Consider the following 113963-nt stretch of genomic DNA (forward strand, 5'->3'; position numbering starts at 1 on the left):
GCAGTACCGGCAGCTGACCCCCAGCGAATTGACGATCCATCAGGAGGTACACGCCCCATGGGCATCATCGAGGTCGAGAACGTCGCCAGGACCTTCACCGTGCGCCGCAAGGTCGGCAGGATCCGACGCGAGCGCACGGAGGTGCGGGCCGTGGAGGGTCTGAGCTTCACCGTGGACGAGGGGGAGATGGTCGGCTACATCGGTCCCAACGGCGCGGGGAAGTCCACCACCATCAAGATGCTCACCGGCATCCTGGTCCCCAGCGCGGGACGGCTGCGGGTCGCCGGCGCCGACCCGTCGCGCGAGCGGGTGCGGCTCGCCCGCCGCATCGGCGTGGTCTTCGGACAGCGCACCACCCTGTGGTGGGACCTGCCGCTGCGCGACTCGTACGAGTTGGCCCGGCGGATCTACCGGATCGAGGACGCCCGCTACCGGCGCAACCTCGACCGCTGCGTCGAACTCCTGGAACTGGCAGCGCTGCTGGACACGCCGGTACGCCAACTCTCGCTGGGCCAGCGGATGCGCGGGGACATCGCCGCCGCGCTGCTGCACGACCCGGAGGTGCTGTACCTGGACGAGCCGACCATCGGCCTGGACGTGATCAGCAAGAACCGGGTCCGGGAGTTCCTCGCCGAGGTCAACTCCGAGGCGGGCACGACGGTGCTGCTCACCACCCACGACCTCACCGACATCGAGCGCCTCTGCTCGCGGGTGATGGTCATCGACCACGGGCGCGTGGTCTACGACGGCGGGCTCGACGGCCTGCACGAGACGGGGCGCAGCGAACGCACCCTGGTGGTGGATCTCGCGGTGCCCGCCGCCCCGATCGCCGTGCCGGGGGCGCGGGTGGTCCGGGTCGAGGGCCCGCGCCAGTGGCTCGCCTTCCCGGCGGCGGAGAGTGCTGCTCCGCTGGTGGCGGCGATCGCGGCGAGCTATCCGCTGGTCGACCTGTCGGTCCGGGAGCCGGCGATCGAGGATGTGATCGCGCGCATGTACAGCGGCGAGGTGGAGACGGAGACGGAGGCGGAGGCGGCGGTGGTGTAGCCGGGCGGGTATTGAATTGGTCCAGACCAAATGCGATCACCTGGAGATGATCCGTAGGGGAGCGGTCGGCGCGGCGGCAGCGGTCGGCGTGTTGTTGGTCCGCGCGGCCGGGTGCACTCAGACCCGGACCAGGTGGACGACCGCGCTGGACCAGTCGCCGGCCGGCAGCGGCAGGTCGAGCCCGCGTTCCAGCAGCGTGGCGCCGTGGTGGACGGCGCCGGTGCGCTGTTCGCGGTAGCGCGCCGCCGGGTCCAACGCGGCCAGCCGCAGCGGGGGTTGGGGCCGCCCGAAGCGGGGCTGCTGCAGCCAGCCAAAGACGACCGCCTCGCCGGCGTCGGCGGACGAGTACTGGACGGCGGTCACCGCGTGGGTCTGCGGGGCGCGCAGCCGGTGCAGCACGCCGTGCTGGACCAGGTGACGGATGGTCTTGTACTCGCTGACGTAGCCCTCGGCCTCCTTGAGCTCCTCCGGGCTCCACTCGTTGAGGTCGCCGCCGAGGCCGAGCAGACCGCTCATCGCGCTGTGGAAGCGGAACCGCAGCGGGACCGAGCGCCCGGACTGCTGGTTGGGCACGTCGGTAACCCAGGCGGCCATGGTGCGCACCGGGTAGATCTGTGTGTAGCCGTCCTGGATCAGCAGGCGGTCCGAGCCGTCGGTGTTGTCGGAGATCCAGACCTGGTCGGTGCGGGCGAGCACGGCCAGGTCGACGCGTCCGCCGCCGCTGCTGCACGCCTCGATGCGCAGCGCCGGATGGTCGACACGGAGCCGGTCCAGGACGCCGTAGTAGTTGCGGACGTAGTCGGTCCACAACCGGTCCTGCGCGCCCGGGGCGCCGCCCAGTTCGGGCCAGCCCGCCTCGGTGAAGGGGCGGTTCATGTCCCACTTCAGATAGTCGATGCCGTGGTCGCCGACCAGACGGGTGAGCCAGCCGTAGGCCCATTCGGCCACGTCGGGGCGGGCGAAGTTCAGCACCAGCTGGTTGCGCAGCTCGGTGCGCTGCCGGTGCGGGTAGTGCAGCACCCAGTCGGGGTGGGCGCGGTAGAGGTCGCTGTCGGGGTTGACCATCTCGGGTTCGACCCACAGGCCGAACTGCATGCCCAGCCGGTGCACTTCGTCGACCAGAGGCTGCAGCCCGTCGGGGAAGGCGCCGGGGTGGGGCGTCCAGTCGCCGAGACCGGCGCGGTCGTTGCGGCGCGCGCCGAACCAGCCGTCGTCCATCACGAACAACTCCGCACCTGCGGCGGCGGCGTGGGCGGCGAGCCGCTGCTGCCCTTCCTGGGTCACGGCGAACCCGGTGGCCTCCCACGAGTTGTAGAGGACCGGGCGGGTCTCGTCGGGGTGGGGCAGCACGTGGGCGCGGATGTGGGCGTGCCAGGAGCGGCTGGTGCCGCCGAAGCCGGCGGTGGAGTAGAGCCCGGCGAGGCGCGGCGTGGTGTGGGTCTCGCCCGGGGCGAGGCGCAGCAGGATGCCGTCGTGGCCGGCGCCGGCGGTGAGGCCGAGGAGGTTGTCGGGGGTGCGCTGTACCGTGATTCTCCAGGTGCCGCTCCAGGCGAGGGCGGTGCTCCAGACCTGGCCGTGCTGCTCGTCGGCGTCGCCGGCGTCGACCATGGCCCAGGGCTGGGCGTGGTGGCTGGTGGTGCCCCGGCGGCTGGTCAGCACGGTCTCGCCGTAGGGGATTTGGGTGCGGTGCAGTTGGGTCTCGGCGGCCCACATGCCGGTGGTGTGGCTGAGCCGGTAGTCGTCGCGGGGCGGCAGCGACCAGGCGGCGGAGTCGGCGCGGAGCAGGTCGACGGCGTTCGCGGCGGAAGCGTCGCCGTCTGAGGCATCGCCGTCGGCCGCGCTGGTGTTGGTCAGCTCGGTCCACCGTTCGATGACGTCGCTGTCGCCGTGGACCTGATAGCCGAGGGTGATCCGCAGCGGGTAGTAGCGGTCGCGGAAGTGCAGCCGCAGGGTGGTGCACCGGCGTTCGGGGTCCTCCTCGACGCCGTGGCCGTCGAAGGCCCACTCCAGGGCCCGGGTGCCGTCGGCGAAGCGGACCTGGAGCGAGGGTGCGCCGTAGCGCTCCCCGCCGTCGACGGGCAGTTCCTCGCCGACGGGGGAGCGCCCCTCATTGCTGCTGTGCCCTTGGTTGCCGCTGAGCGGCAGGGACGCGGCCTGGTCGAGGGTCAGCGGACCGCCCCAGTGGAGGTGCCGTGGCGAGCCGCTGTCGTCCACGCGCACGGCATAGCTGGTGGCGGGCGTGCTGAGCACCCAGGTGCGGGTGGACGGGGAGTGGCTGACAGCAGGCATGGGTCTCCCTGGCGTTCGGTCGACTGTTCGGCGACCGAACGCGCTCTTGTTCGCTTATGTTGATCCCCGATCGTTTCTGGGGCCCCGCTGAGCGTACGGCTCGGCGGTGCGGTGAGGGAAGGGGGGCAGCGGCGTCGGGGTCGTGGCCGTTCCCCAGACCGTCAGCGCGGCAGCGAGCGCAGGGAGCGGTGGACGAGGTCGACGGTGGCCAGGGTGGTGGAGGCGTGGGCGCACAGCCGGATCCAGTCGGGCCGGAAAGTGGTGCTGACGCCGTGCTCCTGCAGGCTCTTGGCGACGACTGCGCCGTCGGCGGTGGGCACGGTGAAGGCGACGATCCCCGCGCGCTCGTGCTCCGACGTCGGGGAGAGCACCAGGCCGCCGACGCTGCGCACGGTGTCGATCAACTCGTCGGTGCGCTGGGCGATGTGCGCGGCGATCCGGTCGATCCCGACGTGCTCGACCAGCTCCAGGGCGGTGGCCAGCGCACCTGCGGCGATCGGGCTGGGGTTGGTCATGGCGAAGCGCAGCGCCGTCGGGGCGGGGGCGTGCTCGCGCCCGTCGTACAGGTACGGGTCGTCCACACCGCTCCAGCCGGTGAGGATCGGTTCCAGCCGCTCCATGGCCAGCTCCGACGCGTACAGGAAGCCGGTGGACCAGCCCGCGCGCAGCCACTTCTGGCCGCCGGTGACCAGCACGTCGGCCGCGGTCCAGGGCAGGTCGGTGGCGCCCAAGCCCTGGATCGCGTCCACGATGAGCAGCCGGTCCGGGCCGATCACCTCCCTGATCCCGGCGAGGTCGGCGCGGTAGCCGGTGCGGAAGTCCACCGCGGACAGGGACACCGCCACGGTCTCCGTGGTGAGGGCGGCGCGGACCACGTCGGGGGTGATCCGGCTCTGCTCGTCGGCGGCGAGGGGCACCGGTCGGACCCGGCCGAGGGCGGCGGCCCGGCGCCACGGGTACAGGTTGGAGGGGAACTCGCGCTCGGGCACGAGCACAGTGCCGCGCGGCAGGCCGAGGGCCGCGTGGAACAGGCCGGTACTGGTGTTGGGGAGCAGGGCGATGGTGTCGGCCGAGGCCGCGCCCAGCAAACGGGCGGCCGCCCGGCGGGCGCGCAGCTCATGGGTCATCAGCTCGTCCACGCCGCCGGCGTCGCCCCGGGCGGCCTGGCCGGTGAGCTCTGCGGTCGTCTCGACGACGTCGGTCGAGGGTGGTCCAAAACGTCCGAAGTCGAGGTATCCGTCCGGCTCGACGAAGTGCTCGGCGTACCCGGACAGGCCCCCGGGGCCCGGCTGAGGAGACATGCGTGGCCACTCCAGAACATCGACGCGGAAAGGGCAGACTGGGGGCGTGAAACCAGTCGTGGAAGCTGATGTCGTCAATACGCTCGAAAACAGTACGGTCGGGGGCCCGCCCGGTGCGAGGTACACAGCGTCGGACGAGGTGAAGCGGCGTGGCGTGCGCAGGATGAAGGCGATCGCCACGGGATTCCTGGTCCTCGCGACGATCGTGTACGCGCTGGCGAGTTGGGGTGTCAGGTCGGGAGTGGGCGGCTGGGCCGCCTACGTCCAGGCGGCGGCGGAGGCGGGCATGGTCGGCGCGCTCGCGGACTGGTTCGCGGTGACGGCACTGTTCCGCCGCCCGCTGGGGCTGCCCATCCCGCACACCGCGATCATCCCCACCAAGAAGGACGTCTTCGGGCGCAGCCTGGGCCAGTTCGTGGGCGAGAACTTCCTGTCGGTCGAGGTGGTCCGGGGCCGGCTGCGGGGGCTGGGGGTCGGGCGGCGGCTGGGCGAGTGGCTGGCCGCGCCGGGCAGCGCCGAGCGGGTCACCCGCGAGGCCTCGGCGGCGCTGCGCGGGGCGCTGGCGGTGCTGCGGGACGAGGACGTCCAGGCGGTGGTGGGCGAAGCGGTGACCCGGCGCGCCGCCGCGCAGCCGATCGCCCAGCCGATCGGCGCGATGCTTGCCCGGGTACTGGCCGAGGGCGGCCACCGGGGCGTCGTGGACCTGTGCGTGGTCCGGGCCCACGACTGGCTGGTGGAGCACAGCGATTCGGTGATCGACACGATCTCGCAGGAGGCGCCGGGCTGGACCCCGAAGTTCATCGACCACCAGGTCGGGGTCCGGGTCTACCGGGAGCTGCTGCGCTTCGCCGAGGATGTCCGCGACAACCCGCAGCACGCCGCGCGGGGCGCGGTGGACAGCTTCCTGGAGGACTTCGCCAAGGAGCTGCGGACCGACCCGGAGACCATCGCCCGGGTGGAGCGGGCCAAGGCCGACCTGCTCGCGCGTTCCGAGGTGCAGGACCTGATCGCGTCCGCGTGGGGCGCGGTGCGGGCAATGGTGCTTGAGGCCGCCGAGGACGAGGACAGCCAGCTGCGGGTGCGGATGCGCGACGGCGTCCGCAGCTTCGGGCTGCGCCTGGCCACGGACGCCCGGCTCCAGGCCAAGCTGGACGGCTGGCTGGAGGACGCGGCGGAGTACGTCGTGGACACCTACCGCAGCGAGATCACCTCGCTGATCTCCGACACCGTCGCCGGCTGGGACGCGGACGACGCCTCCCGCAAGATCGAGGCCAACGTCGGCCGCGACCTCCAGTTCATCCGGATCAACGGCACCGTCGTCGGCGCCGCCGCCGGCCTGCTGATCCACACGGTGTCCGTCCTGGTCTGACCGCTGTCGCACCGGGCCGGGCGGGCCGTGAGAAGGTGAGCGGGACGAGGTCGAACGAACGAGGAGTCAGCGGTGGCAGGGTCGGAAGCAGCGGGATCGGGACTGGCGGCGTTCGTTGCGGGGCTGCCCAAGGCCGAACTGCACGTCCACCACGTGGGTTCGGCGTCACCCGCGGTGGTGGCGGGGCTGGCGGCACGCCACGAGGGGCAGACGGCGGTGCCGACCGACCCGGTGGCCCTGGCGAAGTACTTCGAGTTCACCGACTTCGCGCACTTCATCCAGGTGTACCTCTCCGTGGTGGACCTGATCCGTGACGCGGCGGACGTCCGGGCGCTGACCTACGGTGTCGCCGAGGACATGGCCCGGCAGAACATCCGCTACGCCGAACTCACCGTGACCCCGTACAGCTCGGTGCGCCGCGGCATCCCCGGCGAGGCGTTCATGGAGGCGATCGAGGACGCCCGCAAGTCCGCGGAGGCGGAGCTGGGTGTCGTGCTGCGCTGGTGCTTCGACATCCCCGGCGAGGCGGGTCTCGAGTCGGCCGAGGTCACCGAGCGCCTGGCGCTCGACCTGCGCCCGGAGGGCCTGGTCAGTTTTGGACTCGGCGGACCCGAGATCGGGGTGCCGCGCCCGCAGTTCCAGCCGTACTTCGACCGTGCCCGCGCGGCCGGGCTGCACAGCGTGCCGCACGCCGGCGAGACCACGGGCCCGGAGACGGTGTGGGACGCGCTGCGCGTGCTCGGCGCGGAGCGCATCGGCCACGGCACCACGTCGATGCAGGACCCGCGCCTGGTGGACTACCTCGGCGAACACCGGATCCCGTTGGAGGTGTGCCCGACCTCCAACATCGCCACCCGCGCGGTGGAGCGGATCGAGGACCACCCGATCCGGCGGATGGTCGAGTCCGGGCTGTTCGTCACCGTCAACAGCGACGACCCGCCGATGTTCGGCACCGACCTGAACCAGGAGTACGTGACCGCCGCCGGGTTGCTCGGCCTGGACGAGGGCGGCGTGGCGGAGCTGGCCCGGCAGGCCGTCCGTGCGTCCTTCCTCGACGACGCGGGCAAGCGCCGGATCATCGGCGAGATCGACGCCTATCTGGCGGGGTGGCAGCCCCGGGCGTAGCCTGCCTGGAGCTGACGATGCGTCAGCTCTGGTGGCGGAGCGGTCGTCGGGGTGGCTGGCATGCGGGTGCGGGGCGGCGGGCTGCGGCGGACGCTGATCGGGTTCGGCGAACTCGCGGTCACCCTCGGCCTGGTGGTGGTCCTGCTCGCCGGGTACGAGCTGTGGTGGACCAACCAGTCCGCCGACGCCGGTGCCCGCGCGACGGTCGCGAGCCTGGAGCGGCAGTGGCAGGCGGCGGCGCGGGCGCGGTCCACGCTCCCGCCCGCTAACGCGACCGTACCCGCGTCCCTGGCCAGTTCGTCCCCGGCCGCCTCCTCGCCGGTCGGTGCGCCGTCGCCCGGCTCCTCGGCGCCGGCACCCCCGCCCGGGTCCGGATCCGGCGGCGGCGGCAGCGGCGGCGGTGTCAACGGCATGGCGCGCGACCTAACGGCCTTCGCCGTCATCAGGATCCCCGTCCTCGACATCACCTTCCCCGTGGCCCAGGGCGTCGACAAGTACGCCGTCCTCAACCACGGCTACATCGGCCACTACCCGGGCACGGCGATGCCCGGGCAGCCGGGCAACTTCGCAGTGGCCGGCCACCGCAACACCCACGGCGAACCCTTCCGGCACCTCGACCGGCTGCGCCGAGGCGACACGGTGATCGCCGAAGTCGCCGGCTGGTACTACGTCTACACGATCGACTCGGTGCTCCCGGAGACCTCGCCGTCCGACGTGGACACGGTCGCGCCGGTGCCGCACAGCGCGTTCCATCCGAGCTCCCGGTACGGCTACTCCGTCCCGGGCAGCTACATCACCCTGACCACCTGCACCCCGGAGTTCACCTCGCTCTACCGGATGGTCGTCTGGGGTCATCTGGTGGGCCAGGAGCAGCGTTCCGGGAGCTGAGGGAGCCCCGGTCGGCCGTCGTCGGCCGGTACCGTGGCGGAGTGACCGCCGCACCTCGCGCCTCCCGCGTTCCCCGCACTCCCCGCATCCCGAGCGCACCCGTCCGAGCGGGCGTTCCCGAGCACGGACGGATGCCCAAGTACTACGCCGCCAAGGCCGAGCTGGTGGAGCTGCTGGAGGAACTGGGCGAGGGCGGCCTGCTGCCGACCGAGCGGGAGCTCGCCGAGCGCTACGGCGTCGCCAGGGAGACGCTGCGGCTGGCGCTGCGCGAGCTGCTGCTGGAAGGCAGGGTGCGCCGGCAGGGGCGGGGCACTGTGGTGGCCGGGCCGAAGATCGAGCAGCCGCTGTCGCTGTCCAGCTACACCGAGGGGGTGCGCCGCCAGGGGCGGCTGCCGGGGCGGCGGTTGATCGGCCTGGAGCGCTTCGCGGCGGAGGCGCAGGTCGCGGAGGAGCTGGGCGTGGAGGTCGGCGCCCAGGTGTGGCACCTGGAGCGGGTGCTGCTCGCGGACGAGGAGCGGGTCGGCCTGGAGAGCACGTACGCGCCGGTCGCGCTGCTGCCCGGCCTCGACGAGGACTTCGACCCCGAATCCTCCTTCTACGCCTATGCGCGGGACGTCTGCGGCCTGCCGGCCGGCGGCGGGCAGGAGCGGATCGAGACGGTGCTCGCGACACCCCGGGAGGCGCTTCTGATCGGCACGCCGCCGGCGCTGCCGATGCTGTTGCTGCACCGGCGCAGCTGGGATGTGACGGGGCGGCCGTTCGAGCGGGTGCGAACGCTCTACCGGGGGGACCGGTTCAGCTTCACGGCCGAGCTCAGCGCGGGCGACTGAAGGGTCCGGTGACCGCGCATACATAGCTGTAACGAATATATAACGGGTCTAGTCCAGATGTGCCGGGGTGTTCATGCTGGATTCACCGAGGGTGCCCCGCTGCATCATCCAGAGGATCGAAGGTCGGACCTGTGAGAGTCATCGTCGTAGGAGCAGGAGCGCTCGGGACCATGCATGCCTGGCATGCCGTCCGGCGCGGGCACGAAGTCGTCCACCTGGAGCGGGAGGAGCAGGCGCGTGGCGCCTCGGTCCGCAACTTCGGGCTGGTGTGGGTCGGCGGTCGCGCCGAGGGCCCGGAGCTGGACACGGCACTGAGGGCACGTCAGCTGTGGGAGGGGATAGCTGACGAGGTCCCGCAGGTGGGCTTCCGGGCGAGCGGATCGCTCACGGTGCTGCGCACCGAGCACGAGCGGGCCGTCGCCGCCGAGGTCGCAGCCAGGCCCGACGCCGGGATGCGCGGCTGGGAGCTGCTGGACGAGACGGAGACCCGGAAGGCCAACCCGGCCCTGCGCGGCGCCCTGCTCGGCGCGCTGTGGAGCCCGCACGACGCCCAGGTCGAGCCCCGCACCGCGCAGCGCGCGCTGCAGGCGCACCTGAGCGCCTCCGGCCGCTACACCTTCCTGGGCGGGCGCGAGGTCCGCGAGGTCGTCGGCGAGAACACGGTGCGGGACGACCGGGGCGAGCTGCACAGCGGTGACGTCGTGGTGCTCTGCACCGGGGCGTGGCTGGGCGGGCTCGTCCGCGAGCTGGCCCCGGCCCTGCCGGTGCGCCGGGTCAGGCTGCAGATGATGCAGACCGAGCCGCTGGGCGAGGAACTGCCCACCTCGATCGCCGACGGCGACAGCTTCCGCTACTACCCCGCGTACGCGGGTGGCGCGCTCGACGCGCTGAACGCCGCCCAGCCTCAGCACGAGACCGCCGCCGAGCACCGGATGCAGTTGCTGCTGGTGCAGCGCCGCGACGGCTCGCTGACCGTCGGCGACACCCACGAGTACGACCAGCCCTTCGGATTCGACGTGGTCGAGGAGCCGTACAGCTACCTGGCGGCGCTGGCCGAGGACCTGCTCGGGCGCCCGCTGCCGAAGATCCGCCGCCGCTGGGCCGGGGTGTACGCGCAGTGTGTGGACCCGAACCGAGTGGTGCACCGGGAGCAGCTGCGCTCGGGGGTGTGGCTGGTGACCGGTCCCGGCGGACGTGGAATGACCTGCTCGCCGGCGATCGGCGAGACCACTGCGAACGAGTTGGGACTCTGATGGGCGAGCGGATGAAGACCCGGCTGGTGGTGCTGGACATGGCGGGCACCACGGTGGCCGACGACGGTCTCGTGGAGCAGGCGTTCGAGGCGGCGGCCAGGGAGCTCGGAGTCGTCGCGGGCAGTGCCGAGCACCAGCGGATGCTGGCGTACGTCCGGACCACCATGGGCGAGAGCAAGATCTCCGTGTTCCGGCACCTCTTCGCCACCGAGGAGCAGGCACAGCAGGCCAACCGGGCCTTCGAAGCGGCGTACGGGAAGCTCGTCGACCAGGGCCACTGCGCGGCACTGCCGGGCGCTGAGGACGCCATGGGCGAGCTCCGCGAGGCCGGGCTCACGGTCGTGCTGACCACCGGGTTCTCCGGCCCCACCCAGCAGCGCATCCTCGACGCGCTCGGCTGGCAGGGCCTGGTCGACCTGGCCCTCTGCCCCGCAGACGCGGGTGGCCGCGGCCGTCCCTACCCGGACCTGGCGCTGGCGGCCCTGCTGCGCACCGGCGGCGCGGACGACGTGCGGGAACTCGCGGTGGTCGGGGACACCGGCTACGACATGCGCTGCGGCGTCTCGGCCGGAGCAGGCGTCGTGGCCGGGGTGCTCACGGGCGCCCACGACGAGGAGCGGCTGCGCGCGGACGGTGCGACGCACGTGCTCTCCTCGGTCGCGAAGCTGCCGGCGCTGCTGCTGCCCCGGTAGCCCGGTCCGGGAGCGCGGTCCCGTTCCTGCGCTCCCGCTCCGGTGCTCCCGCTCCGGCGGTCCCGTTCGTGCCGTCCCGCCAGGCGGGACGGACGGGGCCGGAGAAGCGCCGCGCGGATAGGCTGGCCAGCGTCGGGGCAGCCGATCCTTACGAATCTGGAGATACGGACGTGGCGGAACGCAAGCCGGTCGAGTCCTGGCTGACGGACATGGATGGAGTCCTGGTCCACGAGGGGACGATCATCCCTGGTGCGGACGAGTTCATCCGTCGCCTGCGTGACTCCGGGAAGCCCTTCCTGGTGCTCACCAACAACTCCATCTACACCCCACGTGACCTGCACGCCAGGCTCGCCGGGATAGGCCTGGACGTCCCCGAGGAGGCGATCTGGACCTCGGCGCTGGCCACCGCGAAGTTCCTCGACGGCCAGCGGCCCGGCGGCACCGCCTACGTCATCGGCGAGGCCGGGCTGACCACCGCGCTGCACCAGATCGGCTATGTCCTCACCGACAGCCGCCCCGACTACGTCGTGCTCGGCGAGACCCGCACCTACAGCTTCGAGGCGCTGACCAAGGCGATCCGGCTGATCAACGACGGTGCGCGGTTCATCTGCACCAATCCCGACGAGACCGGCCCCTCCACGGAGGGCGTGCTCCCGGCGACCGGCTCGGTGGCGGCGCTGATCACCAAGGCCACCGGCGTGGAGCCCTACTTCGTGGGCAAGCCCAACCCGCTGATGATGCGTGAGGCGCTGAACACCCTCAACGCCCACTCGGAATCGACCGTGATGATCGGCGACCGGATGGACACCGACATCAAGTCCGGCATGGAGGCCGGTCTGCGAACTGTGCTGGTCCTGTCGGGGCTGACCCAGCAGAACGAGGTCGAGCGCTTCCCCTACCGCCCCTCGCGGGTGGTCAAGTCGGTGGCGGACCTCATAGACGAAATCTGACGCAGTCCGCAGACGCACGGCCGGCGCAGCCGGCGTGGGTGGCCCCGTTCGTCCCTCGGGAGGAGCGGGGCCACCTGGCGTATCGGCTCACCCGTCGGGCTGCGGATGGTGCGTCAGATGGAGCATGTCGCCGCTCATTGGCCGATGGTTCGTCATATTTTGCTCTGGTATGGGTGAAGTGCTGAGATGTCGGCTCGGCCGCCCTGAACCGAGAGGAATCCCTGATGGCCAAGCTGCATGCGGCCCTCACCGGGGCGGCCCTGGCCGTGCTGGCTCTGACGGTGGGGGCTACTCCGGCGGTCGCGAACGCACCGGTGGCGCAGTGGACGGCCGCGGGCAGCGCTGGCCAGGCTACCCGGAGTGCTCCGGGCACCGCGCTGGTCACCAGCGGAAACGCGGCGATCACTCCGGCTGTCGTCGCGCTGGACGTGGTCACCCTCGACCCGTCCACCACCCGGCCCGGCGGCTCCGTCGACCTCCGCACCTTCGCCGACTGCGGCGGCACGAGCACCGGTACGGCCACGTCGCCCGCCTTCGCGGCTCCGGCGAATTTCGCCCTGGCGCCCGACGGCGGACTGTACGTCGAGGCGCGCGTGGCCAGGGACGCCAAGCCGGGGACCTACCGGGTCGTCGAGGTCTGCGGAGGCCGGGCAGTCGCCGCGGGCAGCCTGAGGGTGGTCCACCTGGGCGCGCTCGCCACCGGCGGCGGCTGGGGTGCGACCAGGGCCGAGGCGGCCGTCACCTGGGCAGGCGTACCGGACGGCGCCGAGTCGTTCTGCGCTCTGGCGCTGACCGGCGCGACAGCCATCGGCGGCCTGGCACTGGTGGGCCGCCGGTTCCGGCGGTTCCGGGACTCGGGTCGTGGCTGAGCGCCTGCGCACCCGGCTGCTCCGAGTGCTGGGGACGCTGTCCGGGGTGCTGCTGGCGGTGTCGCTCGGCGGTGCCGCGCTGGGAGTGAGCGCGGCAGGCGGGAGCGGGTCTGCCGCCTCCTCGGGCCCGGTCTCGTCGGGTTCGGCTTCCGGCGCCGGTAGGCATGAGACGACCGGAACCGCTTCGGACGCCGTCCGCCCCGCCTCGCACGTCGCCGGCCACCGCGCGCACGTCCCGAGTCCCGCAACTCCCGCAACTTCCGCAACAGCCGGCACGCCGGTCGTGACCTCCGCGACCCGGCCCGCGCTGGTCCGCTCCACCCCCATCCAGCTCGCGGTGCCCTCGATCGGGCTGACCGCGCCGCTGCTTGGCCTCGGAATGGACGGCAGGGGGGAACCCGAGCTGCCGCCGTTCTCCCAGCCGAGGACCGCGGGCTGGCTGCGGGACTCCGCGACGCCCGGCGCGGCCGGGACCGCGGTGCTGGTCGGCCATGTCGACACCCGCAGCGGGCCTGCGGTCTTCTGGGGCCTTTCCACGGTGAAGCCCGGCGCCTCGGTCGAGGTGGCCCGGCTGGACGGCAGCACCGCGTTGTTCCAGGTGGACGCGGTGCGGGCGTTCGACAAGGCGGCGTTCCCTGCCACGCAGGTGTACGCACCAGCGCGGGACGCCCAGCTGCGGATCGTCACCTGCGGCGGGACCTTCGACCGCGCGCGCCGCGAGTACACCGGCAACGTGGTGCTCTTCGCGCATCTCAGCGGGGCGCGCCAGGGCTGAGCGCCCCGGCTCAGCGCGAGTTCACCCAGGCCCGCGCCGAGGTTTGCGGTGTCGGCTGATTGCGTACCATGTACGCGACTCCCTGATCAGGTTCGGGAGCGGAGCACGCGAGGAGGCAGCCGGTGCCGCCCCAGGGCACGAATCCGTCGCAGACCTCCGCGCGATCACCGGTGTGGTCCCGTCCCCGCACGGCCGGTCGGGGCCCGCAGCCCTCGCTCAGCGTCGAGGCGATCGTGTCGGAAGCCGTCGCCCTGGCCGACGCCGAGGGCGTGGATGCCGTGTCCATGCGCCGGATCGCCTCCGAGTTGAGCGTGGGCACCATGTCGCTGTACCGCTATGTCGAGACCAAGGACGACCTGCTGGACCTCATGACCGACCAGGTCATGGGCGAGGACGGCTTCGGGGGCGAGCTGACCGGCGACTGGCGCGGCGATCTGCGCGGCATCGCGGTGGGCTACCGGGAGCTGATGCTGCGTCACCCCTGGGTGCTCCCCATCGCGGCGAGCCGCCCCTCGCTGGGCCCCAACGTGCTGCGCAGGACCGAGCGGCTGCTCGGCGTCGTGGACGGCCTGGGACTCCACATCGACGAGATGTCCGGCCTCACCGGGACCGTGGTCGCCTATGTGCGCGGAGTGGTGCTGACGGAGATCGCCGAGGCGGAGGTGGTCCGCCGCACCGGGCAGACCGAGGACGACTACCGGCGGGCGGTCGGACCGTACTTGGGCGAGGTCATGGCTGAGGGCAAGCACCCGCTGCTGACCCGGTTCGTTCTGGAGGCGGACGAGCACCCCGATCCGGACCAGGTATTCCTTGGGGGCCTCGAGCTGGTACTGGACGGAGTCGAGGCCCGCCTGGAGCGGCTGCGCAGGCCCTGATCCGGTAGCTGGGGCGGGGCTTGTCGGTGCTGGCCGGTACGGTGCTTGCAGTAGTCGGCCGGACTGACGGCCGGTCGACCGAACGCTCCGGAGGTCACCCATCATGTCGTCAACCGACGAGTTCACGCTGCCCGAATCCTGGCGGGGGGTCCTCGCTGAGGAGACCGCCAAGCCCTACTTCCACCAGCTGACCGAGTTCGTGGCCGGGGAGCGTGCCGAGCACCAGGTCTTCCCGCCGACCGGCGAGGTGTTCTCCGCGCTGGAGCACACCCCGTACGACAAGGTGAAGGTGCTGCTGCTGGGCCAGGACCCGTACCACGACGACAACCAGGCGCACGGCATGTGCTTCTCGGTGAAGCGCGGCGTCCGCGTCCCGCCCTCGCTGCGCAACATCTACAAGGAGCTGGACGCGGACCTGGGCATCCCCGCGCCCGCCCACGGCAATCTGCAGGCGTGGGCGGACCAGGGCGTGCTGCTGCTGAACGCGGTGCTGACGGTCCGGGCGCACGAGGCCAACTCGCACAAGGGCAAGGGCTGGGAGCAGTTCACCGACGCGGTCATCCGCAGCGTCAACGACCGTGCGGAGCCGGCGGTGTTCGTGCTCTGGGGCAATTACGCGAAGAGGAAGCTGCCCCTGATCGACACCTCGCGCCACGTCGTCGTGCAGGGCGCGCATCCGTCGCCGCTCTCGGCGAAGCTGTTCCTGGGCAGCCGTCCCTTCTCCCAGATCGACAAGGGCCTGGCGGACCTGGGCCTGTCCCCGATCGACTGGCGGCTGCCCGCCTGACGCCGGGTCAGCAGCTGCGGCGGCAGGCCAGGTCAGCAGGCCAGGTCAGTGGCTCGGTGGTCAGCAGGCGACCTTTGCCGCCGTGGCGGCACGCAGGTCCTCCAGGCTGACGCCAGAGGCGAGTTCGACCAGGCGCAGGCCGTCCGGCGTGACGTCGAGGACGGCCAGGTCGGTGATGATCCGGTCGACGACGGCACGCCCGGTCAGCGGCAGGGTGCAGCTGTCGAGGATCTTGGGCGTGCCGTCCTTGGCGGTGTGCTCCATGACAACGACGACCCTGCGGGCGCCGTGGACCAGGTCCATGGCGCCGCCCATGCCCTTGACCACCTTCCCGGGGATCGTCCAGTTGGCCAGGTCTCCGCCCGCGGAGACCTGCATCGCGCCGAGGACGGTGACGTCCACCCGGCCTGAGCGGATCATGCCGAAGGAGGCGGCGGAGTCGAAGTACGCGGCGCCCGGCCGCACGGTCACGGTCTCCTTCCCCGCGTTTATCAGGTCGGGGCGCTCCTCGCCCGGATACGGGTAGGGGCCGACGCCGAGGATCCCGTTCTCCGAGTGCAGCACGACCTGGACGTCCTCGGGCAGGTGGTTGGGCACGAGTGTCGGCAGGCCGATGCCGAGGTTGACGTACTGGCCGTCGCGGAGTTCGGCGGCGGCGCGGGCGGCCAGCTGGTCGCGGTCGAGTGGCATCGTCAGTTCTCCTCTGCGGCGGGACGGTCGGCGCGGACCGTGCGGCGCTCGACGCGCTTGTCGGCGGGGTCGGCCTGGACGATCCGGTCGACGTAGACGCCGGGCAGGTGCACCGCGTCCGGCGGGATCTCGCCTGGCTCGACGATGCGCTCGGCCTCGACCAGGGTGGTCCGTCCCGCCATCGCCGCCAGCGGGTTGAAGTTGCGGGCGGCGGCGTGGAACACCAGATTGCCGTGACGGTCCGCCAGTTCGGCCCGTACCAGGGCGAAGTCGGCGGTGATGGCAGGTTCCAGCAGGTAGCGTCGACCGCCGAACTCCCGCACCTCCTTGGGCGGTGAGGCCAGGGCCACCCCGCCGTCGGCGGCATAGCGCCAGGGCAGCCCGCCGGTCTCCACCTGGGTGCCGACCCCGGCCGGGGTGAAGAAGGCAGGAATGCCGCTGCCACCCGCCCGGAGCCGCTCGGCGAGCGTGCCCTGCGGCGTCAGCTCCACCTCCAGCTCGCCGGCGAGGTACTGGCGGGCGAACTCCTTGTTCTCGCCGACGTAGGACGAGGTCATCCGGGCGATCCGCCCGGCGCGCAGCAGCAGCCCCAGACCCCAGTCGTCCACCCCGCAGTTGTTGGACACCACTCGCAGACCGTCGGTGCCGGTGTCGACGAGCGCGGCGATCAGTGTCGAGGGGATGCCGCAGAGGCCGAAGCCGCCCACGGCGAGCTCCGCGCCCCGGGGTATGTCGGCGACCGCTTCGGCCGCCGATTCCACCACCTTGTCCATGTTTGTCACCGTTTCTCTCCCCACGGGGATATCCGGTTGGCTGTGTGGTCCTCACCTTCGCCAGCCCGTGCGAGCACGGCTATGGCGGGTGGACACATGCCTGGTGGGGTCGAAGCGGCATCCGGCCACATATCGGCTGGAACAAGCGGGCGTCGGACAGTCGAAGTCAGCCTGCGGCTACGGGCGCTGCCGCCGCCGACTCCTCCTCGGCAGCGGCGGCGGAGTCCCGTACGGTGCGGCGTTCGCGCTGTACCCAGCGCGCGATCAGCGCGCTGACCGCCGTCGCCGTCAGGCAGGACACAGCGAAGCTGAGCCAACTGGTATTGAAGGTGTGCGCGTTGAGGTAGCCGAGGCCGACGATGTAGATCGCCCACACCATCGAGGACACCGCCGACCAGCGTATGAACCGGTTCAGCGGTTGTGTCGTGGTGCCCATGGTCAGGTCCAGGACCGTCCGTCCGCCCGTGACGAAGCGGAGCGGCAGCATCGTCCGGCCCGGCTTGGTCTCCAGCAGCTCCAGGATGTGCGCCGCCGCGCTGGCCGCGCCGGGCCTGCGGTCGAGGCGCCGCTGTGCCCAGCCGGCGCCACTGCGCGCCGCGCGGAGCAGCAGCAGGTCCCCGGACACGGACGCCAGAGCGACGCCGACCGCCATCAGCACGGGCGAGGTGTCGGAGTGGGCACTGCCCAGAGTGGCCGCGATGACCATGGACCCGTCGGGGATCAGAGGCATGAAGGCATCGGCCGTCACCGCAAGCAGTGCCAGCAGGAAGAATCCGTCGGAGCCGAACAGGGAGTCTGCCGCGCTCATGGGTAGCTCCTCTTGTTTCCGACGGTCGGGCTGCTCGCCGTACAACAACGCTAGCCGGTGCCATGATCACACCCGAAAGCGGGGGCAGGGAGCTGTGTAGCACGACTCTTACCAGGGTCTCTACGGTCTCCCAGGGGGCACTCAGGAATCGTCACCTGGCGTGGTGCCGCGTTCGCTCAGTGTCCGTCGCGATGTCGTCCGACCGTCACCTCGGCTGCCTACGCTCGACACCGTGACCGCGCCGTCCGTCCCGCGTTCGACCTCGAGCACGCCGCCATCAGCTGGGTCGATGTCGGGGTCGTTGCCTGCGCCTTCAGTCGAACCGCGGCAGCCGGGGAGGCCGAAGCGCCGCCGGCTCACCCCCGTACTGCGGCTGCGCGCCCAGGCCACCGCCGCGCTGCTGCTGATCGCCGCGCTGCTGGCCACCGCACTGGCGGCCTTCGCCACCGCCGGCACGGACCTGCACCGGCTCTCCGCCGTCTCGGAACCTCGCGCCACGGCCACCGCCGACCTGTACCAGGCGCTCGCGGACCTGGACGCCCAGCACGCCAAGTCGCTGGTGGTCGGTTACTCCGCCACGCCGCCGCCGGACGGACAGCCGGCCACGCTCGTCGACGACGGCGTCCTCGCCGCCATCACCGCGCAGACGGACCGCCGCCAGGCCGGTCGCGATCTCGCCTCGCTGGCCGCGTCCGGTGCCTCGGACCAGCAGGACCGGAACCAGCAGGACGTGCTGGCACTGCTGGACGGACTCGCCTCGTACGACGCGCTGACCGGGACCGAGGAGTACTCGGCGACGAGCCAGCCGAACCCGATCGTCGGCCGCCCGCCGGACCTGGCGCTGGACTACTACGACCAGGCCGAGAGCATGCTGCAACAGACCCTGCTGCCACGGGTGCAGAGCCTCCTCGCGTCGGCGGACCGGCAGGTGGCGGCCGACCGGGGTGTGGCGCAGGGCGACGCCCGCCACGGGGCGCTGCTGCTGGTCGCGCTGGGAGCGGTCGCTCTCGGGCTGATGCTCTGGTGGCAGCTCGATCTGACACGCCGTCATCGTCGGCTCCTCAACCCGCCACTGCTCCTGGCGAGCGCGTCGGTGCTGGCCGTCGCGCTGGCGGGCGGGTTCGCGCTGCTGGGCGCCGCCTCCGAGGCCGGCGCCGCAGTGAGCTCGGGCTACGCACCCTACGCGGTGGTCGCGCAGGCGCAGGTCGCGGCGGCGGACGCCGAGGCGGTGCAGAGCCGCTGGCTCGTGGACGACGCCTACCGGCCCTCGCTGCAGCGGCAGTTCACGGACCTGACGCAGCGCCTGCACGCCCTCCTGGGTCCTCAGAGCACCGCATCGGTGGCGCGTACCCAGGCCGACTACCTCGCCGCCGACACCACCCTCCGTTCGCTCGCCGAATCCGGGCAACTCGACCGGGCCGCAGTGCAGCTGACCGGGGTGACCCGGGGCGAGGTGGCGTTCGCGTACTTCGACTTCAGCAGCCGGCTCGGAGAGCTGGCCGCGCAACGGTCCGCTGTCTTCGACCATCGGGCCGCCGCTGCCGCCGACGACCTGTCCGGCTGGACGGCGATTCCCTCCGCGCTGCTCGGTGCCGCTCTCCTGCTGGTCGTGGTGGGCGTGAGGCCCCGACTGGCTGAGTTCGCCTGAGCCCGCACCCGCCCGCACCCGCCCGCACCCGCCCGCACCGCTCGCACCGCCGCCCGCACCCCGCCCGCACCGCCCGCACCGCCGCCCGCACCGCGCCCGCCCGCCGCGCTGACGATCCGGCCTCGCCGTCCGCGACGGTCAGTGCGCGGCTCGCGTCGTCCGCTGCACCAGCGAGTCGACCACCGGCACCGTCCCGTCCACACCCCCGGACGCGATGAACGGCGAGGTGCGGTACGTACCGCCGACCACGACGCTCGGCATCTCGTGCACCTCGTAGCGCTCCCGCAGCGCCGGGGCCTGCTGCACCTCCTGCCGCACCTCGGGCGAGTTCCACGCCGCCAGGACCTGCCGCGGGTCGAGTTCCTGCTGCTCCGCCCAGGCGCGCAGGGAGTCCTCCTGGATCAGCTCCACCCGCTGGTCGCGCACCGCGTGGAACACCTGCAGGGCGAGCCGGTCCGCCAGGCCGAGCCGGTCGAGGGTGTAGTAGAGCCGCGCGTACCCCATCATCCGCGGCTGGTCCGGCCACGCGGCCGGGATGTGGCGGATCGTCACGGGAGGCTTCTGGCGCGCGGCCCAGGCCTGCAGCGGGGCCTCCAGCTGGTACGAGTGCTGGCAGTCGTACCAGAACACCTCCATCACCTCGCGGGACGAGGTGGGCACCGGGTGCTGGAGCCGGACGTACCCCGCGCTCTCGCCGGGCGTTGTGGCGGCGGACCCGGCGGGGGCCTGCAGGCTGACGAGCGAGGCGGCGAGGGTGAGCGCGGCGAGCGCGCGCAGCAGCGGCTTCCCGGTCAGCTGCCCCATCGAGTTCCAGGTCGACTTTCCGGTCGAGTTTCCGGCGGTGTTCTTGGTGGTCGTCATGGGGGCACCATGGCAACCCGGTACCCGGCGCGGCGAGTGGACACGGCGGTGTCCGCGCGCATTCGCTCGTACGGGCGCGAGGACACGGGCGGTGGGGCGAAATTCCGTTGTCGTCAGCCGGCCGCCCGCCTACGCTGACTCCGGTACCTGATCAACAGGTCACCGATGCCGCCCGACAGGAGTAGGCCGTTGCTCGTCTGAGCTCGGAGACACCGCACCCGCGCCGGTCCACCGCGACCGGTGCCGTGGTCGCGCGCGCCCGAACTCGGCGACGAGCCGTCCTCGTCACGCTCCGTCCGCGCGCCCCGCTGTGTCTCCCTCCGTGTTGCCACTGGTCCACAACCAACACCGGGAGCCGCTCATGCATCCGCATACCAACGCCCGCACCAACGCGCGCACCAACGCCCACGCCCACGGCCAGTCACCCGCGTCGCTCGGCTGCGCCGGGCTCCGCTTCGGCTGGCCCGACGGCCGGCTGCTGTTCGACGGGTTCGACTTCGCCGTCAGCCCCGGCCGCACCGGACTGGTCGGTGTCAACGGGTCCGGCAAGTCCACCCTGCTCCGCCTCCTCGCGGGCGAACTGCGGCCGGAGTCCGGCACCGTGCGGGTCCGGGGCAGCCTCGGCTTTCTGGCGCAGGACCTCGCCCTCGACGCCGGGCTCACGGTCGCCGAGGCGCTGGGACTCGACCGGGTCAGGGCCGCCCTGCAGGCCATCGAGGCCGGGGACGCGTCCGAGCAGAACTACGCCCTGGTCGGCGACGACTGGGACGTCGAGGAGCGTACCCGGGCCACCCTGGACCGGCTCGGCCTGGACGGGGCGGACCTGGACCGGCGGGTCGGACAGCTCTCCGGCGGGGAGTCCGTCCTGCTCGGCCTCGCCGGGCAGTTGCTGCGCCGGCCCGACGTCCTGCTGCTGGACGAGCCCACCAACAACCTCGACCGGGCTGCCCGGCAGCGCCTCTACGACGCCGTCGACACCTGGAAGGGCGTCCTGGTCGTGGTCAGCCACGACCGGGAGCTGCTCGAACTGGTGGACCGTATCGCCGATCTGCGGTCGGGTCAGATCCACTGGTACGGAGGCAACTTCAGTGACTACGAGCAGGCGGTCGAGGTCGAGCAGGAGGCCGCCGAACGGATGGTCCGGGTCGCCGGAGCGGAGGTGAAGCGGCAACGGCGCGAACTCGTCGAGGCCCAGGAGAAGCTGGCCCGACGCAAGCGTTTCGGACAGAAGATGTACGACAGCAAACGCGAGCCGCGCATCGTCATGAAGCAGCGCCAGCGGAGCGCCCAGGAGTCGGCCGGCAGGCACCGCGTCATGCACCAGGAGAAGGTCGCCGACGCCAGGGAACGGCTCTCCGAGGCGGAACTCGCGGTCCGCGCCGACCCGGAGATCCGGGTCGACCTGGCCGCGACCGAGGTCCCGGCCGGACGGACCGTGCTCACTCTCAGGGACGTCTGCCCCCGCTACGCGCCGCCCGGCACCAGCCTGACGCTGGAGCTGCGCGGTCCGGAGCGGATCGCGCTGGTCGGCGGCAACGGCGCGGGCAAGACCACGCTGCTGCGCACCATCACCGGGGAGCTGCCACCGCTCGGTGGCGAGGTGCTGCCGTTCGTACCGCTGCGCTACCTGCCACAGCGGCTGGACGTGCTCGACGACGGGCTCAGCGTCGTCGGGAACGTGGCCCGGCTCGCGCCCGCCGCCGGGGACAACGCGATCCGGGCCCGGCTCGCCCGCTTCCTGTTCCGGGGCGCCGGCGCCGAGCAGCCGGTGGCGACGCTGTCGGGCGGGGAGCGCTTCCGGGCGACGCTGGCGGCGCTGATGCTGGCGGAGCCCGCACCGCAACTGCTGCTGCTGGACGAGCCGACCAACAACCTCGACCTGGCCAGCGTCCGGCAGCTGGCGACGGCCCTCGCCTCGTACCGGGGCGCGCTCGTGGTCGCCAGCCACGACCTGCCGTTCCTGCGGAGCATCGGCGTCGACCGCTGGCTGCTGCTGGACGGCGACGGGCTGAGCCCGAGCCCGGCCCTGTAGCGGTCCACCAGACAGGAGACCCGCCCGGCGCGACTGCGCGGGGCGGGTCTCTGCGGTCTCTGGACTCCGGGAGGACTCCGGGATTGCGGGGACGGGTCAGCCGCCGGTGGTGCTGGTCGCGGCCGCGGCCGGGACCTTGATCGCGGTGGTGAACCAGTCGAAGTACATCGCACCGGAGATGAACAGGCCGATCACGCCGAGCGCCAGCGCGGCCCAGGCCACGGCCTGGATCCAGGTCGGCAGGGGCTTGGCGGCGAGGAACTTCCCGGCGAACAGCACACCGATCGCGACGATGACGGCGACCACGGCGAAGATGCCGTTGAACTCCGCCATCTTGTGCCACGGGTTGGTGTACTCCTGCTGCAGCATCACCGCCGCCGTCTTGCCGCTGGCGGCGATGTTGCCGACCAGCTGCTGGCGGTCGAAGATCAGGGTGCCGAGCCAGGTGCCGGTGATCGAGGCCAGGCCGAGCGCGGCGCCGGTGATCGCGGCGGCGCCGCCCAGGATGCCCTTCGAGGCGGCACCGTCGGCGGTGAGCGCCTCCAGCTCCTCGTCGGTCAGGTCGGTGAGGTCCTTGTCCTCAGGGCTGAGCTGCTCGTGCGGGCGCGGGGTCCAGGTCGGGGCACTCGCCTTCGTGTCCTCTTCGACCTTGGTCAGTGCAATCGTGGCGGAGGACTCGACCGCCGTTGTGTCGCCGCCAGTGGGCTCGGCGGGCTGCGGGATGTCGGTGGGGCTGGAGGTGGACATGCGGGCACCCTAGTGGTGTTTTGTGAAAACCGGATGAACCTTCCACAGATTCGGTTTGACCAAGGAGCCCCAGGTGGGAGGCGTGGGTGCAGGTCGTTGGGCATCTGCTCCTGTTCAGCTCCGCCAGCTATTCGCATCAGGTGTTGTACGGAATCGACCCCTGCATCAACGGGGTCTCCCTCGTAGGGTCGATGAGTGGGCTGGTCCGCATTCCCAACGGCGGGTCGTTCCGAACAGACTTGGAGTACCCAGAGATGGTGGTTCTGCGATGACCGATCTGCGTGAGGCACCTGAGGCAGCACGTCAGGCAACCGCAGCCGGTGGCGACAGCCGCGGGCGGGTCGCCGAGCTGCTCGCCATCCAGGCGCTGGCACAGGCGGGCCCGAGCGAGCGCGCCACGGAGGCGCAGCACGCCAAGGGCAAGCTGACCGCGCGGGAGCGCATCGCCCTGCTGCTGGACGACGGTTCGTTCAACGAGGTCGAGCCGCTGCGCCGGCACCGGGCCACGGGCTTCGGCCTGGAGGCGAAGAAGCCCTACAGCGACGGTGTGATCACCGGCTGGGGCACGGTCCACGGCCGCGTCGTCTTCCTCTACGCGCACGACTTCCGGATCTTCGGCGGGGCGCTGGGCGAGGCCCATGCGCAGAAGATCCACAAGATCATGGACATGGCCATCCAGGCCGGCGCGCCGCTGGTGTCGCTGAACGACGGCGCCGGCGCGCGGATCCAGGAAGGCGTCACCGCGCTCGCCGGGTACGGCGGGATCTTCCAGCGCAACACCCGCGCGTCGGGTGTGATCCCGCAGATCAGCGTGATGCTCGGCCCGTGCGCCGGCGGCGCGGCGTACTCGCCCGCGCTGACCGACTTCGTGTTCATGGTCCGTGAGACCTCGCAGATGTTCATCACCGGCCCCGACGTGGTGCAGGCGGTGACCGGCGAGAAGATCTCGCAGAACGGCCTCGGCGGCGCGGACGTGCACTCCGAGGTGTCCGGAGTGTCGCATTTCGCCTACGACGACGAGCGCAGCTGCCTGGAGGAGGTCCGCTTCCTGCTGTCGCTGCTGCCGCAGAACAACCGGGAGACCCCGCCGGTCGAGCCGACCGAGGACCCCGCCGACCGCCGCTGCGAGGCGCTGCTCGACCTGGTCCCCTCCGACGGCAACCGGCCCTACGACATGCGCAAGGTGATCGAGGAGATCGCCGACGAGGGCCAGTTCATGGAGGTCCACGAGCGCTGGGCGACCAACGTCATCGTCGCCCTCACCCGGATGGACGGACAGGTCGTGGGCATTGTGGCGAACCAGCCGCAGTCCCTCGCCGGGGTGCTGGACATCCACGCCTCGGAGAAGGCCGCGCGCTTCGTCCAGATGTGCGACGCCTTCAACATCCCGCTGATCACCCTGCTGGACGTCCCGGGCTTCCTGCCCGGTGTCGACCAGGAGCACGGCGGCATCATCCGGCACGGTGCCAAGCTGCTCTACGCGTACTGCAACGCCACCGTCCCGCGGATCCAGCTGATCCTGCGCAAGGCCTACGGCGGCGCCTACATCGTCATGGACTCCCGCTCGGTCGGCGCGGACCTGTCCTACGCCTGGCCCACCAACGAGATCGCCGTGATGGGCGCCGAGGGCGCCGCCAACGTCATCTTCCGCCGTCAGATCGCCGAGGCGGACGACCCCGAGGCCATGCGGGCCCAGATGGTCAAGCAGTACAAGGACGAGCTGATGCACCCCTACTACGCCGCCGAACGCGGCCTGGTGGACGACGTCATCGACCCGGCCGCCACCCGCAACGTGCTCATCCGCGCCCTGCACATGCTGCGCAGCAAGCACGCCGACCTGCCGCAGCGCAAGCACGGCAACCCGCCGCAGTAGCCAGTCGACCCGTCGTTCGTCGTCGTCGGCAGCAGCGTCGCCGCCCGCCGGCCCCCAGACCACCTGAGCAGCCCGAGGAGTCAGAAGTGACCACCGTCATCGAACCGTCCACGGACCCGCTGGTCCGCGTCGTCAAGGGCCAGCTGGCCGACGAGGAACTGGCCGCGCTCACCGCCGTCCTGCTGGCCCGTGCCGCCGCCGAGGCCCGGCCCGCCAAGGGTCACGGCCAGCCGCAGGCCCGCTGGCAGCGGCCCGAGCGGCACGGCAACTACCGCTCCCCGGTCAGCTGGCACAGCTGAGGCGGCTGACACAGCCGGCACAGTTGAGACAGCTGACGGCAGCATCTTGAACGGCCTGTGGCCGGACCCCTTTCGGGAGTCCGGCCACAGGCCGTTTCGACGGTCGCTCAGCAGGCGCCGTTGTCCGTCCAGACTCCGGCTGCGCCGCCGGGGACGTCCGCCTGGGTCCACCACTTGGCCGTCCACTTGTGGCCGTTGTAGCTGACGACCATCCCGCCGGTGTACGCGACGGTCGAACTCCACGGCGCGGCGGTGCAGCTACCGCCACCGGTCGGAGTCGGGGTCGGCGTCGGGCTGCTCGTCGGGGTCGAGGTGGGCGTGGGTGTCGGGGTCGGCGTGCCGGTGGGCGGGGTCGCCCCGGCGAACTTCACGCTGAACTTGGTGAAGTCCCAGGCCCCCTGGGCGACGCTGCTGCAGGTCCCGGACGTCGTGCCGTTGTTGTCGGGCGGAGTGCACTGCCGGTCGCGGTTCACCGACCAGTTGGTGTAGCGGGCCAGACCGTGGCTGGTGGCGAAGTCCAGCACCGACTGGAAGTCGGCCTGGTAGAAGTACTCGCCGCTGTCGCTGCGCCCGTTCATCATCGAGATGCCCTCGTGGGCGTACGCGGTGGCCGAGCTCCAGCCGAAGGTGTTCATCAGCAGGGTGTTGAACGACTGCAGCGCCGAGATCTGCGAGGACGCGCCGCTGAAGCCGCCGTCGAAGGGCATGATCGAGAAGTTGTTCGGCGTGAAGCCGTCCGCCTTGGCCTGGTTGAGCATCTGCTGGCCGAACCAGCCGGTGCCCGCGGCGGTGCCGGGCGTGGTCACCGACACATACAGGCCGGGGTTGTTCTGCTGCAGGATCTGCGCCGCACCGACCTCGTTGGCGACGGCGGACGTGTTCTCGTACTCCGGCTCCTCCAGGTCGAAGTCGATGGCGTGCAGCCCGTACTTCGTGATGACCTGCTGGTACGCGGCCGCGGTCGCGGCCGGGGAACCGCAGGTCTGGCCGAGCTTGGTGCCGCCGTAGCCGCCGATGGAGACGGAGACGTCGCCGCCGGCCGCGCGGATGGAGCTGATCGTCGCGGCGACGGCGGTGTCGGAGGAGACCGCGGCCGTCCCGCCCCAGGTGGGCGTACAGCCACCGCCGTTGGGCGCGAGGACGAAGGCGAGCTGGAACGCCTTGAGGCCGGTGGCAGCCATCACGTCTGTGGGGTTCGGGGGGTTGTTGTCCAGCGGCATCAGATAGGGCGCGGCCGCGTACCAGTTGCTACTGAGCGCGGACGTCGTGGTGCTGGCCTGCGCGCTGCTGCCGCCTGCGGCGATCAGCGCGGTTGCGGCGAGCCCGGCCGTGGCGAGCGCGGCCAGGGCACGGGAGGGAGTCGTACGGAACACCGGGGCTCCTCGTGGGGGAGAGGATGAGAGGTCTGTACCAGCGCCCACCATGGAGGAGATGTCCGCAGCACGTCAAGAGGATGGACTAGACCTAGGACTAGACCAATTCCCTGTTGAGGTCCGCTTAACCCGCGAGCACCAGGGCCACCGTCGAGCCCCGCCGGAACGCGCCCGTGCCCAGGCCCGCCAGGATGCCGTGCAGAGCCTTCGCCTCGTAGCCGAGATCCAGCCGGATCCCGTGCCGCTCCTCGAAGTCGGCCGCGAACGCCACCAGTTCGGGAGTGGTTCGCCCGTAGCCGCCGAAGTGACTGCCGTGATCGATGCGCCAGTTGGGCGTGCGCCTGCCGAAGGCCGCCAGCTGCAGCGCCTCCGTCTCGGCCTCCAGCGGCGCGTGCTTGAGCGCCGCGAAGCCCACCGCCCGCTGCCCGGGGGCGAGTCCGGACGCGAGCCCGGCCAGCGTCCCGCCGGTACCCACCGAGCAGCAGACGACATCGGCGCCGGACTCGGCCAACTCCCGTCCCAGCGCCACGCATCCGCGAACTCCGGCGGCGTTGCTGCCGCCCTCCGGGACGACCAGGGCGGGACCGTGCCGGTGCAGGAGTCCGGCCACCACCTCGGCGGACATCCGCGCCCGCCAGGTGGCCCGGTCCATGAAGTCGAGTTCCATGCCCCAGGCCGCCGCCTGGGCCAGCGAGGCGTTCAGAGGCCGGCCCCGCAGCTCGTCGCCGCGTACCACACCGACGGTGCGCAGACCCGCCGCGCGCCCGGCGGCCGCAGTCGCGCGCAGATGGTTGGAGTACGCGCCGCCGAAGGTCAGCACGGTGTCGTGGCCCGCCGCCCGCGCCTCGGCGAGATTGGGCAGCAGCTTGCGCCACTTGTTGCCGGGGACGGTGGGGTGGATCAGGTCGTCCCGTTTCAGCAGCAGCCGCACCCCGGCCACGGCCGGCCGATCGTCCGTCAACTCCTGCAGCGGAGAGGGGACTCCGCTCACCCGAGCAGCCCGTACGCCTGCGCGATCAGCTCGTACGAGCGGTGCCGGGCCTCGTGGCCGTGGATGTTGCTGGTGATCATCAGCTCGTCGGCCCCGGTGCGCTTGCGCAGATCGAGCAGACCCTCGCGGACCTGCTCGGGCTCGCCGAGCACGACGTTCGCCAGCCAGGAGTCGACGAACTCCCGCTCCAGCTCGGTGTACGGGTACGCCTCGGCCTCCTCGGCCGTCGGGATCAGCCCGGGCTGTCCGCGCCGCAGCCGCAGCATCCCCAGCGCCCCGGAACCGGCCAGCCGCCGCGCCTGCTCCGACGTGTCGGCGGCGACCGCGCCCACGCCGATCAGCGTGTAGGGCTCAGCCAGCACTACCGAGGGACGGAAGGAGTCCCGGTACAGGTCCAGCGCGGGGACGGTGTTTCCGGCGCTGAAGTGGTGAGCGAAGGCGAAGGGCAGCCCGAGCCGGCCGGCGAGCTGGGCGCTGAAACCGGACGACCCCAGCAGCCAGATCGGCGGACGGCCGCTGCCCGGCGCGCTCGCCTCCCCCGGCACGGCGCGCAGCCGGTGGTACGGGTGCCCGGCCGGGAAGTCCGCGTCCAGGAACCGGGTCAGCTCGCTGAGCTGCTGCGGGAACTCCTCGGCGGACTCGTCCAGGACACCGCGCCGCAGCGCCCGCGCGGTCGCCGGGTCGGTACCGGGGGCCCGGCCGAGGCCGAGGTCTATCCGGCCCGGGTGCAGCGCGTGCAGGGTGCCGAACTGCTCGGCGATCACCAGCGGCGCGTGGTTCGGCAGCATCACGCCGCCCGAGCCCAGCCGGATGCTCTGCGTCGCGGCGGCCAGGTGCGCCAGCAGCACAGCCGGCGCGGAGCTGGCCACGCCGGGCATACCGTGATGCTCGGCCACCCAGAAGCGGTGGTACCCCCACGCCTCGGCCTTGCGGGCGAGCTCGGTCGTCGCGGCCAGGGCCTGGCTGGGTGTGTAGCCCGCGCCGACGGTGGCGAGGTCCAGGATGGACAGCGGCGTCTCCGCGCTGCCGCGCACCCGGCCGGGGATCTGCGCGGCCAGACTGACCGGCTCGGACGGTACGGACGGGTCGGGCTGGCTCACGGCGGTGCTCCCACGGATACGGCGACGGCTACGGCCTGGACCGGCACGGACCGCGGCCGGGGCCGCGTCCGCTGCGACGGACCTGACATGGCTGGCAACCGGCAAACCCCCGGGTCTGTTCCCACGCCTCCGTCCCATCGCGTGTCCGCCCGCGGCAGAACATCGGCGCAGAACGGTTCGCGGCGCCGCGCCGCGGGGGAGTAGCCAGACGATGGATGCCTATCGCACCTCTCTGCCCGAGGACCTTCTCCTGCTCTGCGTGGAACCGGTGAGCGGTCGGCTGCGTCAGCCGAGCCTGTTCCATCTCGCCCTGGCCGGTGGCGTCCTCGCGGAACTGCTGGCCGCCGAGGCGGCCGTGCTCGACGGTCGGCGGCTCGTCCTGAGCCGGACGGCTCCGCTGGGGCACCCCGCGCTGGACGACGCTGTGCGGGTGCTGAACGCCACAGCCGCTCCACCGCGCGGGGCGACCCTCTCCCGTTGCCTGCACCGGCTCGGCCGCAGGGTCGCGGCGCCGTACCTGGACTCTCTGATCCAGCGCGGCCTGCTGCAGCCGCAGAGCCACAAACTGCTCGGCCTGATCCCGGTCACCCGCTACACCGCTGCCGACCGCAGCGCCCACGACGCCTGCGTCGCCCTGGTCGCGGACGCCGTCCTCGACCCCAACGCCCCGGCCCGCACCCTCCAGCTCGCCGCCCTCGCTCACGCAGGCGACCTGTCCCGACGCCTCTACCCCGGCCGAGCCAACCGCCCGGCCCAGCGCCGCCTCGCCGACCTGGCCCGCCTCGACCCCGTCGCCAAAGCCGTCCGCGACGCCGTCCGCGCCGCCAAGGACACCCAGACGGGCAGCGGCTGACCCCACCCCGCCGGGGGTGGTCACCAGCACCCCCGCAGGTCAGGTAGTATTTCCGTCGTGCCCAGGCAAGAGCGCAAGCAACAGCCGGACACTAAGCGCCGCTAGCTCAGTTGGTTAGAGCAGCTGACTCTTAATCAGCGGGTCCGGGGTTCGAGTCCCTGGCGGCGCACAGCTGAAAGATAGTTTGACCAGGGCTTTCTCGCTACGGCGAGGAGGCCCTGGTCTTTTTTGATCTTGTGGTGGGAGCGTGGTGGGAGCACGGGTACAAGATCGTTACATGGGGGCTGGGCTGGGCACGGACCGAGCGCTCCTGCGTCCGACGGTTCCCGGCCTCTCTGTGAGGGTGGTGGGGACTGACTTCGCCGAGCCGCTGATGTTCCATCAACTCGGTATTCCATGCGGCACTTGTGAGGACGATCTCTCGCCGTCCCTACTGGCTGGCCGAACGGACTTGCGTCGCGGTGATGTCCGGTCCTGTCCGCCGCCCAGCGCAAGACCGGGCGGGAACTGGGCTCGGCCTCCGCGGTCGCCGACTCCAAGCAGACCCTGCTGTGCACCTACCTGTCCACAGTGCTGTCGGCCGGACTGCTCACCAATGCCGCCCTGGGTTGGTCCTGGGCCGACCCCATCAGCGTCCCGGCCATCTTCGACCCTGGGCGCACGCGTGGGGGGACCGCTGTGAGCATCGGGTCGCGGTAGCCGGGAACGAGGCTGGGGTCGGCGACACCAGGGTGAGTACACCCTGGTTAGTTGCGAGGACACCGGCGATGGTGGAGATCACGACGGGGCGCCAAGTCCCGACTTCCTCCTCGAAAGCGGCACGCATCTACATGGATCCCGGCCGCGACGGCAGCGAAGTCGTCTGCGCGGTCGCCGGCCGGGTTCGCGCCGAATTATTCCGCCGCATCGGGCTGGAGGAGCTGCTCACCACGGGCAGCTCCCTGCAACACCCCGCGCCACACCGACATTACGTCACGAGAGGAACACGCCATGCCGTTCGCCAACTTCAAGGTCCCGGAGAAGACCCTCGACGAGAAGCAGAAGGAGCAGATCGTCACCGAGACCACCGAGCTGTACGTCCGGATCTTCGGAGAGCGCGCCCGTGCCAACACGATGGTCCTGGTCGAGGAGGTCGCCGACGGCGGCTGGGGCATCGGCGGCGATGTCCTGACCCTGGCCGAGCTGGCCGCCGGACCGCAGACCTGATCCGCTTCGCACCCCGCACGCAGCCAGGGGACGCCGTCCCCTGGCTGCACCCTTGCCACTGGGAGAGACTCGAAGACATGGACCTGTCCGAACTCGGAACCTTCCTGAAGTCGCGGCGAGACCGGATCACCCCTGCCGAGGCCGGGCTGCCGCCCGGCTCCCGCCGCCGCGTACCGGGCCTGCGCCGCGACGAGGTTGCCCAACTGGCCGGCGCCTCGGTGGAGTACTACACCGAACTGGAGCAGGGGCGCGGCTCCCAACCCACCGTCCAGATGCTCACCGCCCTGGCCCGGGCGCTGCGCCTGGACACTGACGAACGCGACCACTTGTTCTTGCTGGCCGGGCGCCCGGTCGCCGCCGCGGCACGCGGCACCGCGGCGTACGTGCAGCCGGCGATGCTAACCCTGCTCGACCGGCTGGACACCACCCCGGCGCTCATCATTACCGACCTGCATGAGACGCTGGCCCAGAACCGGCTGGCCACCGCACTGCTCGGCCCGCCGGTCACCAGCGCGGGCCCGAAGGCCAGCTTCGTCCACCGCTGGTTCACCGACCCCGGCTCGCGCGGTGTCTATCCGGTCGAGGACCACGCGCACCACTCACGCGTCCTGGTGTCCGATCTGCGCGCTGCCGTGGCCCGCCGGGATCATGACCCCGTGACACGGCAGCTGGTCGGCCGACTGCGGCGGGCCAGCGCCGAATTCGCGCAGCTCTGGGCCAGCGGCGACGTCGCCGTCCGACGCGGCGAGCGCAAGCGGATCATCCACCCGACGCTCGGCGTCGTGGAGATCAACTGCCAGAACCTGTTCAGCGAGGACGGCCGGCAGCGGCTCCAGTTCTACACCGCCCCGCCCGGCGGCCCAGCGGTCGAGCAGCTGCGGCTGCTCGGCGTCATAGGAACCCAAGACCTAACCGGCGGACCGGACATCACCGCGCCGCAAGTCCGTTCAGCCAGCTAGCCCCATTACCGCGTAGTTAGGGCTTGCAGAGCATTGACTACGCGGCATTGCGACAGCCTTCGGTCGCCCCACAGATCCCCCGACGAAGGTTGACTCGCAGCGTTGACCCCACAGACCTCACGTGGCTGGCGTGCGTACCGGGACTTCTATCGTTGGGGCTCCATCTGGAAGGGATCCGCCGTCCACGATCACGCGCGTGACCGGGTGCGCCACCTCGCCTACTCGGGGGGCTGGAAGAAGTTCGAACCGGCATGGGACGCACTCATCCGCTCCCGCCACGTCATGCACGCCCTGCCACTGCTCGAACAGACCCTCTCCGCCTTCGGCGGCCGCCGCTCGCCACCACTTGCCACCGGCGCACCTGTCCAGTAGCGAAGGCCTTGAGCCTCGAACTGACAGGCCATCCCAAGCCGGCAGGGCTGCGATCGAGGCTGGGTGCAGAGCTTTTGAGGGTGTCTGGCACGAGCGTGACCTGCGAGTTCTTGATCCAGCACGGCTACGCCGTGTCAGTTACGCCCGGCACCTGGCTGGCCGTCGCGCATCAGATCGGCCCAAATGTCCTATCGGCCGGGCCGCCGGTCGACCGTCGCCTTACTTTCGGCGCGGCATCGTCGATTCCCGCTGCGACCTACCGGTGATGCTCAGCAGTAGCGCGCTGGTGGATCAGTCCAGGCCCGGGCGGAAGCGGGAGGCGGTGGAGTACGGTTCCCGCCGTCGCGGCAGCAGTCCTGCTGCGCTGCCGCGACGGTACGGGGATCAGGTACGGGTCTGGTCGGGTGGGAGGTCGGGTCAGCCGACGAGGTAGGCGTTGTAGACGGTCTGGACGGAGGTGTCGCCCGCGGTGCCGGTTGCGACGGTGCGCAGCGCGACCGTGCCGGCGATGGTGGGCTCGGGGACGGAGGCGACCCACTGCCAGCCGCTGCGGCGGACGGTGACGGCGTGCCAGGTCCGGCCGTTGTCGTGGGAGGCGTAGACCTGGAGGGACTTGACGGAGTCCGGGGCGAAGTGCTCGCCGCTGCCCGACCAGGGCTCGTCGGTCCGGGCGAGGGTGACCGTGACCGGGGTGGTGATGCCCCGTGTCGCGGCATTGGAGGAGTGCAGGAACGAGGGCGAGAGCTCGGCCAGGTAGCCGGGGGCGACTTGGGTGTGCGCCGGGTCTGCGTAGAAGTGCCAGTCCAGGGTCACGCCGGTGGACAGCTGTGCCGCCTGCAGGCGCGTCGCCGCAACCGTGAGTTCGTACCAGCCGGCTGAGGTGATCTGCGCGGAGAAGGGTGAGGAGCTGCCGAAGGTGTTGGTGAGGGTCTGCCTCTTGAGGACTCTGCCGCTCTTGCTGAGCGTCACCACGTTGCGGGTGTCGGCTGCTCCGTCGGTCCCGGCACTGGCGTCAGCAATGGTCTTGTAGGGCGTGTAGGTCACCGACCGGTTGGTCACGTACGGCAGGCCCGCCGTGGGGCCCCATACCGCACGGCTGAAGTCCTGCCAGTTGCTGCTGCCAGCCGCGAAGGTGCGGGTGGTGGTCGCATCGGTGCCCTGGGCTCCCTGGGAGTTGTATCCCTGCAGCGACCAGCGGCCCGGGGAGACGTAGGCGTTCGAGTTGAAGGGGGTGCCCTGGCCCATGTTCATGTCCGACTGGCCGTAGAGCATGGTCTGGCAGTCGGTGTTCGCAGGCGCGGGGGTCACTCGGAGAGCGTCAACCGGCTGCGCACTCTCGCCGGAGCGCAGGGACACGGACACCTTGGCCATGGACGACTGGCGGAAGGAGGCGTTCGGGCTCGTGGGCAGCCCGCTGGTCTCCTTGGTCACAGCGTAGTAATCGCTGGCGCCAGGCCAAGTGTTCGACGTCCAGGTCTGCATCCAGGCGAAGTGGAAGTACGTCGAGTTGGGGTTGGGGATCTCGAAGATCTCACCCGGCACGTTGTACACGCCCACCTCGCCGGCGATGTCGTTCGCGGGGCAGGCGACGGCGGTCTCCAGCGTGTTGTATTTCGCGGCGGCGCCACCCGAGGTGGCGTCCACGGAGGCCGAGACCCGCTTGCCCCTGCGGGCGTCCAGGGTCAACGAGGTGCTGCCGGAGACGGACACCTGCACGGCCGTGAGTGTGTCGCTCATCCTGAACGGCGAGTTGTCGGGGGTCTCGATGTCGGCGACGACCGCCCACTGCCCCTTGGCGAGCCACACCCGCTTGCCGCTCTTGGCCTGGACGATCTCACCGGTCTGCGTATTGGTGAGGTTCAGATTGGACGAGATCACCGCCCCGTTCCGGCCGAGCGTCGTCACGGTGAGACTGCCGCTGGCGGCCTGAGCGGGGCCAACGGACAGGGTGGTGCAGGTCAAAACCGCGAGGGCGGCGGTGACGGCGAGGCTCAAGCGTTTGCGACGCAAAGGGGGTCCTTCAAGTGTGTAGTGCCACGACATGACAGTGCTGTGCGGTGACTGCGCGCCCGCCTCGTCGGTCCCCGATGCGAAGTGCGGGCTGCTCGTGGTCGCGCTGGACGTGCCGAAGCCGGTCCAGCGCAACCACGGTGACGGGGACTAGTGGGTGACGCGGTAGAACAGCCAGTTGAACGGTGCGGCGCTGTTCTTCGCGTCGCCCTGGTAGGCGATGGCGACGCGAGCCGTGTAACCCGGCAGCAGGCCGTGGTAGAGGATGTCGAAGCTGCTGTTCTGGCGCAGCGTGAACGTGGGCATCTGAACCCCCCCAGGGAAATCGTGCCGGAGCACGGCCGCGGCCGCGGCCGGGGAACTCCCCCGCGCCGACGCGGCCGCGACGATCGAATGGAACGGTACGCCATGGCACCGACAATGCAGCAAGCGGGTTGGGTGCAGATCTTTTGAGGGTCTGGCCCATCAGCGATTTTGTGCGAATCGAGTCCATCGTCGCCATGGAGCCCATCGCGGCCGACCTGCCCGTCTGTCTCTCACGGCGCCCGTTCGTCCGCGTCGGCGCCGTACAGCCGGGCGTAACTGACACGGCGTAGCCGCGCTGGATCAAGAACCCGCAGGTCACGCTCGTGCCAGACACCCTCAAGAGATCTGCACCCATCGAGGCTGGCAGCGGCCGATGGTGGGAGCGTGGTGGGAGCGGCGTCCCCGGTACCGAGTGGAATCCGACGGCACTGACGGTACGTCGGCGCGGCCGTGGCCTGCACGGATGGGCACTCAATGGTCCTGGGCGGCGCTTCCAGGTCCTACCAGCACCTTCCACAAATCAGCTCCTAATCAGCGGGTCCGGGGTTCGAGTCCCTGGCGGCGCACATCGCCCAAGTGGCAAGCAGGATAAGGCGGTTCACCTCTTCGAGGTGGACCGCCTTCGCTCTGTCGGGTCGGTGGTGGGGTGAAGGTGGAGGGCTGGTGGGGAGATCGGTACTCCTGCCCGTGTTGCTGGTTAGGCTCTGAGCTGCTCACGCGGGGCTGGTCTGGTCGGGCTCAGCAGCACTGCCAGGTGAACATGACGGACTCGAAGCCGTTTGCGGCCAGGCCTTCGGGGCGAATCAGCCAGTACAGAGCGCCCCCGTCGCCCCACATTGTGTCGGCGTCGCCTTCGCTGCCGCGGGCCACGACCTTGGACGTGGAAGCGGCCGAGGCATCAGTAGTGACGTGAGTAGATGCCATGATCCAGCTCTCGGTCACCCCTGAACTCCACCGGGAGGCCGATGCCTCATGAGGGCCGCCCGGGTGCTGGCCCCCACACCATTGCCCTTCGCCCGAGGGGACCAGGGGCGCAGTGTGGTCCGGATCGCGGAGGCAGTGTTACAGGTCGTCGGGCAGCAGCCGAAAACCGTGCTTCCCAGTCAGTGGGGTGATAGCGCGGAAGTCCCGGCGGTCGAGAGTGAGGATGGCCTCGGTCTCGAATTGTTCGGCGAGGAGGACGTTCACGGCGTCAGCGAGGTCGAGTCGCAGGGCCGCGTAGCGGTCCTGGATCTTGCGGGCCTTTCGGAAGGTGGCGGCCGGCAGGCCGGGCACCGCTACTCGTCCGGTCTGCTCCTGAGCCAGTAGCCAGTCGTTGACTGCGAGCGCCGCCTGGCGGCCGACGTTCCTTGTGGTGATGTGTTCGATCTCCAGCAGCACCAATGGGGAGACGACAGTGAGCGCGGCCGTGCGCAAGGCAGTACGAGCGGCCTCGTGCTCTGGATCTGAGACGTTGAGGGCGGCCACCAGACCGGAGGTGTCGCCGATGATGATCACTCCGGGTCCGCCACGGCTTCGATCACGGCCTGGTCGATCTCCCCGGCACTGATCGGGTGGCCGAAATCGAGACGGGGGATGTCCCAGTCCTCGTCCCAGCGGCGAGTACGCAGCGCGGCGATGTGAAAGGCCTCGCGGAAGTATTCCGACTCGGGCCGGGCCTCGCGTGCTGCGGCTTCCTTGATGAGTGCGAGATCTTCTTCTTCCACCATGACGGTGGTTTTCTTCAGAGCCATAGGGTTATGGTACCTCCACCATATCCATGCCGGGAACTTCCCGAGCCCGTTCGTCAGGGCCGGTCGGTGTGGCCCTGCTGATTTGGACGAGCAGGCCCCCGGGCCTGCGCGGTGCAGTTGGCCGATCGAGGCTGGCAGCGGCCGTTCGTGCGAGCGTGGGGGGAGCAGCGTCCCCGGTGCCGGGTGGCATCCGACGGCACTGACGGGACGTCGGCGCGGCTGTGGCTTGCACGGATAGGACCTGAACGGCACTGCACGGCAATCCCCGCCCCAACGCCTGCCCCGGCACCGGCAAGCGCAGCCACCGGAGGGGGCGGGCGAGGCCGGCTACGGGCACAACGGGGAGCGCCCGCTCTCCCTGGACGATCTCCCTCGGGGCATGCCACCATGACCGCGCTGGCGCCCGAAGGCGGGCCATGGCTCACGGGGGGATCACTGATGGCTGTGGCCATGGGACGACGCGTTGTGCTCAGCTGCGTCGCCGCGGTTCTGCTCCTGGGCGGTTGCACCGACGAGCACCGGTCGACCGCTTCTGGGCTGCGGCACAGTCCGGCTCCGGCACCCATCGCGTATGCGCCGTGGGAGGATCCCGTGGAGTCCCTGCACGGCGACAAAGTACTGGCCACCACCGGGCGACACGTCGGAAGCCAGGAGACGGCTCTCCCCAACAAGGTCGCCGCGGGGACGATCTGGGTGGCCACGGAGTGCCAGGGTGCTGGCACCCTAACGGTTGACACGGGCCCCTTCGGCCGCTACACCGAGCGCTGCTCCGCCCACCCCGACGGGAGTCTCAACGCCTACGACTTGTCGGCGCCGAGTAGGACAGCCCCGCTCAAGGTGACAGCCGATCCGGGCGTTACCTGGGCGGTGGCGATCGGCTGGGACTCGTCCCGAGCCCATCCTGAGTCGGCCGCGCCCTGATCCTCCCAGCGAAGGGTCGTACCCCCACACGTGCCCCAACGGGCGGTGCGACATCCTGCGGAGCAGAACAAGCAGGTCGGAGTGGGCTTTCTGTGGTCTTGTCGGCAATGCTCCCCAAGCTCTGGGCGCACGCACCGCGACGGCACTGACAGCGGCATCATCGAACTTGCCGCATTTCGTGCCGCGGCAGGTCTGCAGCTCGCGCCAGGTGCTCATCCGTGGAGTTCGCAAGGAACGCCGGCGATGGACTTGAGAGAGGATCAGCAGCAGTCACTCGAACGGCCGGGGGTTGCGCTGTGCCCGTACCGGGCAGGGCAGGTTTTGCGCTGCGAAACGAGCGCCGGTAGGTGTCAGGTGGGACCCCGACGATCCGTTTGAACTGGCGCCGAAGTGTCGTGGCGGTGCCCATGCCGCTGGCGAGGGCAACCCCCTCGATGCTCTCGTCGGTGGCCTCCAGCAGCTCCTGGGCGCGACGTACGCGTTGGGCCAGCAGCCACTGAATCGGGGTCTGCCCGATCGCTGACCGGAACTGCCGTCCGAGATTGCGCGGGCTCGTGTTCGCCCTCCGAGCCATGTCGGTCACCGTCAGCGGCTGGTCCAGTCGTTGTTGGACCCAGGCGAGCAGGTTGGCAAGCGTGTGGTCGCCCGCGACCTGCATCGGCGTAGCCACGAACTGGGCCTGACCGCCGGGCCGATGTGGCGGCATGACGAGGCGACGGGCGACGGAGTTGGCGATGGCGGCGCCGTGGTCGAGGTGGATCAGGTGGAGGCAGAGATCCACGGCGGCGGCCTTGCCCGCAGCCGTGAGCACGCTGCCGTTGTCCGTGTACAGCACGTCCGGGTCGACCACGGCCAGTGGATGACGGGCACTCAGTTCTGCGGCATGGGCCCAGTGGGTGGTGGCCCGCCGACCGTCCAGCAGGCCCGCGGCGCCGAGCATGAACGCTCCGGTGCAGAGGGAGGCAACCCGGGCACCCGACTCGTGGGCCGCACGCACGGCTTCGATCAGCTCCGCCGGCGGCGGCTCGTCGATGTCGGCGCACGCGGGCACGATCACGGTGTCGGCGCCGACCAAGCGCTCCAGCCCGTGGTCAGGCTCGACCATGAACGGGCCGACCTGCACCGGTCCGGGCCCGCAGAGCAGTACGTCGTACCAGCCTTCCGTGGCTTCGCGCGGGGGATTGCCGAAGATCTCGTAGGCCACTGCCAGTTCGAAGTGCAGCAGGTGACCGGCGGCCAGCAGCGCGACAGTGGGCATGTCCGAAAGTGTACGGGTGATGTCGTTCCGGACCATCACAGTCGGGTGCCGCCTGCGGCGAGACTGGGCTCGTCAGAACATCGAGATCGGGGAACGATGAGCACGAAGGCTGCAGTGGTGGTGTACGGGGCGACAGGGCACACCGGTCGCTTCATCGTCGCCGAACTACGAAGGCGTGGCTTCGCCACTATCATCTCCGGCCGTGACGCGGCCCAGCTGGAGGTGCTTGCGGCCGAGTGGGCAGATGTGGTCGTGCGGCCGGCCACCGTGGACGACGCGAACTCACTGGACCGGGCTCTCGACGGAGCAGCGGCTGTCGTCAACTGCGCCGGACCGTTCGCGGTGACGGGAGGCCCGGTCGTCGAGGCAGCCTTGCGCGCGGGGATCCCGTACGTCGACGTCGCGGCAGAGATCGAGGCGAATGCCGCGATGTTCGCCGACTATGCGGAAGCAGCCCGAAAGACAGACACACCCGTGGTGCCGGCGATGGCTTTCTACGGTGGACTGGGCGACCTGTTGGTGACCGCGGCGATGGGAGAGTGGACTGCTGCGGACGTGGTGCACGTCGCGTACGGGTTGAGCAGCTGGTATCCCACGGCGGGCACCCGGGCGGCCGGTCAGGTGTCCCATCAGCGTCGCGCGGGCCGTCGGGTGCGGTTCGCGGACGGCGCGCTGCAGTACCACGACGACAAGGCATCAGAGCAGGACTGGCTCTTTCCAGAGCCGCTTGGGCGACGAGCGGTGATCGCGGAGTTCACCATGGCCGATGTCATCACTGTTCCCAGTCACGTGGCCGTGCCCGAGATCCGCACCTACATGACCGTCGAAGCCGCGAGGGACTTGGCCAAGGAGGACACGCCGGCGCCTGAGCCAGTCGACGCTCTGGGGCGATCGGACCAGGTTTTCGTCGTCGACGTCCTGGTGAGCGCAGATGGCGTCGAGCGACGCGCCACGGCCCGAGGCCAGGACATCTACGCGGTCACCGCACCACTGGTGGTGGAGGCCGTCCAGCGAATCCTGGCCGGGCACACGCGGACAACCGGCGTAGCCTCGGCCGGCGCAATGTTCGACGCAGCGGACTTCCTCCGGGCGCTGACCCCGCACCTGTCGGTCGAGCTTCCGCACTGACCGGCCACGCGCTTCCCGAGGATGCCAACCGGCCGTCGAATGCGAGTGCCTGGCGCAGGACGGCATTCCCCTGAACTTCCCCGGCCCCTGCGCTCACGGAGCGACAGGGGCCGGGGTGGCGGATACTGACTGTCCGTCAGAGTCCTCAGGGGGCAGGGCTATGCCGCGTGGGCGCCCTTGGCGCGCCTGCGCAGAACGAAGACCGCGGCGCCGCCCAGCGCGACAAAGCCCGCGGCGATGCCGGTGATCATGGGAGTGCTACTGCCGCCACCGGTCTGGGCCAGGCCGGGGCCGCTCGGCGAGGGGGAGGGAGTGGACGGGGTGGGCGTCGCACTGTGGCTGGGCGTGGTGCCGCCACCAGGAGTGGTGGGCCGGCACTTCAGTGCGCCCTTGAACACCTTGCTGAAGCCGTTCGGTCCGGTCACCGTGATGTCGTAGGTTGCACCCTCGCGGACCTTGACCAGCACGCTGGTGCTTGCACCCGGCTGCACGGTGACGTTCTGGCCGCCGACCGTGGCGTTCCAGGGCTGGTCACCGGCGTTGGTCAGGGTGACGTCGACGCCGCCCTGCTTGCAGTTCTCCTGCGCGTTGGCCGCAGGGATGACGCCCTTGGGGGCCCAGTCGGCGCCCGCCTTGGCAGTGACGGCGACCGGCGCTGTCCCTGCCAGGATCATGGTCTGGCTGCTGCCGTCCACGGCCTTGAAGGCACGGCCGACCGGTAGAGCGGTGGTCGTCGATGCGGTCAGCTGCGCGCTGCCGGTGGCGGCGCCGGCCGGAACCTGGACGTAGAGCTTCTCGCCGTTGGTGGCCTTGGTCGCGGTGGTGCCGTTCTGGTTGACCAGCTTCACCCCCGAGGGGGCGTTGAGCTGCAGGTCGACGGAGGAGGCGCTGGTGGTGACGGTCACCGGGCCTATCTTCTCGCCGCTCTTACCGGCGACGCTGGCCGGGGAGAGCTGCAGCGAAGGCGCCGGCTCGGCGGTGTTGACCGCGTTGCTCTCCAGCCACGCGGTGAGCTTCCCGGCGGACTTGTCCGTCGGCTGAGCATCCGCCTGGTCGGAGAAGTGCCAGATGGCGGCCTGCGTGGCGGCGGCGGCCTGGTCCTCGCTCAGCTTGTTCAGGTTGAGCTGCGCGGCGAGGGACGAGGCCGACACCACAGGGTAGGAGTGCTCCAGGATCCACTGGATCTTGCCGCGGTCCGGGTTGTTGGACAGGGTCGACTGGTCCCAACCGGTCTCGCTGTAGTCCACCCCGTTGTGCGTGCCGTGGTGCAGGTCGATGCAGTACACAGCCAGCGTCTGGCCGCTCTGGTCCAGCGCGACCGTGCCGGCCTCCACCGTGCCCTCGCCCGCGACGTCGACGCTCGCGCTGTGCAGGAAGTCCCCCAGTACCGCATGGCTGGTGGCGCTCTGGTCCGCCGAGGCCGCACCGGCCATTGCGAAGGACCCGGCAATGGCGCTTGCGGACAACACGACCGCGCCGCAGAGCTGCGCGGTGCGCCGTCCCCGAACATTTAACATGTTTACCCTTTCGCGCGGGCGCGCAGGTGGCGCCGAGCCCGCCGCATGAACTGATGGTCCGATAGAAGTGCCCCCTGTGACTGGGGGGATCCTAGTGAAGGGTTGGACGGCGATCCCAACCGGGTCGATAAATATGGCTATTTGGGCATGCGGCGCCGCATTCGGGCCCGGCTCGACGGCGTGCCAGCAAACCCGGCTCAGCCTGCGAGAGGTGGAATCTCAGCCGGCTGACGATCCCTCATCCCGCTCCACCAGGGCTGTACCGTCGACGCATGCGATTGGATGCCGCCGAAGCCCGGACGCGGCTGGAGACGTCCCGAGTAGCCCGGCTCGCCACCGTCTCCGGGTCAGGCGAGCCGCACCAGGTTCCGATCACGTTCGCGCTGGACGGCGACCGGCTGCTCTTCGTCGTCGACCACAAGCCGAAGGCGTCGACGGACCTGCGGCGGTTGCGGAACATCCGGGAGAACCCGCGCGTGAGCGTTCTGGCCGACCACTACGCGGACGACTGGACCCAGCTCTGGTGGGTACGCGTGGACGGTAGGGCGGAGACCTGGGCAGACGGCCCGCGACGCGCTGCCGCGGTCGATCTACTGGCGGCCAAGTATCTCCAGTACCAGGAGACGGTCCCGACGGGCCCGGTCGTCCGCGTCACCATCGACCGCATGACGGGCTGGTCGTACCAGGGCTGACCGGAACGGACCACGCCCCCGCCGCCAAGCCGCGGCATCGGCGCCGGGGTCGCCGGCGCGGCTGCTGCGCTGATCGGCTGTTCCGGCGCCCAGGAAGTTGCCCTGACCTGGGCGGATCTCGTCGATCTGATGGGCGGCCGAACGGACGACGAGCCGCGCGACGACCAGCCTGGACCCGACACCGTAGTGATGTACACGCTGGCTCCGGCGGAGGAGTTGGAGGCACTGGCGGGCACCTGCCTCAGGGTGTTGGCGGCTGGCGGCTCGGTCGACTTCGTCGACTCCGCGAGTAGCCCGGCCGTGCTCGACCTGCTCGCCCGGCGCAGGGCGACCGACCTGGTGGCCGCCGCCCCTGTGCTGACGGCGGTCCGCCGCCGGATCGAAGCGGAGGTCGCGGTGTCGCCGATCCACATCCTCGCCGTCTTCGAGGCCCTTCAGCACGACCCGGCCCGCCCCCCGGCGGACCGTCGCCGCCTGTTGGCAGGCGCCCTTCTGGCGGACAGGGACATCCAGTTGGTCCGTCTGCACTCCTGCGGCACGCCGCTCGAACCGGAGACCGTCTGCTTCTTCGTCCGGATGGGCATGGCGGTCCTGGCGTCGCCCGCGAAGCGGGCGGGCCCCGCCTGAACCGGCCGCCGGCACGGTCTGACACGATGCACGCGAGATCGGCCATGCCGCGTAGCACCGCCTGAGGGCCCCAAGGAAGGCGCACCCCCATGACCAAGCTGAACGGCGAGAAGCGGCACCATCCGGCCGTTGTCGAGCATCGCGCCAGGCGCGCGGCCAGCAGACAACTGCGCGTCGCCGATGCGATAACCAAGTTCGCCGGTTCGATGATGTTCGTCTACATCCACGCGGTCGGCTTCGCGGTCTGGATGCTGTTCTTCGAGTCGAGCCCGTGGCCGACGTTGACGCTCATCGTGTCCCTCGAAGCGATCTTCCTGTCGACGTTCGTGATGATCGGCCAGAACCGGGCGGCGGCCTTCCAACAGGCCAAAGCCGACCACGACTTCGTCGAATCCGAGCTGGAGCTCAAGACCAACACCGAACTGACCCGGGCCATCCACGCCATGACGACGGAACTCCACAGCCGCCTGGTAACGGCGTCAGGCGAGCAGTAACGTTCCGCCCTTCGCCCCAGACTCTGGATCAGCCGGCCTGGGTCTCGGCTGCTCCCGGCCGCCGGGGCGGCTCTTGTTCGGTCGGTCGCCACGGGGCCAGCAGCGGCAGGCACATCAGGGCGATGAAGATCGGCGCGATCATGTACCGCGCCAACTGGGACGGGTTGGCAACGAGCACGGTGAGCTGCAGGCCCAGCGTCGTGCCGAGCAGGGCGCAGAGTGCTCGGTTCCGGCGCCGCAGGGCGGCCAGGAGCAGGATCCCGTAGGTGAGGTAGCACCAGTCCACCCCCCGCCAGATCACCCGGTACCACTGCAGCTGGGTACTGTCCACGTAGACCTTCGAGAGCACGCGGTGCAGCGTGTCGGACAGCGGGTGGGGGGCCAGGGCGGGCAGGTAGCGGTTGCCCTGGAGGGTACCGACGAGTCCTGCGGAGTTGGATGTGTAGGCCCAGGCGCCGGGCATCCCCTTCGGAGGGGCGGGTAGGGACACATAGGTCAGTGCGTCGCCGGTGGTGGCGATCGGCAGCCAGGCGACGCTGGAGAGGCACAGATGTGCCTCGAGGGTCAGCCGAGGTGTGCGCTCGAGCACCCGGGTCCACAGGCCGAGCAACTCGCTGCTGTAGCGATTCGCGGCGGCCCTGTCGAAGGGGGCCCACATGAGGGAGTCCGCGTAGTAGCAGTTCGACTCGTCCCGCCAGTGCGAGAGGGGGGCGACCTTCTGCATCAGTTGCAGGTCCGCGGGCGTGAATGTGTTGGGGGCCTCCTTGTAGACGACGCCGATCTCCACATTGTTCAACGCGTACACCGAGTCGGCGGCGGGCATCCGCACCCCCAGGCCCGGGTAGACGACGAAGGCCAGGAGTGCGTAGAACGCCACCGCCGCGGCTGTGACGACCGTGATCGTCCTGCGAAGCCCGGGCAGGAAGACGACCAGGACGACGGCGGCCACCACGGCCGTCGGCACGCCGTTGTTGCGGAACAGGGAGATCCCGGCGAAACCCAGCGCCAGCATCCACAGCTCGGTACGACCGGCCCTGGGCTTCGCGCCGGATCGCCTGGCCTGCAGGAACCCGGCGAGCAGGTGGACGCTGGCGCCGAAGGCCAGGAGCGCGCTGAGCGAGAACGCGACGTCCTTCCATACGAACATGGTGAAGCTCGCCGTGGAAGGGAGCACCGCGAGTATCACGGCCGCGGCCCAGACCCATCGTCCACGGGCGCCGAGCCGGTGGATCCCCGAGGCGGTGTAGGCCACCACACCCGCAGCGACGACCGTCTGCGCCAGCGTGAGCGCCCAGACACCTCCGGTCGCCTTCAGCGACAGCCACAGCAGCGAGTCGTAGGCGATGGAGTGGTCCGCGATCCAATGGCCGGTGGTCACCTCCCACACGTAGGTGTAGGAGTCCTGGCTGAAGAGGCCCGGGAAGAACGCGGCCCACTGCGCCAGGAGGAGCAGCAGGACGGTTCCGAACACGGCGAGGGGTATCCGACGGCCGGGTGAGACCGTCCAGGAGCGCGCTGCCGATCGGCCGGGGGATCCGGCCGACGCAGCGAGAGCAACAGGTTGCGCCATGCGCGGTGTCTCCTCGCGGTCGATGTCGCGCACCGTCCGAGGGCCGCGCTCGCCCGTGCATCGTACCCAGGCTGTTCGAAAGGCCGACTGCAGGCGGTCTTACCCGGCCGCGGTGTCACGGACGGGCGCGGTAGAGATCAGCCAGGAGCGCGACGGCGGCGTGGGTGGAGGGGTGCGGGTCATTCTGGCGCCAGATGACGTGGACGAGCACAGGTGAGGCGTCGCGCACCCGCCGGTAGGTGATGCCGTCGCGCCGGTACTGGGCCACCGTGCCTTCCGGGGTGACGCCGACGCACTGGCCGGCGGCGATCGCGGCGAGCCAGTCGTCGATGTCCCGGGTGTGTTCCAGCGAAGGGCGGGCGCCTTCGGGCCACAGATCCGCGGTGGTGGTGCCGGTGCGGCGGTCCACAACCAGGGTGCGTTCCCGGATGTCGGCGAGGGCGATGGTGCGGCGGCGGGCCCAGGGGTCGTCGCTGGCCATGGCGCAGTACCGGCGCTCGTGTCCGACGAGAGCGTGGGCGTAGCGGCGGGTGTCGATGGTGGTGCGGACGACGGCGAGGTCGCAGAGTCCTTCGGCCAAGCCGCCGGTGGGGGTGTTGGCGCGGATCAGGTGGAGTTCGATGTCGGGGTAGCGGTCGGCCCAGCGGCGTTGGAACTCGGCGGTGTGTCGGCCCATGGCCGACCAGGCGTGGCCGATCGTGAGCTGGGTGTGCCCGGTGGCGGCTTCGCGTATCAGGGCCTCGGCTTCGCTGAGGAGGTGCCGGGCGCGGGCGAGGACCTGGACACCGGCCGTGGTGGTGGTGACGGTCCTGCTGGTGCGGTGCAGCAGTCGGACGCCGAGGATCGTCTCCAGGGACAGCAGGGTGCGGGAGACAGCGGCCTGGGAGACACCGAGTTCGGCGGCGGCGTCGGTGAAGCTGCCGGTGTCGACGATCGCGACCAGGCAGCGCAGGTGCCGCAGCTCCATGTCCATGACTCCAGCGTATAGACGATGGCGTTCATGCATTTTGCGTATGCGTCGGCCCAGCGGATGCTCAGTGGCATGACGACGCAGGCACAGGTATCGCGGCTCGGCGACGCCGTCCCCGGGGACGCGGGCACTTCCTCCGGTCGGCTCGTGGGGATGGCGATGATGTTCGGCAGTGGGCTGTCGAACCAGGTCGGTGCGGCTGTCGCGGCCGAGGCGTTTCCGGTGATCGGGCCGGTGGGTGTGGTGGCTGTCCGGCAGTGGGTGGCCGCCGTGGTGCTGGCGGCGGCGGGCCGGCCGAGGCTGCGGTCCTTCACCTGGGCGCAGTGGAAGCCGGTGCTGGCCCTGGCGGCGGTGTTCGCCACGATGAACCTGTCGCTCTACACCGCGATCGATCGGATCGGGCTCGGTCTGGCCGTCACTCTGGAGTTCCTGGGCCCGCTGTCCGTGGCGCTGGCGGCGTCCCGCCGCAGGGTGGACCTGGGCTGCGGATTGATGGCCGGGGCTGCCGCTGTGGTCCTGGCGCGCCCGCAGCCCTCCACCGACTACCTCGGGATCGGGCTCGGTCTGCTGGCCGCGGTGTGCTGGGCGGCGTACATCCTGCTCAACCGCACGGTCGGTGCACGCGTGCAGGGCGCGCAGGGATCAGCCGCGGCCGCGATCGTCTCCGGCCTGCTGTACATACCCGTCGGGGTCGTCTTCTTCATCCACCGCGCACCCACCGCGACCGCCCTGGCACACGCGGCCGTGGCGGGCGTACTGTCGTCCGCCGTCCCGTTCCTCGCGGACCTGCTGGCCCTTCGCCGCGTCCCGGCCAGGTTCTTCGGCCTGTTCATGAGCGTCAATCCGGTGCTGGCCGCGCTGGTCGGCCTCGTCATCCTCGGCCAGGCGCTGGGATGGGTCGAGTGGGCCGCCATCGCCGGCATCGTGGCGGCCAACACCGTCTCCGTGCTGGCCGCCGCACGCCGCACGAAGTCCATCCCGGAGGCGGCCCGCGACGATTCGCCCACGTGAGGCATCCGCTGAGGCATCCGCGACGGAGCGGAACGTGCCGAGCGGGGCGCGGGTTCAGTGGTGCCGGCCGGGGCAGCATCTCTGCTCGGGGGCCCGCTGCTGTGCCGCCTAGGTGTGCCGCGGCGTGACCTCGGTGGGCGTGGAGCTCTGCCGTGGTCTGGCTGTCCGCGATGGGGGAGACCACAGCCAGGACACCGCCGAGTTGGAGGACGCGACCGGCGGAGCAACGAACCCGCGGTCCGCACACGTCTGACGCCTCGCGAACGCTTTCGCCCCTCGCGACAAGTAAGGAGTGGGGGCTCCAGCGGCGGGGCTCAGAGCAGGAGTGCTTGTGGACGTCGATGAAGAGTTGATGACCCGTTCGACGCGCGACCCGTTAGCGTTCGAGCCCTTGGTCGACCGCCATTCCGCGATCCTTCACGCCTACCTCGCGCGGCGCTGCGGCCCTGCCGCCGACGACCTGCTTTCGGCGGTCTGGTTGGCGGCCTACGAACGGCGTGCGGACTACGACGCAGGGCTGGGGCCGGTTCGGGGCTGGTTGTTCGGCATCGCCCGCAACCATGTGCTGGCGCACTGGCGTCGGGTGGCGCCCACAGCAGCGGCCGCGGGATACCCGCAGGACAACGACGAGGGTGGCGGCTGGGATGCCGTGGACGCACGTCTGGACGCCGCCGCGCTGGGGCCTGCCCTGCGCGCGGCGCTGAGGGAACTCCCGCAGGTGGAGCGGGAACTGCTCCTGCTCACTGCCTGGGAGCAGCTCACTCCGGCCGAGGCAGCCCACGTGGCCGGGATTCCGGCCGGAACGGCCCGTTCCCGGCTGCACCGCGCCCGCTCTCGGATGCAGCAAATGCTCAGCGCCCGCCACGGTACGGACCGTGCCGGGCAGCCCGTTCCCACATCCAAGTAAGGGGTACCCCGACGTGAGTGATCCAGAGTCTGTCCACATTCCCGGCTGGGACCAGTTGGTGGCCGCGGGCCGGGTGCCCGCCGCCAAGCCCGAGGTCCTGGCCGCCGCCCGCCTGGCGGTGAGCGAAGCCATCCGGTACGACACCTCCGGCACCGGAGGAGCGCGCGTCGTCCCGGTCACGTCGGCGTCATCCGGGCGCCGTCGCAGCTGGACGCTTCGTCTGGCGCTGACGGGCATGGTCGCAGCCGCAGCTGTTGCGGCGGTCACTATCGTCCAACCGGCCGGCAGCGTCCGCACGTCCCGGCCGCCGGTCGCCGCCGCGAACGCCGCGACGTTCCTTCGTTCGGTCGCCTACGAGCAGTCGGCCCGGACCGACGACTGGGGCAGTGCGCCCTACTGGACGATCACCTCCACCCGCGTGGCCGCCGATGGTTCGCGCGTCGGCCGGCAGGAGCTGCTGGCCCACTATGCGGGGAACACCTCGCATCTGCGGGTGACATCGCCCGTGCACGAGGACAAGGCTGCCCCCGGCCCCGGCCGATTCAGCATCGGCACCCGCCGACTGACCTGGGATCAGCTCGACAAGCTGCCCACCGACAAGGCGGCGCTGCGCACGCAGTTGGTGTCGTACGCCAACCCTGGGCAGGACCAGTCCGTGGAGATCTTCACCGTCGTCGGCGACCTCCTGGACTCCCCGGCCTCACCGGGACTTCGTGGCGCGCTGTACCAGGTGGCCGCAGACCTGCCGGGCGTCCGTCTGGTCGGCAAGGTCACCGACAGCACCGGTCGGCCCGGGACTGCGGTGGAGCTCGGCGACGGAAAGATCACAGTCCGCTACGTCGTCGACCCGGCCGACGGTCAGCTGCTGGAGACCGTCGTCACTGCCGCCCAGGACCTGCCCGCGGTGCCCGAAGCCAAGGCCCCCCGACCGTTGTCCGTCTTGGACGGGGTCACCCAAGGACTCAACGCGCCCGGTGGCCGACCCGCCCTGCGTGCGGGCGCGGTCGTGGAACTGACGACCTTCCTCACCGTGGGTCCTGCCCGCACTGCCAATGGCTGACGGCTGACGGCTGACGGCTGCCCGCCACGGCCTGCGGCCTCCCGGCCGTGGGCCGCCCATCTTCGAACCTGGAGAGAAAAGCATCGTGTCTCGTTTGATCGCAGCAGCGCTGATCGCCGTGAGTGCGTGCGGGGTGGCCGTCGCGGTCCCCGCCGAAGCCGCCCCGGCCGCCCCGGCCGCACCGGTCCACGCGTCCGGATGGACGTCCGCTGCCCTGCCGGTGACGACGGGTGTCCTGACCGGAGTGGCTGAGCCGGATGACGCCACCACCTGGGCGGCCGGCTTCCGCTGGGTGCAGCAGGGCAGGGTCACCCACCACTATCCGCTGCTGCTCGCGGGTGACAACCGCGGTTGGAAGCAGGTCCCGACGGCCCCGCTCCCGACCGGCGTGGACAGCCGGATCAACGCGGTCTCCGCGACGTCGGCGCGCGACGGCTGGTTGGCCGGAGACGGCAGCACGGCCCTCGGCGGCGTCCTGACCGAGCACTGGAACGGCGCTGCGTGGAAGATCGCCGCCGCTCCGGTTCCGGTGAACTCGCCGGGCGGCGGCACCCTTGTGGGCGACGGGAGTGGCCTGCTGGGGGTCTCGGCGAGTACGGCGAGCGACGCCTGGGCAGTGGGCTGGGCCCAGTACGACGTGACCACACCCGATCCGAACGGCGGTCCCGCGCACGTCGTTTCGCACAACGACGGCCTGATCGAGCGATGGGGTGGCGACGCCTGGCACCCTATGCTCGTACCCGCCGTGGCGACCAGCTGGGTGCTGACCGCCGTGACCGAGATCAACACCCACGACGTGTGGGCCGTGGGGTACACGGGCGAGGACCAACCCGTCCTCCTGCACTACGACGGCCGGACCTGGACGCATCTGCCAACGCCCCACTACCGGGGCCTCTACGGTGAGTTCTACGGTGTCGCAGCCAACGGGTCGAACGATGTGTGGGCGGTCGGCCGAGTCGTGGAGAGCGAGACCGACCCGGGCCACGCGCTGGTCGCCCACTGGGACGGTCACCATTGGAGGCAGGTCCCAACCCCGGCGGCAGCGGGCCGCCTGTCCGCAGTCGTCGTCGAGCCCGGCGCAGGCGTGGTGGCGGTCGGACGCACCACCCTGGCGTCATATCCGGGCCCCGGCGCGGACGGCTACGGCATGCGGCTGGCCGCCGGCCAGTGGCAATCGCTCGGCCTACCCGGCGGCACCCTCCTCGACCCGACCGGCATCACCCTCTCGCCCCGGGGGGCGACGACCATCGTGGGCGTAGTCGCCGACCCCACGAAGTCGGCCCAGCCAATGGTCCTCACGCGGCTCAGTGCCGTCGGGCTCACGCCATAGTCGTGCAACGTCAGCCAGAGGCGAGTCCTGACCCTCATGGACGGTGCTTGCGGATCGCGTTCATCGCGGACGGACCGTCCATCGCGGAAAGGGAAGTGCCACCGTCAGGTTGACTACTGACGATTAGTCACAACCTGGCAACGTCGCACACGCCGTACTGGCAACGCTGAAACTCTGGCTCCCCCACCCAACCGCACATCAGGGAGCCCCAAGTGACAGATCCCACCCCCGAGTCGACCCCACCAGCCAGCGGGCTGGCCATGAAGCCCCGCGGGCCTGTAGCAGTCTGGCTCGGCCTGCCCTTCATCACCCTCGGGATCTACCACATCGTCTGGTACTACAAGATCCACCGGGAGCTGCAGGAGTACGACCGGCGCCTGAATCTCAGCCCCGGCGGCAGCACCCTTGTGATGATCTTCCTTGGCTGGACGCTTGTCGCCCCGCTGGTCTCCTACCACAACACCGGTAAGGCCATCGCGAACGCGCAGCGGGCTGCAGGTCTGCCGGTAACCTGCAGCGCCGGGGCCAGTTGCTGGCTTGTGTTCGTCTTCGGATTGAACACCTGGTACATGCAGCGGCAACTGAACCTGGTGGTTGAGGCATATCCGGGAGCGCAGCCCGCCGCCGAGGTGCGACTCACAGCCTGAGCACCGAGTTCAGGGTTGGCTGACGAGCGAGACCTTGACGACGGAAGACCGTGCGGTCGGGCTGGTCGGCTCCGGGGCGAAGCCCACTTGCGCTGTGCCGGAGCACGGCAGGTTGAGCGACGTTGGGATGGGCAGCGGCTGGTAGAAGTTGCTCAGTCTGCCGATCACGACAATGCTGCTGCTCGACGAGGTGGCGAAGGTCACGACTAGGGCGGTGCCTGCACTGCCCGTGTAGCCGTCCGCGGTCGTGCCGGGCGATATCGAGTCGGCCTCGACGTAATCCTGGTCCTGGCACGAGGCAGGCTCGCCGAGGCGGGCAGCCATGAGGACCTGCTCGCGCTCGGCGGACGCTACACCGACCTGTACACGATCCACGCCACGGCATACGCCCCGGTCTGGCGGCTATCAGGCGGCGGTGGTGGTCTGCTGTCCGGCGGCGCTGCCGGCCAGCCACTGGGACCAGGAGAGGTTGAAGGCCGCGTAGCCATTGTCGCCTGCGGCCTTGCCGCGTGGTGATCCGGTGATGGTGACCGGGTCGCCCTGCTCGACGTAGTTGTAGAACCAGGTGGCGTCCGACATGGAGAGGTGCACGCAGCCGTGCGAGCCGTAGCTGTGACCGGGGTAGGGGTCGCCGGTCGAGTAGTGGATGTAGGTGCCCGAGTCGGTGAGGTGGACGTCCCAGGGCAGGGTGAGGTCGTAGTAGTTGGGGCTGTTCTTGTCGCAGGAGATGTTGACGCTGCAGGAGGTCATCCGCACCTCGCGCTGCTTGTCGATCACCGCCATGGTGCCGTCCCAGGAGGGGAAGCTCGGGCTGCCGGCGTCGATGGGCATGGTGCGCACCACCGAGCCGTTGCGGGTGACCGTCATCGAATGGCCGGGCACGGACACGGTGGTCTCGACGTCCGCCCCGATGGTGAAGGTGTGCTTGTAGCCGTGGGTGCCGTAGCGGCCGTTGCCGTCGCCGACTCCGTTGAGGTCCGCGTTCACCGTGACCTTGGTGCCGGACTGCCAGAACTGCTGCGGCCGCCAGTCGACTCGGCGGCTGCTGTACCAGTGCCAGGCACCGGTGACCGGTATCGAGGTGGTCACCTTGAGGTGCTGCTCGACGGCGGCGCGGGCGGATGAGGCGACGGAGTCGGTGAACACGATCGAGACCGGCATCGCCACGCCGACGGTGCTTCCGTCGACCGGCGTGATCGAGTCGAGCTGCACCGGCGGGCCGTCCGGGTGCGTCGGCGACGGGCTCGCACTGGCACTCGCGCCGGCGCTGGCCCCGGCACTCGCGCTGCCACTCGCTCCGGCGCCCGTGCTACTACTCGCGCTTGCCTGCGGGGACGATGTCGCACCGGAGGCCGAAGCCACCGCGTTGCCGCCGCACCCACTCGCGCCGGCCAGCACCGCACCAGCCAGCAGCGCGATCCCGATGCCGCCCTTGATCCGCCCCACGCCCCCGGCTCCCCTCGGTCAGTTGATCAGATCTTCGACATCCCTCTAGACACAGAATCTTCGCAAACGGTTCCCGGGGGATCGGAACCGGGGCCATGGTCAAGCAGCGCGGGCGTGCGCGCGGGCAGTCCGATGCCGCTGAGGCGTTGGCCTCGGCTCACAGGCGGGCGTTGGCCGGGCGCGAACGATCCACCCCGGCGACGGGAACGCGGGAGGGGAGACCTGGCCACCGAGGGGTGACCCCGGTGGCCGGGCACTCACACCAGCCGGGTGAACTCCACCTCCACGCGGGGTGCGCCGCCCGGTGCGCCACGGTAGACGCCCTTGTGCGGCGGGACGTCGCCGTACTCGCGGCCGCGACCGACGATGACGTGGGACTCGCCCGCCCGGGTCCCGTTGGTCGGATCGTGGCTGATCCACTCTCCCGCCCAGTACTCGATCCAGGCGTGGCTCTGGCCGGCCACGGCGAGGTGCGGTTCGGCGTCGGGATCCGGGTGCAGGTAGCCGGAGACGTAGCGGGCCGGCAGGCCCACGGCGCGCAGCAGGGCCGTGGAGAGGTGGGCGAAGTCCTGGCAGACTCCGACCTGTTGCTCCCACGTTTCCTGCGCGCCGGTGTACACGCCGGTCGCGCCCGGGGTGTAGGCGACGCGTCCACGTACCAGTTCAGCGACGGCCGCCGCCGCCTCGTGGGCGTCCAGGCCGTCCGCCGCCTCGCGGGCCCGTTCCATCGCCTCGCCGTCACCGGGGAGCGTGGTGCGCGGGGTCGCCGCCGCGTACTCGGCGAGCCGCGACGTGGCGGTGTGGGCCCGGATCGCGGTCCGGTCGGGCGGCAGCGGGAGAGGGCCCGGGGGTGCGGTCTCGACCATGCTGGTGGCGACCACCGAGAGGCGGGTGTGCGGGTCGGGCAGGTCGAAGACGGACACCTGGGTGCCCCAGTAGTCCCAGTAGCTCCAGGTCGGCACGGAGGGCGCCACCGCGATCCTGGCGTCCAGCACGGTCTGGGCGGGGAGGGTCAGCGGGGTCATCCGCACCTCGTTGTACGAGGACGCAGCGGTCCCCTCGTACGCCACGACCGTCTCGTGGCGGATCCGCAGCCGTCGGCCCATGTCGTTCATACCCCCTCCATCGACCATTCGACCGACCACTCAACCGGGCCGTCGTACGGGAAGAACCGTTCCGCCACCGCGTGCGCGGTGTCGCTGCAGGCCTCCTGCAGGTCGCGGAGCAGGCCGGGCAGCCCGGGGAACCCGCCCGTAGCGGCGGCCAACTCCCTCGGGTCCAGGTACTCGAGCCGGGTGCGCATCCGCCCGATCGGCAGCCGGGCCGGATCAGGCCGGCCCCAGGGCGCGGGGGTCGCCGCCGGGCTGCCCAGCTCGACCAGGCACTCCTCCGCCGTGGTCAGCGCGTGCAGCACCGAACGCGGGAAGCCCCGGTCCAGCAGCAGGAACTCCGCCACGCCCACCGGATCCCCGCTTGCACCGTGGATGCGCATGAACGCCTCGTCGGCCCCGCTCGCGCTGAGCAGCGTCGGCCAGTCCGGCGCGTGGACGGCGGCGAGCACCCGGACGGCGAGCAGACGCGCCGTCATGTCGACGCGTTCCAGACTCCGTCCCAGCAGGACGAAGCGCCAGCCGTCGTCGCGGCTCATGGTCGAGTCGGCCAGGCCGAAGAACAGCGCGGCGCGCTGCCGGACCAGGCCCAGGTAGGAGTGCGGCCCGGTGCGGCGGGCGGTGATGCGCTGCTCGGCGAGCTGGTGCCAGGTGGAGTTGAGGCACTCCCACATCTCGGTGGAGACCACCTCGCGGGAGGACAGCGCGTTCTCCCTGGCGAGGCGCAGGGCCCCGTCGATGGAGCCGGAGCTGGTCGAGTCGAAGGCCAGCCGGTCGAGGACGGAGTCCATGTCGCAGTGCTTCCCGTCCTCCGCGGCCACGCCGAGGATGGCGTGCAGGGAGCGGCAGGCCGCGTCCTCGTCGCTCCAGGGGTCCTCCAGCAGGCGGTGCAGGTAGGCGTCGAGGATGCGGGCCGTGTCGTCGGCCCGCTCGACGTAGCGGCCGAGCCAGAAGAGCGACTCGGCGATGCGGCAGAGCATGGTGTCGGAGGTCATTGCTGCTGCGCTCCCTGGTCGGTGGAGGCGGCTCCGCGGGGGCCGAGTTGACGCGGCGTCACTTCGTCCGCCGCGACCGGGGGGAGCTGCGGCGCGGGCGCGTCCGGTGCGGGCAGGTCCTCGTGGGGCTGGCGTGGTCCCGGTAGTACCCAGGTGTCCTTGGAACCGCCGCCCTGGCTGGAGTTGACGACCAGGTTGCCCTCGCCGAGAGCCACTCGGGTGAGCCCGCCCGGGAGCAGCCACACGTCGTCGCCGTCGTTCACCGCGAACGGGCGCAGGTCGATGTGGCGCGGGGCCACGCTGTCCCGGCCGTCCGGTGAGCTGCTCAGCGTCGGCGAGGTGGAGAGGGCGACCGGGCGCTGGGCGATCCAGCCGCGCGGGTCGGCGCGTACCTGCGCGGCCAGGCGGTTCAGGGTCTTGCGGTCGGCCTGGGGCCCGATCACGATGCCCATGCCGCCCGCGCCGTCGACGGGCTTGAGGACGAGCCGGTCGAGCTGGTCCAGCACGGCCTCCAACTGGCCCGGCTCCTCCGGGCGGTAGGACTCCACATTGGGCAGCAGGGGTTCCTCGCTCAGGTAGTAGCGGATCAGGTCGGGGACGTAGGTGTACAGCAGCTTGTCGTCGGCGATGCCGTTTCCGAGCGCGTTGGCGAGGGTGACGTTGCCCGCGTGGGCGGCGGAGACGATGCCGGGGCAGCCGATGATGGAGTCGGGCCGGAAGTGCAGAGGGTCGAGGAAGTCGTCGTCCATCCGCCGGTAGACCACGTGGACGGGCGTCTCGCCACGGGTGGTGCGCATCCGCACCCGGTTGCCGGAGCAGACCAGGTCCCGACCCTCGACCAGCTGGACGCCCATGAGCCGGGCCAGCAGGGCGTGTTCGAAGTACGCGGCGTTGTGCACACCGGGGGTGAGCACCACCACGACCGGGTCGGTGACGCCTTCGGGGGCGCTGGCGCGCAGGGCGGCGAGCAGCCGCTGCGCGTACTCGTCGACGGGGCGCACCGGCTGCTCGGCGAACAGGGAGGGGAAGACGCGAGTCATCACCCGCCGGTTCTCGATGACGTAGGAGACTCCGGAGGGGACCCGGACGTTGTCCTCCAGCACCCGGAACGCGCCGAGCTCGTCCCGTACCAGGTCGATGCCGGCGACGTGGATGCGCACCCCGCCCGGGGGCTCGATCCCGTGCGCGGCGCGGGAGAAGTGCTGGGAGGAGTAGAGCAGCCGGTAGGGCACCACTTGGTCCTGGAACGCGCGTTGGTGGCCGTAGGCGTCGGAGAGGAACGCCTCCAGGGCGCGCACACGTTGTCGAACGCCTCGGACGATCGCGTCCCACTCGACGGCGTCGAGGATGCGCGGGACCAGATCCAGGGGAAAGGGGCGTTCCTCTCCGCCGAAGGAGTAGGTGACGCCCCGGTCGGTGAAGGCACGGGCCATCTGTTCGGTGCGGAAGCGCAGGTCGATCGAGTCCAGCGGCTGCAGGGCGGTGAAGACCGCCGAGTAGGCAGGACGGATGACACCTGGCCGTTCAAACATCTCGTCCCACGCGTCCGCGAGCGTGTACGAGTCGAATATGTCCGCCATGACGTGACGGTAGGGCCAGCCCGTTTCAGCGCCGTGACGGCTGCGCTACCGAACGCGCATACGATCTTTTCTTCGACGGATCGGAGCCTCGACGGATCGGAGCCTCGACGGATCGGAGCCCCGGCGGTCAGTACCCAGTTCCGGGGTTCTGCCGTGGGGAGCGAGGCGGGTGGGCGCGGCCGAACCAGGCCGCCGCGGCGGCGGCGACCAGGTCCGCCGCCACCGTGATCAGTCGGGACAGCAGCGCCACCGCTGTCGCCCTGCCGAGGTCGAGCACCGGCGACAGCGCGGCGATCAGGATCGCCTCGCGCACCCCGGCCCCGGCCGGGGCGAAGACCACCAGGAAGCCCACGGACCAGGCGAAGGCGAAACCACCGACGGACAGCGGCAGGGCGTGCGCCGCAGCCGCTCCCAGCGGCACGGTCAGCAGCCAGACGTGCAACCCGACCAGCACCCAGGACAGCAGCGCCCAGGCCATGGCCCGGAAGATCGCCCCGCCGGAGATCCGCTGCTCCAGCGGGGGCCGCCGGGTCAGTGCCAACAGCCGGTCCAGCAGCGGGTTGAGCAGGCGGGGGTGCAGGCAGACCAGCACCGCCGGCACCGCCAGGAACGCCCAGTCGTAGCCGCCGGTCGTGCCGTCCGAGAAGAAGGGCAGCGAGACCGCGGAGGTGAGCAGCGCGGCGAGCAGCGAGATCAGCATGGTGAGCGCGGCGGACGTGGCCGAACGGCGCCGCGGGACCTGGTGGGCCTGCCCCAGCTCCATCTGGGCGACGACCGACCACACCGACCCCGGCAGGTACTTGCCCAGCTGGCCGACGAAGAAGACCCGGGCGCCGACGCGCAGCGGCAGCGGTGAACCGAAGGCGCCCAGCAGGACCCGCCACACCTGCATCATCGCGAACCAGGCTGCCAGGACGGTCAGCAGTGCCAGGCCGGAGGGGCCCCAACCGATCCCCGCGAAACCGCTTTTGACCTGCGTCCACTGGTCGACCACGGTGTAGCCGCAGAGCCCGAGCGCGATCAGGACGAAGACGACGCGGGCGAGACGGCCGCGCAGGACCGGGAGCAGCCGTCTCAGGACATGCGCCGGCACCCCCGGCGCTGGCGGGAGCTGCTCGGGCGATGCGTCAGCGGGGCCCGCTCCCGCGGCCGCCGGGGCGGTCTGCTCTGGCATCCGCTGAGCATATGCGTTGCGTCTGAGCAAACAGCGCCTGGTATCCGGACTCTCAGGCGACACCTCTCGTGGTACCCCGCGGAAGTCCTCCGAGGCTCGCGGCGCCTGGCACGGCACCTGGCCGCGTTGTCTCCCCCACCCTTCGGGCGGGAGGTGCCCCCTGGTCGCCCTCTACCAACCACGGTTGGCTCCCTCCTCCGCCGCGCCCATGCACCGCACCAGACGCCGCTCGTACCCTCGGACTACTTCCGCGGAGCACCACTAGCGTGTCCTCCATGCGGATTCTGATGTTCGGGACCTACGACACCTCTGCCCACCCCCGAGTGGGGATCCTGGCCGACGGGCTTCGCGCGCACGGCCTGGAGGTGCAGGAGTGCAACGTGCCGCTGGGCCTGGACACGGCGGCGCGGGTCGCGATGCTGGCCCAGCCCTGGCGGGTACCGCTGCTCGTGGTGCGCCTGGCGCGCTGCTGGTGGCAGTTGGCCCGGGCGGCCCGCGGGCTGCCCCGGCCCGACGCGGTCGTCGTCGGCTACCTCGGCCACTTCGACGTCCATCTCGCGCGGCTGCTGTTCCGGCGGGTCCCGATCGTGCTGGACCACCTGATCGGGGCGAGCGACACGGCCCGAGACCGACAGCTGTCCGGCGGAGTGCGGCAGATCCTGCTCCGGGCGATCGATTCGAGTGCACTGCGGGCCGCCACGGTCATCGTCGTGGACACCGAGGAGCACCGGGACGTGCTGCCCCAGGGCGACCGGGAACGGGCGGTGGTGGTGCCCGTCGGCGCGCCGGACAGCTGGTTCGCGGCCTGCGCCGAGGAGCCGGCGGAGGGCGTGCCCACGGAAGCCGGACCGCTGCGGGCCGTGTTCTTCGGCCTCTACAGCCCGTTGCAGGGCGCACCTGTCATCGGTGAGGCCCTGGCGGCGCTGGCCGGCGCCCCGGTGGACGTCACCATGATCGGCCGAGGCCAGGACGAGGCCGAGACCCGGCGCGCAGCTGCGGCGAACCCCGCGGTCCGCTGGATCGACTGGGTGCCAGGTACCGAGTTGCCCGCACTGGTCGCCGGCCACGACGTCTGCCTCGGGATCTTCGGCACCGGACCCAAAGCCCTCCGAGTGGTGCCCAACAAGGTGTTCCAAGGCGCCGCTGCAGGCTGCGCCATTGTGACTTCCGACACAGCACCCCAGCGGCGCGAGCTCGGCGACTCGGCGCTGCTGGTACCCCCCGGCGATCCGAAGGCCCTCGCCGAGGCGCTGCTGCTGCTGGCGGAGGACCGCACCGAACTGGCCCGCTACAAGGACGCGGCCCGCCGTGCGGCCCGGGACCGCTTCTCCCCAGCCCAGGTGGTCCGACCGCTGGTCGAACTCCTGGGCCGGGGACGGGGATCCGAGCAGGGTCAATCCTGACGCGACCTGACGATCAGGTCAGCCAGCAGGGCGAGCGAACCGATGAGCAGTCCGGTGACGATCAGCAGCACCGTGTTGATCGCGAATCGGAACGGGTGCTCCAGCAGGTCGTAGACAGCCTTGGCCGCGCCGATGCCGAGCAGCCACAGGGCCGGCGGCATGAGGACCTTGAGCGGATTGAAGTACATCACCATGCGGAGGACCTGGAGGATGTACCGGTAGGCGTCCTTAACGAACTTGAACTTCGACTTACCGGCACGTTTCGCGTAGGAGATCGGCAGGTAACTGATGTCGTGCTGGTTCGAAAGGAATGCCAGAGTGATCGTGGTGACGCAGGAGAAACCGGGCGGCAGCAGGCGAAGGTAGGGGAGTGCGACCTTCCGCCGCATTGCGCGCAATCCGGAATTAAGATCCGGAATACGCTGTCCGGCCAGTTTCTCGGCGATCTTGCGGATAAGCCACTTCGCAGGCACGCGGAAGACCTTGTGCGAGCCCTCCTCGCTGGTGCGGGCGCCGACGACCTGGTCGATGCTGGGGTCCTCGTCGAGCCGGCGGACGAGCTCGGGGATCAGCTCGTTGGGGTACGTCATGTCTGCGTCGGTCCACACGACGATCTCTCCGGTCGCCATCTGGGTGCCGATTCTGCGCACGGTCCCGGCGCCGCCGTTGCGGCGGAATGCGACCACCCGCAGGTGCGGAAATTGCAGTTCGGCGTCCTGGAGGACCTTCAACGTGCCGTCGGTGGAGGCGTCGTCGACGGCCATCAGTTCGTAGCTGTAGCCGGACTCGTCCATGGCCTTCGTGATGCGCTGCAACTCGAGAAGCAGGTGCGGCTCCTCGTTGAAGCAGGGGAGCACGATCGTGACGTGAGGCCCGCCGTCCGCGTGCGGGGCGGACGTCTCGGCCACGGGGCGAGTGCCGACCGGAAGCCCTGGGTCCGTGGAAATCACGGTGCACATTCCTCTCGGAGGTCCCTCGGCGGAATGGTCGCCGAGGGCGTGGTGAAGTGAAGACTGCCGCTGCCCCCGCGCAGCGACATCACGTTAGCCTCCGAGTCTGTCCGCTGGATATGGGGTGGGGTCTGTCGATACCATTTTCTGCGACGCCCCAGGATGTTCCCAGTAAATTCCCAGGAGCGTCGCCGGCCCGACGTGTCCCGATAACCTTCATGTTGTTCTCATTACCGTCCCTTAGGCTCCCCCTTACCCGCGGTTCGACCTCCGGCCCTCCCCTTCCACCACCTGAGCCCAGCTACGGACGACGATGACCTCCCGCCCCGAACAGCCCGAGATCCACCAGGTGCCGGCACACCGTGCGCTCACGGTCATGGCGGCGCTGGGCCTGCTGCTCTTCGCCCTCTGGGGCATCGGCACGCCCCTGATCGGCACGAGCACCCTCACCGCCACGAACCAGTTGACCGCGGGCAGCCCGTACCAGGAGGCGGGCTTCGACACCGGCTCCACCAACAACCTGCTGGCAGACACGATCACCTCCGAACTGCCGGAGACGATCCTGTTCAAGCAGTCGCTGTCGAACGGCCGGGGTACCGGCTGGGATCCCTACCAAGCAGGCGGCAGCGCGCTGGGCGCGGTACCCGACAACGCGCTGTACTCGCCGCTGACGCTCACGTACTACGTGCTGCCGACCTGGCTCGCCCCGGCCTACGAGCGGCTGCTGGAGATCATCGTCTCGGCCGGCGCCTGCTTCCTGTTCCTGCGCCGCCTCGCCCTCTCGCGACCGGCTGCCGTCACGGGCGGCCTGGCGTTCGCCACGAGCGCGTTCATGATCTCCTGGCTCGGTTTCCCGCAGACCAGAACGGCGGCGTTCATCCCGGCACTCTTCTGGGCGCTGGAACGACTGGTCCAGGAACGCCGGTTGCGCAACGTCGCGCTCGTCGCCGTCCCGGTCGCCGCCATGCTGCTCGGCGGCTTCCCCTCGGTCACCGGCGTCACCCTGCTGACCGCGGCGGCGTACGTCGCGGTCAGGCTGCTCGCCGAGTACCGCCGGGATCGGCGCAGACTCCTGCTGACGGGCGTCGGGGCGATCGCCGGAGTGGTGGCGGGCCTCGCCCTGGCCATGTTCCAGCTCATCGGCTTCCTGGACTTCTTCCCGACCTGGCTGGTCGAGGGACGCGCCCAGACGTCCGGCTCGCACATCGACCCGGCCGCCCTGATCACCGCCTTCGCCCCGTGGGCATTCGGAACGGGCAACCCGCAGCGGCAGCCCGAGTTCATCCTGCCGCCCAACTTCATCGAGGCGATGTCCTACGTCGGCGCGGGCACCCTCGTGCTCGTCCTTGTCGCCGTCGCGCTGCCCCGCCGTGCCCGGGCCGCGCTGCCGCGCGCCGCCTGGATCTTCTTCGCTGCGGCAGCAGCGGTCTGGCTCGAACTGATCTACCTGGGCGGCCCACCGCTCGCACTGGTGCAGAAACTGCCCCTGCTGAGCAGCCTGTTCGCCCAGAACTACATCGGGCGGGCCCGCAGCGTCCTCGGATTCCTGCTCGCGGTCCTCGCCGCCATCGGGCTGGAGCTGCTGCTGCGCCGCCGGGCCGAACTGCCCGCGCTCTCGGGCCCCCGGTGGTGGCGTCGGCTGCACCGCGCCCACGCCTGGCCGATCGCCCTGGGCCTCGTGGTCCTCGCCGTTGGCGCCGCCCTGCTGCTGCGGGCCGACCGTTTCGTCCGCGAGGCCCAGCAGTGGCCGGTGACCGCCCTCTTCCATCACCAATTGGAGATCGGTGCGGCCCTGGTCATCATGTGTGCCGGCTGCGCGGTGCTGCTCCTGCTCCTCGGCGATCCGCGCTTCCTCGCCGCACGGCAGCGCCGGCGCCGCGTACTGCGGTTCGCCGCGGCGGCGGGCCTGCCCATCCTGATCGCCGTCCAGAGCGGGTCCTTCGCCGCCGCGTACTGGCCGCACTCCAGCCGCACGCAGTTCTACCCGGTGACGGACACTCACGCGTACCTCGCCGCCAACCTGGGTGAGCAGCGCTACGCCTCCGCCATCACCGCCATGGTCTTCGGCACGAACAGTGCCTATGACCTGCGCGCCGTCAACGGCCACACCTTCATCAACAACGACTTCGCGACGTTGATCCAGGCCATTCCCGGCAATCCGATCTCGTTCGAGACCTACATCGACTTCGCAGCCGACCCCGCCCAGGCCACCAGCCCGGTCCTGGACCTGATCGGCACCAGCTACTTCGTCGCGGGGCTGACCGACCCGATCTTCGGCACCCAGGTGACCGCCCCCACGGACGCGACCACGCAGACGCTCCAGCCCGGCACGCCGGTCACGGTTCCGCTCCAGAGCACCGGAAGCCTGCGCGGCCTCGGTCTGACTCCGACCGACGCCATCTCCCCGACCATGAGCGACCCGTCCAGCACGCTCGGCGTGGTCGTCAAGGACGCCTCGGGCTCGGTCGTGACTCAGCAGGAGCTGCCCGTCGCAAGGCTCTGGACCAACCACCAGTTCCCCGTCGCCGCAGACTACGAACCGTCAGGGACGACGCTGACGGCGACGCTCACTCTCAACGCGACCGCTCCGCTCACCGTCCAGGCCGACAAGGGACAGATCGCCCTGGACACCGTCACCGACCCGGGTGACGGCCTGCGCCTCGCCCACGTCGGCACGTCCGCGATCTACCAGCGGCTCAACGCGCAGCCCCGCATCCGCTGGGCCTCCAGCTCCACCGTCGTCACCGACCAGGCCGCGCGCGTCGGTCTGCTGGCGAGCGGCAGCGTCAGGGCGGATCAGGTCGTGCTCTCCGCCCCCGGTCCGGCCGCCTCCGGCAAGTCCGCGAGCGTCACCGTGGACAGCGACGGAAACGAGGCCGTCACCACCACCGTCGACGCCCAGGGCGCCGGATACCTGGTCGTCGCCGACGCCGACCAGGCCGGCTGGTCGGCGAGCGTGGACGGGAAGCCGGCGCCGCTGGTGGCGGCGGACCAGGGCCTGGTGGCGGTCCATGTGCCGGCCGGAAGCCACACCGTCGGCCTCCGGCTCGCGGTACCCCACGCTGCGGCGGGAGTCGTGGTCAGCGCCTCGACGGCCGGGCTGCTGCTGGTCGCCGTCGCCGGCGAGTACTGGTGGATCTCGCGCCGCAGGACCGCCCGCGTCCCGGCCACGGTCACGGCGCGACCTGACCCGGCGGCGAAGCGGGAGGCGGTCTCTCCCTGAGCGTGCCCCGCCGGATCACGTCGCCGGAGAGATCCGACGGGACGGCCCGGGCCGTGGCTCCCCCCGTGGGCCACGACCAGGCCCCGGCCGTGGCCACCCCCGTGAGCCACCACCGGACGCCGAACCGCTGCCGGGTTCGGCCGGTCGAAGGGATGTGTCGGGCTGTCGGGCGCATGATCACCGAATTGGGCCCTGCGCCCCCGCGCGTCCCTTCCGTGGGGATTACACTGCCACGCGGCCGTGGCGTCTGCGTGGCGTCAGCTGGAGCAGGACCGACGGAGAGAATGGCCGGGGTAATCAGGTGCCAGACGCAGAGTCCCAGATTCGCTTCGGACTGCTCGGACCGATATCGGCCGGCCAGGCAGGCACCCGGACCGACATCCCCGCGACCCGGCAGCGCATCCTGCTCGCGGCCATGCTGCTCAAGGCCAACCAGACCGTGGAGACGGCAGAACTCGCCGAGCAGGTATGGGACGGCGAGCCGCCGACGGGTGCGACGACCACGCTGCGCAGCTACATGATGCGGCTGCGGCGGACGCTGGGCCCGGTGGTCGGCGCACGGCTGCGGACCCGCGCTCCCGGCTATCTGGTGGAGCTGCACGAGGACGCGGAGCTGGACCTGCTGCTGTTCAACGCCCTGCGGCGAAGCGGCCGGAGCGCGGCCGCCCGCCTGGACTGGAGCGGTGCGGCCGTGGACCTGCGGGCCGCGCTCGGCCTGTGGCGTGGGGCCGCGCTGGAGGACATCCCCGCCGGCGTGCTGAAGGACCGCGAGATGCCGAGCCTCCAGGAGGGCCTGATCCAGGCCCATGAGCTGATGGCCCGCGCCGAGCTGGAACTGGGGCGTCCCGGTGAGGCGCTGGAGCGGGTGCTGCGCCTGCAGGCGGACCACCCCTATCGGGAGCAGCTGTCCTGCCTGCTGATGCGCGCCCAGTTCGCCGCCGGCCGCTCGACGGAGGCGCTTGACGAGTTCGCCCGGCTGCGCGGCAGCCTGGTCGGCGAGCTCGGCGTCGAGCCGGGAGCGCACAGCCAGGCCCTTCAGGCCGCGATCCTGGCCGGGACGCCGCTGCCGCCCTGGCCGCTCGACGGGTCGTCACCCGCCTCGGTCCGCGCCACCGACCCGGCCGCCGACACCGCCTCGTCCGGCTTCGCCGCCGCCGTTCCGGCTGACCGGCCCGCGGTCCCCGCCCAGCTGCCCAGCGGCCTGCGGGACTTCACCGGCCGGGCGAGCCAGGTCGAGTACCTGTGCGACGCGCTCGCCACCGCGCCCCTGCCGACTGCCACCGGGGGAGCCGGCACGGCATCGCTGTGCCTCATCTCCGGCGCCGGCGGCGTCGGCAAGACCACCCTTGCGGTGCAGGTCGCGCACCAGCTCGCGGCCGGCTTTCCGGACGGGCAACTGTTCCTCAACCTACGCGGCTCGGGCAGCCGCCCGATGGCGCCCGGCGACGCGCTCTCGTCCTTCCTGCGCGCCCTCGGCGTCTCCGACTCGGCGATACCCCGCGACGATCAGGAACGGGAGACCCTCTACCGCAGCCACCTCGCGTCGAGGAGGGTGCTCGTGCTGCTGGACGACGTACGCGACGCCGCACAGCTGCGCCCGCTGCTGCCTGGATCGGCGACCTGCGGAGTCCTGGCGACCAGCCGGAGCCGCTGCGCCAGCCTGAGCGTGTCCGCCCGTACCGAACTCGGCGGGCTGGCCAGGCACGAGGCCGAGCTGCTGTTCGCCGCGATCGTGGGGGCGGAGCGCGGGCGGGACGAGCCGGAGGCCAGGGCACGCATCCTGGACTCGTGCGACCAGCACCCACTGGCCGTCCGGATCGCGGCGGCACGTCTGGTCGCGCGCCCCGACTGGTCGTTGGCATCCCTGGCGGACCGGCTGGCGGAACGTCGCAGCCGTCTGCGCGAACTCGTGGTCGACGACCTCGGGGTCCGCGTCTCCTTCGGTCTGAGCCACGACACGCTCGCGGGATCGAGCTCCGCGCCCGACCGGGAAGCCGCGCGGATCTTCCGCCTGCTCGGCCTGTGGCAGGGCGGCGAGATCAGCCTGCCTGCTGTCGCCGCGCTCGCCGACCGCTCCACCGACGCCATCAGGCAGGCCATGGACCGGCTCGTGGACATCCACTTCGTGCGCGAGCCGAGACCCGGCTGGTACGGCGTCCACGACCTGCTGCACCTGTTCGCCCGGGAGCTGGTCGCCGATCCCGAGCCCGACGCCGACGGCCGGGCAGCGGTGGAACGGCTCGGTGGCTGGTACCTGCACAGCGCGTACCAGGCCATGGAGTTGGTCAAGCCCGAGCGCCGCCGCTTCGACCTGGCGGAGGTGCCGGAGCCGGCCACGACGCTTCGTTTTGACTCCTACGCCGACGCGCTGGCGTGGCTGGACGCCGAGCAGTCCAACATTCGCGCCGTCACCGTCCAGGCGGGCGAGCTGCGGATCGAGGCGACGGCGCAACTGCTCCCCATGGAGACGCTGCACCATCTGCTGCTCCGGCGGGAGTTGGACATCGTGCTGGAGACGCAGGCGGTCAGCCTGGAGAGCGCGCGCCGCACCGGCCGGCTGGAACACGAGGCGTGCACCTTCAACAGCCTGGCCCACGCCCACATGGAGCTGAAGCAGATCGACGAGGCCCTGGCGGCCGCCCACGCGTCGTTGGAGATCCAGACACGGCGCGGTGACGTGCACGGGCAGGCGGCAGCCACCGAGTCCATCGCGATGGCGTACTACTTCGCGGACCGGCACGAGGAGGCGCTGCCCTGGTTCGAGCGGGCCCTGCCGCTCCGGAGGGAAGCCGCGAACCTCTACGGGCTCGTGGCGACCTTGAACAACCTGGGCCTGCTGTACCTCGAACTCGGCCGCGCCGAAGAGGCGGTGGCATCGTTCCAGGAGTCGATCCCGGCCTCCCGCGAGGCCCGCTCCGCTGCCGGGGAGGGGATCGGCATGCTGAACCTGGGCGAGGCCTACGCGGCGCTCGACCGGCTACCGGAGGCCGCCGAGGCTCTCCGTACGGCCGTGGCGATCGCCCGGGACATCGACGACCAGTACGTGCTGGCGAACTCGATCGGCTCGCTCGGCGACGTGCTGAGGACGAGCGGCGACCAGAACGGCGCGGTGCGGGCGTGGAGGGAGTCGGCCGAGATCTACGAGCGGCTCGGCAACCCGACCAGCGCCGCCGAATGGCGCCGACGCATCGACGAGGTGGACGCGGCCGCCTGAGCCTGGGCGGACAGTTCGTCGCACGGCGGCCGTCAGCACTGTGACCCAGGTCACGAAGAAAGCGACGCGGCGGATGTAACCGGGAAGGTGCCGGGCTGCGTAGAGGGCATGAATCGTCCCCCGGTTCTGCAGTCCCTCATCCCCCAGTCCCAGGGAGCAAGGCCTCATGCGTGCTACGCGCACCCACCGGCACCTCGCCGCCGTCGCCGTCAGCGGTCTCGTCGTGCTGAGCCTGACCAGCTGCAAGTCAGCTGCCGGCACCGTCGTCGGCGATCACGCCAAGCCCGTCGGCGTCGCCAGTGCGGCGGCCTCCTCGGCCGCGGGCACGGCCGCGGAGGCCGCTTCGGCCGTCCCCTCCGTCCTGCCGAGTGGCGTGGCCTCGACGGTCACCGGCAAGGTGACCGGCGTCGCGGGTGCCGCCGCAGGCACCGTCGGCGGGGTCAGGTCGGCCGCCGGCACGGCGGCCGGCAAGGCCGTCGCCGGCGCCAGCGGGACGTGCGCGGTGTCCGGCCTCAAGGGGAGCGTCAGCATCCCGAATGCCGCGTCCGGGATCAACGTCGGCAACCTGCCGGGCGGCATCCTGGCGACGGTGGTGTCGCTGGTCAACACCACCGACCACTCCTGCGTGCTGAGCGGCTGGACCGGACTGACCCCCATAGCCGTCGGGAACGCCCTCGCGGGCGTCAAGGCGACCAACGTCGGCAGCCCCGCCCCCGGTGCGGTGACCATCGCCGCCGGCGGCACCGCGTACGTGGGCGCCTCGTTCACCAGCGCCGCCGGGTGCCCGACCCTGCAGGACGTGGCGCTGACCATCCCGGGTGAGTCCGGGGTGCTGCAGATCCCGGTCTCCACCGCGACCGGAACGCACCAGCCGCTCACGGTCTGCCCCGGCGTGTCCAGGATCAGCCCGGTGACTCCGGACCTCACCGGTGTGCTGAGCCTGCTGCGCTGATGCGGGTACGGCGATGACAGACTCCGGACCGGCGCCTTCCGTGCGGCGATGGCGACTCCCCCCATCCCATGGCGTGCGGCGCGCCGGTCCGGTGCCGACCCCGGCCCCGGCCGGGGCTTCGGCAAGGGCGTTCGGCAGGATGTTCGGACCGACGCCCGGGGGAGCGAGAACGTGGCGAATCGAGTGCGCAGCCGAAGTGGCTGCGCCCGGTACTCGGCCCTCCGCGCGCAGCGGGAACGGCCGGGTACCGCCGGAGCAGGGAGCGGGAGCGCTTGTCGCCTGACGAGTTCGACGAGTTCTACGCCGGCAGCTGGTCGCGGCTGGTCGGTCAGCTGTACGCGATGACCGGGAACCTGGCCGAGGCGCAGGACGTGGTCCAGGAGGCGTTCGTCCGGGCCTGGCACGGACGCGAGGAGTTGTCCGCGGCGCGGGCGCCGGAGGCATGGGTGCGTACCGTGGCTTGGCGGTTGGCGGTCAGCAGGTGGCGGCGGACCCGCAGCTCCCTGCTGGCGGTGTTCCGGCACGGCGCCCCGCCGGATGCTCCGAGCCCGGGGCCGGAGTACACCGCGCTGGTCGCAGCGTTGCGCAAGATACCCGAGGAGCAGCGTCGAGTGGTTGTCCTGCACTACCTGTGCGACCTGCCCGTGGCTGACGTAGCCAGGGAGACCGGGGCGCCGGAGGGCACCGTGAAGGTCCGCCTGTCCCGGGCCCGGGCGACCCTGGCCAAGCATCTGTCCGACGACCTGATGGAAATGTCAGCGTGATGAGCGAACGGAATGAGCGCTTTCGGGAGTCGCTGCGCGGCCTCGCGGCAAGCGCTGCGGGCGAACCGCCGCTGAGCGGACCCGAGCTGCGCCGCCTGGCGGAGCGGCGGCACCGGCGCCGGCTGCTGGCCGTGCCGGCGTTGGCCCTGTCCGGGCTGCTGGTCGGCGGTACGGCGTTCGCGATCTCCGGTGTGTTCGGACCCGCGCCGCGGCCGGTTCCACCGGTATCCGGCGGGGCGCCGTCCGCCTCCGCGCCGGGGATCGCCCCCTCCGCGACGGACACGCCGCACCCGTCGGAACCGCACCCCTCCCTGGCCCCGAGCCGCCCGGGTGACCCGGCCGCGCCCACCGCCTCCGGCCGGGTCACACCGACCGGGCCCTCGGTGTCCGCGACGTCAGCGCTGCCGGACCCCGGCAAGGTGGTGGCCTGCGCCGCAGCTCAGGCGGGCGAGACCCTGGTGCGGCTGCACGCGCTCCAACTGCCCGGCACTCTCGCCCCCGGCGTGGACGCGCTGCTGTATGCCGTCCCGGTCACCTGCGTGCACGGACAGCTCACCTTGGCCGGCGCCGGGCAGTGGCTGCGGGTGGTTCCCGACGCGGTGGTGACCACCACCGCACCGCTGAGTGCCGGCGCGGGTTCGTCCCTGAGCACTCTCGCCGGACTGGCGACCGGCTTGACGCAGCATCCGGAACAACTGTTCGGCATTCGCCGGGACGCCGAGGGCCGGGTGTACCGCCTGGACCAGGTGCCGACCGGGAAGTGACGTCCGATCAGTTGGCCTCCGTAGTAATTCGCGTGACCGGCAGGGCCGTTCACCCCTCGGGGTGGGCGGCCCTGCGGCACGGACAGCCGTCGGAATGGGGCCTCGGGAAACCATGTGAAGAAGTCGTCACAATTCCGTGGGCAATACTGCACGCCTTTGCGGTCAGGTGCGAAAATGTTCACCGAATATCCGACAAGTCGGCTGGACGGGAAGCCTGTTGAGATGGTTTGATCAATCAATCGGCGGAAGTCACAAGGACTGGTTCAGGAATTCGGGACCAGGCGACCGTTGAACCGGCCGGCTTGGCGTCCTCCAGACCCGGCCGAAATCATCCAGGAACACCCCACAGCAATGAAGGGAAGCGCAAGTCATGCGTAAGGACTTCACGCCCCAGATCGAGACCCGCGAGATTTCCGACACCGATCTGGACGGCGTGTCCGGCGGCGTCGGCCTGCTTGGCCTCGACGTCTCCGGCGTCGCCTCGCCCGTTCTCGGAGCCGCCGAGTCCGTCCTGCCCATCTCCATCTCGCAGACGGTTTCGCAGGTCACGAGCCTGGTCCCGGCTCAGGTCACCGGTCTCGCCGGTCTCTGACGGCAGGCATCGCCACCAGGCGTCACCGCCCGGGGCACAAGACCGACCGCCCCCCATGTGCCGGTCGGTCTAGGAGCCGGCGATGGGCCCCGGGATTCCTCGGGCCGGGGCCCGTCGCTGCTCTCCCGAGCGTCGATGCGCTGGATTTCGTTTGTCACGGTTGGGCGCCGCTGCGTCCGGCCGTGACCGGTGCGGGTTAAGGAATAATTCTGTGCAGTTCCGCCAGAAGGCGCTTTCCAAACTGCAGTCGCCCGAGGAGCTCGACGTACCGGTGCATTTGGCCCGGCCGCAGGGTCGGCTTGTGCTGGCGGTCACGGTGGTGGTTATGGCCGTAGCGTGTTTCTGGGCCATGACCGGCTCCGTTTCGCCCGAGCTGAGTGCACCCGGAATCCTGACCTTCGCGGAAGGAAGTTACACCCTGCAGAGCCCGGTCGCGGGTCAGGTCACCGCCGTATACGCCAATGAGGGCGACATGCTGTCCAACGGCGCGCCGTTGCTGAGCGTGCGCACGGACCGGAAGGTCGAGATCGTGCGCACGGTCGCCGCCGGCAGGCTCACCGCCCTGTCGGCCAGAATCGGTGCCGTGGTCGCGACCGGGGCGGATCTCGCGACGCTGGAGCGCGTCACCAGTCCGAGTGACCCGCTGCTGGCGGTGCTGTACGCGCCGAGCAGCGGTGGATCGGCGATCCCGGTCGGTTCCGCGGTCGACCTGACCGTGCAGTCGGTGCCCGCGCAACGGTACGGAGTGCTGCGCGGGCGCGTCCTGGCGGTCGGCCGGGTTCCAGAGACGCAGCAGCAGATCACCGGCTTCCTCGGGGACGGCCAGTTGGGCGCGCAGTTCTCGGCGCAGGGCCAACCGGTGGCCGTCACGGTGCAGTTGGACCGGTCGAGCGGCACGCAGTCCGGGTACGCGTGGTCGTCGGCGCAGGGCCCCCCGTACGCGATCGGGTCCACGACCCTGGTCAGCGGCACCGTCCACCTGGCCGCCCAGCATCCGATCGCTTGGCTCCTTCCGTGACCGCGCGCCACGAACCCGCCGGAGCGGAGCTGATGCCGCTTCCGGGGCGCGGGAGACACCGTCCGAACCAGCCGAACGCCGGGCGGCACCGCCCGAGGCGCGCGCTGCCCGAGCCCACCGCGAAGGGGCGTAGGCCGCGAAAGCCGAAGGCGGTGCGCAGCCCCACCGTGCTTCAGATGGAAGCCGTGGAGTGCGGTGCCGCCTCGCTGGCGATGGTGCTCGGGCACCACGGCCGGCATGTGCCGCTTGAGGAACTTCGCATCGCCTGCGGCGTGTCCCGCGACGGCTCCCGGGCCAGCAGCCTGCTCAAGGCGGCACGCGGGTACGGCCTCACTGCCAAGGGCATGCAGATGGAGCCGGCCGCCCTGGCGCAGGTCCAGGCACCGGCCGTGCTGTTCTGGGAGTTCAATCACTTCGTCGTCTACGACGGCATGGGCCGCCGCTTCGGCCGCCGCGGCGTGCATCTCAACGACCCGGGCCGGGGCCGTCGATTCGTGTCGGCGGAGGAGTTCGACTCCAGCTTCACCGGCGTCGTGCTGACCTTCGAGCCCGGCGACGGATTCCGCCGGGCCGGCCGGCGGCCGGGGATCGTGCGCGCCCTGCCGGCGCGGCTGCGCGGCACCTCGGGCACGATGCTGGCCGCGGTGCTCGCCAGCTTCCTGCTCGTCGTGGTCGGCGCGGTGCTGCCGGCCCTGAGCCGCACGTACATCGACATGTTCCTGATCGGCAACCAGACGTCGTTGCTGCCCGTGCTCTTCGCGTCGATGGCGGCCATGGTGGTCCTGACCGCCGGGCTGACCGCGCTGCAACAGGCGAACCTGCTGCGCGGGCGGATGATCTCGTCCACGCTGAGCAGCGCCCGGTTCCTGCGACATCTGCTCAGGCTGCCGGTCGCCTTCTTCACCCAGCGCAACCCGGCCGACCTGGTCCAGCGGCTGCAGTCCAACGACACCGTGGCCGAGACCCTGGCCAGGGATCTCGCCGCCGCCGGCGTGGACGCGGTGGTGGTGATCCTCTACGCGCTGCTGCTGTGGAGCTACGACCCACAGCTGACCGTCCTCGGGGTGCTGATCGCGCTGCTCAACGTGGTGGCGCTGCGGCTGGTGGTGCGGATCCGGGGAACCGGCGTCCAGAAGCTGCGCGCGGACAGCGCCCGGTTGACCAACACCTCCTACAGCGGGCTCCAGTTGATCGAGACCATGAAGGCCACGGGAGGGGAGAGCGGATACTTCCGCCGCTGGGCCGGCCAGCACGCGATCACCCTGGACGGGCAGCAGCGGCTCGGCGTGCCGAGCGCGGTGCTGGCCGTCGTCGCACCCACGCTCGCAGCGCTCAACAGTGCGCTGATCCTCCTGATCGGCGGTCAGCGGGCGGCGGACGGCGGCATCTCGATCGGTCTGCTCGTGGCCTTCCAGGCGCTGGTGACCAGCTTCACCGGTCCGGTCACCCGATTGAACGGCGTAGCCGGCCGGATCCAGGACTTCGCGGCCGACGTGGCCCGGCTCAAGGACGTCGAGAGCTTCCCGGTGGATCCGCTGTACTCGCGGCGCGAGCCGGCCGCGAGCACGCGCAGGCTCAGCGGGCACGTCACGTTGGAAGGCGTCACCTTCGGCTACAGCCCGCTCGACCAGCCGCTGCTCACCGACTTCTCGCTGTCGGTGGGCCCCGGCCGGCAGGTCGCGCTGGTCGGTGGGTCCGGCAGCGGTAAATCCACTGTGTCCCGGCTGATCTCCGGCCTCTACAAACCCTGGGAGGGCGAGATCCGGATCGACGGGCAGCGGTTGGAGGAGATCTCCCGCAGCTCGCTGTCCGCCTCGGTCTCGTTCGTCGACCAGGACGTCTTCCTCTTCGAGGGCACGGTCCGGGACAACGTGGCGCTGTGGGATCCCTCGATACCGGACGAGGCCGTCGTCGCCGCGCTCAAGGACGCTGCCGTCCACGACACGGTCTCCAGGCGCCCCGGCGGCATCCACAGCCGGGTGGAGCAGGACGGCCGCAACTTCTCCGGTGGTCAGCGGCAGCGGCTGGAGATAGCGCGGGCACTGGTCCGCCGGCCCAGCGTGCTGGTCCTGGACGAGGTGACGAGTGCCCTGGACGCGGAGACCGAGCAGGTGATCATCGACAACGTGCGGCGGCGCGGCTGCGCCTGTGTCGTGATCGCGCACCGGCTGAGCACGGTGCGCGACAGCGACGAGATCGTCGTGTTGGACCACGGGACCGTGGTGGAACGCGGACGGCACGAGGAACTGGTCGCTGCCGGGGGCCGGTACGCCGAGTTGGTCCGTGAGCATTGAGTTCGGGGGCACTGACGTGACAGCGGTTCAGCAGGTGATGGCCGCCGGTCCCTGGCCCGGCGACGTCGTGGTCGGCGCCCTGGGCGGTCTGGGCGGCCCGGTCGACTGCGCGAGCCTGCGCAGCCTTCCGCTGGAGGGGCCCGATGTGCTCTGGCTGGTCGTGGACGGCGCGATGGACCTGTTCGCGGTCGACGCCGCCGAGCAGGGGCGCTGGCACTTCCTCGGTCGGCTGGAGACGGGAGCCCTGCTGCTCGGGCCGGTCGAGGGACCGCGGCACACGCTGGTCGGAAGGCCCCTGCAGGGATGCGTGCTGCACCGGATCCAGCTTCGGGAGCTGCTCCGTCCCGACTACCACGACCCGTGGTCGTACGGCGGCGCCGAGCCCGGCCTCAGTCCGCTGGAGGACGCGTTCGCCCGCGGTATCGGCCGGAGCCTGCGTGCCGTGTTCGAGACGCCGCTGGACCGGCCGGCACCGGCGGCTGATGACGCGTTCGCCGACGACGGCATCCTGTGGATGTCGGTCGACCCCGGAAGCCTCCAGTACGGCGCCGCGTTCAGCACGGAGGCGGCCAGGGACCTGCTCATCGACGGCGTGATGTGGCAGCGACTGGTCAGCCAGCAGACCCGGCTGCTGTTCGCGGTGGATCGCCGGATCGAACAGCTGGAGCGCGCCCACGAGGACCGGACGGCGGCCGGCATCAAGGCCGGCGAAGCCGTCCGGGCGCAGGCGGATCGGGCCTTGCTGGCCTCCATCAAGAGGCCCGGCAACCCGTCCGGGGGCATCTCCGCCCATGCGTCGGGGAAGGGCGCCGGGAGTCCGGCCGCAGGGTCCGACGAGGCCGCCCTCGCCGTGTGCCGGACGGTTGCCGCCGCCACCGGGGTCACGGTCACGGCGCCCGGGCCGGGTGCCGCGTCGAACGACCGGCTGAGTGCCGTCGAGCGGATCGCCCTGAGTTCACGGTTCCGCACCCGCGCGGTCAGGCTCTCCGGGCGCTGGTGGCGGGAGAACGCCGGTCCCCTGGTGGGCCATCGGTCCGGGACCGGTTCCCCGGTCGCACTGCTGTGGCGGCGAGGTGGCTACGAGGCCGTGCATCCCACCACCGGACGGCGGACGAGAGTCAGTGCGACGAACGCGGCAGACTTTCAGCCCCACGCCGTCATGTTCTACCGCCCGCTGCCGGAACAGCCGCTGCCCGCATGGCGGTTGCTCCGCTTCAGTCTCCGCGGCAGCCGGACCGACCTGCGGAACCTGGTCCTCGGCGGACTGGTGGCGGTGCTGCTCGGGGCGATGGTCCCGATCGCGACCGGACAGGTCCTCGGTACCTTCGTGCCCAACGCCGAGAAGAGCCTCATCGTCCAGACCTCGCTGGCGATCGTGGCCACCACCGTCGTCTCCGCCGCCTTCATGCTGCTGGAGAACATCTCCATCCTGCGGCTGGAAGGCCGTGTCGAAGCCACGCTGCAACCGGCGGTCTGGGACCGGCTGCTGCGGCTGCCGACACGGTTCTTCGCCGAGCGTTCCACCGGAGAGCTGGCCACCGCCGCGATGGGCGTCAGCGCCATCCGCCGGGTGCTGTCCGGCATCAGCTCGGTGGCCGTGCAGGCAGGCACGGTCGGTACGGTGAACCTCGTCCTGCTGCTGTGCTACAGCGTCCCGTTGGCGCTGACGGCGGTCGCGATGCTGGCCGTCATCGGCACGGTGTTCCTGGCCCTGGGCCTGTGGCAGCTGCGGTGGCAGCGCCGCTTGATCGTGCTCAACAACAAGCTCAACAACCAGGCCTTCCAGACGCTGCGCGGACTGCCCAAACTGCGCGTCGCCGCGGCCGAGGACTTCGCCTACGCGGCCTGGGCGGGCGAGTTCGCCCGCAGCCGTGAACTGCAGCGGCGGGTGGGCCGGATCAAGAACCTGATCACCGTCTTCAACGCGCTCTATCTGCCGTTCTGCACGCTCATGATGTTCATGCTGCTCGCCGGCCCGGCCCGGGGGACCCTTTCGGCGAGCAGCTTCCTCACCTTCAGCACCGCCGTGACCATGGTGCTGACCTCGGTGACGCAGCTCACCGGTGCGCTGCTCTCCGGAGCCTCGGTGCTGCCGCTGTTCGAGCAGATCAAGCCGGTGCTCGACGAGGTCCCCGAGGTAGCCGGCGGGAGCACGGCGCCCGGCGTCCTGTCCGGCGAGATCGAGGTCCGCCAGCTGTCGTTCCGCTACGCCGAGGACGGGCCGCTCGTGCTCGACGACGTGTCGTTCCGGGTGCGGCCGGGCGAGTTCGTCGCGATCGTCGGGGCGAGCGGCTCCGGCAAGTCGACCCTGCTCCGGCTGCTGATCGGCTTCGACCGGCCGGCCTCCGGCAGCGTGCTGTACGACGGTCAGGAACTGGCTTCCCTCGACCGGACGGCCGTGCGCCGTCAGTGCGGAGTCGTCCTGCAGAACGCGCAGCCGTTCACCGGCTCGATTCTGGACTGCATCTGCGGCGCGGAGACGTTCTCCCTGGAGGAGGCATGGGAGGCCGCCGAGATGGCCGGACTGGCCGAGGACATCAAGCGCATGCCGATGGGCATGCACACCGTGCTCTCCGACGGCGGCGGCACGGTCTCCGGCGGGCAGCGACAGCGCCTGATGATCGCGCAGGCCCTGATCCGCCGCCCGCGCATGCTCTTCTTCGACGAGGCCACCAGCGCACTGGACAACGAGACCCAGCGCGTCGTGATCGAGAGCACCCGCAGGCTGCGAGCCACCCGCATCGTGATCGCCCACCGGCTGTCCACCGTCATGGACGCCGACCGGGTGCTCGTCATGGCGGAGGGCCGGATCGTCCAGCAGGGACGGCCTGCCGAACTGCTCGCCGACGCCGGAAGTCCGTTCCATGAGCTGGTCCGCCGTCAGATCCGCTGACCTGCGGTGCGGTCTGCGGGTGCGGTCTGTGGCCGGTCAGCAGGGAGTGCCCCTGGGCCAGGTGTAGCGTGCGTCGATCCGGTAGACCCCTGGGGTGGGTGCGTCCAGCCCGGTCCAGTCCCCGTCCCGTGCGAGGCAGGCGCCGGCCGGCCCGTGCACGGCGAGCCAGGGGGACCAGGGGATGCGCACCGTCGCCCGACCGGCGGTGGAGACGGTGAGTACCACTTCGCCGGCGTCGGCGTGCCCGACCGTGGCCGGCGGAGCGGCGAGTGGGAGGGCGTCGGTGAAGCGGTACAGCTGCCAGTTCCGGTCGTGCCAGATCGCCTGCAACCAGGCGGGTCCGCCGCGGACCAGAGCCGCCTCGGCGCGCCCGGCCGAATCGGTCGCGGCTGCGGGCAGGGCGACGTAGCCGACGGCCCAGCGCCGCAGCCAAGCGTGGTAGCTCGTGGCGGTGAGCGTGCCGTCGTAGAAGAGCGGGTTGCGCTGCACGTCGAGTTGGCGGTTCCAACCGCGGGCCAGGTCGGCGGCCGAGACCAGCCCTCGCGCCTCCCAGTGATTGAGCATGGGGACCGCTTCGAGACGGCTCTCGTCGGCATGGAGCCGGTGAAGTTCGGCGACGAGGGGTGCGGCCTGCCCAGTCGTCGACGGCGCGGGGATGCCGACGACGTCCGCGGTGATCGTCCAGTAGGCCGCAGCCACGAATGCGGCCAGCGGGGCCGCGGTCCGCCGCCGGGACCGGGGCGGGTGGGCGCAGAGCGCGGCCAGGAGCACCACGCCGCCGAAGATCAGCGCCAGCCGCTGGACGTTGCCCCCGATCGGCGTACTGAAAGCCCAGGTGAGCACGGCGCCGAGGGCGTACACGGCCGCACCCGCCCGGACCGCCCGCCAGGACCGCGGACTGAGCAGAGCGGCCGCCAGCGCGCAGCTGGCGCAGATCACGACGGTCGGCGCCGGTATCGGATCGACCCCGGAGAAGGGGAACAGCAGGGTGGTGACCAGGACCACCAGGGCCGGTGGCACGGCCAGCGACCAGCCGATCCTGCGGCTACCGGTGAGCAGCAGCGCTGCCGCCACGACCTCGACGAAGAGTCCCGCCACCGGACTGGCCAAGGTGGCGAGCAGCGCGAACGCGGCCGATCCGGCGCTCCGCCGCCACCCCGAGGCCCGGTCCGCTCCGGCCGCGACCACCACAGCGGCCAGGCCGAACATGCATCCGATGGCAAAGGTCACCCGGCCGGCGGCCACGTTGCAGGACAGGGCGACGGCCCCCCACAGGGCCACAGGCAGCGGCCGTCGGACCCGTGCTCGCAGCACGAGCAGCGCGAGCAGAGCAGCCGAGACGGTACCGGCCGTCACCGCGGCCGTGCGTACCCCGAACAGTGCCATCAGCCAGGGCCCGAGGACGCTGTACGAGGCGGGGTGCATGCCGCCGTACCAGGCCAGGTCGTACGCCGAGTCCGGATGTCGCGCGGCGAAGTCCGCCCAGGCCCACTGGGCCGCGAGATCCCCGCCGACCGCGGCGAGGAAACGTGCCCACAGCAGTGTCAGCAGTAACGCGGTCGCCCCGGCGGCCCACACCGGGGCGTAGCGGGGGATCCACCGGAGCGGCGGCCCTGCTGTCCGCGCGGGAGGTACCAGCGGAGCCTGCGGCGCGAACGTGCTCATGGTCAGAAACCTAAGCGTGGCAGCCGCAGGCGGCCATCCGCACTCGGAGGGCAAGCTGCGGGCCGGGTCATACCGGAGCTGGAGGACTCCGGGCTCGGCGGATGGGCCGGATCGCGATCCCGCGAGAGGAGGGTGAATCCGTGCCCGATCGGTTGACGGTCGGACAGCTCACCCTGTCCTGGGCCCGCGGAGTCCTGTGGCCCACGGACGAGTCGCCGAGGCAGTTGGTCCCTGATGTCGCACATGTCACTCTGGTCCCACAGGTACCAGGAGTGACTCGAAGCTTCTGCGGACATCAGGTATGTTCCTCGGACACCCGACCCGGGAGTGCGACTTCTCCCCGCGGCCCGGCATCGTTCCCACGGTGTGCAGGACAGCCAGTCCACCTGGCCGCAGACGCGCTCCGTTCCTGCCCCGATGCCCGGACGGTCTCACATCATGGACACCAGCAGACTCCCCTCGTTGCCCGACGACCCGCGCGGGACGGGCACCTCGCACGCTCCCGAGGGCGTGATTCGCCTCACCCCCGCCGGTCGCCTCAGCGACCACTCGGGCGCGTACGTCGTGGCCGCACCCGCAGGTACGTCCCGGAGCAGCCGAACGGTGCGTGGCGTGGCAGAACGTGGTGGGGCAGAACGTGGTGGTGCAGAACGTCGTCGGACGGAGGACGTGCGCCGGCGGCATGCCGCGCCCCGGCGCACGGTCGGTGGGAGCCGAACACTCGCGGGTGCCGTGCTCGTCGCGCTCGGTGCCGGTGCGGTGGTGAGCCTCGCGGCCTACGGGCAGTCCCCTGCGAAGCAGTCGGCCTCCGCCGCCGCTCGACCGCTCGGCGACACGCCCGCGCAGCCCGCTCCGGGGGCGATGAGCGGGTCCCCGGTGGCGCAGCCGAGGTCCGCGCTCGTCGCGGCGACCTCGCCGCTTTCGCTCAGCCCCGCCGCGTTCGCCCCTGCCACGGGTGCGCAGCTCGCGTCGGGCGGCGCCACCACCGCGATACCGGGCGGGGGGCTCGTGGCGACGGCCGTCGTGCCCCTGGCCGGTACCGCCGCCAGTGCCTTCACCGCTTCGGCCCCCTCCGTCGCCGCCCCGGCAACCGCACCGAACAGGGTGGCGACCCCCGGCGGGAGTGCGCACCCGTCGGCTCCCGGGAACACTCCGAGCAGCCCGGTCCCGCCGAGCGCAGCGCCGACGTCCGCCGGTCCGACCGCCCCGACCAACTCGTCGTCCGCTTCCCCGGTCGCCTCCACCGGCCCGGCGTCGACGTCGGCCTCCACCTCGGCGACGTCGTCCCCCGCCGCCTCCACGTCCCCGTCGGCCACCGCTTCAGCGACGGCGTCGGCGGCGTCCTCGACGTCTTTGGCCTCCTCGACCTCCTCGGCCCCCTCGACCTCGGCATCCGCGACCCCCTGAGCCGACCCCGAACAGTCGGGGCAGAGGGGTGGTCCGAATGGGCCACCACCGAGCGCAGAGCATGGTCCGAAGAGCGAGGCTGGGGGAGCGGAGCCCGGCGCCCGCCCGCTGCGGCCGGGCCGGTCCGCCCGTTTCCCGCACGCCGGAGGCAGCTCATGTCGGTCACCGTCAACCTCGACAAGCTTTTGGACAAGCAGTACGAGAACCTCCCGATCCCCGAGGTGGTCTCCGCGCCCGTAGCCGCGATCCAGGGCCTCACCGATGCCCATGCACCAGCCCTCGCCGCGCTGAAACATCAAGACCGTCGGCGACCTCGGCCGTAACAAGTACATCCGCTGGGCCGTCGCCCTGGCCGACCTGCAGGACCGCGCCGGCTAACGACCTGGGCAGGGACAGGGCTGGGCGCCCGAGCTCAGTCGCTCCCCAGGCCCTAACCCCCCGGGCCGCCCGTCCGAGGCCGTTCACCTCACCGCTCTCCGAGTGAGCGACGCTCCGGCGGCCCGCAGTGGGGGGCGTCCGCGACGTCAACTCCGCGGCCGGGTCAGCCGGAGACGTTGTCGTGCAGCCGGTCGAGCAAGGTCTCGAAGGTAGCGAGCTCCGCCTCGGACAGGCCGCGCCGCAGGCGCTCGTCGAAGGCCGTGGCGGCTTCCCGCATGCGGTGGAACGCGGCCTCGCCGGCCTCGGTGAGCTCCACGCGCTGGATCCGGCGGTTCTCCGGATCGCGCCGGCGTGCGACGAGTCCGTCGTCCTCCATGGCATTGAGGTGGTGGGTCAGCGTCGCCCCCCGGATCCCCACCGCCTCGGCGAGTTCCCGCTGGTTGCCGAGACTGCGCGTCTTCAGCGAGATCAGGATCAGCCAGGCCGGCATCGACCCGCCGACCTCCGCCAGGGCGTCGTCGAAGGCGCGGCTCACACCTCTGGCGGCGCGGGTGAGGTGCAGGCCGATCGGCGGGCGGGTGGGTCGCGGCATGCCCTGATGCTAGCACGATCGATAGCCATCAAATCGTTTGACATAGAATTGTTAGATGCCTAATCTACTGAGGAGAGAGGCACGGTCATCTACCGGGAGGTCTGATCATGTTCGACGCAGGCACATACGCGGGAAAGGTCGCCCTGGTCGCCGGCGCCAGCCGGGGGATCGGCGCAGTGACGGCCAAGGCCTTCGCCCGGGCCGGCGCCGCCGTGGTGCTGGCCGCTCGAGACAGCCAGGCCCTCGACTCCGTGGCCGCCGAGATCCGCGCCGACGGGGGACGCGCGATCGCCGTACCTACCGATGTGGGCGACGCGGCGTCGGTCGAGAGGCTGGTCGGCGCGGCCCTGGACAGCTACGGCCGGCTCGACGCCGCGTTCAACAACGCCACCGACGGTCCGCGCCCGGCTCCGCTGGCCGACATCGAACCGGAGGACTTCGACCGAGCGATCCGCACCAACATTCGCGGCACGTTCCTTGGCATGAAGTACCAGATCGCCGCGATGCTGGGTGGCTCGGGCGGCGGTGCGATCGTGAACATGGCCTCGGTCGCCGGTCTGCACGGCGTCGCCAACCTCGCCGGGTACACCGCGGGCAAGGCCGGGATCATCTCGCTGACCCAGGTCGCCGCCCTCGACTACGCCGACCAGGGCATCCGGGTCAACGTCGTGGCTCCGGGCCCGATCCTCACCCACCACCTCGAAGCCGCGGGCGAGCGGGCGCAGTCGATGGCTGCCGCGTCGACGCCGATGCGGAGGGTCGGGCGCGCCGATGAGGTGGCCGCAGCCGTGCTGTGGCTCTGCTCCGACCAGGCGTCGTTCATCACCGGCGCGGTGCTCCCCATCGACGGTGGCCAGAACGCCGGGGTGAAACCCCCTCAGATGTACCAGCAGGGCCGACCCATGGAACGGATCGCGCCGTGAGCCGCTTTCGCGCACTCTGACCGGAAGGGACGCCTACGCGGGGCGGGCGCGGCGTCGGAGGACGCCGCGAACGAGCGAGGCCTGGCCGGCGTGCTGCAGATCGTCCGAGATCACGCTGACGAGCCGCACCCCGAGCGTCACCGGTGGCTGCCAACGGGTGTCCACGACCCGGTCCAGGTCAGCGTCTTGAAGGCCGCCGAGATAGGCGATCGTCTGCTCGTGCACGGCGTCGTAGTACGTCGCGAGCGACCGCGCGGGCACTCCGCGCAGCGCGGCGACTTCGTCCCCCTTGTGCCCGTAGCCGGTCGCCCCGGCGGGGAAGGGCAGCGCGAACTGCTCGAACCAGCCCTGCGCGGTCCAGACCTGCTCCATGCCTGCGGCATCGGCTACGTGGTCGTCCTGGATCCGGGACAGATGCCAGACCAGCCAGCCGATCGAGTTGGCGTCGCGGTCCAGCCGGAACGCGAGATCGTCCAGGCTGAGCCCTCTGAGTACCTGGTGGACGGTTTCGCGGACTCGGCCGAAGGCGTCGGTGAGCAGGTCGACACTCGCGGGCATCGTGCCCCTCCTCGGAACGCGGCGGGAGCGGTGCTCCGCTCCCGTCCATTCTGGGCGGTCAGATGCCGAGGTGCAGGGTGAAGCCGCCCGTGTGGGTGGCGATCAGGGTGCCGAGCACCACCAGGTCGGCGACGCCCAGGGCGAGGCCGAGCAGCGCGCGTCCCCGGCGCTCGGTACCCCGTACCAGCGAGACGACGGCGAGGACGAGTGCCAACGGGCCGAGGACGATGTTGAAGATGAACAGTCCCAGCAGCCCGAGGACGAACGACGCGACCGCGGTCTCGTCGCCCTCCCCCTTGCTGCGGGTCCGCTCGTCCGAGCCGTGGCCGTTCGCGGTGAGCTGGGAGGTGGCCATGGGTCAGCCCTCCTGGGCGGTGCGACGGCGGGCCCGGGCGACCCGCTCGCGGATGGCGAAGGCGAGCAGCCAGCAGCCGGCGACGGCGCCGGCGATGGCCAGGGAGGAGTGGCTCAGATAGGAAGAGGCGCCCCAGAGCAGGGAGCTGAGGGCGAGGAGTCCGACGAGGAGTGCCATGGCGCTTCCGTTCGCGGCAGTTGAGAGTACAGCTGTTCACTGACTGGTTTCAGATTACCCCGGCCCCCATGTCGCCATGCCGGGAGAACAGTTGTTTACTGTATGAGGTGAGCCACACTCTCGGGGTCCGGCAGGCCCAGAAGCAGCAGACCCGGCAGTCCCTCCTGGACGCCGGGTTGCGCCTGCTCGAACACCAGAGCCTGAGCAGCGTCGGCCTGCGCGAGGTCACCCGGGAGGTGGGCCTCACGCCCAGCGCCTTCTACCGGCACTTCCGCGACCTGCCCGAGCTGGGCGTGGCCCTGGTGGACGAATCCTTCGGCAGTCTGCGCGTGATGGTCAGGGCCATCCGCTCCGAACGGGCCGCCACGGACGAGGTGATCGACCGCACCGTCGACCTGATCGCCGAGTACGTACGCCGGCACCGCGCGCACTTCCGTTTCCTGGCGCGGGAGCGCCATGGCGGCGTGCAGCCGGTGCGCGACGCGATCGACGCCCGCTTCCGGCAGTTCGCCGACGACCTGGCCGGTGACCTGGCCGCGCAGCCGGAGTCCGAGGGCTGGGACCCGGCGGACGTGAGGATGCTGGCCGACCTCTACGTGGACCACGCGGTCACCACCGCCGCCGCCCTGCTGGAGGCGGAGGGCGACGCGGCCGCCGAAGCGCGCATCGCCGCTACCGCGCGCCGCCAGCTGCGGCTCATCAGCCTGGGGCGCCGGCACTGGCTGCGTGGCTGACGACCTGGGTCGTAACCTTCGGCGTCAGACGCCGAAGTTCAACGAGTACAGCGGGCGCACGCTGTCGGTGGTGACGAAGTCCATCGGTACGGTGCCGAGCACCGGCCGCCCGGCAGCGTTCAGCGCCGAGACGTAGCCGCTCAGTTCGGGCGCGATGGCGTCGGCGGCCGACTGCGGCCAGAGGCCCCAGCCGGAGCTGGAAGTGAACGTGATGAAAAGCTGCTGCGGGTTGGACGAGGCCCGCGCCGCGTCCAGGTGTGCGGACACCTCGGGCCACTTCCGGGAGTAGAGCTCGAAGATCGTGCCGATCTGGTAGTCGTCCTCGATATTGGTGAGCGAGCTGTTCCACGGGATGCCCGGCAGGCCCGAGTTGTTCGCGAGTACCACCACCTGTCCGCGCACCTCGCCGAGTTGGGGGATCCGGTCCTCGGCCCACAGCAGTCCCGGCCACCTCGAACGGTAGCCCGCGAAGATCGCGCCGAAGTCCGCGTCGGCGAGGGTCGAGTACTCCTGCTGGACCCGCATCATGATCGTCTCCTGCGGGTGCTGCGCCAGGAACGCCTGGCAGAGGTTGAGCACGTCGCCGAAGAAGATGTGCTGGAAGACCGGACCGTGGTGGATCGCGAAGACCCCGCTGATCGCCCGGCACCGGATGTCGAGGAAGCGGACGCCGGACGCCAACTGGTCGGGGATCGACAGCGTCTGTGTCTGCGTCAACGCGCCACCGTAGAGCGAACAGGTGTCGTGCGTTCCCGGAACGGTGAGCTGCGAGAGGTAGGCCTGGGAGCCGATCGCGCCCAGCCAGTCCGAGCCGGCCGGTGCGTCGGTCGCCCGCGCGGGCCGTGCCGCCACGGTGAGTCCGGATCCTGCCATGGCTGCCACGAGCGCGGAACGCGCGAACGTGCGCCGGCTCATCGACGTGTCGATCGGATGCATTCGCGTGGCCCCTCAGCGGCGTCCCCGGTATTGGCATGCACATATCACCAGAGACGAAGGGGGCTTGCATAGACCTCCCGCGCGAGGTGCTGCGTCAGAGGTGCCGCGTCGGAGGTGCCGCGTCAGGGGCGGGATGCGGACCGCTGGCCGAACTCGCGCAGCGCCTCCTCCACGATCGCGTTCAGATCGGCGTGATGGGCGCCTCGCCAGTAGACCTGCCCGCAGTCGGCGCACTGCGCGAACGCGTCGTACGAGCGCTCGGTACCGTGCTCCAACTGCTCGTGCACCGACGCCTTAGCCGCGTCGCGGAGCGTTCCGTTGCAGGCCGTGCACCTGGTCCAGGGGGCCAGCGGCGGTGCGAACCGGGCCAGCACGTCCCTGAGCTGGTCGGCGGGGTGGTGGCTGTAGATGTACGCGCCCGCCCAGATCTCCCGGCGCCGCAGCAGCCCCCGGTCGCGCGAGAGCATCACCCGCTGCTCGGCGGCCGAGCGCGCGGCCAGGGCCGGGTCGCCGATGTCCAGGTTCTCGTAGGCGGCGTCAACGCCCAGCAGCCGCAGCCGCCTCGCCAGCTTTCCGAGGTGGACGTCGAGCAGGAACCGGGCGGGTCCCGGGAGCCGCTGCGGCCTCGTCACCTCGCGGACCGAGACCTCCTCCCCGTGCCTGGGGATGTGCGAGGCGCGCACCTGCCGTCCCTCCACGAGAAGGGTCCCGACCTCGGTGAGCGGGACCCCCAGGGACTCCACGACGTGGCCGAGCGTCGAGACGCCGTCGGTGCCCACCGCCGACCGTCCGGCCCGCTGCGCCGCCGCGACGAACACGTGCAGCTCGGGGGAAAAGCTGATCCAGATCTCCGATCTCTCCACCTGGCCAGCATGCCAGCGGACGGTAGGCCGCTGCCATCGCATTCCGGCAGGTGACCGGCCTGGCCCGGCATCGGCCGCCTCCCGGGGGGAGGCGGCCGACGGTGCAGGGTCAGCTCGCGGGGTAGCTGACCACGTCGACCGGGACGGTGGCGGTGCCCTGCGCCGCCGCGCCGTAGTCGTTGACCACGTGGTCGATCACCCCGACGCCGCCGAGGGAGACCGTCAGCAGGTCGTGGAACTTCACGCCGGGGGTGACCGGGGCCTCGAAGCTGCGGGCGGCGTGGATCGTCGGGTCCACGTTGAAGAAGCAGTAGCTGCCCAGGCCCCAACCCTCGTGGTGCTTCACGGTGTCGGCCACCTTGTAGGCGGCGTAGCCGTTGACGCCGTCGTGGGTCCAGGCCGCCTGGTTCGGCGGGTCGTAGGGCAACTCGTTCTGGAACATGATCGTGCGGCCCTTCTCGCCGTTCCAGATCACGTTGTACTTCTGGTAGTGCTCCACGAACAGCCCGGTGGCGATCACGTTGTCGCCGTTCACGACGACGCCGGTGTCGGCGGTGTTGACGGTCCAGCCGACGCCGGTGCCGTGGTCGGCACGCCAGGCCCAGACGTTGTCGAGCAGCACGTTGTCGCTGTTGACGATCAGGCTGGTGGTGGCCTTGCCGGGGCCCGCGCCGCCGATCCGGAAGAACACGTCCTGGACGGAGGTCGGATCGTAGGGGTCGGTCCAGCCGCCGTGCTCGCTGCCGATCTCCAGCAGCACGCGGGAGTTGACCGGGCCGGCGTCGAACAGCAGGCCCGAGATCCGCACCCCCTTCACGTCGCCGACGGTCATCGGCACCACACCGTCCAGCGGCGTCAGCGTCGGGAAGCCGAGACCGAGCACCACCGTTCCGGCTCGCTTGACCTTGATGGTCCCGTTCAGCTGGTAGACACCCGGCGTCAGCAGCAGGTGCCTGCCCTGCGCCAGGGCCTCGTTGATGGCATGCACCGAGTCGGTCGGCCTGGCCAGGAAGAACCGCTCGATCGGGATCGAGGAGCCCGCCGTGGGGCCGCCGCTCCAGGTCGTCCCGACGGCGTCGTGCCGCGGCGCCGGAAGGAAGACCCGGTAGCCGCCGGACGCGTCGAGGTACAGGAACGGCTTCTCCCTGCTTCTGGGGCTGGTCGGCAGCGTCGTGTACGGCGGGTTGGGAAAGCACTGCGCGGGCGCGCCGACCACGCCGGCGAAGACCTGGTTCCACACGCCGTTGGACCAGCTGCCGACAGAGCTGTCCCGGGTGAGCCACTGCTGCTGGGAGGCGTTGATCACTTGGCCGTCCACGGCTGAGTCGGCGATGAAGCCGCCGCTGGAGTAGCCGCCCTGCCGGGGGAAGAGGAAGAGCCGCCCGCGGATGTGCACCCGGCGCAGCGGCGCGGCCTGGGAGACCGCCCACCAGTTGATGCCATCGGTCGGATTCACCGCCAGGTTCTCCGCCGACCGCCAGAAGTTGGTGAGCGCGCTGTAGCTGCCGTCGGGCTGCCGCTGCCCCTCGACGCGTACCTCCCCGTTGATGGTGACGTCGTCCGGGGACAGGCCCAGACCGGCGACCGACGTGTAGTAGCCGAGCTGCGCGTCGACGTTGTAGGTGCCGGGCTTGAACAGGAAGGCGTAGCGCTGCGATCCGAACTCGTTGGAGACCTGCTGCTGGGTGGCGGCGTCCAGGACCGCCTGGATCTGGCTCGCGGGCATGCCGGGATCGAAGACGGTGACGTTGGGACCGAAGTCCGGCTGCGTCGGCGTGGACAGGGAGGCGCCGGGGGAGGTCCCCGGGGAGGCCGCGGGGGCGCTCGCAGACGCGACGGTGGCGCCGGTGGCCAGCGGGAGGACGGCCGCGGCGGCGGCCGTGGCGATGAACGAGCGGCGGGTCAGTCCTCCGCCGCTCGCGGACTGGTGCTGCTGTTCCGGAAGTTCATCGTGACGTCCACTGTCTGCGGCCCTGAACGAAGACATGAGCTACGACCTACCTTCTCTGGACGTGGAGCCTGGAGTCGGGCCGGCCGCTCGGCGACGGGCGGGTGGAGCGGCCGTCGGACTGAGAGCGCTTTCTCGAAGACGTACAGTGGTGCCCGCGTGACCACCTGTCAAGGCTGGGACGGCTGTTGGGGCCGGGACGGGTTTTCCTGGAACTACGGCTCGCCCGCCGCCGTGGAGCGGGTAGTGTCCGGACCCGCCCGGCACCCGCGCTCCGACCTCACACGACAGGGATACCGCCATGTTCGTCCTCGCCGTCGCCCTGACCGTCCTGCTCCTGCTGGAGGTCGTGCCCTCGGCTGTCGTCGCGGTGCCCCGGGCCAAGGTGGGCCTGGTCCGGCTGGACCAGCTCACCCGGCTGGGGGTGCTCGAAGGGCGAAACCTCTGGGTCGTCTCGCTGCTGGGCGTGCTCCACACGCTTGCCACCGTCGGGGTGCTGGTCGGACTGAGCGTTCCCCCGGTCGGAGTCGCCGGAGCCGGCGTGGAGTTGGCCGTCTTCGGCTGGGTCCTCTCGCGGCAGGTGCGGGCCGGCGACCGTGGCCGCGCGCTCGGCGCCTACACCCTCTTCGCCTGCATGGCTCTCGCCGTTCTCCTGGTGGACCTGCTGCGCTGAGCAGTTGAGATCGCCCCGTCATGGATTGCCCGGTCCTGGACCGACCGGTCTTGTGCCAATGCTGGCTGGGTCGTTGCGCCGGGTGCGCGGCGGAGACAGTATCGATATCGATCCAGTGCTGTCGGCGGTGGTGGGGACTGATGAGCGGCAACGGCTGGCTGGCTGAGGTCGGTACGGACCCGCAGGCGCGGGCGCGCCAGATCGCGCACGCGCACGCGGCGTTCGTGTCCACCCGGGAACTGGCGGGATCGAGCACCGGGCTGCGCGAGGTGGTCGCCCAGTCCTGGCTCCGCTCGTCCGACGCCCACGTCGACCAGGGCACCGACCCGCCGGTGACGCTGCTGGACGACGACCTCCTCAGCTACCGCGCGTCCCACCCGCTGGCCCAGGTCATCGGTGTGCTGCGTCAGATCGTCGGCACCGCCGCCGAGGACGGGGACCATCTGATGGCGGTGTCGGACGCCGCCGGCCGCCTGCTCTGGGTCGAGGGCCATCGCGTCGCCCGCGCTCGCGCGGCCCGGATGAACTTCGTCGAAGGCGCGCTGTGGGACGAGGCGCACGCCGGCACCAACGCCCCTGGCACCGCCCTCGCCCTCGACCATGAGGTGCAGATCTTCGCGACCGAGCACTTCCGGCAGACTGTGCAGGCCTGGACCTGCGCGGCCGCACCCATCCACGACCCGGTCAGCGGCCGGATCCTGGGCGTCATCGACATCACCGGCGGCGACAACGTCGCCAACCCGCACAGTCTGGCTCTGGTCCGGGCGGCCGCTCGGGCCTGCGAGGCCGCGCTGTGGCTGCCCCGGTCGTGCGAGACCGCCGCGAGGCTGGAGACGCTGGGCCGCAGTGAGGGGGTACTGCTGCTGGGCGGCCGGACCGTTCACCTGACCCGGCGCCACGCCGAGATCCTGATCCTTTTGATGCTGCATCAGGAAGGGTTGACCGGAGAACAGTTGGCCGACCTCCTCTACGAGGACGCGGCCAACCCGACCACGCTGCGGGTGGAACTGACCCGACTGCGTCGGATCGTGGGCGACCTGCTCGGATCCCGGCCCTACCGGTTGACCTCGGCTGTCGGTGCGGACTTCCTCGACGTCGCGGCCGCGCTGCACCGGCGCGACCTCGCCGCCGCGGTCGCCGCCTACTCCGGTCCACTGCTGCCGAGTTCGGAGGCCCCCGGGGTGTGCGCGCAGCGGCGCTGGCTGGACACGCAGCTTCGCGCCGCCGTGCTCGCCTGCGCCGACACCGACACCGTCCGCAGCTGGGCCGACCGGATCGGGTTCAACGATCTGCAGGTGTGGGAGCGGCTCGAGGCGATCTCTCCCTGCCAGTCCCCGAACCGCGGCGTCGCCGCCGCCAGGGCACGCCAACTCCGTGCGGAGTACGGCCTGATGGGCCACGCCCGGCACGATGCAACGTTCGCGCAACGTCCCCGGAACTAGCGTGCCGAGCAGAGTCTGACCGTCCAACGACGGGCGGCAGCCAGCCTGACGGAGGTCACCACCATGGCCCGCTACGCAGCGCCGGGGGAGTCCGGCGCGAAGATGAGCTACCTGCCGCGCTACGACCACTGGATCGGCGGCGAGTTCGTGCCGCCCGCGCAGGGACGCTACTTCGAGAACCCCACGCCGGTGACCGGAGCAACCTTCTGCGAGATCGCCCGGGGCACAGCCGAGGACGTCGAGCGCGCCCTCGACGCCGCCCACGCCGCCGCGCCCGCCTGGGGTCGCACCCCGGCCGCCGACCGCGCCAACATCCTGAACCGGATCGCTGACCGGATGGAGGCCAACCTGGAGGCCCTCGCGGTCGCCGAGACCTGGGAGAACGGCAAGCCCATCCGGGAGTCCCTGGCCGCCGACATTCCGCTGGCCATCGACCACTTCCGCTACTTCGCGGGCGCGATCCGCGCGCAGGAGGGCTCGCTCGCCGAGATCGACGACGACACGGTGGCGTACCACTTCCACGAGCCGCTGGGCGTGGTCGCGCAGATCATCCCGTGGAACTTCCCGATCCTGATGGCCACCTGGAAGCTGGCGCCCGCGCTCGCGGCGGGCAACGCCGTGGTCATCAAGCCCGCCGAGCAGACGCCGGCGTCGATCCACTTCTTCATGAGCCTGATCGCCGACCTGCTGCCGCCGGGCGTCGTCAACATCGTCAACGGCTTCGGCGTCGAGGCGGGCAAGCCGCTGGCGTCCAGCCCCCGGGTCGCCAAGGTCGCGTTCACCGGTGAGACCACCACCGGGCGGCTGATCATGCAGTACGCCAGCGAGAACATCACGCCGGTCACCCTGGAACTCGGCGGCAAGAGCCCCAACATCTTCTTCGACGACGTCAGCGCCGCCCGCGACGACTTCCTGGACAAGGCACTCGAAGGCTTCACCATGTTCGCCCTCAACCAGGGCGAGGTATGCACCTGCCCGTCCCGGGCGCTGATCCAGGAGGGACACTACAGCGAGTTCCTGGACGCCGCGGTGGACCGCACCCGGCGGATCGTGCAGGGCCACCCGCTGGACACCGGCACGATGATCGGCGCGCAGGCGTCCAACGACCAGCTGGAGAAGATCCTCTCCTACCTGGACATCGGCCAGCAGGAGGGCGCGAAGATCCTCATCGGCGGGGCGCGGGCCGAGCTGTCCGGCGAGCTGGCCGGCGGCTACTACGTCGAGCCGACGATCTTCGAGGGCAACAACGCGATGCGGATCTTCCAGGAGGAGATCTTCGGCCCGGTCGTGTCGGTGGCGCCCTTCGCTACCTACGACGACGCCATCAGGATCGCCAACGACACCCTCTACGGCCTCGGCGCGGGCGTGTGGACCCGCGACGCCACCACCGCCTACCGCGCGGGACGCGCCATCCAGGCCGGTCGGGTGTGGACCAACTGCTACCACGCCTACCCGGCGCACGCTGCCTTCGGCGGCTACAAGGGCTCCGGCATCGGGCGCGAGAACCACAAGATGATGCTCGACCACTACCAGCAGACCAAGAACCTGCTGGTCAGCTACTCGGCCAAGAAGCTGGGTTTCTACTAGGAGCGAGCGGCCGCCATGGCAACCGACGAGGTGTCACGAGTCGCCGTCACTCCGGCCGCCGAGGACCTACTGCGCACGCTGTACGCAGCGAACGGTCCGCTGATGTTCCATCAGTCCGGTGGTTGCTGCGACGGCAGCTCGCCCATGTGCTACATCGAGGGCGAGTTCCGTACCGGAGCGTCCGACGTGCTGCTGGCCGCCCTGGAGGTCGACGGGGTCACCGAGCCGGTGACGTTCTGGATGTCCAGGGACCAGTTCCAACGCTGGCGCCACACCCACCTCACCGTGGACGTGGTGTCCGGGCGGGGCGGCGGGTTCTCCCTGGAGGCGCCGGAGGGGATGCGGTTCCTGATCCGCTCCCGCCTGCTCACGTCCGAGGAGGTGTCCCTCCTGGGAGAGCCCTGATCGCCCCGGGGATTGCTTGGCCGGCACCGGTCAGCCCGGAACGAGCTGGTACCGGGAGTTGGCCTGCGCCGGGAAGCTGCTGCGGCAGACCTCCCCATGGTCGATGGCGTGGGTGGCCGCGACGGGCCGGTCGTCGGGGCCGACCACCAGCGGAGCGCTGCCCCGGGCAGGGGTGGTCACGGTGACCACCCCTGCCCGGGCCGTGTGCAGGGTCGCGCGTTCCAGGTGGTGGTCGATCCACTCCAGGTCGACGACGATTCCCCCGTGCCCGCGTAGCCCGTGCACCGAGCCCGTGCCCCAGGCGCGGGGCAGGGCGGGAAGCAGCCGGATACCGTCCGGCTGGTTCCGGAGCAGCAGTTCGGCGATGGCGGCGGTCGCGCCGAGGTTGCCGTCGATCTGGAAGATCCTCGGGGGGTGCAGGTCGAGCAGGTTGTCCGCGGTGGAGCCGGCCAGCAGAGCGGTGACGCTGCGATGGGCCAGCTCGCCGTCGCCGAGGCGCGCCGCGAGTGCTGTGACCCATGCCAGGCTCCAGCCGGTGCCCCCGCCACCGTGCTCCAGCCGGAGGTGCAGGGCACGGCGCGCGGCGTCGAGGAGCTCCGGTGTGCCCTCGGCGGTGACCTGTGATCCGGGGTACAGGCCGTAGAGATGGGAGAGGTGCCGGTGGCCCGGGTCCTCGTCGGCGAAGTCGTCCCACCATTCGAGGAGGGTCCCGTCGGGACCGGTGAGCGGACGGCGCAGGCGCGCCCGGGCGGCGTCGAGGCGGGCGGAGAGGTCGGCGTCCGTGCCGAGGAGGGCGGCCGCCCGGCTGCAGGAGGCGAAGAGTTCGTCGATCAGCCAGTAGTCCATGGCGGTGCCGGCCGAGACCGCGACCAGCGAGCCGTCCGCGGCGTGGAAGCGGTGCTCGGGGGAGGTGGACGGGCAGCTGACGAGAGCGCCGTCGCCGTCCTCGGTGAGGAAGTCCAGCAGGAAGAGCGCCGCACCGCGCATCGCCGGGTAGGCGCGCTCGGCCAGGAAGCTGTGGTCGCCGCTGTAGAGGTAGTGCTGCCACAGGTGTGCGCACAGCCAGGGCCCGGCCATCGGCCAGTTCGCCCACTGCGGCCCGCCGTCCACCGGGTTGGTGCTGCGCCACAGGTCGACATTGTGGTGCGCGGCCCAGCCCCGGCAGCGGTAGTACGCGGTCGCGGTGCGCTGCCCGGCCTCGGCGAGGTCGGCGATCAGATCGAACAGTGGCTCATGGCACTCCGCGAGACCGGTGGACTCGGCCGGCCAGTAGTTCATCTGGGTGTTGATGTTGGTGGTCCAGTCGCAGTTCCAGGGCGGCCGGACCTCGCGGTTCCAGATGCCCTGCAGATTGGCGGGCTGGGTGCCCGGTCGGGAGGAGGCGATCAGCAGGTAGCGGCCGTAGTTGAAGTACAGCGCCACCAGCCCCGGGTCGTGCCCGCCCGCACGGACGGCGGCGAGGCGCTCGTCGGTCGGGCGCGCGCTGCTCGGGCGCTCGTCGGTCGGGCGCGCGCCGCTTGGACGCGCGCCGTTCGGTGGCGGGTCGCCGAGGCGGAGCCCGGCACGGTCGAACAGGCGGCGGTGGTCCTGGACGTGCTCGGTGTGCAGCTCGGCGAAGGGGCGGTCGGCGGCAGCGGTGAGGGTGGCGGAGAGCTGGCCCCTCATCATCGCGTCGGCGCCGGTCGGCGTTGTGCGCCAGTCCCGGAAGCCGGTGCCGGTGGCCACCAGGATCGTGGCGGCGTCGGCGTCCGCGACCGTGATGCCGCCGTCGGGGTGGGCGGTGACGGTTCCGCCCTCGGTCAGGACCCGCAGCCCGATGCCGAAGCCTGTTCCCTCCTCCGGGGCGTATTCCACGCCGTCGGCGGCGATCCCGGCCGGTGCCCGACCCATCGTCAGTTCTCGCTCCCGCGTGGTCGGGTGGGGCGAGGAGATGCGAGCGGTGAACCCCAGCCGGCCTGCGGCCGAGCAGCTGATCCGGTGCACCAGGACCTGGGAGGGCGCGGAGACGAAGCTGGTGCGGGTGTAGTCGACGCCGCCGCTGGTGCAGCGGACCGTGCCGGTGGCCGTCCGCAGGTCGAGCGAGCGCCGGTAGCCGGTCGCTTCGCCACTCTCGCGGTAGTCGACATGAAGCGTGCCCAGTGGCTGGTAGGCGTCGGTCGGAGGGCCCTGCATCGAGCCGGCGAGCTGGTCGGCGCGCACGTAGTCGCGGTCGACCAGCACCGCCTGCCGCAGGGCGTCCAGGTGGTCGGCCGCCCGGTAGTCGTTGCGGTCGCCCGGTCCACCGGACCACAGCGTGTCCTCGTTCAACTCGATTGTCTCGCTCCGTAGCTGGCCGTACAGCATGGCGCCGAGGCGCCCGTTGCCGAGGGGGAGCGCCTGGAGGAACGAGGCGGCGGCCTCACCGTAGTGGAGCAGGGACTCCTCGCCGGACGCGCTCAGCACAATCCGCTCCCGTCCTCGGCCGGGATGAGGGTGAACGCGGCGAGGCGCTGCTCTCCGCGCAGCACCAGGCGCAGGTCGTGTACGCCGCTCACTTCGCCGCTCAGCGGAGTGTCGACCGAGGTCCAGGCGTAACGTCCGCCGGTGCAGGGGACGTTGACGCGCGCGAGCAGCCGGCCCTCGGCGGGCGAGCCGGCGTGGAGCTCCAGGACGGCACTGCCGGGTCCGGTACGCGAGACCTCGGCGCGCAGTGCGAGCGGTCCACTCGTGCCCAGGTCGACCGAGCGGAAGACCAGGACGGCGTGCTCGGCGCCGGCCGTCGGTGTCACCGCGTCGCCTTCGGTGCGCGTAGCGTCGACCAGGGTCACGCCTGTGCTCTCGTCGAAGTCGACGGCCAGGACTCGTCGTTGGACCATCGCCCGGGGGGCGGGGGCCGGGCCGGTCACGGTGAGCCGCGCAGGCTGCCCGAGCTCGGCGGAGGAGTGGCCGACCAGGATCTCGTACGCGCCGGGGTCCACCGTGAACGCGCCGGTGGCGACGTCCCAGTGGGCCAGGGCGGAGGCAGGGAGGGTGAACTCCAGGACGCGCTGCTCACCGGGCGCGAGGGTCAGTTTGCGGAAGTCCACGAGCGTCAGCTGCGGCGCGAGGTAGCGCGCGCCCAGCGCGCGGGCGTACAGCTGGACGGTCTCGCGGCCCTGGCGCTGCCCGCTGTTGGCGATCTCGACGGTGACGGTCACGGTGCCGTCCTGGGCCGTGTCCGGTTCGGAGAGGCGCGGGTCGGAGTGGGTGAAGCGGGTGTACGACAGGCCGTGGCCGAAGGGGTAGAGCGGCGCCGCCTGGTGGTACAGGTAGGTCCATCCGCCGCTGATGACGTCGTAGTCGAGCCGCGCGGGCAACTCGTCGTCGCCCCGGTACCAGGTCTGCGGGAGGCGGCCCGAAGGGTCGGCCGCGCCCAGCAGCACGTCGGCCAGGGCCCGTCCGGTCTCCTGCCCGCCGTGGGAGGTCCAGACGACGGCGGGCAGGTGCTCGTCGGCCCAGTCCACGGCATAGGGGTAACTGCTCATCACGACGAGGACGGTGTCGAGGCACTCGGCCGCGACGGTGCGCAGCAGCGCCTCCTGCGCCGCTGGGAGGGAGGTGTCCTCGCGGTCCTGCGTCTCCCTGCCGTTGATCAGCGGGTTGTTGCCGAGGACGACGATCGCGGTGTCGGCCCCGCGCACAGCGGCGAGTGCGTCGGCGGTGCCGTCCCGCAGCACGGTACGGGTCCAGCGTTCCGCGTCGGCGGGGTCGGTGGCCGTCACGGTGACCCGGCCGCTGGCCGGGTCGACCACCGCGTAGCGGCCGTTGTGGATGTTGCGCAGCAACTCGCTTCCGCCGGGCCCTGGTTCGAGCCAGAAGGTCTCGTGGACGTCCCAGCCGTTGGGCTGGACCTGGTCGGCGGCGAGGGTCGCGTCGGTGTCCCTGAGGCTCAGGTAGCGGCCGGTGCGGGCGTTGCGGAGCGTCAGAACGCCGCTGCCCCAGTCGAAGAGGTCGAAGCCGGCCGTGGTCTCGTCGTCGACTGCCTCCCCGTCGGGCCTCTGCTCGTCGCACCCCCGGTCGTCGGGCCTCCGGGCGACCACCGGACCGCTGGGGTCGTCCATGGCCACGGAGAGCCGTCCGCCGGTGGAGGCCGCGGTGAGGGCGACGCGGTCGACGCCCTCGGTGCTGACCACCTCGCCGCCGGTCTCGCCGCCCGCCCCGCGCAGGGCGGCGCGGAGTCCCGCGCTGACGGTCGTCCGGTAGGGCATGGTGCCGCTGTACCAGTCCTCGTAGAGGGTGTCGGCGAGCGGTCCGACGACGGCGACGCGGCGACCCCCGGCGGCGGGCAGGGGCAGCAGCCCGCGCTCGTTTCTGAGCAGCACGACGGACTCGGTGGCGGCGCGCAGCGCGAGTTCGCGGTGCGCGGGGGAGTCGACGACGTCCCAGCCGGTGCTCGCGTAGGGGTCGAGGCCGGGGTCGAACTCGCCGAGGCGGAAGCGGATCGACAACTGTCGGCGGACGGCCCGGTCGACGTCCTCCTCGGTGAGGAGGCCGCGGCTCAGGGCCTCGCTGATCCGGTCGAAGGTGGTCCGGGTGTCCTCGCCGTGGTCGGTGAAGCTGTCGACGCCCGCGCGCAGGGCGGCGGCGTGGGATTCGGCGTGGTCGTCGAAGTAGTGCTCGGGGTCGACCAGGTTGGACGGCGCCTCGGCGTCGCTGACCACGAACAGCTCGTGCCCGGTCGGCGCGGCCCAGCGCCGCAGCTCGGCCTCGACCAGCGGACTGACGTGGCAGGGACGGCCGTTGACCAGGTTGTAGGCGAGCATGGCGCCGGTCGCGGAGCCGGAGGCGACGGCGGTGCGGAAGGCCGCTAGGTCGTACTCGTGCAGGACCCGGGGGCGCAGCCCGGAGGAGGTGGTGCAGCGGTCGTCCTCGTTGTTGTACGCGAGGAAGTGCTTGAGGATGGGTGCAGTTCGCAGGTAGACCGGGTGGTCGCCGGCCAGGCCCCGGCAGTAGGCGTCGCCGAGCCGCGCGGTGAGCAGCGGGTCCTCGGCGTAGCCCTCCTCGTTGCGGCCCCAGCGCGGGTCGCGCAGCAGGTTCACCACGGGGGCCCAGGCCTGCAGGCTGTTCCTGCCCTCGCCGACGACCGGCGGCCGGTGGTGGTGGAAGGCGCGCACTTCGGTGCCGACGACGGCCGCGACCTCGCGCAGCAGTTCCTCGTCCCAGGTCGCGCCCAGGCCCACGGCCTGCGGGAACACGGTGGCGGCGCCGAGCCAGCCGACGCCGTGCAGTGCCTCGGTGCCGGTGCGGAAGGAGGCGACGCCGAGACGGGGGACGGCGGGGGAGTACTGGTGCAGCATCGCGACGCGCTCGTCAAGGGTGAGCCGGCCCAGCAGATCCCGGACGCGCTCGGGCAGCGGCAGCTCGGGGTCGCGGAAGGGGAAGGTCCCGTCGGCGGAACGAGGCTCTGCGGCCTGATGGTCGTCTCGCTGGTTCACGGACGCGGAGGCAGTACTCACCTGGTGGACCCCTTGGGACGGCTGGAAGTGCTGGAGCGGCTGGGCGGTGCCGGCCATGCCGCTACGGAGCGGGGGAGCGCGGGCTGCTCACTGGAGGCTCGACGCAGCAGCGATGTTGAAACGCTTCGAAGGTGGCATGGCGGGCAGACGCGTGTCAACCACGAGGTAGATCCTTCCCCCGCGACCGGAGTCCCGGCCTTCCCTCGACTCCCGCGCGCAGACCCGATCACGCCATATGAGCTGGCAGGTAGTGAAGTTGACGGCGCTTTGGGGCCGGGCGCCGGTGCGGCCCGGGCGCCTCGGAACGGTCGGGAAATATTTGTTCATCCTCTTGTCGAATCAGTAACCCGTCGTTAGTCTCGCCGCAATATCGAAGCGCTTCGACGCTTGGCCGCGAACCTGACGTACCGCCACCCCGTACGCACGCCGTACGCACCCCGCACGCACCCCGCACGCCCACCCCGCACGCCACCGCGCCCGGCGCCGCCCCTCGCGCGGCGCACCGCAGCAGCTGATGACCGGAACCTCAAAGACGAAGGGCCGCACCGACCATGAGCAGCATCGAGATGAACCGCAGATCCGTCCTGCGCACCGCCATCGGCGTCGCCGGAGTCGCCGCGATGGGGCCGCTGCTGAGCGCCTGCGGCAACGGGAGTGCCGGCAAGAGCGGTGCGAACACCAAGTCGGGCCTCGCCGCCGCGCTGCCGACGTATGTGGCGAGCAATGCGGTCACCCCCGACATCCCCTCGGTGACCGGGGGCGGCGGCGCGCTCACCGACCCGGGCTTCCTCAAGTACCCTGCGAACCTGGTCAAGACGGTCAGCGGCACCCCCGGCTCGGGCGGCAGCTACACCGCGGTGACTCCGTTGTGGGGCACCATCCCGGCCGCCGACAACGCCTTCTACCAGGCGGTGAACAAGGCACTCGGCGCCACGCTGACCATGCAGCCGGCCAACGGCGTCACCTACAACAACACCATCCCCACCCTGACCGCCGCCAAGAAGCTCCCGGACTGGATCCAGCTTCCCGGCTGGTGGAACGATCTCTTCAACGTGGGCGAGCTCTGCGGTACCCAACTCGCCGACCTGACGCCCTATCTGGCCGGCGACAAGGTCAAGCAGTACCCCAACCTGGCGGCCATCACCACCGGCGCCTGGCAGGCCGGGGTCTGGGACAACAAGCTCTACGGCATCCCCACCTTCTTCAGCGGCCAGTCCTTCTCGGGGCAGTTCTACTACCGGGCCGACGTCTTCGAAGCGAAGGGCATCCCGGCGGACAGCGTCAAGTCAATCGACGACTTCTTCGCCCTGGGCGCCGAGCTCACCAGCGCCAAGGCCAACGTCTGGGCCTTCGACGACGTCTGGACCTGGTTGGCGCAGCCCTTCGGGATCTCCCAGAAGTTCACCGTCACCAACGGCAAGCTGGTGCACAAGTACGAGCAGCCGGAGTTCCTGGAGGCGCTCAGCTGGGCGTACAAGCTGGCCAAGTCCGGCTATCTGCACCCGGACGCGCTGGCGGGCAACAACAACGACGCCAAGACCCGCTTCTACGCCGGCAAGGTGCTGATCAACGGTGACGGACAGGGCGCCTGGAACTCCGCCGACGCGCAGGCCGGAACCGCCGCCAACAAGAGCTACCGGCGCGCCTCCTTCCCGCTGTTCTCCGCGGACGGCAAGGCCACTCCGTCTATCTACCTCAACTCCTCCTCCGGCATGTTCAGCTACCTCAACAAGAACCTCTCGCCGAGTCAGATCAAGGAGTGCCTGGCCATAGCGGACTACCTGGCTGCGCCCTTCGGCACGGCCGAGTACACGCTGATCAACTTCGGCGTCGAGGGCGTCGACTACTCGATGGGCGCCACGGGTCCCGTCTACACCACCGCGGGACAGGCAGACGTCCAGCAGCAGACCTTCCCCTTCCTGGCGACGCCCACGAACGTGGTGTCCAACCCGGGCTTCGACGAGATCACCAAGGACCGCTGTGCCTGGAACGCGGCGGCGGGCAAGTACGCCTACAAGCCGGTGTTCTGGAACATGAACATCACCGTTCCGGCACGCTACGCGACCGCCAACGGCGGCCAGGCCGTCGAGGACACCATCAAGGACGTCTACCACGGCATCAAGCCGGTCTCGGCCTTCCAGGACGCGGTCACCGCGTGGAAGAAGAGCGGCGGCGACGCCCTGGTGCAGTGGCACCAGACCGAGATCCTGGACAAGACCGGCACCGGTCAGTAGTCGCGGCAGGACGAGCAGGACAAGGAGGTACCGTGGCCGCGACAGTGACCACAGACGGTGCGGGGTTCCCGGAACGGGATCAGCAGGCCGCGCAACGCACGGCGGCGGATCAGGCGGTCCGCACGCGCAAGCTGAACTGGCGGATCCGGCTCCGCCGGGACAAGTCGCTGATCCTGATGACCCTTCCGGCCGTCGTGCTGCTCCTGGTGTTCAACTACCTGCCGATGTTCGGCACCGTGACCGCCTTCGAGTTCTACGACCCGCTGGTCGGCGTGCTGCACAGCCAGTGGATCGGCCTGGACAACTTCCGGCAGCTCTTCAACGACCCGCTGTTCTGGGAGTCCCTGCAGAACACCCTGGCGATCAGCGCCCTCCAGTTGGTGCTCTTCTTCCCCATTCCGATCCTGCTGGCGCTGCTGGTCAACTCGATCATCAGCCCGCGGATCCGGAACGTCATCCAGTCGATCACCTTCCTGCCGCACTTCTTCTCCTGGGTGCTGGTGATCACTCTGTTCCAGCAGATGCTCGGCGGCGCGGGACTGCTCAACCAGTTCCTGCGCAACCACAACATGGGCACGTGGAGCGTGATGACCAACCCCGCGACCTTCAAGCTGCTGGTCACCTCGCAGGTGGTCTGGAAGGACGCGGGCTGGGGGATCATCGTCTTCCTGGCGGCGCTCGCGGCGATCGACCAGAACCTCTACGAGGCCGCGGCCGCAGACGGGGCCGGTCGATGGCGTCGGATGTGGCACATCACCCTGCCCGGGATGCGCGCGATCATCGTGTTCATGCTGGTGATGCGCGTCGGCAACGCCCTGAACGTCGGCTTCGAGCAGATGCTGATCCAGCGCTACGCCGTCGGCCACGACGCCGCCGACGTGCTGGACACCTTCGCGTTCTACTACGGGATCGGAACCAACAACTACGGCTACGGAGCTGCGGCCGGCATCTTCAAGAGCGTCATCTCGCTACTGATGATCCTCGGCGCCAACAAGCTCGCGCACGCCTTCGGCGAGGACGGGTTGTACCGGAAATGACCGACACGCTGATCAAGCCCTCCCGAGCCCTCGGACTCCGGCGGCCGCGCGACCCCAACCGCCCGATCTGGGACGAGCAGCCCAGCGTGGCGGGGCAGGCGACCAAGGGCAGCATCCTCACCGTCGTCATGGCACTGATCATCGTGCCCGTCTACGCGGTGGTGCTCACCAGCTTCTCCACCCAGGGCTCCATCAACCGGGCCGGCGGGCTGGTGCTGGTCCCCGACGGCCTGACGCTGAACTCCTACCGGCAGATGCTCAGCGGTGGGCCGGTCGCGCGGGCGCTGTTCGTCAGCCTGGGGATCACCACCGTCGGCACGGTGGTCTCGATGGTGGTGTCGGTCCTGTGCGCCTACGGCCTCTCCCGGGCCCGCTCGCTGGCGCACCGATTCCTCTTGATGATCCTCGTCGTCACCATGTTCCTGAGTGGCGGGTTGATCCCCACGTTCCTGGTCGTCAACGGGCTGGGCGGGTTCAACCAGTACTGGGCACTGATCCTGCCCAGCGCGGTGTCGGTCTTCAACATCCTGGTCCTGCGGTCCTTCTACTCCGGTACCGCGTCGGAACTGATCGACGCCGCCCGGATGGACGGCGCCAGCGAGTGGCGCATCCTGTGGTCCGTCGTCCTGCCGACCTCGCGAGCCGTGACGGCCGTGATCACCCTCTTCTACGCGGTCGGCTACTGGAACTCCTTCTTCAACGTGATGCTCTACATGCCGACCGCCAGTGAGAAGTGGCCGCTCCAGTACGTCCTGTACGAGTACGTGAACCTGGGGATGAACATGCCGGGCCAGGTGAACGCCGGCTACGGAGTGGCAGGCCACCAGGCCACGACGCCGCTCGCACTGCAGATGGCCGTGGTGGTCCTCACCCTCGTCCCCATCGCACTGATCACCCCCTTCATGCAGAAGCACTTCGCCAAGGGCATGCTCACCGGCGCCGTCAAGGGCTGACGCTCCCCACCCATGTCCATGGAGGACCCTCCACGCACGACGTCCGCGCACGACGAAGACAACGGGCGCGGCATCGTCAACACCGACACCGCACGCTGGAACCAGGACAATCATGACGCGACCGACCCCGACGACCACGCAGCACGTTGACCCCGCACGCTCGGGGCCGGTCGCGGCACCATCAGCAAGCGAGCAGCAGGGGGAGAACTGACATGGTGACACTCGCCGAGGTGGCCCGGCAGGCGGGCGTCTCGCCCAGCACGGTGAGCTACGTACTGAGTGGGAAGCGGACGATCTCGGAACCCACCCGCGTCCGGGTCGAGAAGGCGATCAGCGACCTCGGCTACCATCCCAACGCGGGCGCCCGCGCCCTCGCCGGGAAGCGCTCCCACATCATTGCCCTGGTCGTGCCGCTGCGCACCGACGTCTACGTCCCGATCATGATGGAGATCGCCATCGCGGTGACCATGGCGGCCCGGCAGTACGGCTACGACGTGCTGCTCATCACCAACGACGAGGGCCCGGAGGGCGTGCGCAGGGTCGCCGCCAGCGGGCTCGCCGACGGCGTCGTGCTCATGGACGTCGAACTCGACGACGAGCGCATCCCGATCCTGCGGGCCCTGGACAGCCACGCCGCGCTGATCGGCCTGCCGGCCGACTCGCACGGCCTGGCCTGCGTCGACCACGACTTCACCGCCGCCGGGGCGCTCTGCGCCGACCACCTCGCCGACCTGGGACACCGTGACGTCGCCTTCGTCGGCTACGCCCCGCAGGTCTACCAGCGGCACGCCGGATACGCCGAGCGGACGCTCACCGGATTCCGCGAGCGCGCCGCCGAACGTGGCCTGCGCATCCTGCACCGCCCGTGCGAGGGCACCTACGAGAGCACGGCGGGGACGCTCGCCCGAATCCTGGAGGACCGGCCCGCCACCACCGGCTTCGTGGTGCAGAACGAGGGCGCCCTCGGCCCGCTGCTCAGCCTGCTGCGCACCAGCGGCCGAATCGTCCCGGAGGACGCCTCCGTCGTCGCCCTCTGCCCCGAACAGCTCGCCGAGCAGAACTCCCCTCGACTCACCGCCGTCACCGGCCCCGCGCAGGAACTCGGCCGCCAGGCGGTCGAACTGGTGATGAGCCGCATCGAGGGCGGCACCCCGCCCGAGATCACGCTGCTGACCCCTGTCCTGACCGTCCGCGAGAGCACCGGGCCGGCGCCGCAGCACTGACCACCGCGCCGAGTGTCCGTCAACTTCGCTTCTGCCACGGCACATCCCTGGAGACACCCATGCCCAACCACATCCACGATCTCGGCGGCGCGCTGGAGTGGCGCGCCCGGGGCGAGACCCTGCGGATCGAGCCCTGGGGCCGCGACTCGGTACGCGTCCGGGCCACCCCGGGCGGCCCGCTGCTCGCCGACCTGCCGGGCGCACTGCTCGATCCGCCGGTTGTCGGCGAGGCCGTGGTGAAGATCGAGGGCAACACGGCCACCCTCGTCAACGGCGCGATCACCGTCCGCATCGACGGCAACGCGGAGGGCGTCGCCGACCCCCAACTGCACCCCGCCGCAGGGCGGATCACCTTCCTCCGCACCGCCGACGGCAGCGAGCTGCTCGCCGAGGAACCGCACCACTTCTGGTGGCCGGGCCCGCGCCTCTACACCGCCACCGGAAACGGCTACCACCGCCTGGAGCAGCGCTTCCGCGCCTACCGGGGCGAGCGCCTCTACGGCCTCGGCCAGCACACCCACGGCCTGCTCGACCAGAAGGGCGCCGTCATCGACCTGGTGCAGCGCAACGCCGAGGTCACCATCCCGTTCCTGCTCTCCGACCGGGGCTACGGCCTGCTCTGGAACTCCCCGGCGATAGGCCGAGTCGAGCTCGCCGAGACCGGCACCCGCTGGGTGGCCGACAGTGCCCGGCAACTCGACTACTGGGTGACCGCAGGGCAGCCCGCCGACATCCTCCGCAACTACGCCGACGCCACCGGGCACACCCCCGTGCTGCCCTGGTGGGCGTCCGGTTTCTGGCAGTGCAAGCTTCGCTACCGCACCCAGGAGGAGCTGCTGGCCGTCGCCCGCGAGTACCGCCGTCGCGGGCTGCCACTGGACGTCATCGTCTCCGACTTCTTCCACTGGACCCATCTGGGCGACTGGAAGTTCGACCCCGCCGAGTGGCCGGACCCGGCCGCGATGGTCGCCGAGCTGGACGAGCTCGGGGTGAAGCTGATGGTCTCGGTCTGGCCCTCCGTCAGCCCGCTCAGCGAGAACTACCACGAACTGCTCAACGAGGGCTTCCTGATCAACACCGAGTACGGCCCGGTCGCCCACGCGGACTGGCCCGACAAGGGACTCGACGCGTACTCCGCCCAGGTCGCCTTCTACGACGCCACCAACCCCGCCGCGCGCGCCTTCGTCTGGGACCGACTGAAGGAGAACTACCTCTCCCACGGCATCAAGGTCTGGTGGCTCGACGCCTGCGAGCCGGAGTTGAAGCCCGGCTATCCGGCGAACCTCCGCTACCACGCCGGACCCGGACTTGAGGTGGGCAACCTCTACCCGCGCGAGAACGCCCGGATGGTCTGGGAGGGGATGCACGCCGCCGGGGAGACCGAGGTCGTCTCGCTCAACCGCTCCTCCTGGGCGGGCGCCCAGCGCTACGGCGCCGCCCTGTGGTCCGGCGACATCGGCACCGACTTCGCCTCGCTGCGCACCCAGATCAAGGCCGGCCTCAACGTCGCCGTCTCCGGCATCCCCTGGTGGACCACCGACATCGGCGGTTTCCACGGCGGCGACCCGGACGACCCGGCCTACCGCGAGGTGCTGGTCCGCTGGTTCCAGTACGGCGCGTTCTGCCCGCTGTTCCGGCTGCACGGCTTCCGGGGCGAGGAGCAGAAGCTCGAACCCACCATGACCGGCCTGCCCAACGAGGTCTGGTCGTACGGCGAGGAGGCGTACCGCATCCTGGCCGACCATCTGCGGCTGCGCGAGCGGCTGCGCCCGTACCTCATGGAGCAGATGGCGGTCGCCGCCGAGCAGGGCCTGCCACCGATGCGGCCGCTGTTCCTGGAGTTCCCCGACGACGCCGACGCCTGGTCCGTGGACGACGCCTTCCTGCTCGGACCGGACCTGCTGGTCGCCCCGGTGACCGAGGCGGGCGCGCGCTGCCGCGAGGTGTACCTGCCGCACGGCGCGACCTGGACGGACGCCTGGACGGGCACCCCGTACCCGGGCGGGGGCACGGTCCTCGCCGATGCGCCGCTGGAGCGCATCCCGCTGTTCCTGCGCGACGGCGCGGAGCTGCCGATCCGTCAGGATGGGAACCGACGGTGATCCCTGGACCCGGCCTGGCCTTCGGCGGCGACTACAACCCGGAGCAGTGGGACGAGGCGGTCTGGAAGGAGGACGACGAGCTGATGCGGCAGGCCCGCGTCAACCTGGTCACGGTCGGCGTCTTCTCCTGGGCGCTGCTGGAACCCGAGGAGGGCCGCTACGACTTCGCGTGGTTGGACGCCCACCTTGACCGGCTGCACGCCAACGGCGTCCGGGTCGACCTGGCCACCCCCACGGCCTCGCCGCCGCCCTGGTTCACCCTGGCCCACCCCGAGGCCATGCCGGTCGGCGCGGACGGCACCCGGCTCACCCACGGCAGCCGCGACACCTACTGTCTCGCCTCCGCGGCCTATCGTCGCGCCGCCGTCGGCATCGCCTCTGCCCTGGCGGAGCGCTACGCCGACCATCCGGCGCTGGTGATGTGGCATCTCCACAACGAGTACGCCACGGTCTGCTACTGCGAGCAGTCCGCCGCCGCCTTCCGGGTCTGGCTCCGGGCGAGGTACGGGACCCTGGGCGCCCTCAACGACGCCTGGGGCACGGCCTTCTGGAGCCAGCGCTACGGCGCGTGGGAACAGGTCATGCCCCCGCGTGCCACGCAGTGGCACCACAACCCCGGCCACACCCTGGACTTCCGGCGGTTCTGGTCGGACCAGGCCCTGGCCGCCTACCGGGAGCAGCGCGACGCGATCCGCCGCCACAGCGGCCCGCAGGTCCCCGTCACCACCAACCTGATGCTGCCGGGCTACCAGGTCCTGGACCTGTGGGCGTTCGGCCGCGAGGTCGACTTCGTCGGCATCGACCACTACATGAGCGCTCCGGGCATGGACGGCGACGCCGACACCGCCTTCGGCGCCGATCGCGCCCGCTCCTTCGGCGGCGGCAAGCCTTGGCTGCTGATCGAGCAGGGCACCAACACCGTCTACGCCGGCGACCGCACCCTGCCCAAGGACCCGGGCAGGATCCTGCGCAGCTCGATCGCGCACATCGCGCGCGGCTCGGAGGGGGCGTTGTTCTTCCAGTGGCGGCAGTCACGAGCCGGCGCGGAGCTGTGGCACTCGGCGATGGTTCCGCACACGGGCCCCGACACGCGGATCTTCCGCGAGGCGGCGGCGACCGGGGAGGCCGTCGCACGGCTGGCCGAGGTCGCGGGCTCCACCGTCAGCGCCGAGGTGGCCGTGCTCTGGGACGCCGACGCCTGGTGGGCTCTGGACTCCCAGGGCATGCCGAGCGGCGATCTCGACTACCACGGCACCGTCATGCGCGCCCACCGCGCACTCTGGGACGCCGGGGTGACGACGGACTTCGCCCACCCCGAGGCCGCCGACCTGGCCCGCTACCGGGTCGTCCTCGCCCCGAGCCTCTACCTAGTCTCGGACCAGGGCGCGGCCACGCTGCGCCGCTACGTCGAGGGCGGCGGGACGCTGCTGGTGCAGTACTTCAGCGGCGTGGTCGACGCGCGGCACCAGGTGCGCACCGGCGGCTACCCGGGGGCCTTCCGGGAGGTGCTCGGCATCCGCGGCGAGGAGTTCCGCCCGCTGGCGGCGGGCGACGAGGTCGAACTGTCCGACGGTTCGTCAGGAACGGTGTGGAGCGAGGCGCTCCGGGCCGAGGGAGCGCAGGTCGTGGCCTCGTACACGACCGGGACGCTGGCCGGGGAGCCCGCCGTCACCCGGCACTCCTTCGGTGCGGGCACCGGCTGGTACGTCTCCACCCGACTCGACGACCGCGCCTACGCGGCGCTGATCGCGCGGGTCCTCGCCGAGGCGGGTGCGGCACCGGAGGTCCCGGGGCTGCCGAGCGGCGTCGAGGCGGTGCGCCGCCGTGCCGAGGACGGCCGCGGCTGGCTGTTCCTGCTCAACCACACCGCCGCCGACCAGCTCGTGGTCCCGGTCGCCGGGGTCGAGCTGCTGACCGGCGAACCGGTTCCCGCAGGCGGGCTGCGGGTCGCGGCGGGCGGGGTGGCGGTGGTGCGGGAGGGGTGAGCGGGGACTGACTTTGGACGGGATCGGGATTCCTCAACCGAGCTGCGGGCCGACCTCGGTGGCGATCAGTTCCAGGTGGTCCAGGTCGTCCAGGTCGAGGATCTGGAAGTACACCCGCTGGGTGCCGACCTCCGCGTAGCGGCCGATCCGGTCCACCACCTCGGCGGGGGTCCCGGCCAGGCCGTTGGCCCTGAGCTCGGCCGGGTCGCGGCCGATCGCCGAGGCGCGCCGGGCGACCTCGGCGTCGTCCCGGCCCACGCAGGCGACCAGGGCGTTGGAGTAGAGCATGTCGTCGGCCGGCCGCCCCCGCTCCGCGCATGCGGCGCGAACTCGCTGGATCTGCGTCCTGGTGTCGTCGACGGAGACGAAGGGCAGGTTGAACTCGGTGGCGTAGCGTGCCGCGATGGCGGGCAGGCGCTTGGCGCCCATGCCGCCGAGCAGCAGCGGGACGTGCGCCTGGACCGGCTTGGGCAGGGCGGGGGAGTCCTTGAGCTGGTAGTGGAGGCCGTCGTAGTCGAAGGTCTCGCCCGGCTCGGTCTCCCACAGGCCGGTGATGACGGCGAGTTGCTCCTCCAGGCGGTCGATCCTGCGCTCGGGGAAAGGGATGCCGTAGGCGGTGTGCTCGGCCTGGTACCAGCCCGCGCCGAGGCCCAACTCCACCCGGCCGCCGCTCATCGCGTCGACCTGGGCGACCTGGATGGCCAGGACGCCGGGCAGCCGGAAGGTCCCGGCGGTCATCAGGGTGCCGAGCCGGATGCGCTCGGTCTCCCGAGCCAGCCCGGCCAGGGTGATCCAGGCGTCGGTGGGCCCGGGGAGGCCGTCGGAGTCGCCCATTCTCAGGTAGTGGTCGGAGCGGAAGAAGCCGTCGAAGTGGAGCTGCTCGGCGGCCTGGGCGACGCGGAGCAGGGTCTCGTAGGAGGCGCCCTGCTGCGGTTCGGTGAAGATACGGAGGTCCATCGTCCCATCCTGCACCCGGTGACTCAGATGCCACTGGAGGCTCAACAGTTGACTGATCGTCATATTTTGGCTCCTAGCCCCGGCGTGGCCTCCCGGCCGTGGAGTGGGGCGGCTCATAGCGGGGCCTTCTGTCGGCGCACCAGGGTCGTCACGCATCCTTGGGGGACGACGGGCGCCCGGAGCGCCCCGATCACGGAGGCTGCGCGTGGGCGAGAACCTGGACCAGGTAAGGATCGTGCGTCTTGGAGCCGACCCGGCGCCGCCGCCGAGTGCCGGCGAGGTCGACGCCTGGCACGCGGTGCTGGCCGCCTGTGCCGCAGTGGACGAGCCCGGAGCAGCCGTGCCCGAACGCGCGTCCACCGCGGCGACGCTGCGGGCCGGACGCCCGGGTACGCGGGCACTTCGCTGGTTGGCCTGGGAGGGGGACAGCGTGGTCGGCATCGCCCTGCTGCGACTGTTCGACGAGAAGGACAGGGACCACCTCGGACGGTTCCGGATTCAGGTGCACCCGGAGCGGCGCAGGCACGGGGTCGGCACCGCGCTGCTCGCCGAGGTCCGCGGGGCGGCGCTGGCCGATGGGCGCGCCAGCCTGATCGCCCGCGCGGGCACCGGCGCTCCCGGTGACGCGTTCCTGGCCGCGTCGGGGGCCGCGCTCGCGCTGGAGTCCGTACTGCTTCGGCTCCGCGTCGCCGACTGCGACCAGGCCGCCCTGCGCGCCACGGTCAGGGCCGCGAGCCCGGGCTACCACCTGGTGCGCTGGCCCGGCGTCGCCCCCGGTGACCTGATCGGCACCTTCGCGGCGGCCAGGGAGGCGATGAACGACATGCCGACCGACGCCCTGGACCACGGGCGGACCAGCTGGGACGAGGAGCGCGTGCGCGGGGTCGCCCAGGCGATCGCGGCGCGCGGGGACACGCTGCTCACCGTGGCCGCGCTGGGCCTGGACGGGGAGGGCCAGGAGGTCGTCGCCGGGTTCAGCGAGATCGTCCTGCCGGCCGGCGACCCGACCCGCGCGCGGCAGTCCGACACCGCGGTGCTGAAGGCCCATCGTGGGCGGGGCCTGGGCCTGTGGGTGAAGGCGGCCATGCTGCAGTGGCTGCTGGGCGCGCACCCCGAGGTACAGGAGGTCGCCACAGCGTGCGCGGTCAGCAACACGCACATGATCGCGATCAACGAGCAGCTCGGCTTCCGCCCGCACGGCGGCGAGCGCCACTACCAGCTGGCGCTGACGGGTCGTTGATCGGTTCGGGTCATGATCGGTTGCCGGTCCCCGGGCAGGCCCTAGGGTGGGCAGGGCACACGAACGGACTCCACCGTATCGATCCAGGAGGTACCCAGCGTGGCTACCACACGCATCGCACGCACCGCATGGGAAGGCTCGCTGACGGAGGGCAAGGGCGTGGTCTCCCTCGTCACGTCCGGCGTCGGCGAGTTCGCGGTTTCCTGGGCCTCGCGCGCCGAGGCCGCGAACGGCAAGACCAGCCCGGAGGAGCTGATCGCCGCCGCCCATTCCAGCTGCTTCTCGATGGCGCTGTCACACGGGCTCACCGGCGCGGGCACGCCGCCCACGCTGCTGGAGACCCAGGCCGACGTCACCTTCCAGCCGGGGACGGGCATCACCGGCATCCACCTGACCGTGCAGGGGACGGTGCCGGGGCTCGACGAGGCCGGCTTCGTCAAGGCCGCGGAGGACGCCAAGGCCAACTGCCCGGTCAGCAAGGCGCTTTCGGGGACCACGATCACCCTGACGGCCAGTCTCGCCTGACCACGACCGGCGGCCTCACGCGCCGCTGCCCCGGCGTGCATGCGCCAGGGCAGCGGCGCGTGCGCCGTGTGCGTGCGCCGTCACGCTCTCCACTGAGGAGTGAATCGTTTCGCTATCGGTGGCCCGGTCCGAGGCCGCCACCTATGATCACTACTGTGAGTAGCGGTTGTGTGAACGGTTGAGCGAGCGGTTGAGCGGGAGTGTGGGACAGGAGAGCGGTGCCGGGCCCGAGCGGTGGTGGCAACGGAGGCGGCGCTGACAGCGCTGATGGCGCTGCCGGCGCCGATGAGTCGCAGGCGGCTGTGCTGAGCTGTCCTTCCTGCGAGGAGCCACTGCACTCGCTGACCGCCCGGCTCGCCGAGGACCTGCGGGCGAGCGAGACCAGATTCCGGGCCGCGTTCACCGACGCGGGCATCGGCATGGCCCTGGTCGACCCGGAGGACTTCATCATCGAGGCCAACCCGGCCCTCGCGGAGATGCTGGGACGCACGGTCCCCGAGCTGATGCGGCTGCACATCCACGAACTGCTCGACGTCGAGGAGCACCCTCGCCGGGTCTACCTCGAACTGCTGCGCGGCGACCGGGACCGGATCCGGCTGGAGAAGCGGCTCAAGCACCGACGCGGCCACGCCGTCTGGACCAATGTGACCATGTCGCTGATCCGGGACGGCGACGGCCGCCCCCAGTACACCCTGGCCATGGTCGAGGACATCTCCGAGGCCCGCAGGCTCGGCGACCGGCTGCACTACCAGGCCATGCACGACCCGCTGACCAGGCTGCCGAACCGTTCGCTCTTCTTCGACCGGCTGGCGAGCGCCTTCACCGAGGCGGACCAGCGCGTCGGCCTGTGCTACCTGGATCTCGACGGCTTCGCGGCCGTCAACGACACCCTCGGGCACCATGTCGGTGACGAGCTCCTCGTCGCCGTGGCCCGGCGGCTCGAACAGCGGTTCGCCGCGCGTGGTCATCTGGTGGCCCGGATGGGCGGCGACGAGTTCGCCGTCCTGGTGCCGCGCAGCGCCGGGGCCGAGGAGTTGACGGCGCTGGCCGCCGAGCTGGTGGAGATCCTGTCCGCGCCCTACGACCTGGCCGGGCAGCGGGTCGTGGCCACGGCGAGCGTCGGTGTCGTGGAGCGCCCGGTCCCCGGCACCTCACCCGCCGACCTGGTCAAGGACGCCGACGCCACGCTGAGCTGGGCGAAGAGCGACGGCCGGGCCCGCTGGGCGCTCTACGACCCGGAGCGGATCGCGCACCAGATGACCCGCCAGGTCCTGGCGACGACGATGCGCCCGGCGCTGGAGCGCGGGGAGTTCATCGTCGAGTACCAGCCGCTGGTCGATCTCAGGACCGGGCCCGAGGGACCAGGCGGCCCGGACGGTATGGGCGCCCTGCGCGGGGTCGAGGCCCTGGTCCGCTGGCAGCACCCGCGGTTCGGCAAGCTCGCCCCGGACCGCTTCATCGGCATCGCCGAGGAGACCGGCGCGATCGTCCCGCTCGGACGCTGGGTGCTGGAGACCGCGTGCACCCAGGCCCGAGCCTGGCTGGACCGCTTCCCGCAACAACAGGTCTTTGTCAGCGTCAATCTGGCGGCCCGTCAGTTCTGGGACTCGGATGTCGTCGCCGACGTCGCCGAGGTGCTGGGCGAGACCCGGCTCCCGGCCCGGCTGCTGCAGCTGGAACTCACCGAGAGCGCGGTGATGGGCCCCTCCGGACGTCCCCTGGAGGCGCTGCACGCGCTGGCCGCGATGGGAGTGCGCATCGCCATCGACGACTTCGGCACGGGGTACTCCAACCTGGCCTACCTCAGCAGGCTGCCGGTGCACGTCCTCAAGCTGGACGGGAGTTTCCTCGAGGGATTCCAGGAGGTGAGCGCGGCCACGGCTCCGCCCGGACCGGCGCCTGCCTTTGGACCGGGACCAGGAACAGGGGCGGGACCGGGGGCGGGATCGGGACCGGGATCGGGACCGGGACCGGGGACAGGGGCCGGGGCGCGCCGGGAGGCCGCGGATGAGCAGATCGTCTCGGCGCTGGTACGGCTGGCCCACGCCCTGGGCCTCACTGTGACCGCCGAGGGCGTGGAGAGCGCCTCACAGGCGGTCCGGCTCCGCGCGACGGACTGCGACACCGCGCAGGGCTGGCACTTCGGCCGTGCCATGGCCCCGGAGGCGATCACCCGCCTGCTGAGCGGCGGCTGACGACCTGGGGAGCGACAGGGCTCCAATCAGCGCACGCCGTCTGGTGTTTCCCCGGCCGGCCCGGCGGAACTGCTGACTCCCGGGTTCATCGAACAGCTGAAGCACCCCACGGGTGCCCTCGCCCGGATCCTGCGCACGGCCGACGCGGTCTGCCCGGACTGGACGACGTCGACCACACCCGGTCGGCCCTGCTGTCCTACCCAGATTCTGGAGTGGTTCCGAGGGCTGGCCTGCGCCTCGTAGCCGCCCGAAAAAATGGCTCTGGGCCTCCTCCCCGTCGGGAGAAGGCCCAGAGCCGTTCAGGTGCGCCGCCAGGGACTCGAACCCCGGACCCGCTGATTAAGAGTCAGCTGCTCTAACCAACTGAGCTAGCGGCGCGTGCTGACCTGGAAGAGATTACATGATCTGGGCAGCAAATGCCGAATCGGTATCCTGGGGCCTGACACTGCTGCTGTGAGCAGTGGTGATGACCGATGCCCGACGGGGGAACGCATGACCGAGAGCTCAACCACGGCGTCCAGCGGCGCGGCGTCCAGCGACGACGAGGCCGTCGACGCGCACGCCCGTACCGAGCTGGCGCGGCTGCGCGGGAGCATCGACAACATCGACGCCGCGATCGTCCACATGCTCGCCGAACGGTTCAAATGCACCCAGGAGGTCGGGCGGCTCAAGGCGGAGTACCGCCTGCCGCCCGCGGACCCGAACCGGGAGCGCGAGCAGATCGAGCGGCTGCGCTCGCTGGCCGAGAACGCGCGACTGGACCCGGCCTTCGCGGAGAAGTTCCTGAACTTCATCATCGCCGAGGTCATCCGGCACCACGAGACGATCGCGCGCGCCTGATCTACCTTCCCGGGCGTCCGGTTCCCGGTTCGCCGGATTCCGGCTCTTCGGCTCCCGGCTCTCCAGTTCCCGGGTGCGGGACGGTGACGGCGGTGAGGATCAGGCCTTCCCTGGCCAGCCAGCGGCCGGTGAAGCCGGCCAGGGGTGCCCGCGCCCCGGGCAGGCGCGGTCCCGGCACCAGCAGCGCGGCGATGAAGGTGCCGCCGTCCGGGTCGACAGTGATCTCCGCCTCCTGGAAGTCCAGCTCGCGCCCGGCCAACGGGTACCAGGCCTTGAAGACGGATTCCTTGGCGCTGAACAGCAGCCGGTCCCAGTGGACCGCGGGGGCCGCCACGGCGAGCGCGGCCATCCAGCGGCGCTCGCGGGCCAGCGCGACCACGTCGAGGACGTCTCCCGGTAGCGGGGCGTCGGGCTCGGCATCGATGCCGATCGCCGCCATGTCGGCGGACCGAGCCACGGCCGCTCCCCGGAAGCCGTCACAGTGGGTCATGCTGCCGACCGCTCCCTCCGGCCACCGCGGCGCTCCCCGGGTGCCGGGCAGCAGCGTGGCCGGCGGCAGGCCAATCGAAGTCAGCGCGCGTCGCGCGCACAGCCGGACGGTCGCGAACTCGTTCCGTCGCCGCTCAACCGCCGACGCGACGACGGCCCACTCCTCCGGATGGAGATGATCGGCAGGCGTGCCCGGCGGGTCGGCGAAGGTCTCTGCCGTGGCCACACCAGGGGGTACCAGCTCGTCCAGCACAGGAGTCTCTCCATCAGGTCCGCCGGAGAACGGTCCCGCTCCGGGGGTGGCGGGCCGATCGCTCCCGAGTATTTCAGAGGCGGAATTCCAGGCCGCGGGTTGGTGGCAGCACGGGACTGGCCCGCCGACCCGTGCAGTGACAGGGTGGATACGTCAGCTTGTACCTGTTTGTCAGGAAGGTGGCGATATGCCATGGCTGAACATCCGCACGCCGCACTGATCCGAAGGGGATACGAGGCGTTCTCGCGGGGCGACATGGACACCCTCAGGGGGATGATGACCGCGGACTGCACGCAGCACGTACCCGGGAACCACCCGCTATCCGGTGACTTCAAGGGCGTGGACGCGGTCCTCGACTACTACCGGACGCTCGCCACGGAGACGAACGGAACCCTCCGGGTCGACCTTCGGCGCCTGTTCATTGACGGCCGGGGCCACGTGATGTCGGTGCACCAGCTCACCGCCGAGCGGGCCGGTAAGAAGCTCGACCTGGCGGGCGGCATCGTGTTCCGCATCGTCGGCGAGAAGATCACCGACCTCGACGAGTGCATGGAGGACGTTTCAGCGGCCGACGAGTTCTGGGCCTGAGGCCGCAGCGGCGTCGTCGCGCGCAGGGTCCGCGCGTCACAGCGCTCGCCGTTCCGGTCCCCGGACTGGTCGTCAATCCGCGACCTGGGCCGGGCAACGACCGGTCACATGCCGGCGGGTGACCGGCGGGTGACCGAGCACCAGGGAACGGCCAAGGGCGTACTCCCTTCGGGGAGTACGCCCTTGGCCGTTCCCTGGTGCGTTGTGCGCTGGCGACGCCGACCGGAGGGTGAGCCGGAGGCTGCGGGCAGGCCCCGATGGGGAGGCTGGTCAAGGTTTGGTAATGGTTTTCATCCCTAGGCCATTCGAGGTGGTGATGAAAACTGTTTCCATCTAACGTGATGCCTATCCCGCAGACCTGCCCTGCTCAAGGAGACCTTCACCATGAATGCCATCTCGTCCCGCACCGTCCGCCGTCGAGCCCTCCGGTTCGCGCTCGGTGCCGCAGGCGTCGTGGCGCTCGGGACCACCAGTGCCTGTTCCACCACGGCCCCTACCGCGTCCACCGCGAACGCCTCCACCAGTGCGAGCGGCAGCGGCAAGGTGATCCAGGTGGCGGCGGCGGAGAACTTCTGGGGCAGCATCGCCGCCCAGCTCGGCGGCAGCCACGCCCATGTGACCAGCATCATCACCAACCCGAACACCGACCCGCACTCCTACGAGCCCACGGCCGCGGACGCGCGGACGGTCACCACCGCGCAGTATGTGGTGGTGAACGGGATCGGCTACGACGCGTGGGCGGACAAGCTCCTGTCCACCAACCCGGGCAGCGGGCGCACCGAGCTGAAGGTCGGCGACCTGGTCGGGATCCAGCCTGGCGGCAACCCGCACCGCTGGTACTCCCCGGACAACGTCCACCAGGTCATCGAGCAGATCACCGCCGACTACAAGAAGACAGACCCCTCCGACGCCTCCTACTTCGACCAGCAGAAGACCGCCTTCGAGACCCAGACCCTCAGCCAGTACAACCAGTTGATCAGCGACATCAAGGCCAAATACGCGGGCACCCCGATCGGCGCCTCGGAGTCGATCGTCACCCCGCTCGCCGACGGCCTGGGGCTGAAGTTGCTCACGCCCGCGACCTTCCTCTCCGCCATGAGCGAGGGCACCGACCCCACCGCCGCCGACAAGGCCACCATCGACCAGCAGATCAAGAGCAAGCAGATCAAGGTCTACGTCTACAACAGCCAGAACTCCACCCCCGACGTGGTGGCCCAGGTGAACCTGGCCAAGTCCGAGGGCATCCCGGTCGCCACCGTCACCGAGACCCTCGCCCCCGTCGGCGCCACCTTCCAGCAATGGCAGACCACTCAGCTGCAGGGCATCGAGGCCGCCCTCGCCAAGGCCACCGGGAAGTAACGTCGATAACCCGTTCTCGCGGACGGGCTCAGGGCTGGGCGTCGCCGTCGTCGCCGCTGTCGCCGAAGTCGGGGATGTCGGCGGACAGCAGGTGCTCGGCGCCACCTTCGAGGATCTTGGCCGTCTCGGTGGAGCGGGGGAGCATGGTCTTCTCATAGGTGCGGATGGCGTCGTCGACGGTGGCCGCGTCCGCGAGAGCGAGGGCGAGCTCGCTGGCGTCGAGCATGGCGAGGTTGACGCCGACGCCGAGCGGGGGCATGAGGTGGGCGGCGTCGCCGAGCAGGGTCACGGTCGGGTTGTGCTCCCAGGTGTGCGGGACCGGGAGGGCGAAGATCGGGCGGTCGACGTAGGGACCTTCGTTGTCGGTGATCATCTGGCGCATGCGGGGCGCCCAGTTGGCGTACTCGTCGAGGAGCAGGGCTCGGATGCCGTTGGTGTCGTCGGCGGTCAGGCCGCTCTGGCTGATCAAGTCGAGCGGGACTCGCTGGATGATGTAGACGCGGATGTGGTTTCCGCTGTTGCGCTGGGCGAACAGGCCGCGGTCGCCGTCAGCTGCGTGGGCGCCGCCCAGGCCGACCAGTTCCGCAATGTCGAGGTGGCGGTTCTCGACGTCGGAGAACCGGGCCTCCAGGAAACTCACCCCGGTGTACTCGGGGACGGCGGAGGACACGGCCGGGCGTACCCGGGAGAAGGCGCCGTCGGCGCCGATGACCAGATCGGTCTCGATGGTCGTGCCGTCGGCGAAGTGCAGCTGCCGCGGCCCGTCGGCGGGCCCGCTGATCGTGTCGAGGGCTTGTCCCCAGTGCACGGTTCCCGGTTGCAGGGAGTCCAACAGCAGGTCGCGCAGCTGGCCGCGGTCGATTTCCGGCTTGAAGAGCTCGTCGGCCTCGGGGACCGTATGGGACGTAATCGTGCCGGTCGGGTCCATCTGGCGCATTTCCTGCCCTTCGGGGCGCGCCAGCTTGAAGAACTCGTCGAGCAGGCCGGCTTCGCGCAGGGCGATCTGGCCATTGTCGGCGTGCAGGTCCAGGGTGCCGCCCTGGTTGCGCGCGTCCGCACTCGGTGCGCGGTCGTAGACGGTGACCGTGATGCCGCGCCGCTGGAGTATGCGGGCGCAGGTCAGCCCGCCGGGTCCGGCGCCGATGATGCTGATCCTGGCCCGGGCAGGTGCTACGGAGTTCATGGTGTTCCCTTCGTCGGCGCCGGATCACGGCCGCGGCCCTGTGCCGCGGACCCGTCAGGCGCCGCCTACGTTATTTGTAACGACTCCAAATATACAACCGTTTCAACTTTGCCACAATGTCGGGTAGGGTTGACGACATGGCAGAGACGATCGACCGCGACGGAACGGGCGGGCGGCGCGAACGCAAGAAGGCCGCCACCCGCCAGGCGCTCGCCGACACGGCGCTGCGGCTGTTCCTGGAACGCGGCTACGAGCAGGTGGGCGTCCGCGAGATTGCCGAGGGCGCCGACGTGTCGGTGTCGACCCTGTTCAACTACTTCCCCCAAGGCAAAGAGGCCCTGGTCTTCGACGAGGACGCCCGCAACGAGGCCGCCCTGATCCGCGCGGTCACCGACCGGCCACCTGGCCAGACCATCCCCCACGCTCTGCGCGCCCACCTCACCGGCTTCGTCGACTCGGCCCACACCCGAGACCCCCGCTTCGCCGACTTCCAGCGGCT

The 113963-nt window shown here is 71.0% G+C and carries 103 protein-coding genes, 2 tRNA genes and 1 pseudogene (2 of these 106 cut by a window edge); 65 read left to right on the forward strand and 41 right to left on the reverse strand.

Features of this window, described 5'->3' with window-relative positions:
* Together ABIA33_RS19165 and ABIA33_RS19170 are read left to right on the forward strand one after the other, a co-directional pair.
* A protein-coding gene (locus tag ABIA33_RS19165) for an ABC transporter permease (RefSeq protein WP_370083133.1) crosses the window boundary here: on the forward strand, nt 1-17 show its 3' end. It extends 808 nt beyond the left edge of the window; only the last 17 of its 825 coding nucleotides appear in the window; its start codon lies beyond the left edge, outside the window; it ends in the stop codon at nt 15-17.
* Nucleotides 18-57: 40 nt separating this feature from the next.
* Entirely contained in the window at nt 58-1044 is a 987-nt protein-coding gene (locus tag ABIA33_RS19170) for an ATP-binding cassette domain-containing protein (protein WP_370083135.1), read from the forward strand.
* Between the two features lie 117 nt (nt 1045-1161).
* On the opposite strand, the gene ABIA33_RS19175 is transcribed toward ABIA33_RS19170, so the two are convergent.
* The gene (locus ABIA33_RS19175) at nt 1162-3333 is read right to left on the reverse strand and encodes an alpha-galactosidase (protein ID WP_370083137.1); all 2172 of its coding nucleotides are present in this window, start codon (nt 3331-3333) and stop codon (nt 1162-1164) included.
* 161 nt (nt 3334-3494) lie between these two features.
* Complete coding sequence (locus tag ABIA33_RS19180) at nt 3495-4634, reverse strand: aminotransferase class V-fold PLP-dependent enzyme (RefSeq protein WP_370083139.1); 1140 nt, start codon at nt 4632-4634, stop codon at nt 3495-3497.
* Here ABIA33_RS19180 and ABIA33_RS19185 point away from each other — a divergent pair.
* From ABIA33_RS19185 to ung, 11 genes are all read left to right on the forward strand, one after another.
* Nucleotides 4633-6003: a DUF445 domain-containing protein gene (locus tag ABIA33_RS19185; protein ID WP_370083141.1), complete on the forward strand. Its 1371-nt coding sequence runs from the start codon at nt 4633-4635 to the stop codon at nt 6001-6003. The two genes, ABIA33_RS19180 and ABIA33_RS19185, sit on opposite strands and share 2 nt — an antisense overlap.
* Before the next feature lie 72 nt (nt 6004-6075).
* On the forward strand, nt 6076-7128 hold the full coding sequence (locus tag ABIA33_RS19190; protein ID WP_370083143.1) for an adenosine deaminase: 1053 nt from the start codon (nt 6076-6078) through the stop codon (nt 7126-7128).
* Nucleotides 7129-7188: 60 nt separating this feature from the next.
* Entirely contained in the window at nt 7189-8016 is an 828-nt protein-coding gene (locus ABIA33_RS19195) for a class E sortase (RefSeq protein ID WP_370083145.1), read from the forward strand.
* A gap of 41 nt (nt 8017-8057) precedes the next feature.
* Nucleotides 8058-8846, forward strand: coding sequence for a GntR family transcriptional regulator (locus ABIA33_RS19200; RefSeq protein ID WP_370083148.1), 789 nt, complete (start codon nt 8058-8060; stop codon nt 8844-8846).
* A gap of 131 nt (nt 8847-8977) precedes the next feature.
* Nucleotides 8978-10099 carry a TIGR03364 family FAD-dependent oxidoreductase gene (locus ABIA33_RS19205; protein WP_370083150.1) on the forward strand — a complete coding sequence of 374 codons (1122 nt, stop codon included), beginning with the start codon at nt 8978-8980 and terminating at the stop codon, nt 10097-10099.
* Nucleotides 10099-10791: a phosphonatase-like hydrolase gene (locus tag ABIA33_RS19210; protein WP_370083152.1), complete on the forward strand. Its 693-nt coding sequence runs from the start codon at nt 10099-10101 to the stop codon at nt 10789-10791. The genes ABIA33_RS19205 and ABIA33_RS19210 overlap by 1 nt, the downstream gene beginning before the upstream one ends.
* 170 nt (nt 10792-10961) lie before the next feature.
* The gene (locus tag ABIA33_RS19215) at nt 10962-11741 is read left to right on the forward strand and encodes an HAD-IIA family hydrolase (RefSeq protein ID WP_370083154.1); all 780 of its coding nucleotides are present in this window, start codon (nt 10962-10964) and stop codon (nt 11739-11741) included.
* Between the two features lie 224 nt (nt 11742-11965).
* Nucleotides 11966-12610 carry a hypothetical protein gene (locus tag ABIA33_RS19220; RefSeq protein ID WP_370083156.1) on the forward strand — a complete coding sequence of 215 codons (645 nt, stop codon included), beginning with the start codon at nt 11966-11968 and terminating at the stop codon, nt 12608-12610.
* Nucleotides 12603-13385 (forward strand): class F sortase, encoded by a 783-nt coding sequence (locus ABIA33_RS19225; protein ID WP_370083158.1) that lies wholly within the window; start codon nt 12603-12605, stop codon nt 13383-13385. Before ABIA33_RS19220 ends, ABIA33_RS19225 begins: the two co-directional genes overlap by 8 nt.
* A 122-nt stretch (nt 13386-13507) precedes the next feature.
* Entirely contained in the window at nt 13508-14260 is a 753-nt protein-coding gene (locus ABIA33_RS19230; RefSeq protein WP_370083160.1) for a TetR/AcrR family transcriptional regulator, read from the forward strand.
* Between the two features lie 103 nt (nt 14261-14363).
* Nucleotides 14364-15047, forward strand: coding sequence for a uracil-DNA glycosylase (gene ung / locus ABIA33_RS19235; RefSeq protein WP_370083162.1), 684 nt, complete (start codon nt 14364-14366; stop codon nt 15045-15047).
* A gap of 60 nt (nt 15048-15107) precedes the next feature.
* Here ung and ABIA33_RS19240 read toward each other — a convergent pair whose 3' ends face one another.
* From ABIA33_RS19240 to ABIA33_RS19250, 3 genes are all read right to left on the reverse strand, one after another.
* The gene (locus tag ABIA33_RS19240; protein ID WP_370083164.1) at nt 15108-15737 is read right to left on the reverse strand and encodes a CoA transferase subunit B; all 630 of its coding nucleotides are present in this window, start codon (nt 15735-15737) and stop codon (nt 15108-15110) included.
* A gap of 2 nt (nt 15738-15739) precedes the next feature.
* The gene (locus ABIA33_RS19245) at nt 15740-16510 is read right to left on the reverse strand and encodes a CoA transferase subunit A (RefSeq protein ID WP_370083166.1); all 771 of its coding nucleotides are present in this window, start codon (nt 16508-16510) and stop codon (nt 15740-15742) included.
* Between the two features lie 166 nt (nt 16511-16676).
* Entirely contained in the window at nt 16677-17318 is a 642-nt protein-coding gene (locus ABIA33_RS19250; RefSeq protein WP_370083168.1) for a DedA family protein, read from the reverse strand.
* A gap of 301 nt (nt 17319-17619) precedes the next feature.
* On the opposite strand from ABIA33_RS19250, the gene ABIA33_RS19255 reads away from it, so the two are divergent.
* Nucleotides 17620-18966: a hypothetical protein gene (locus ABIA33_RS19255; protein ID WP_370083170.1), complete on the forward strand. Its 1347-nt coding sequence runs from the start codon at nt 17620-17622 to the stop codon at nt 18964-18966.
* Nucleotides 18967-19104: 138 nt separating this feature from the next.
* Here the strand turns inward: ABIA33_RS19255 and ABIA33_RS19260 are convergent, their stop codons facing one another.
* The gene (locus ABIA33_RS19260) at nt 19105-19827 is read right to left on the reverse strand and encodes a thiol:disulfide interchange protein DsbA/DsbL (RefSeq protein WP_370083172.1); all 723 of its coding nucleotides are present in this window, start codon (nt 19825-19827) and stop codon (nt 19105-19107) included.
* Nucleotides 19828-20188: 361 nt separating this feature from the next.
* Between ABIA33_RS19260 and ABIA33_RS19265 the strand changes: the two genes are divergently transcribed.
* Nucleotides 20189-21859, forward strand: coding sequence for an ABC-F family ATP-binding cassette domain-containing protein (locus tag ABIA33_RS19265; protein WP_370083174.1), 1671 nt, complete (start codon nt 20189-20191; stop codon nt 21857-21859).
* A gap of 96 nt (nt 21860-21955) precedes the next feature.
* Here ABIA33_RS19265 and ABIA33_RS19270 read toward each other — a convergent pair whose 3' ends face one another.
* Nucleotides 21956-22606 (reverse strand): hypothetical protein, encoded by a 651-nt coding sequence (locus ABIA33_RS19270; RefSeq protein WP_370083176.1) that lies wholly within the window; start codon nt 22604-22606, stop codon nt 21956-21958.
* Between the two features lie 268 nt (nt 22607-22874).
* Here ABIA33_RS19270 and ABIA33_RS19275 point away from each other — a divergent pair, with 268 nt between their 5' ends.
* A complete protein-coding gene (locus ABIA33_RS19275; protein ID WP_370083178.1) occupies nt 22875-24479 on the forward strand; it encodes an acyl-CoA carboxylase subunit beta in 1605 nt (534 codons plus the stop codon).
* 86 nt (nt 24480-24565) lie between these two features.
* Nucleotides 24566-24778, forward strand: a complete 213-nt coding sequence (locus ABIA33_RS19280) for an acyl-CoA carboxylase epsilon subunit (protein ID WP_370083180.1) — start codon at nt 24566-24568, stop codon at nt 24776-24778.
* Nucleotides 24779-24885: 107 nt separating this feature from the next.
* Here the strand turns inward: ABIA33_RS19280 and ABIA33_RS19285 are convergent, their stop codons facing one another.
* The 3 genes from ABIA33_RS19285 to ABIA33_RS19295 all read right to left on the reverse strand — a co-directional run bounded on the left by ABIA33_RS19285 (nt 24886) and on the right by ABIA33_RS19295 (nt 28242).
* Nucleotides 24886-26151: a chitinase gene (locus tag ABIA33_RS19285; protein WP_370083182.1), complete on the reverse strand. Its 1266-nt coding sequence runs from the start codon at nt 26149-26151 to the stop codon at nt 24886-24888.
* A 124-nt stretch (nt 26152-26275) separates the two neighbouring features.
* Complete coding sequence (locus tag ABIA33_RS19290) at nt 26276-27142, reverse strand: 1-aminocyclopropane-1-carboxylate deaminase/D-cysteine desulfhydrase (RefSeq protein WP_370083184.1); 867 nt, start codon at nt 27140-27142, stop codon at nt 26276-26278.
* Nucleotides 27139-28242, reverse strand: coding sequence for an LLM class flavin-dependent oxidoreductase (locus ABIA33_RS19295; protein ID WP_370083186.1), 1104 nt, complete (start codon nt 28240-28242; stop codon nt 27139-27141). Before ABIA33_RS19295 ends, ABIA33_RS19290 begins: the two co-directional genes overlap by 4 nt.
* 211 nt (nt 28243-28453) lie before the next feature.
* Between ABIA33_RS19295 and ABIA33_RS19300 the strand changes: the two genes are divergently transcribed.
* The 6 genes and pseudogenes from ABIA33_RS19300 to ABIA33_RS19325 all read left to right on the forward strand — a co-directional run bounded on the left by ABIA33_RS19300 (nt 28454) and on the right by ABIA33_RS19325 (nt 31632).
* Entirely contained in the window at nt 28454-29095 is a 642-nt protein-coding gene (locus tag ABIA33_RS19300) for a GPP34 family phosphoprotein (RefSeq protein WP_370083188.1), read from the forward strand.
* 95 nt (nt 29096-29190) lie between these two features.
* Nucleotides 29191-29264, forward strand: a tRNA-Lys gene (locus ABIA33_RS19305).
* A 299-nt stretch (nt 29265-29563) separates the two neighbouring features.
* A pseudogene (locus ABIA33_RS19310) lies at nt 29564-29794 on the forward strand (hypothetical protein); the annotation flags it as partial.
* 291 nt (nt 29795-30085) lie between these two features.
* Nucleotides 30086-30301: a tautomerase family protein gene (locus ABIA33_RS19315; protein ID WP_370083190.1), complete on the forward strand. Its 216-nt coding sequence runs from the start codon at nt 30086-30088 to the stop codon at nt 30299-30301.
* 77 nt (nt 30302-30378) lie between these two features.
* Nucleotides 30379-31260 carry a helix-turn-helix transcriptional regulator gene (locus tag ABIA33_RS19320; RefSeq protein WP_370083192.1) on the forward strand — a complete coding sequence of 294 codons (882 nt, stop codon included), beginning with the start codon at nt 30379-30381 and terminating at the stop codon, nt 31258-31260.
* A 102-nt stretch (nt 31261-31362) separates the two neighbouring features.
* Entirely contained in the window at nt 31363-31632 is a 270-nt protein-coding gene (locus tag ABIA33_RS19325) for a hypothetical protein (RefSeq protein WP_370083194.1), read from the forward strand.
* Nucleotides 31633-32049: 417 nt separating this feature from the next.
* On the opposite strand, the gene ABIA33_RS19330 is transcribed toward ABIA33_RS19325, so the two are convergent.
* Complete coding sequence (locus ABIA33_RS19330; protein WP_370083196.1) at nt 32050-33642, reverse strand: hypothetical protein; 1593 nt, start codon at nt 33640-33642, stop codon at nt 32050-32052.
* 31 nt (nt 33643-33673) lie between these two features.
* On the opposite strand from ABIA33_RS19330, the gene ABIA33_RS19335 reads away from it, so the two are divergent.
* Nucleotides 33674-33796: a hypothetical protein gene (locus tag ABIA33_RS19335; RefSeq protein ID WP_370083198.1), complete on the forward strand. Its 123-nt coding sequence runs from the start codon at nt 33674-33676 to the stop codon at nt 33794-33796.
* On the opposite strand, the gene ABIA33_RS19340 is transcribed toward ABIA33_RS19335, so the two are convergent.
* The 4 genes from ABIA33_RS19340 to ABIA33_RS19355 all read right to left on the reverse strand — a co-directional run bounded on the left by ABIA33_RS19340 (nt 33793) and on the right by ABIA33_RS19355 (nt 35681).
* Nucleotides 33793-33948, reverse strand: a complete 156-nt coding sequence (locus ABIA33_RS19340) for a hypothetical protein (RefSeq protein WP_370083200.1) — start codon at nt 33946-33948, stop codon at nt 33793-33795. The genes ABIA33_RS19335 and ABIA33_RS19340 overlap by 4 nt on opposite strands.
* Nucleotides 33949-34686: 738 nt before the next feature.
* Nucleotides 34687-34872 carry a DUF1963 domain-containing protein gene (locus tag ABIA33_RS19345; RefSeq protein ID WP_370083202.1) on the reverse strand — a complete coding sequence of 62 codons (186 nt, stop codon included), beginning with the start codon at nt 34870-34872 and terminating at the stop codon, nt 34687-34689.
* A gap of 138 nt (nt 34873-35010) precedes the next feature.
* Nucleotides 35011-35445 carry a PIN domain-containing protein gene (locus ABIA33_RS19350; protein WP_370083204.1) on the reverse strand — a complete coding sequence of 145 codons (435 nt, stop codon included), beginning with the start codon at nt 35443-35445 and terminating at the stop codon, nt 35011-35013.
* Nucleotides 35442-35681: a CopG family transcriptional regulator gene (locus tag ABIA33_RS19355; protein ID WP_370083206.1), complete on the reverse strand. Its 240-nt coding sequence runs from the start codon at nt 35679-35681 to the stop codon at nt 35442-35444. The genes ABIA33_RS19350 and ABIA33_RS19355 overlap by 4 nt, the downstream gene beginning before the upstream one ends.
* A gap of 591 nt (nt 35682-36272) precedes the next feature.
* Here ABIA33_RS19355 and ABIA33_RS19360 point away from each other — a divergent pair.
* Complete coding sequence (locus tag ABIA33_RS19360) at nt 36273-36602, forward strand: hypothetical protein (protein ID WP_370083208.1); 330 nt, start codon at nt 36273-36275, stop codon at nt 36600-36602.
* 157 nt (nt 36603-36759) lie between these two features.
* On the opposite strand, the gene ABIA33_RS19365 is transcribed toward ABIA33_RS19360, so the two are convergent.
* Nucleotides 36760-37860, reverse strand: coding sequence for a helix-turn-helix domain-containing protein (locus ABIA33_RS19365; protein WP_370083210.1), 1101 nt, complete (start codon nt 37858-37860; stop codon nt 36760-36762).
* Nucleotides 37861-37956: 96 nt separating this feature from the next.
* Here ABIA33_RS19365 and ABIA33_RS19370 point away from each other — a divergent pair, with 96 nt between their 5' ends.
* Nucleotides 37957-38988: a trans-acting enoyl reductase family protein gene (locus ABIA33_RS19370; RefSeq protein ID WP_370083347.1), complete on the forward strand. Its 1032-nt coding sequence runs from the start codon at nt 37957-37959 to the stop codon at nt 38986-38988.
* A 158-nt stretch (nt 38989-39146) separates the two neighbouring features.
* Here ABIA33_RS19370 and ABIA33_RS19375 read toward each other — a convergent pair whose 3' ends face one another.
* Nucleotides 39147-40505 (reverse strand): Cys-Gln thioester bond-forming surface protein, encoded by a 1359-nt coding sequence (locus ABIA33_RS19375; RefSeq protein ID WP_370083212.1) that lies wholly within the window; start codon nt 40503-40505, stop codon nt 39147-39149.
* Between the two features lie 272 nt (nt 40506-40777).
* Here ABIA33_RS19375 and ABIA33_RS19380 point away from each other — a divergent pair, with 272 nt between their 5' ends.
* The 3 genes from ABIA33_RS19380 to ABIA33_RS19390 all read left to right on the forward strand — a co-directional run bounded on the left by ABIA33_RS19380 (nt 40778) and on the right by ABIA33_RS19390 (nt 42318).
* Nucleotides 40778-41197, forward strand: coding sequence for a TIGR03668 family PPOX class F420-dependent oxidoreductase (locus tag ABIA33_RS19380; protein WP_370083214.1), 420 nt, complete (start codon nt 40778-40780; stop codon nt 41195-41197).
* A 129-nt stretch (nt 41198-41326) separates the two neighbouring features.
* Nucleotides 41327-41824 carry a hypothetical protein gene (locus ABIA33_RS19385; protein ID WP_370083216.1) on the forward strand — a complete coding sequence of 166 codons (498 nt, stop codon included), beginning with the start codon at nt 41327-41329 and terminating at the stop codon, nt 41822-41824.
* An 89-nt stretch (nt 41825-41913) separates the two neighbouring features.
* Nucleotides 41914-42318, forward strand: a complete 405-nt coding sequence (locus ABIA33_RS19390; RefSeq protein ID WP_370083218.1) for a DUF1003 domain-containing protein — start codon at nt 41914-41916, stop codon at nt 42316-42318.
* A 28-nt stretch (nt 42319-42346) separates the two neighbouring features.
* Here the strand turns inward: ABIA33_RS19390 and ABIA33_RS19395 are convergent, their stop codons facing one another.
* The gene (locus tag ABIA33_RS19395) at nt 42347-43888 is read right to left on the reverse strand and encodes a DUF6020 family protein (RefSeq protein WP_370083220.1); all 1542 of its coding nucleotides are present in this window, start codon (nt 43886-43888) and stop codon (nt 42347-42349) included.
* Nucleotides 43889-44003: 115 nt separating this feature from the next.
* Nucleotides 44004-44861: a LysR family transcriptional regulator gene (locus tag ABIA33_RS19400; protein ID WP_370083222.1), complete on the reverse strand. Its 858-nt coding sequence runs from the start codon at nt 44859-44861 to the stop codon at nt 44004-44006.
* 69 nt (nt 44862-44930) lie between these two features.
* Between ABIA33_RS19400 and ABIA33_RS19405 the strand changes: the two genes are divergently transcribed.
* The 5 genes from ABIA33_RS19405 to ABIA33_RS19425 all read left to right on the forward strand — a co-directional run bounded on the left by ABIA33_RS19405 (nt 44931) and on the right by ABIA33_RS19425 (nt 49813).
* Nucleotides 44931-45869, forward strand: a complete 939-nt coding sequence (locus ABIA33_RS19405; RefSeq protein ID WP_370083224.1) for a DMT family transporter — start codon at nt 44931-44933, stop codon at nt 45867-45869.
* A gap of 331 nt (nt 45870-46200) precedes the next feature.
* Nucleotides 46201-46776 carry an RNA polymerase sigma factor gene (locus tag ABIA33_RS19410; RefSeq protein ID WP_370083226.1) on the forward strand — a complete coding sequence of 192 codons (576 nt, stop codon included), beginning with the start codon at nt 46201-46203 and terminating at the stop codon, nt 46774-46776.
* Nucleotides 46777-46789: 13 nt separating this feature from the next.
* Complete coding sequence (locus tag ABIA33_RS19415; RefSeq protein WP_370083228.1) at nt 46790-47836, forward strand: CU044_5270 family protein; 1047 nt, start codon at nt 46790-46792, stop codon at nt 47834-47836.
* Nucleotides 47837-47921: 85 nt separating this feature from the next.
* Nucleotides 47922-49166, forward strand: coding sequence for a hypothetical protein (locus ABIA33_RS19420; RefSeq protein ID WP_370083230.1), 1245 nt, complete (start codon nt 47922-47924; stop codon nt 49164-49166).
* A 212-nt stretch (nt 49167-49378) separates the two neighbouring features.
* Nucleotides 49379-49813, forward strand: a complete 435-nt coding sequence (locus ABIA33_RS19425; RefSeq protein WP_370083232.1) for a DUF4234 domain-containing protein — start codon at nt 49379-49381, stop codon at nt 49811-49813.
* A gap of 9 nt (nt 49814-49822) precedes the next feature.
* On the opposite strand, the gene ABIA33_RS19430 is transcribed toward ABIA33_RS19425, so the two are convergent.
* The 6 genes from ABIA33_RS19430 to ABIA33_RS19455 form a co-directional block, all read right to left on the reverse strand.
* On the reverse strand, nt 49823-50137 hold the full coding sequence (locus ABIA33_RS19430; RefSeq protein WP_370083234.1) for a hypothetical protein: 315 nt from the start codon (nt 50135-50137) through the stop codon (nt 49823-49825).
* Nucleotides 50138-50218: 81 nt separating this feature from the next.
* A complete protein-coding gene (locus ABIA33_RS19435) occupies nt 50219-51259 on the reverse strand; it encodes an Ig-like domain-containing protein (RefSeq protein ID WP_370083236.1) in 1041 nt (346 codons plus the stop codon).
* 257 nt (nt 51260-51516) lie between these two features.
* Nucleotides 51517-52365 carry a transglutaminase domain-containing protein gene (locus ABIA33_RS19440; RefSeq protein WP_370083349.1) on the reverse strand — a complete coding sequence of 283 codons (849 nt, stop codon included), beginning with the start codon at nt 52363-52365 and terminating at the stop codon, nt 51517-51519.
* A 5-nt stretch (nt 52366-52370) separates the two neighbouring features.
* Nucleotides 52371-53363 carry an alpha-E domain-containing protein gene (locus tag ABIA33_RS19445; protein ID WP_370083238.1) on the reverse strand — a complete coding sequence of 331 codons (993 nt, stop codon included), beginning with the start codon at nt 53361-53363 and terminating at the stop codon, nt 52371-52373.
* Complete coding sequence (locus ABIA33_RS19450; RefSeq protein ID WP_370083240.1) at nt 53360-54943, reverse strand: circularly permuted type 2 ATP-grasp protein; 1584 nt, start codon at nt 54941-54943, stop codon at nt 53360-53362. Before ABIA33_RS19450 ends, ABIA33_RS19445 begins: the two co-directional genes overlap by 4 nt.
* 127 nt (nt 54944-55070) lie before the next feature.
* Nucleotides 55071-56117: a YbhN family protein gene (locus ABIA33_RS19455; RefSeq protein ID WP_370083242.1), complete on the reverse strand. Its 1047-nt coding sequence runs from the start codon at nt 56115-56117 to the stop codon at nt 55071-55073.
* 275 nt (nt 56118-56392) lie between these two features.
* Between ABIA33_RS19455 and ABIA33_RS19460 the strand changes: the two genes are divergently transcribed.
* Entirely contained in the window at nt 56393-57520 is a 1128-nt protein-coding gene (locus ABIA33_RS19460; protein ID WP_370083244.1) for a glycosyltransferase, read from the forward strand.
* Here ABIA33_RS19460 and ABIA33_RS19465 read toward each other — a convergent pair.
* Entirely contained in the window at nt 57511-58428 is a 918-nt protein-coding gene (locus ABIA33_RS19465; RefSeq protein WP_370083246.1) for a glycosyltransferase family 2 protein, read from the reverse strand. The genes ABIA33_RS19460 and ABIA33_RS19465 overlap by 10 nt on opposite strands.
* A 355-nt stretch (nt 58429-58783) precedes the next feature.
* Between ABIA33_RS19465 and ABIA33_RS19470 the strand changes: the two genes are divergently transcribed.
* The 9 genes from ABIA33_RS19470 to ABIA33_RS19510 all read left to right on the forward strand — a co-directional run bounded on the left by ABIA33_RS19470 (nt 58784) and on the right by ABIA33_RS19510 (nt 74184).
* Entirely contained in the window at nt 58784-61693 is a 2910-nt protein-coding gene (locus tag ABIA33_RS19470; protein WP_370083248.1) for a YfhO family protein, read from the forward strand.
* Nucleotides 61694-61994: 301 nt separating this feature from the next.
* Nucleotides 61995-64907, forward strand: coding sequence for a BTAD domain-containing putative transcriptional regulator (locus tag ABIA33_RS19475; protein WP_370083250.1), 2913 nt, complete (start codon nt 61995-61997; stop codon nt 64905-64907).
* A 166-nt stretch (nt 64908-65073) separates the two neighbouring features.
* Complete coding sequence (locus tag ABIA33_RS19480; RefSeq protein WP_370083252.1) at nt 65074-65859, forward strand: hypothetical protein; 786 nt, start codon at nt 65074-65076, stop codon at nt 65857-65859.
* A gap of 272 nt (nt 65860-66131) precedes the next feature.
* Nucleotides 66132-66623 carry a SigE family RNA polymerase sigma factor gene (locus ABIA33_RS19485; RefSeq protein ID WP_370083254.1) on the forward strand — a complete coding sequence of 164 codons (492 nt, stop codon included), beginning with the start codon at nt 66132-66134 and terminating at the stop codon, nt 66621-66623.
* Nucleotides 66623-67387: a hypothetical protein gene (locus ABIA33_RS19490; RefSeq protein WP_370083256.1), complete on the forward strand. Its 765-nt coding sequence runs from the start codon at nt 66623-66625 to the stop codon at nt 67385-67387. Before ABIA33_RS19485 ends, ABIA33_RS19490 begins: the two co-directional genes overlap by 1 nt.
* A 370-nt stretch (nt 67388-67757) precedes the next feature.
* Nucleotides 67758-67979 carry a type A2 lantipeptide gene (locus ABIA33_RS19495; protein WP_370083258.1) on the forward strand — a complete coding sequence of 74 codons (222 nt, stop codon included), beginning with the start codon at nt 67758-67760 and terminating at the stop codon, nt 67977-67979.
* Nucleotides 67980-68190: 211 nt separating this feature from the next.
* Entirely contained in the window at nt 68191-68997 is an 807-nt protein-coding gene (locus ABIA33_RS19500; protein ID WP_370083260.1) for an HlyD family efflux transporter periplasmic adaptor subunit, read from the forward strand.
* A gap of 32 nt (nt 68998-69029) precedes the next feature.
* Complete coding sequence (locus ABIA33_RS19505) at nt 69030-71291, forward strand: NHLP family bacteriocin export ABC transporter peptidase/permease/ATPase subunit (protein WP_370083352.1); 2262 nt, start codon at nt 69030-69032, stop codon at nt 71289-71291.
* A gap of 37 nt (nt 71292-71328) precedes the next feature.
* On the forward strand, nt 71329-74184 hold the full coding sequence (locus tag ABIA33_RS19510; RefSeq protein ID WP_370083354.1) for an NHLP bacteriocin export ABC transporter permease/ATPase subunit: 2856 nt from the start codon (nt 71329-71331) through the stop codon (nt 74182-74184).
* A gap of 36 nt (nt 74185-74220) precedes the next feature.
* On the opposite strand, the gene ABIA33_RS19515 is transcribed toward ABIA33_RS19510, so the two are convergent.
* Nucleotides 74221-75849: an MFS transporter gene (locus ABIA33_RS19515; RefSeq protein ID WP_370083262.1), complete on the reverse strand. Its 1629-nt coding sequence runs from the start codon at nt 75847-75849 to the stop codon at nt 74221-74223.
* A gap of 776 nt (nt 75850-76625) precedes the next feature.
* Nucleotides 76626-77165, reverse strand: coding sequence for a hypothetical protein (locus tag ABIA33_RS19520; RefSeq protein ID WP_370083264.1), 540 nt, complete (start codon nt 77163-77165; stop codon nt 76626-76628).
* 246 nt (nt 77166-77411) lie between these two features.
* On the opposite strand from ABIA33_RS19520, the gene ABIA33_RS19525 reads away from it, so the two are divergent.
* Nucleotides 77412-77579, forward strand: coding sequence for a hypothetical protein (locus tag ABIA33_RS19525; RefSeq protein ID WP_370083266.1), 168 nt, complete (start codon nt 77412-77414; stop codon nt 77577-77579).
* A 218-nt stretch (nt 77580-77797) separates the two neighbouring features.
* On the opposite strand, the gene ABIA33_RS19530 is transcribed toward ABIA33_RS19525, so the two are convergent.
* Nucleotides 77798-78226 carry a MarR family winged helix-turn-helix transcriptional regulator gene (locus tag ABIA33_RS19530; protein WP_370083268.1) on the reverse strand — a complete coding sequence of 143 codons (429 nt, stop codon included), beginning with the start codon at nt 78224-78226 and terminating at the stop codon, nt 77798-77800.
* A 107-nt stretch (nt 78227-78333) separates the two neighbouring features.
* Here ABIA33_RS19530 and ABIA33_RS19535 point away from each other — a divergent pair, with 107 nt between their 5' ends.
* Nucleotides 78334-79149 carry an SDR family NAD(P)-dependent oxidoreductase gene (locus tag ABIA33_RS19535; RefSeq protein ID WP_370083270.1) on the forward strand — a complete coding sequence of 272 codons (816 nt, stop codon included), beginning with the start codon at nt 78334-78336 and terminating at the stop codon, nt 79147-79149.
* 33 nt (nt 79150-79182) lie between these two features.
* On the opposite strand, the gene ABIA33_RS19540 is transcribed toward ABIA33_RS19535, so the two are convergent.
* From ABIA33_RS19540 to ABIA33_RS19550, 3 genes are read right to left on the reverse strand one after another with little or no spacing between them, the layout of a single operon-like run.
* Entirely contained in the window at nt 79183-79707 is a 525-nt protein-coding gene (locus tag ABIA33_RS19540) for a DUF664 domain-containing protein (protein ID WP_370083272.1), read from the reverse strand.
* 58 nt (nt 79708-79765) lie between these two features.
* Entirely contained in the window at nt 79766-80062 is a 297-nt protein-coding gene (locus ABIA33_RS19545) for a DUF4190 domain-containing protein (RefSeq protein ID WP_370083274.1), read from the reverse strand.
* Between the two features lie 3 nt (nt 80063-80065).
* Nucleotides 80066-80239, reverse strand: a complete 174-nt coding sequence (locus ABIA33_RS19550) for a hypothetical protein (protein WP_370083276.1) — start codon at nt 80237-80239, stop codon at nt 80066-80068.
* A 107-nt stretch (nt 80240-80346) separates the two neighbouring features.
* On the opposite strand from ABIA33_RS19550, the gene ABIA33_RS19555 reads away from it, so the two are divergent.
* Nucleotides 80347-80973, forward strand: coding sequence for a TetR family transcriptional regulator (locus tag ABIA33_RS19555; RefSeq protein ID WP_370083278.1), 627 nt, complete (start codon nt 80347-80349; stop codon nt 80971-80973).
* A 24-nt stretch (nt 80974-80997) separates the two neighbouring features.
* Here the strand turns inward: ABIA33_RS19555 and ABIA33_RS19560 are convergent, their stop codons facing one another.
* The 3 genes from ABIA33_RS19560 to ABIA33_RS19570 form a co-directional block, all read right to left on the reverse strand.
* Complete coding sequence (locus ABIA33_RS19560) at nt 80998-81846, reverse strand: phosphatidylinositol-specific phospholipase C (protein WP_370083280.1); 849 nt, start codon at nt 81844-81846, stop codon at nt 80998-81000.
* A 185-nt stretch (nt 81847-82031) separates the two neighbouring features.
* Entirely contained in the window at nt 82032-82772 is a 741-nt protein-coding gene (locus tag ABIA33_RS19565; RefSeq protein ID WP_370083282.1) for a Mut7-C RNAse domain-containing protein, read from the reverse strand.
* Between the two features lie 109 nt (nt 82773-82881).
* The gene (locus ABIA33_RS19570; protein ID WP_370083284.1) at nt 82882-84759 is read right to left on the reverse strand and encodes a coagulation factor 5/8 type domain-containing protein; all 1878 of its coding nucleotides are present in this window, start codon (nt 84757-84759) and stop codon (nt 82882-82884) included.
* A 262-nt stretch (nt 84760-85021) separates the two neighbouring features.
* Between ABIA33_RS19570 and ABIA33_RS19575 the strand changes: the two genes are divergently transcribed.
* From ABIA33_RS19575 to ABIA33_RS19590, 4 genes are all read left to right on the forward strand, one after another.
* A complete protein-coding gene (locus tag ABIA33_RS19575; protein WP_370083286.1) occupies nt 85022-85393 on the forward strand; it encodes a hypothetical protein in 372 nt (123 codons plus the stop codon).
* A 140-nt stretch (nt 85394-85533) separates the two neighbouring features.
* A complete protein-coding gene (locus tag ABIA33_RS19580; RefSeq protein WP_370083288.1) occupies nt 85534-86835 on the forward strand; it encodes a GAF domain-containing protein in 1302 nt (433 codons plus the stop codon).
* 63 nt (nt 86836-86898) lie between these two features.
* Complete coding sequence (adh, locus tag ABIA33_RS19585) at nt 86899-88422, forward strand: aldehyde dehydrogenase (RefSeq protein WP_370083290.1); 1524 nt, start codon at nt 86899-86901, stop codon at nt 88420-88422.
* Between the two features lie 15 nt (nt 88423-88437).
* Nucleotides 88438-88827, forward strand: a complete 390-nt coding sequence (locus ABIA33_RS19590) for a DUF779 domain-containing protein (RefSeq protein WP_370083292.1) — start codon at nt 88438-88440, stop codon at nt 88825-88827.
* Between the two features lie 30 nt (nt 88828-88857).
* Here ABIA33_RS19590 and ABIA33_RS19595 read toward each other — a convergent pair whose 3' ends face one another.
* The gene (locus tag ABIA33_RS19595) at nt 88858-91269 is read right to left on the reverse strand and encodes a glycoside hydrolase N-terminal domain-containing protein (RefSeq protein WP_370083294.1); all 2412 of its coding nucleotides are present in this window, start codon (nt 91267-91269) and stop codon (nt 88858-88860) included.
* Nucleotides 91263-94301, reverse strand: coding sequence for a glycoside hydrolase family 3 C-terminal domain-containing protein (locus tag ABIA33_RS19600; protein WP_370083296.1), 3039 nt, complete (start codon nt 94299-94301; stop codon nt 91263-91265). The genes ABIA33_RS19595 and ABIA33_RS19600 overlap by 7 nt, the downstream gene beginning before the upstream one ends.
* A gap of 551 nt (nt 94302-94852) precedes the next feature.
* Here ABIA33_RS19600 and ABIA33_RS19605 point away from each other — a divergent pair.
* From ABIA33_RS19605 to ABIA33_RS19635, 7 genes are all read left to right on the forward strand, one after another.
* Entirely contained in the window at nt 94853-96535 is a 1683-nt protein-coding gene (locus ABIA33_RS19605; RefSeq protein WP_370083298.1) for an ABC transporter substrate-binding protein, read from the forward strand.
* Between the two features lie 32 nt (nt 96536-96567).
* Complete coding sequence (locus tag ABIA33_RS19610; protein ID WP_370083300.1) at nt 96568-97572, forward strand: ABC transporter permease; 1005 nt, start codon at nt 96568-96570, stop codon at nt 97570-97572.
* Entirely contained in the window at nt 97569-98525 is a 957-nt protein-coding gene (locus tag ABIA33_RS19615) for a carbohydrate ABC transporter permease (RefSeq protein ID WP_370083302.1), read from the forward strand. Before ABIA33_RS19610 ends, ABIA33_RS19615 begins: the two co-directional genes overlap by 4 nt.
* A 12-nt stretch (nt 98526-98537) precedes the next feature.
* Nucleotides 98538-98675, forward strand: coding sequence for a hypothetical protein (locus ABIA33_RS19620; RefSeq protein WP_370083304.1), 138 nt, complete (start codon nt 98538-98540; stop codon nt 98673-98675).
* A 62-nt stretch (nt 98676-98737) separates the two neighbouring features.
* Entirely contained in the window at nt 98738-99748 is a 1011-nt protein-coding gene (locus tag ABIA33_RS19625) for a LacI family DNA-binding transcriptional regulator (RefSeq protein WP_370083306.1), read from the forward strand.
* A 59-nt stretch (nt 99749-99807) separates the two neighbouring features.
* Nucleotides 99808-101850, forward strand: coding sequence for a TIM-barrel domain-containing protein (locus tag ABIA33_RS19630; RefSeq protein WP_370083308.1), 2043 nt, complete (start codon nt 99808-99810; stop codon nt 101848-101850).
* Nucleotides 101847-103835 (forward strand): beta-galactosidase, encoded by a 1989-nt coding sequence (locus ABIA33_RS19635; RefSeq protein ID WP_370083309.1) that lies wholly within the window; start codon nt 101847-101849, stop codon nt 103833-103835. Before ABIA33_RS19630 ends, ABIA33_RS19635 begins: the two co-directional genes overlap by 4 nt.
* 33 nt (nt 103836-103868) lie before the next feature.
* On the opposite strand, the gene ABIA33_RS19640 is transcribed toward ABIA33_RS19635, so the two are convergent.
* Nucleotides 103869-104792, reverse strand: coding sequence for an LLM class F420-dependent oxidoreductase (locus ABIA33_RS19640; RefSeq protein WP_370083311.1), 924 nt, complete (start codon nt 104790-104792; stop codon nt 103869-103871).
* 205 nt (nt 104793-104997) lie between these two features.
* Here ABIA33_RS19640 and ABIA33_RS19645 point away from each other — a divergent pair, with 205 nt between their 5' ends.
* The 3 genes from ABIA33_RS19645 (at nt 104998) to ABIA33_RS19655 (ending at nt 108752) form a co-directional block, all read left to right on the forward strand.
* Complete coding sequence (locus tag ABIA33_RS19645) at nt 104998-106032, forward strand: GNAT family N-acetyltransferase (RefSeq protein ID WP_370083313.1); 1035 nt, start codon at nt 104998-105000, stop codon at nt 106030-106032.
* A gap of 99 nt (nt 106033-106131) precedes the next feature.
* Entirely contained in the window at nt 106132-106557 is a 426-nt protein-coding gene (locus ABIA33_RS19650) for an OsmC family peroxiredoxin (RefSeq protein WP_370083315.1), read from the forward strand.
* A gap of 302 nt (nt 106558-106859) precedes the next feature.
* A complete protein-coding gene (locus ABIA33_RS19655; RefSeq protein WP_370083317.1) occupies nt 106860-108752 on the forward strand; it encodes a putative bifunctional diguanylate cyclase/phosphodiesterase in 1893 nt (630 codons plus the stop codon).
* 304 nt (nt 108753-109056) lie between these two features.
* Here ABIA33_RS19655 and ABIA33_RS19660 read toward each other — a convergent pair.
* Nucleotides 109057-109130, reverse strand: a tRNA-Lys gene (locus ABIA33_RS19660).
* A gap of 114 nt (nt 109131-109244) precedes the next feature.
* Here ABIA33_RS19660 and ABIA33_RS19665 point away from each other — a divergent pair.
* On the forward strand, nt 109245-109592 hold the full coding sequence (locus ABIA33_RS19665) for a chorismate mutase (protein WP_370083319.1): 348 nt from the start codon (nt 109245-109247) through the stop codon (nt 109590-109592).
* A 1-nt stretch (nt 109593) separates the two neighbouring features.
* Here ABIA33_RS19665 and ABIA33_RS19670 read toward each other — a convergent pair whose 3' ends face one another.
* Nucleotides 109594-110334, reverse strand: coding sequence for a 4'-phosphopantetheinyl transferase (locus ABIA33_RS19670; RefSeq protein ID WP_370083321.1), 741 nt, complete (start codon nt 110332-110334; stop codon nt 109594-109596).
* A 192-nt stretch (nt 110335-110526) separates the two neighbouring features.
* On the opposite strand from ABIA33_RS19670, the gene ABIA33_RS19675 reads away from it, so the two are divergent.
* Both ABIA33_RS19675 and ABIA33_RS19680 read left to right on the forward strand, forming a co-directional pair.
* Nucleotides 110527-110922 (forward strand): nuclear transport factor 2 family protein, encoded by a 396-nt coding sequence (locus ABIA33_RS19675; RefSeq protein WP_370083323.1) that lies wholly within the window; start codon nt 110527-110529, stop codon nt 110920-110922.
* Between the two features lie 384 nt (nt 110923-111306).
* Nucleotides 111307-112281 carry a metal ABC transporter solute-binding protein, Zn/Mn family gene (locus ABIA33_RS19680; RefSeq protein ID WP_370083325.1) on the forward strand — a complete coding sequence of 325 codons (975 nt, stop codon included), beginning with the start codon at nt 111307-111309 and terminating at the stop codon, nt 112279-112281.
* A 28-nt stretch (nt 112282-112309) separates the two neighbouring features.
* Here ABIA33_RS19680 and ABIA33_RS19685 read toward each other — a convergent pair whose 3' ends face one another.
* Nucleotides 112310-113464 carry an FAD-dependent oxidoreductase gene (locus ABIA33_RS19685; RefSeq protein ID WP_370083327.1) on the reverse strand — a complete coding sequence of 385 codons (1155 nt, stop codon included), beginning with the start codon at nt 113462-113464 and terminating at the stop codon, nt 112310-112312.
* A gap of 137 nt (nt 113465-113601) precedes the next feature.
* Between ABIA33_RS19685 and ABIA33_RS19690 the strand changes: the two genes are divergently transcribed.
* A protein-coding gene (locus ABIA33_RS19690) for a TetR/AcrR family transcriptional regulator (protein ID WP_370083329.1) crosses the window boundary here: on the forward strand, nt 113602-113963 show its 5' portion. 292 nt of this gene lie beyond the right edge of the window; the window shows 362 of its 654 coding nt (coding positions 1-362); the start codon lies at nt 113602-113604; its stop codon lies beyond the right edge, outside the window.

This window comes from Streptacidiphilus sp. MAP12-16 (genome assembly GCF_041262165.1).
GTDB lineage: Bacteria > Actinomycetota > Actinomycetes > Streptomycetales > Streptomycetaceae > Streptacidiphilus.

Coding starts and splice junctions, on each gene's coding strand:
- ABIA33_RS19170 (WP_370083135.1), top strand. CDS start 58: ATGGGCATCATCGAGGTCGAGAACGTCGCCAGGACCTTCACCGTGCGC.
- ABIA33_RS19175 (WP_370083137.1), bottom strand. CDS start 3,333: ATGCCTGCTGTCAGCCACTCCCCGTCCACCCGCACCTGGGTGCTCAGC.
- ABIA33_RS19185 (WP_370083141.1), top strand. CDS start 4,633: ATGCGTGGCCACTCCAGAACATCGACGCGGAAAGGGCAGACTGGGGGC.
- ABIA33_RS19180 (WP_370083139.1), bottom strand. CDS start 4,634: ATGTCTCCTCAGCCGGGCCCCGGGGGCCTGTCCGGGTACGCCGAGCAC.
- ABIA33_RS19195 (WP_370083145.1), top strand. CDS start 7,189: ATGCGGGTGCGGGGCGGCGGGCTGCGGCGGACGCTGATCGGGTTCGGC.
- ABIA33_RS19210 (WP_370083152.1), top strand. CDS start 10,099: ATGGGCGAGCGGATGAAGACCCGGCTGGTGGTGCTGGACATGGCGGGC.
- ABIA33_RS19220 (WP_370083156.1), top strand. CDS start 11,966: ATGGCCAAGCTGCATGCGGCCCTCACCGGGGCGGCCCTGGCCGTGCTG.
- ung (WP_370083162.1), top strand. CDS start 14,364: ATGTCGTCAACCGACGAGTTCACGCTGCCCGAATCCTGGCGGGGGGTC.
- ABIA33_RS19240 (WP_370083164.1), bottom strand. CDS start 15,737: ATGCCACTCGACCGCGACCAGCTGGCCGCCCGCGCCGCCGCCGAACTC.
- ABIA33_RS19245 (WP_370083166.1), bottom strand. CDS start 16,510: ATGGACAAGGTGGTGGAATCGGCGGCCGAAGCGGTCGCCGACATACCC.
- ABIA33_RS19250 (WP_370083168.1), bottom strand. CDS start 17,318: ATGAGCGCGGCAGACTCCCTGTTCGGCTCCGACGGATTCTTCCTGCTG.
- ABIA33_RS19260 (WP_370083172.1), bottom strand. CDS start 19,827: ATGACGACCACCAAGAACACCGCCGGAAACTCGACCGGAAAGTCGACC.
- ABIA33_RS19265 (WP_370083174.1), top strand. CDS start 20,189: ATGCATCCGCATACCAACGCCCGCACCAACGCGCGCACCAACGCCCAC.
- ABIA33_RS19270 (WP_370083176.1), bottom strand. CDS start 22,606: ATGTCCACCTCCAGCCCCACCGACATCCCGCAGCCCGCCGAGCCCACT.
- ABIA33_RS19275 (WP_370083178.1), top strand. CDS start 22,875: ATGACCGATCTGCGTGAGGCACCTGAGGCAGCACGTCAGGCAACCGCA.
- ABIA33_RS19300 (WP_370083188.1), top strand. CDS start 28,454: ATGGATGCCTATCGCACCTCTCTGCCCGAGGACCTTCTCCTGCTCTGC.
- ABIA33_RS19315 (WP_370083190.1), top strand. CDS start 30,086: ATGCCGTTCGCCAACTTCAAGGTCCCGGAGAAGACCCTCGACGAGAAG.
- ABIA33_RS19320 (WP_370083192.1), top strand. CDS start 30,379: ATGGACCTGTCCGAACTCGGAACCTTCCTGAAGTCGCGGCGAGACCGG.
- ABIA33_RS19335 (WP_370083198.1), top strand. CDS start 33,674: ATGACAGTGCTGTGCGGTGACTGCGCGCCCGCCTCGTCGGTCCCCGAT.
- ABIA33_RS19340 (WP_370083200.1), bottom strand. CDS start 33,948: ATGCCCACGTTCACGCTGCGCCAGAACAGCAGCTTCGACATCCTCTAC.
- ABIA33_RS19345 (WP_370083202.1), bottom strand. CDS start 34,872: ATGGCATCTACTCACGTCACTACTGATGCCTCGGCCGCTTCCACGTCC.
- ABIA33_RS19355 (WP_370083206.1), bottom strand. CDS start 35,681: ATGGCTCTGAAGAAAACCACCGTCATGGTGGAAGAAGAAGATCTCGCA.
- ABIA33_RS19365 (WP_370083210.1), bottom strand. CDS start 37,860: ATGCCCACTGTCGCGCTGCTGGCCGCCGGTCACCTGCTGCACTTCGAA.
- ABIA33_RS19370 (WP_370083347.1), top strand. CDS start 37,957: ATGAGCACGAAGGCTGCAGTGGTGGTGTACGGGGCGACAGGGCACACC.
- ABIA33_RS19375 (WP_370083212.1), bottom strand. CDS start 40,505: ATGTTAAATGTTCGGGGACGGCGCACCGCGCAGCTCTGCGGCGCGGTC.
- ABIA33_RS19380 (WP_370083214.1), top strand. CDS start 40,778: ATGCGATTGGATGCCGCCGAAGCCCGGACGCGGCTGGAGACGTCCCGA.
- ABIA33_RS19385 (WP_370083216.1), top strand. CDS start 41,327: ATGGGCGGCCGAACGGACGACGAGCCGCGCGACGACCAGCCTGGACCC.
- ABIA33_RS19390 (WP_370083218.1), top strand. CDS start 41,914: ATGACCAAGCTGAACGGCGAGAAGCGGCACCATCCGGCCGTTGTCGAG.
- ABIA33_RS19395 (WP_370083220.1), bottom strand. CDS start 43,888: ATGGCGCAACCTGTTGCTCTCGCTGCGTCGGCCGGATCCCCCGGCCGA.
- ABIA33_RS19400 (WP_370083222.1), bottom strand. CDS start 44,861: ATGGACATGGAGCTGCGGCACCTGCGCTGCCTGGTCGCGATCGTCGAC.
- ABIA33_RS19405 (WP_370083224.1), top strand. CDS start 44,931: ATGACGACGCAGGCACAGGTATCGCGGCTCGGCGACGCCGTCCCCGGG.
- ABIA33_RS19430 (WP_370083234.1), bottom strand. CDS start 50,137: ATGGCTGCCCGCCTCGGCGAGCCTGCCTCGTGCCAGGACCAGGATTAC.
- ABIA33_RS19440 (WP_370083349.1), bottom strand. CDS start 52,365: ATGGGCCGACGGCTGCGGATCCGCCACGAGACGGTCGTGGCGTACGAG.
- ABIA33_RS19445 (WP_370083238.1), bottom strand. CDS start 53,363: ATGACCTCCGACACCATGCTCTGCCGCATCGCCGAGTCGCTCTTCTGG.
- ABIA33_RS19450 (WP_370083240.1), bottom strand. CDS start 54,943: ATGGCGGACATATTCGACTCGTACACGCTCGCGGACGCGTGGGACGAG.
- ABIA33_RS19455 (WP_370083242.1), bottom strand. CDS start 56,117: ATGCCAGAGCAGACCGCCCCGGCGGCCGCGGGAGCGGGCCCCGCTGAC.
- ABIA33_RS19460 (WP_370083244.1), top strand. CDS start 56,393: ATGCGGATTCTGATGTTCGGGACCTACGACACCTCTGCCCACCCCCGA.
- ABIA33_RS19470 (WP_370083248.1), top strand. CDS start 58,784: ATGACCTCCCGCCCCGAACAGCCCGAGATCCACCAGGTGCCGGCACAC.
- ABIA33_RS19480 (WP_370083252.1), top strand. CDS start 65,074: ATGCGTGCTACGCGCACCCACCGGCACCTCGCCGCCGTCGCCGTCAGC.
- ABIA33_RS19490 (WP_370083256.1), top strand. CDS start 66,623: ATGAGCGAACGGAATGAGCGCTTTCGGGAGTCGCTGCGCGGCCTCGCG.
- ABIA33_RS19495 (WP_370083258.1), top strand. CDS start 67,758: ATGCGTAAGGACTTCACGCCCCAGATCGAGACCCGCGAGATTTCCGAC.
- ABIA33_RS19505 (WP_370083352.1), top strand. CDS start 69,030: ATGCCGCTTCCGGGGCGCGGGAGACACCGTCCGAACCAGCCGAACGCC.
- ABIA33_RS19510 (WP_370083354.1), top strand. CDS start 71,329: ATGGCCGCCGGTCCCTGGCCCGGCGACGTCGTGGTCGGCGCCCTGGGC.
- ABIA33_RS19515 (WP_370083262.1), bottom strand. CDS start 75,849: ATGAGCACGTTCGCGCCGCAGGCTCCGCTGGTACCTCCCGCGCGGACA.
- ABIA33_RS19525 (WP_370083266.1), top strand. CDS start 77,412: ATGTCGGTCACCGTCAACCTCGACAAGCTTTTGGACAAGCAGTACGAG.
- ABIA33_RS19530 (WP_370083268.1), bottom strand. CDS start 78,226: ATGCCGCGACCCACCCGCCCGCCGATCGGCCTGCACCTCACCCGCGCC.
- ABIA33_RS19535 (WP_370083270.1), top strand. CDS start 78,334: ATGTTCGACGCAGGCACATACGCGGGAAAGGTCGCCCTGGTCGCCGGC.
- ABIA33_RS19540 (WP_370083272.1), bottom strand. CDS start 79,707: ATGCCCGCGAGTGTCGACCTGCTCACCGACGCCTTCGGCCGAGTCCGC.
- ABIA33_RS19545 (WP_370083274.1), bottom strand. CDS start 80,062: ATGGCCACCTCCCAGCTCACCGCGAACGGCCACGGCTCGGACGAGCGG.
- ABIA33_RS19550 (WP_370083276.1), bottom strand. CDS start 80,239: ATGGCACTCCTCGTCGGACTCCTCGCCCTCAGCTCCCTGCTCTGGGGC.
- ABIA33_RS19560 (WP_370083280.1), bottom strand. CDS start 81,846: ATGGCAGGATCCGGACTCACCGTGGCGGCACGGCCCGCGCGGGCGACC.
- ABIA33_RS19570 (WP_370083284.1), bottom strand. CDS start 84,759: ATGTCTTCGTTCAGGGCCGCAGACAGTGGACGTCACGATGAACTTCCG.
- ABIA33_RS19575 (WP_370083286.1), top strand. CDS start 85,022: ATGTTCGTCCTCGCCGTCGCCCTGACCGTCCTGCTCCTGCTGGAGGTC.
- ABIA33_RS19580 (WP_370083288.1), top strand. CDS start 85,534: ATGAGCGGCAACGGCTGGCTGGCTGAGGTCGGTACGGACCCGCAGGCG.
- adh (WP_370083290.1), top strand. CDS start 86,899: ATGGCCCGCTACGCAGCGCCGGGGGAGTCCGGCGCGAAGATGAGCTAC.
- ABIA33_RS19590 (WP_370083292.1), top strand. CDS start 88,438: ATGGCAACCGACGAGGTGTCACGAGTCGCCGTCACTCCGGCCGCCGAG.
- ABIA33_RS19605 (WP_370083298.1), top strand. CDS start 94,853: ATGAGCAGCATCGAGATGAACCGCAGATCCGTCCTGCGCACCGCCATC.
- ABIA33_RS19615 (WP_370083302.1), top strand. CDS start 97,569: ATGACCGACACGCTGATCAAGCCCTCCCGAGCCCTCGGACTCCGGCGG.
- ABIA33_RS19620 (WP_370083304.1), top strand. CDS start 98,538: ATGTCCATGGAGGACCCTCCACGCACGACGTCCGCGCACGACGAAGAC.
- ABIA33_RS19625 (WP_370083306.1), top strand. CDS start 98,738: ATGGTGACACTCGCCGAGGTGGCCCGGCAGGCGGGCGTCTCGCCCAGC.
- ABIA33_RS19630 (WP_370083308.1), top strand. CDS start 99,808: ATGCCCAACCACATCCACGATCTCGGCGGCGCGCTGGAGTGGCGCGCC.
- ABIA33_RS19640 (WP_370083311.1), bottom strand. CDS start 104,792: ATGGACCTCCGTATCTTCACCGAACCGCAGCAGGGCGCCTCCTACGAG.
- ABIA33_RS19665 (WP_370083319.1), top strand. CDS start 109,245: ATGACCGAGAGCTCAACCACGGCGTCCAGCGGCGCGGCGTCCAGCGAC.
- ABIA33_RS19675 (WP_370083323.1), top strand. CDS start 110,527: ATGGCTGAACATCCGCACGCCGCACTGATCCGAAGGGGATACGAGGCG.
- ABIA33_RS19680 (WP_370083325.1), top strand. CDS start 111,307: ATGAATGCCATCTCGTCCCGCACCGTCCGCCGTCGAGCCCTCCGGTTC.
- ABIA33_RS19685 (WP_370083327.1), bottom strand. CDS start 113,464: ATGAACTCCGTAGCACCTGCCCGGGCCAGGATCAGCATCATCGGCGCC.